The sequence below is a fragment of the Geodermatophilus nigrescens genome (assembly GCF_900129495.1).
Classification (GTDB): Bacteria; Actinomycetota; Actinomycetes; order Mycobacteriales; family Geodermatophilaceae; genus Geodermatophilus; species Geodermatophilus nigrescens.
Genome location: NZ_FQVX01000001.1, coordinates 1,296,011 through 1,411,006, shown reverse-complemented (window position 1 = coordinate 1,411,006; position 114,996 = coordinate 1,296,011). Strand labels below are relative to the sequence as shown.

Genomic DNA, 114,996 nt, shown 5'->3' with positions numbered 1-114,996 from the left:
TGCTCACCGGCGCGTGGCCGCCGGGTGCGGACGCGCGGCCGGGGACCCTGCAGCACCACGTCTCCCGGCTGCGGCGCGGCCTCGGCGGGGGCGTGACCCGCCGGGGCGGCGGCTACGCGCTGGACCTGGACCCCGGTGCCGTCGACGCCGTCCGGTTCGCCCGCCTCGCGGCCGGGGGCGCCGCGGCCCTCGCGACCGGCTCCCCCGCGGTGGCGGCGACCACTCTGGGCGGGGCGCTCGGGCTGTGGCGCGGCGAGGCGCTGGCGGGCCTCGCCGACCTGCCAGGCCTGGCCCCCGCGGCCGCGCGGCTCACCGAGCTGCGGACGGCGGCCGAGGAGGACCTGGCCGAGGCGCTGCTGCGCACCGGCCGGGTGGCGGAGGCGGCCGGGCGGGCCCGGGAGCTGACGGCCCGCTCCCCGTTGCGCGAGCGCGGCTGGGTGCTGCTCGCGCGCGCCCTGGCCGAGGGCGGCCGGCGGGCCGACGCGCTCGCCGCGCTCCGCCGGGTCCGGCGCGTCCTCGCCGCCGAGCTCGGGCTCGACCCCGGCGCGGCCCTGCTCGCGGCCGAGGCAGCCCTGCTCGCCGACCCGCCCCGTCCCGCCGTCCGGCCGGCCCGCGTGCACGCGCGGCACCGCGCACGACGGGTCCCCGCGGGCTCCGGCCCCCGGGGCCGCCGCTGACGGCACGGCCTCAGGCCGAGGCGCCGGTGACCTCCGCGGCGACGGCGACCAGCTCGTCGAGCACCCGCCGCACGACCAGCCGCTCGGCGGTGTCCGGGCGCAGCAGCGCCTCCACCCTCCGCCCGGCGCGCACGCCCGCCAGCGGGAGCAGCCGCACGCCGGGGTGGCCGCCGCCGGTGAAGCGCGGCAGCAGCGAGATGCCGTGCCCGGCGGCGACCATCGCCTCGGCGATGGAGAAGTCGTTGATCCGGTGCGCGATCCGCGGCGCGGCGCCCGACCCCGCGGCGACGGCGGCCAGCACGGTGGCCACCGGGAAGCCCTCGCGGACGGCGATCCACTCCTCGCCGACCAGGTCGCCGGCCCGCACCCGGTCGCGGCCGGCCAGCGGGTGCTCGCGCGGCACGGCCACGTCGAGCGGCTCGCGCAGCAGCGGCACGACCCGCAGCCGGCTGCCGTCACCCGCCCACTCCGCGCCGCCGTCGGGCCGGTGCGCGACCACGACGTCGACCCGGTCGGTGAGCGCGGGGAAGGCGTCCTGCGCGACGTCCTCGTCGGAGCACTCGACCCGCACCCCGCCGAGCGCCCGCACGCGGGTGAGCAGCGGCGGGAGCAGCAGCCGGGCGCCGCTCTGGAACGCCGAGACGCGCACCGTCCCCTCGGCCGCCCCGGTGAACGCCGCGAGCGATGCCCGCGCCCGCTCGACGGCCACCGCGACGTCGACGGCGGCGTCGGCCAGAGCGTCGCCGGCCGCGGTGAGCCGCAGCCCGCGCCCGACGCGCTCGGTGAGCGGGACGCCGGCCTCCCGGGACAGCGCCGCGAGCTGCTGGGAGACCGCCGACGGCGTGAGGTGCAGCACGGCCGCCGCGGCCGCGACGCCGCCCTGCGTGCGCACCGTCCGCAGCGTCTCCAAGGCGCGGACGTCCATGCAGCGACGCTACATCGTCGGTGCAGCACCTTTCGCTGGTGCTGACGCTTCGGCGGGCGCAGGCTCGACCGCGTGCCCGTCCGCGACCGCCTCCTCGCCCTCGTCGTCGCCGTCGTCTGGGGGCTGAACTTCCCGGCGATCCACCTGTCGCTCGAGCAGTTCCCGCCGTTCTTCCTCGTGGCGCTGCGGTTCGCGCTGGTCGCCGTCCCGACACTGCTCTTCGTGCCGCGGCCGGGCGTCCCGTGGCGGTGGGTGGTCGGCTACGGGCTCGGGTTCGGCGTCCTGCAGTTCGTCTTCCTGTACGTCGCGATGGACACCGGGATGCCGACCGGGCTGGCCTCGCTGGTGCTGCAGTCCTCGGCGCCGTTCACCGTCGTGCTCGCCGGGCTGCTGCTGCGCGAGCGGCTGACCGGCCGGCAGGCGGCCGGGGTGGCGCTCGCCGTCGCGGGGCTGGCGGGGATCGCCGTCCACCGGGCCGGGCTCGACGGCGGCGCGACGCTGCTGCCGGTGCTGCTCACCCTCTGCGGCGGGCTGGGCTGGGCGCTGGGCAACCTCTGCAACCGGCAGGCCCGCCCGGCGCGGCCGTTCCGGCTGATGCTCTGGATGACCGTCGTGCCGCCGCTGCCGATGCTCGCGCTGTCGCTGGCGACGGAGGGCCCGGCGCGGATCGGCGCCTCGCTCACCACGCTCGGCACGCAGCGCGGCCTGCTCGCGCTGGCCGGGCTGCTGTTCACCGTCGTCGTCGCGACCCTGCTCGGCTCGGGCATCTGGACGGCGCTGATGAGCCGGCACCCGTCGGGCACGGTGGCGCCGTTCTCCATGCTGGTGCCGGTGGTCGGCACGGCGTCGTCGTGGCTGTTCTTCGGCGAGCGCCTGCCGCTGGTGGAGGTCGCCTGCGGCGCGCTGGTGGTGGCCGGGGTGCTGTACGGCAGCCGGCCGCCGCGGGCCTACCCGGTGGTGGACGGAGCGCCGGCCCAGGTCACCCGCAGCGCGGCGGCGTAGGCGGCCGGGTCGACGTCGCCGAGCAGCAGCCGCTGCAGGACGAACCCGAACACCGACGACATCATCGTGGCCCCGAGGTGCAGCGGGTCGGCGTCGGCCGGGAACCGGCCGGCCGCCTGCCCCCGCCGCGCGATCTCGACGAAGTAGCCGCGCATCGTGCGGTAGGCCGGGTCGACGACGGCGTGCACGCCGGGGTTGCGCAGCGCCTCGCCCCAGGCCTGGACGGCGACGCGGCTGAGGTCGACCGGCCCGCGCGTGGTCAGCTCGGCCACCATCTCGACCGCGGCCGCCACCGCCTCGGCCGGGTCCGGCGCGGCGTCGTCCTCGAGCAGCTGCTCGAAGCGCGCCGCCGCGGCGCCCACGACCCGCTCGACGATCGCGGCGATCAGCTCGTCCTTGCTGCGGAAGTAGCGGTAGACGGCGCCGGCCGACAGCCCAGAGGCGGCGATGACGTCGGCCATGCCGGTGGCCTGGAAGCCGTTGGCGGCGAAGCGGGCGGTGGCCGCGTCGAGGATCTGGTCGCGGCGGGCGGCGAGGTGGGACTCCGGGACGCGGGGCACGCCGTCCACTGTAAAGCGAACGACCGTTCTTGACGGCGGGGAGGGCGGCCGCCACACTCGTCCGGGTAAGCGAACGGTCCTTCGTTTTACTGGAGTGGTCCCCATGCCCGCAGCCCCTCCCGCCCGCGCCGGCCTGGCCGTGCCGGTGGCGGTCGCCGCCCTCCTCGCCGTGGTCCTCACGGCCTTCGCCTGGTTCGCCGTCCGCTCGGCGCCGCACGACCTGCCGCTCGCCGTCGCCGGGCCCGCTCCCGCCGTGACCCAGGTGGAGACCGCCCTCGACACCGCCGCCCCCGGCGCCTTCGCCGTCCGGCCGGTCGACGACGAGACCGCCGCCCGCGCGGCGATCGCCGACCGCGAGGTGTACGGCGCGGTCGTCGTCGGCCCCTCCGGGCCGCGGCTGCTCGTCGCCTCCGCGGCCTCGCCCACCGTGGCGGCCTCCCTGCGCCAGGTGGCCGCCGGCCTCGGCGCGACCACCGGCACGACGGTGCCGGTGGAGGACGTCGTCCCGGCACCCGAGGCGGACCCGCGCGGTGCCGGCCTGGCCGCGGCCGCCCTGCCGCTGGCGATCGGCGGGATCCTCACCGCGGCGCTCACCTCACGGCTGGTCCGCGGCCGCCTGCGGCGGGCAGCGACGGCGCTGGCCGCGGCGCTGGCCGGCGGCATGGTGACCGCGACGGTCCTCGGCAGCTGGCTCGGCTCGGTGGAGGCCGGGTGGTGGACGACGACGGGCGTGGTGGCCCTGGGCATCGCCGCCACGGCGCTCGTGTTGCTCGGCCTGCACGACCTGCTCGGCACGCCGGGGCTGGCGCTCGGGGCGGCGACCACGGTCCTGCTCGGCAACCCACTGTCCGGCCTGGCCGGCGCGCCGGACCTGCTGCCGGGTGCCTGGGGTGCCGTCGGCCAGTGGATGCCGCCGGGCGCCACCGGGACGCTACTGCGCGCCACCTCCTGGTTCGACGGCGCCGGCGCCGGGCCCGCGCTGCTCACCCTCGCCGTCTGGTGCGCCGCGGGGCTGACGCTGCTCGGCCTGGGCGCCGCGCGGGCCCGGCGGGTGCCGCCGGCGCCGGCCGCGCCCGCGCCGCGGGAGCCCGCGCTCGTCTGACCGTGCTCGCCCGACCGTGCTCGCCCGAGCGTGCTGCCGCCGTCCGTCCGGGCGGCCATGCTCGGGACGTGCGCGCCTCCCCGGCAGTGTCCGCCTCCGTGCCCGTCGTGCTCACCGCACTGGTGGGCACGGCGGGCACCGACGTCTCCTCGGACTGGTACCGGCGGCTGGACACGCCGCGCTGGCAGCCGCCCGGTCCGGTCTTCGGGATCGCGTGGACGGCGCTGTACGCGCTGATGGCCGTGGCCGGTGCGCGGGCCGGCCGCTCGGGACGTGGCTTCCGGCGGGCGTACGCCGCCAACCTCGCGCTCAACGCCGCCTGGCCGTGGGTGTTCTTCCGGGCGCACCGGCCGCCGCTGGCCGCGGCGGAGGCGGCGCTGCTCGCCACCTCGACCGCGGACCTCGCGAGGCGGGCCTGGTCGGTCGACCGGACGGCCGGCGCCCTGCTCCTCCCCTACGCCGGCTGGACCGCCTTCGCGACGGCGTTGAGCACGGAGATCGCGCGCCGCAACCGCGCCTGACCGCCCGTCCACAGGCGGCGTCTCCGCTGGTCGGAGCCCTGCCGTGTCGGTATCATCGAACACGTGTTCGATGCGGTGGGTCCGGTGGAGGAGGCGCTGCGCGCCGCCCTCGGTCCCCGGCCCGCCGTCCTCGACCTGGTCCGTCCCGAGGCGCGGAGCGGGAGACGGTGGGAGGTCGCGGGAAGGCAGCACCACCGCAGGACGCCGGGCGCCGACGAGCTCGACCGGCTGCTCGTCCTGGGGTCGGAGGCGCTGTCGCGGGCGACGGCCGCGGCGCGGCGGAGCGCCCGTGAGGCCGCGGTCCTCGCCGTCTCGCTCGCCGACCTCGCCCGCTGCCGCCCGGCGGGGCGGTTCGACCGACAGCCCGGCGAGCGGGGCGCGATGTCGGCGGCGAGCCGCGCCGCCCGCCCGGCGGTCCTCACCGGGGTGAGCGAGTGGGCCGTCGACGAGGTGGCGCTCGCCCTGCGGACCTCCGGCCCGGCCGCCGGCGCGATGCTCGAGGAGGCGGTGACGCTCGTCGAGCGGCTGCCCGCCACCCTGGCGCTGCTCGCCCGCGGGGAGATCAGCCCGGCGCACGCGCGGCAGATGGTCAGCGTCGTCGGGCCAGTGCGCGACGACGCGCTGCGCACCGACATCGAGGCGCACGTGCTGCGCCTCCTCGGCGGCAAGACGCCGCCGCAGCTCGGCGACTGCGCCCGCCGCGTCGTGCTGCGGAAGGACGCCGAGGCGGCCGGGCGGCGGCTGGTCGCCGCGGTGCGCGGCCGTGGGGTGCGCATGCACGACCGGCGCGACGGCTCCGCCACCCTCGTCATCGACCTCCCCCTCCCCACCTGCGCGGCGATCCACCGCGCGCTGGAGGCCTACGCCGAGCAGAACCGGGTCGAGGGCGACGAGCGCACGCGGCAGCAGCGCATGGCCGACGCCCTCGCCGACCTGGTGCTGCGGCCCGGTGAGGACGGCCGCCCGCCGGTCACCGTCGCGCTGACCCTCGTCGTCGCGCTGGAGACGATGCTCGGCGGCAGCGAGCCCGGGCTGGTGGAGGGCGCCGTCGTGCCGGCCGAGATGGTGCGCGAGCTGGCGTACGCGCTCGGCCTGCTCCCCCGCCCGGCCGCCGCGGTGGACGACCTGCCGACGGGGGACGACGGGCCGCAGGACGACGAACCCGAAGCCGACGAACCGGGAGCCGACGAGCCCCAGGACGACGAGCCGGGAGTCGAGGAGCCGGGAGCCGATCAGCCGGGAGCCGACCAGCCGGGAGCGGACGAGCCCCAGGACGACGAGCCGGCAGCCGACGAGCCCGGGGACGACGGCGGGGTGTGCGACCCGGTCGGCGACGAGCCCGCGTCCGGGCCGCCGTCCGATCCCACGCCCCGGACCCCGGCCGACGCGGGACCGATGGCCGAGGCCGCGGCGCGGCACGCGGACGCGGTGCGGCAGGCCACGGCCGGTGCCCGTCGGGCGGTGCTGCGCGGGACGTGGACCGACGGCGAGCTCCGCGGCCTGCTCGACGTCGGCGCGCTGCTCGACGTCCGCGCCCTCGGTGGCACCGCGCTGGCCGAGCGGCCGCGGGTCGCGGTCACCGACATGCTCCGCGGCAGCCTCGTCGCCCTGACCGATGCCACCGGTCTCCGCCGCGGGGCCGCGCTCGGGCCGCCCGCCGGCACCGACGCCCACGACCCGGGTGCCGCCCTCGACCGCTTCGTCCGGCTCCGCGACAGGCGCTGCCGGTTCCCCGGCTGCCGGGCACGGGCGCGCACCTGCGACCTCGACCACTGCCGCCGCTGGCCCGACGGGCCCACCACCGCCCGGAACCTCTGCTGCCTGTGCGAGCACCACCACCGCCTCAAGCACCAGGCGCCGGGCTGGCGCTTCGACGTCGGTGACGACGGCGCGCTGCTGGTCACGTCCCCCGACGGCGGGACCCGGGCGAGTCCACCACCCCGGTTCGGCACCGACCTCGACCTCCCGCCCTTCTGACGCGTGCACGCGCGGTGATGACCCGCGCGTCCGGGTGTCGCCCGCACGCCTGACGGGTGAACCGACGCCGCCGGCGTGCCCGCTCGCGTAGACGTCCGGTACCGGCCGGGTCACGATGGGTGCGGAGAGTCCTACGGCTCAGGGGGAAGAGCAGTGGACAGGTCGAGACGAGGCATCCGGTCCGCCCGGTTCATCCCGGCGGTCGGCGCGAGCGCCTGCGCGCTCGGGATGGCGGCCGCGCTGGCCGCGGTCTCGGGGCCGCCGGTCGCCGACGCCAGCACCACGGGCATCGAACCCGCGGGAGACACCGCCGCGCGGATGAGCGAGGCCGAGCCCGACGGCGGACCGCTCGCGCTGCCGAGCATCGGCGTCGTGGCGCCCGGCTTCGAGGACGGCTGGGCGCCGCCTCCTCCCGCGCCGCCCGCGCCGGTGGCGCCCGTGGCGGCACCGACGCCCGCCGACCCGTTCCCGGACCTGGACGCCGAGTCCGAGGCCTACCTCGACGCGCTGCTGCAGCAGTACCTCGACGACTCCGGTACGGCTCCGCTCGACGTGCCGGCGGAGAGCCCCCCGGCCGACCCACCCGTCGAGGCGCCGCCGGTGGCGCCGCCTGCTGACCCGCCGCCGCTGGAGATCCCGCCGTCCGACGTCCCGCCGACCGAGGCCCCGCCCACGGAGCCCCCGCCCGCCGTCGTGCCGCCCGTGGAGGTCCCGCCTGCCGACGTGCCGCCGGTCGAGGAGCCCGCGGTCGAGACACCGCCGACCCCGGTCGACGTCCCGCCGGCGCCCGTGGAGCCAGCGCCCGTGGACCCAGCGCCCGTGGACCCAGCGCCCGTGGACCCGGCGCCCGTTGAGCCGACTGAGCCCGCGCCCGTCGAGCCGACGCCGACCGAGCCCGCCCCCAGTGAGCCGGCCCCGGTCGAGCCCGAGCCTGTCGAGCCCGAGCCTGTCGAGCCCGCGCCCGTCGAGCCCGCGCCCGTCGAGCCGACCGAGCCCACCCCGGCCGAGCCCACCCCGGCCGAGCCGACGCCCGTCGAGCCGACCGAGCCGACGCCCGCAGAGCCGACGCCCGCAGAGCCGACGCCCGCAGAGCCGACGCCCGCAGAGCCGACGCCGACCGTGCCGGCTCCCGCGGAGCCTGCGCCCGCAGAGCCCGCTCCGGTCGAGCCCGCACCCGTCGAGCCCGCCCCTGCACCCGCCGAGCCGGCCGTCGAGGACGCCGGCTGCGAGGTCTCCGCCGACGCGTCGATGACCGACCCCGCGGAGCCCGTCCCCACGGAGGTCACCCCGGACGCGGCGGCCGCCGACGGCGCGACCGACGACTCCTGCGCCGCCACCGAACCGGCGACCGGGGAGCCCGCACCCGCTCCGGCGCCCTGACCGCTCACCGGCACGACGGAGGCCCGCCACCCGGACCGGGTGACGGGCCTCCGTCGTGCTGCGGAGCGGGTCAGCGCTCGGCGCCCTTGGCGAACGACGCGACGCACTCGCCCTGGTTGCGGAACTCGGGCAGCGTGCTCGTGGCCCACCCGCCGTTCTTGCACTGGTTCTTGGTGCTCAGCCGGACGTGCTCGGCGAACGTGTACCGCGTCCCGGCGAAGTCCATCGACGTGATGGTGTGGTCCCCGTAGACGCCGGAGCCGAGCGAGAAGCCGAACGCCTGGACTACGGCCGCCTTGTCATCGACGCCATCAGCGGTGATGTCATCCTGCGCGTCCACGACGCCGTCGCCGTTGACGTCGGTGTCGCCGTCGAAGACCGCGGTCCACTCGGCGAGGGTGCCGTAGTAGGGGCTGCCGAAGCCACCGCCGGTGTGCGGAGCGAGCCGCTGGAACGGCAGAGTGCTCGAGGCGAGCCACCAGTTGTCCCCGTAACCCGGAGCCGTCGGCTCGCCCACCAGGATGCCGTCCTTCGTGCCGTTGCCATCGAGGTCGACAACGAGCTGGAATCCCGGCGCGATGGTCCCGGCGGTGGTGGTGACGTTGAGCCGCGGCGAACCCACACCGGCCAGCGGCGTGGTCGTGGCGACGTACTCGGCCACCTTGTCCGTCGACTTGTTGCTCTCGGTCCAGACGCGCAGCCCGGTCCCGACCACCTCGTAGTGACCCGTTGCCCGGGTCTGGCTGAGGGAGGTCACGAAGTCCTCGGGCACGTAGACGGTGTCGGTCGCGGCGGCCTGGGCGGCGGGACCGGTGAACAGGATCGTCAGACCGGCGGCGAAGGCCCCGGCGACGGCGGTGCTGCGGCGCACGTGTCGTCTCCTCGAGAGATGCGCCGGTCCCCGGTGTCCGGCGCGCTGCGCGGGACGCTAGGTGCCGCGAGATGGGAGACCGGGGAGGTCCGCATCGCGTCGGGAGCCGGTCGTCCCACCGTCCCCGCCCGCCCCGCCGGCACCCCGTAGCGCGCGGCCCGGCGGCGCAGATGAGGATGGGGCGTGCCCATCGACGCCACCACCACCTACGCCGCCGACCCCGACCGCGTGCTCGCCGTCCTCACCGACGAGACGTTCCTGCGCGAGGTAGCGCAGGCCCTGGAGGCGCAGGTGCAGGAGGTGTCCAGCGCGAGGGACGGCAGCGACACCCGCACGACGACCCGCCTGTCGGCCCCGACCACGGGCATCCCGCCGGTCTTCGCGCGCTTCGTCGGCAAGACGGTCCCGGTCTCCCAGGTGACCACCTGGACCCCCGACGGCGACGGCGGCTGGCGCGGCAGCCTCGACCTGCGCGCCGAGATCATGGGCCGCGAGGCCCGGGTGACGTGCGACCGGCGGCTGGTCCCGGCGCCGGGCGGCGGCACCCACGCCACCGTCACCGGCGACGCGAAGGTCGACGCCCCGTTCATCGGCAAGCAGGCCGAGGCCGCCGTCCGGGACCTGGTCAGCCAGGTGGTGCTGCGCCGCGAGCACGAGGTCCTCGAGCGCCGCCTGGCCTGAGCCGGGTCAGGGCGCCTCGGACCCCCAGCGCGCCACGTCCGAACCGGCGTCGTCGGCGAGCACGTACTCGGCGGCGCCGGGCGGGTCCTCCGCCCGGTGCCGCGCCACGGTCTCCACCGCCTCGGACTCCGCGGTCGCCGCGTCGGCGGCGTCCCACTCCTGCAGCACGGAACCGTCGCCGGTGGTCAGGCGGAATCGGGGCATGCCGGGACCGTAGGACCCTCAGGCCAGCCCGGCGAGCGCGCGCAGCAGCACCTCCCGGGTGTCGGCCGGGTCGACGACGTCGTCCACCTCGAACACCGACGCCACGTTGAGCGCCCTCCCCTGCGCGTAGGACTCCGCCACCAGCTCGGCGAACCGCGCCTCCCGCTCGGGCGGGGCCAGCGCCTCCAGCTCCCGCCGCGCACCCAGCCGCACCGCGCCCTCGAGGCTCATCGGCCCGAACTCGCCGGTGGGCCAGGCCAGCGTGAGCAGCGGGGCCCGCAGGTCGCCGCCGAGCATCGCCATCGCGCCCAGTCCGTACGCCTTGCGCAGCACCACGGCCAGCAGCGGCACGGGCAGCTGCGCCCCGGCGACGTACAGCCCGCCGAAGCGGCGCACCGTGCCGGTCCGCTCCGACTCCGGCCCGACCATGAACCCCGGGGTGTCCACCAGCGACACCACCGGCAGCCCCGCCGACCCGCACAGCCGCAGGAACGCCGCCGCCTTGTCCGCCGACTCGCCGTCGATCGCCCCGCCGAGGTGCCGCGGGTCGTTGGCCAGCAGGCCCACCGGCCGGCCGCCGAGCCGGGCCAGCGCCGTGACCACGCCCCGCCCGAACGCCGGCCGCAGCTCCAGCACGCTGCCGGCGTCGGCCAGCGTGCTCACGACCGGCCGCACGTCGTAGCTGCGCACCCGGTTGGCCGGCAGCGCCGTCCGCAGCGGCCGCTGGTCGGCGGCCTCCCCCGGGCGCCGCCGCCCGGCGAGCAGGCCGAGCGCCTCCCGGGCGGCGGCCACCGCGGCGGCGTCGTCGGGCACCACGACGTCGACGACGCCGGTGGCCGCGTGCACCGCCGTCGGCCCGACGTCCTCCGGCGCGACGACGCCGAGCCCGCCGGCCTCGATCATCGCCGGGCCGCCCATCCCGATGCTGCTGTCCTCGGTCGCGATGACGACGTCGCAGCAGCCCACCAGCGCCGCGTTGCCCGCGAAGCAGAACCCCGAGACGACGGCGACCGTCGGCACCCGCCCGGCGAGCCGCGCCATCGTCGTGAAGGTCGGGACGTCGAGCCACGAGACGCCCGCGCCGTCGGTGTCCCCAGGCCGTCCGCCGCCGCCCTCGGCGACCAGCACCACCGGCAGCCCGCGCTCGGCGGCGAGCTCCAGCAGCCGGTCGGTCTTGCGGTGGTTGACGTGGCCCTGCGTGCCGGCCAGCACCGTGTAGTCGTAGGCGAGCACCGCGCACGCGACGCCGCCGACCTCGCCGAGGCCGGTCACCATCCCGTCCCCCGGTGTGCGGGCGACGAGCTCCTCCAGCGACCGGCGGGCCCGCTGCGCGGCGAGGCCCAGCTGCCCGTACTCGACGAAGGTGCCCTCGTCGACCAGCGCGGCCACCGTCTCCCGCGCGGTCATCCGCCCCGCCCCGTGCCGCCGCGCGACGGCGTCGGGCCGGGCGTCGTCGAGGGTGGCCGCCCGCCGCTCGTGCAGCTCGGCGAGCTCGGGCCGGACGGCGTCGGGGTCGCCGTCGTCCGGGCCGTCGACGGCGTCCACGTCGCCGGGCACGACGCCGGCGAGCACCGTCCCGGCGGTCACGACGTCGCCCACCCGCGCGGCGAGCCCGGTGACCCGGCCGGCGCCCGGCGCGGGCACCACGTGCTCCATCTTCATCGCCTCGAGCACCAGCAGCGGCGCCCCGGCGGCGACGGCGTCCCCGTCCGCGGCGGCCACCTCGACCACGGCCCCCGACAGCGGCGCGGTCACCGGCAGCACGCCGTCGACCGGCCCGGCCGCGACCGCGGGCTCCTCGGCGGGCAGCAGGTCCGCCAGCCGCGCGTCGACCAGGTCGGTGGTCGCCCGTCCGGCCGCCACCTCGGGCAGCCCGAGCAGCGCGGCCAGCAGGTCGCGGCCGGTCGGCACCCCGTCGACGTCGAGCTCGGCCAGCGCGCGGCGGCACCCGGCCAGCGCCCGCGGCAGGTCGCGGTCGTGCACCACCACCTTGGCGAGCAGCGAGTCGTAGCGCGCGGACACCTCGTCGCCGGCGACCACCCCGGTGTCCACCCGCACGCCCCGCCCGCTCGGCGGCACGAACCGCCCGAGCACGCCGGCGCCGGGCAGCACCGTCCCGTCGCGCCGCAGGGCCTCGGCGTTGACCCGCACCTGGACGGCGGCGCCGTGGACCGGGGGCGGCGCGGACAGCCCGAGCGCGGCCAGCGAGTCGCCCGACGCCAGCCGGATGCCCACCTCCACCAGGTCCAGGCCGGTCACCTCCTCGGTGACCGTGTGCTCCACCTGCAGCCGCGGGTTCACCTCGAGGAAGGCGACCTCGTCCCCGCGCACCAGGAACTCGACGGTGGCCAGCCCGCGCAGGCCGGCCGACCCGCACAGCGCCGCCGCCCACCCGGAGAGGCGGTCCCGCGTGGCGTCGTCGAGCCCCGGTGCCGGCGCCACCTCCACCAGCTTCTGGCGGCGCCGCTGCAGCGAGCAGTCGCGGTCGCCGAGGACCACCACCGCCGCGCCGTCACCGGCCACCTGCACCTCCACGTGCCGGGCGCCGGGGAGCAGCCGCTCCAGGTAGACGGCGCCGTCGCCGGACGCCGCCTGCGCCTCCGAACGGCACCGCTCCAGCGCGGCGGGCAGGTCGGCGGGGTCGGTCACCGGCCGCATCCCGCGCCCGCCGCCGCCGGACACCGCCTTGACCATCACGGGCCCGCCGGCGAGGAACGCGGCCGCCTCCTCCGGCGCGGGGTCCGGGCCGGTCGCGGCCGGCACGGGCAGGCCGAGCCCCGCCGCCCGGGCGCGGGCCGCCGTCTTGTCGCCGAACAGCGCCAGCGTCTCCGCGGACGGCCCGACGAACACCACCCCCGCCCCGGCGCAGGCCCGCGCGAGCGCCGGGCTCTCGGAGAGGAAGCCCCAGCCCGGGTGCAGGGCGTCGGCGCCGCTGCGCACGGCCGCGCCGACCACCGCGGCGACGTCGAGGTAGGCGGCCGGCCCGGCACCGGGCAGCCGGACGGCGTCGTCGGCCCGGCGCACGTGCAGGCCGCCGGCGTCGTCCTCCGGCGCGACGGCGACGGTGGACAGGCCGAGGGCCGCGGCGGTCCGCAGCACGCGGACGGCGACCTCCCCGCGGTTGGCGACCAGCAGCCGCGTGACGCTCACGGTCGCGGGAGTCTAGGGAGCGGGCGGCCGCGATCCGGGGCAGGCTGCAGGCATGACGACGCCGCAGCCCGACCCGGAGACCCCGCAGCCGCGCGACATCGCGCTGGAGATGGAGACGCCGGAGGTCGCCGCGGACCTCGAGGCCAAGAGCGACCCGGAAGAGCCCGCGAACCCGGCCTGAGCCGGGACGCGGGCACGACCCCGGGCGTACTGTCCCCCGCATGTCCGCCGAAGCGGGTACCGGACGGCTGGTCGCCGGTCGCTACACCGTCACCGAGGTGATCGGCCGCGGGGGGATGGGCGTCGTCTGGCGCGCCACCGACGAGGTGCTGGGCCGGCCCGTCGCCCTCAAGGAGGTCGTGTTCCCCACGCACCTCAGCGACGACGAGCGCGAGGCGCTGCGCTCGCGCACCCTGCGGGAGGCCCGCACCGCGGCGCGGCTGCTGCACCCGAACGTGACCACGCTCTACGACGTCGTCGAGGAGGACGGCCGGCCCTGGCTGGTCATGGAGCACGTCGACGCCCGCAGCCTGCAGGAGGTCGTGCAGCGCTCGGGCCCGCTGCCCTGGCCCACCGTCGCGCGGATCGGCCTCGACGTGCTCGAGGCGCTGGAGGCCGCGCACGCCGCCGGGATCGTGCACCGCGACGTGAAGCCGGCCAACGTGCTCGTCGGCGCCGACTGCGCCGCCCACCTCACCGACTTCGGCATCGCCACGGCCACCGGCAACCCCTCGATCACCACCTCGGGCGCGATCCTCGGGTCGCCGGCCTACATGTCGCCGGAGCGCGCACGCGGCGAGGAGCCGGGCCCCGCCGTCGACCTGTGGTCGCTGGGCGCCACGCTCTACACCGCCGTCGAGGGGCGGCTGGCCTTCGACCGGCCCGAGCCGATGGCGACGCTGTTCGCCGTCGTCCACGAGGACCCCGAGCCGCCCCGGCTGGCCGGGCCGCTGGGCCCGGTGCTCGAGGGCCTGCTCACCCGCGACGTCGCCGAGCGGTGGGACGTCGCGCGCACCCGGACGGCGCTGCGCCGGGCGGCTGAGGAGGCCGGGCCGCAGCAGGCCTGGTCGCCGCCGGCCGCCGACGGCCCGCCGCGCGGCGACGCGCCCTCGCTCGGCGGGCAGGTGGAGCGCTTCGACGTCGACGACCTGCGGGCGCTCGCCTCGGTCATCGGCACTGTGGCCCGCGACGCCCGCGACCAGGCCCGCCACCTCGCCGACAAGCGCCGCGAGCGCAGGGCGGAGAAACAGGCCCGCGCGGCCGCCCCGCCTCCCTCACGACCGGCTCCCCCGCGACCGGCCCCTCCGCCGCCGCCGGTGGCCGCACCCCCGCGGCCGGCCGCGCGCCGCCGCCGGTTCAAGCGCCGCTGGGTCGTCGTCCCGGTGGTGCTCGCCGTCCTCGCGGTGCTCGCCGCCCTGGGCGGGGCCGTGGCGCTGCTGGCGGCGGCGTTCGGCGTCTGGTGAGTCAGGCGCGCTGCAGCAGCCGCGCGGGGTCCAGGCGGCTGGCCGCCACGTAGTACAGCGTCGCGCCCTCCGGCAGCGGGGTGTCCCAGGCGGGGCTGACCAGCAGGCCCTCGCCCGTGCGGATGGCCAGCACGGTGGCGCCGTGCTCGCGGCCGAAGGCGGTCTGGACGTCGCCGAAGCTGCGGTGCCGGCACCCCGCCGGCACGGGCACCGAGTAGGTGTTGCCGTGCCCGCCGGCGGTCATCAGCTCGTTGTAGACCTGGGTGAGCCCCGGGTCGGCCGCCTCCTCCGACAGCAGGAACGGCATGTGCCACTGCACCACCTGCACGCCGGGGTTGACGTAGCGCAGGGTCTCGCGCCGGCTGAGGTCGCGCACCGCGGCGACCATGTGCACGCCCGGGTTGGCGTGGTCGACGGCGACGGCGATCGCCAGCGTCTCGTTGTCGTCGCGGCCGTCGATGACGGCGGTGCGGGCGCGGGCGACGCAGGCGCGCTCCATCACGTCGGCGCGGGTGAGGTCGCCGCGGACGAAGGAGACGGCCGGCTGCTCGGGCATCGGGTTGCCCGGCACGTCGTCGTGGGCGCAGAGCACGACCTGCGTACCCGGCTCGACGGTCAGCTCGGCGACGATCCGCTCGGTCCGGCCCGCGGTGTAGCCCAGGACGACGACGTGGTCCCGGAGGTCCAGGGCCACCACCCCTCTCAGACGCTTGCCCCGCGCGTTCTGCAGGGCGGTGGCCAGCTCGGTGAACAGCAGCGTCAGCGTGACGATCCCGCCGACGATCACGTACGCCCCGACGGCGTGGCCGGCGAGGGTCTCCGGGAAGAAGTCGCCGTAGCCGACGGTGGCGGCGGTGACGACGAAGTACCACCAGTAGTTGCCCGGGGCGACGAGCTCGCTGCCCGCCGGCTCGGCCAGCGCCATCAGCCCCCAGCTGGTGAGGAAGACGGCGAGCGCCACGGCCAGCGGCAGGCGCCAGCCCGGCAGCCGGATGCGGGCGAAGCGCAGCAGCCGGTGCAGGAAGAACGGCAACGGGGCTCCTCGACGGCGCGGCGGACACCGCAACCTACCGTTCCGCCGCGGCGACAGGCGTCCCCCGCGAGCGGGACGGGTAGCGGGGCGCCATGCGCACCCGCGACCTCCTCACGTACGCCTACTCCCAGATCGGCGAGACGCTGCACGCCGCCGTCGAGGGCCTCACCCCCGAGCAGCTCGCCGCGCGCGTCGCGCCCGACGCCAACCCGATCGGCTGGCTGGCATGGCACCTGCTGCGCGTGCAGGACGACCACGTCGCCGAGGTCGCCGGCAGCGAGCAGGTCTACACCGCGCAGGGGTTCGCCGCCCGCTTCGGCCGCCCCGCCGACGACACCGCCACCGGCTACGGGATGAGCAGCCTGGAGGTCGAGGCGCTGCGGGTGCCGTCCGCGGACCTGCTGCTCGAGTACGCCGACGCCGTCGCCGCCCGCAGCGCCGAGTACCTCGGCGGGCTGACCGACGAGGACCTCGACCGCGTCGTCGACGAGCGCTGGGACCCGCCGGTGACCCTCGGCGTCCGGCTGGTCAGCGTCCTGTCCGACGACCTGCAGCACGTGGGCCAGGCGGCCTACGTGCGCGGCCTCCTGGGAGCCTGACCCGGCACCGTCCGCACGACCGGCGGCGACGCCGGCCCGCGCGTAGCGTCGGTGCGTGGCCGAGACCGAGCGCACCGACTTCTACGCCCTCGACGAGCTGCTGGCGCCCGAGGAGCTCGAGATCCGCGACCGGGTGGCGGACTGGTGCGCCAAGGAGGTCACCCCGCGCATCAACGACTACTGGGAGCGCGCGGAGTTCCCCTTCGAGCTCGTGCCCGGGTTCGCGCAGCTCGGCATCGCCGGCGGCACGGTGCAGGGCTACGGCTCGCCGGGGATGAGCGCGGTCGCCGCCGGGCTGGTCGCCGCCGAGCTCGCCCGCGCCGACGGCAGCATCGGCACCTTCAACGGGGTGCACAGCTTCCTCGCCATGCAGTCGATCGCGCTGCTGGGCTCGGAGGAGCAGCGCGAGCGGTTCCTGCCGGAGATGGCGCGCATGGAGAAGATCGGCGCGTTCGGACTGACCGAGCCGCGGCACGGCAGCGACGCCGTCGCCCTGGAGACCACCGCCCGCCGCGACGGCGACGTCTTCGTCCTCGACGGGCAGAAGAAGTGGATCGGCAACGGGTCGATCGCCGACTACGTGCTCATCTGGGCGCGCGACGAGGACGGTCAGGTCGGCGGCTACGTCGTCGAGAAGGGCACGCCCGGCTTCACCGCGACGGTGATGACCGGCAAGACGGCGCTGCGGGCGGTGTGGCAGGCGGAGATCACCCTCGAGGGCGCCCGCGTGCCGGCGGAGAACAAGCTGGAGAACTGCCGGTCGTTCAAGGACGTCTCCACCATCCTCGACCGCACCCGCTACACCGTCGCCTGGCGGGCGCTGGGCGTGGCGATGGCCGCCTACGAGCTGGCGCTGGCGCACTGCCTGGGCCGCGAGCAGTTCGGGCAGCCGATCGCCGGCTACCAGCTGGTGCAGGAGAAGCTCGCCACGATGCTGGCCGAGATCACGAACATGCAGCTGATGTGCTGGCGGCTGTCCAGCCTGGCCGACGCCGGCCGGATGACGGCGGCCATGGCGTCGCTGGCCAAGCGGCACTGCTGCGCGACGGCGCGGCAGATCGTGGCGGACGCCCGCGACCTCTTCGGCGGCGACGGCATCCTGCTGCAGCACCACATCGCGCGGCACCACGCCGACATCGAGGCGATCTACACCTTCGAGGGCACCGACCACGTGCAGGCGCTCATCGTCGGCCGGGAGATCACCGGCCTGTCGGCGATCAGCGGCCGGCGCCGCTGACCATCACCCGGCCCGTCACCCGGCGCGGCTGAGCTGCGCGACCTCGAAGGCGAGTCCGGACAACCGGCGGCACTCGGCGCAGCCGGTGCGGCCGGCCCCGACGCGGCTCCACTGCTGCCCGCCCCAGATCTGGGTGATCGCGCCGCACAGCGCGAGCTCCACCTCGCCGTCCAGCTCGCGGAGCGGACGGAGCGCGGGTACGGCGTGCCACGGGGTCCGCGCTGACCCCTGGCTATTCTGCGACCACCGGTCCGGGCGCGCGAACCCGACCGCGTAGGACTCCACGTCCCTGCTGTGCCCCGCGCCACAACCGTCCGAAACCCGCCGTCCGGGTGAGCGTGTGCCGCCGTCCCGGCGCGGGAACCGACAGGGGGTGACCGAGACCCAGCGCGACGTGGTGGAACTGCTCAGCGCCGACCACCGCGAGTTCGACCGCATCTTCCGCGAGCTCGAGCAGCTCCTGGGGAGCACCGACCCCGCCGACCTCGAGCGCAAGCGCGCCCTCGTCGACGAGGTGAGCATCGGCCTGGTCAAGCACTCGGTGGCCGAGGAGACGCAGGTCTACCCGCGGGTGGAGGCCGAGGTCGACGCCGAGGAGGCCGAGCGCTCCAAGCACGAGCACGACCAGGCCGAGCACACCATGAAGCAGCTCGAGCGGCTCGACCCCGCCGACCCGCAGTACGACGCCGGCATCCGCTCGCTGATCACCGAGATCCGGGAGCACGTCGAGCACGAGGAGGGCCGCATGTTCACCGAGCTCAAGGCCCGCTTCGACCACGCCGAGCTGGTCCGGATGGCCGAGCAGGTGGAGCGCATCAAGGCCATCTCCCCCACCCGGCCGCACCCGCTGGTGCCCAACGAGGGCGGCATCCGGACGGCGCTGGGCCCGGTGGCGGCGCTCGTCGACCACCTGCGCGACGCGGTGAGCGGGCGGGGCCGGCACGAGGCCTGAGCTCCTCCGGCACCCCGGCCGCGCGCCCGGCGTTACCGTCGGGAGGACGTTCGCGGTGGGAGGAGATCAGCGGTGGAACCAGTCAGCCTGGTGGTCGGTGCGGCGTTGCTGGCCGCCGGGTTCCTGGCGGGCCGGGTCGGGCGGCGCCGGCCGCCGGCTCCCCCGGCCAACCCGCAGCCGGTCTGCGGCTGCGGCCACACGCTGAGCCAGCACGACACCGAGACCAACACCTGCTACGCCGAGCTGCGCCGCGACGCCTACGACAAGCGCGGGCGCTGGGCCGGCCACACGTGGGTGCCCTGCACGTGCCGGCAGTACGTCGGCCCGCGCCCGATCGACGAGGTGTTCGTCCCCCGCGTCCTCCCGCCGGCGGAGTGAGCTCCGCCGGTCCGGATCCCGCGGTCAGGACCCCGCGGGCTCCGGCGGGGTCGCCAGGTCGGTGAGCGCGGCGGTCAGCGCGGCCACCCGCCCGGCGCCGAGCTCGGCGGCCAGCGCCGCCTCGTGCGCGGCCACCAGCGCCTCGAGCCGGTCCAGCCGCGTCCGCCCGCGCGCGGACAGGTGCACGCGCACCCGCCGGCCGTCGTCGGGGTCGGGCAGCCGGTAGGCCAGCGCGGCGTCGGTGAGGCCGTCGACCAGCCGGGTGGCGGTGGCCGCCGGCACGGCCAGCGCGGCGCACAGCTCGGTCATCGTCCGGCCGGGGCCCGCGCCGAGCGCCCGCAGCAGGCGGTAGGTGTCGAGCGTGGCGCCGTCCTCGGCGAGCACCGCCCCCACCCCGCGGGCCACCCTCCGGCTGACGACGGCGAGCAGCTCGACCAGCGACGGCGCGGTCGCCGGCGGCACGGGGGACCCCGGGGCTTGCTGCTCGACCGGCATGGACCGCACCATACTCAGGGAGTGCCCGGACCGACCGTCCCGATCGACGCCTGGGAGGCCGCGGTCACCGGCCGCTCCCCCGGTGTCGTGCGCGTCGGCCTGGCCGTCCCGCTCTCCGGCCCGCTGGCGATGACGGCGCCCTCCGCGCTCGACCTCGCGGGCCTCGCCGCCGACGAGCTCAACGACGCCGGCGGGGTGCGCGGGCGCGCCGTCGAGCTGGTCACCGTCGACGCCGGCCGGCGCCCCGCGGAGGTCGCGGCCGACGTCGCGGCCCTGCACGCGGCCGGCGCCGTCGACGTCTTCGTCGGCTTCTCGACCAGCGACGTCTCCCGGGCCGTCGCCGCGGCGCTGGCCGGCCGGGCCGGGTACGTGTTCACCCCGCCCCACGAGGGCGGCCGGTCGCGGCCCGGCGTGCTGCGCATCGGCTCGTCCCCGCTCGCCCAGCACGCCGCCGCGCTCGCCTGGCTGGTGCGCTCCCGCCGGGCGCGGCGCTGGGTCCTGCTCGGCACCGACTACGTGTGGCCGCAGGCCGTGCACCGCGCCGCCCGCGCCGTGCTCGCCGACCTCGGCGCCGAGGTGGTCGGCGAGCGGCTGGTCCCCTTCGGCCCGACCGACCCGGGCCCGGCACTGGACCTGGTGCGCCGCACCCGGGCCGACGCCGTCCTGCTCAGCCTCGTCGGCCGCGACCTCGTGGCGTTCAACCGCGCCTTCGCACGCGCCGGGCTCGACCGGCGGGTGGTGCGGCTGTCCGGCGCGCTGGAGGAGAACGGCCTCTACGCCGTGGGCGGCGACGGCACCGGCGAGCTCTACGCCTGCATGCCGTCGTTCGCCGCGGCCGACGGCACCGGCGACGAGGGCCAGCTCGACCTGCAGGAGCGGCTCGCCGCGCGCGCCGGCCCGTCGGCGCCGGTGGTCTGCGCCTACGCCCGCGGCGTGCACGACGGCGTCCGCACCGCGGCCGCGCTGCTCGCGGGCGGGGACGCGGCGCCCGCCCGGCCGGCGCCGTCGCGGCTGGCGCGCGCCGACGGGCTGGTCTTCCGCGAGGTCGGCTAGACACCGCCGAGACACCGGTGCTTCCAGTTGGAAACAACTGGGGTCTACCCTCCCCCGCGTCCGGCCCCGAGCCGGCCGAGAGGAGGAGCCGTGAGCGACCCCCGCACCACCCACTCACCCGACCTGTCCGGGACCGGCGCCGGAGCGGTGCCCGCCGCCGGCGCGGCCGGCGTCGAGGAGTTCGGCTACCGCCAGGAGCTCAAGCGCTCCCTGACCTTCACCGACCTGCTGGTCTACGGCCTGGTCTTCATGGTCCCGATCGCGCCGTTCGGCATCTTCGGCGGCGTCTTCCAGGCGTCGGGCGGCATGGTCGCCCTCGCCTACGCGATCGGTGCCCTGGCCATGGCCTTCACCGCGGCGTCGTACTCGCAGATGTCGCGGGCGTTCCCGATGGCCGGGTCGGTGTACACCTACGCCGGCCGCGGCATCGCCCAGCCGGTCGGCTTCATCGCCGGCTGGATGATCCTGCTCGACTACGTGCTCGTCCCGGCGCTGCTCTACCTCATCGCCGCGATCGCGATGAACTCGATCATCACCTCGGTGCCGGTGCTGGTCTGGCTGATCGGCTTCGTCGTGCTCAACACCGTCGTCAACTACTTCGGCATCGAGTTCACGGCGCGTGTCAACAAGATCATGCTGGTCGGCGAGCTCATCGTGCTGGCGATCTTCCTGGTGATCGGCGTCGCCGCGCTGGCCTCCGGTGAGGGCCGCGGCTTCGACCTCTCCCCGATCTACGACGCCGACACGTTCTCCCTCGAGCTGGTCTTCGGCGCCGTGTCGGTCGCGGTGCTGAGCTTCCTCGGCTTCGACGGCATCTCCACCCTCGCCGAGGAGAACCGCGACTCCGCCCGCTCGATCGGCAAGGCGATGATCGCCGCGCTGGCGCTGGCCGGGACGCTGTTCATCGTCCAGACCTGGGTCGCCGCCCTGCTCGTGCCCGACCCGGACACCCTCATCGCCGAGGGCGACGCCGCCGGCACCGCCTTCTACGACGCGGCCGAGGTCGCGGGCGGCGCGTGGCTGGGCACCCTGACGGCGGTGGCGACGGCGGTCGCGTGGGGCTTCGCCAACTCGCTGGTCGCCCAGGCCGCCACCTCGCGGCTGCTGTTCGCCATGGCGCGCGACCGGCAGCTGCCGGCGTTCCTCAAGCAGGTGCACCCGACCCGCCGGGTGCCGGTGAACGCCACGCTGCTCGTCGCGGCCGTCTCGCTCGTCCTCGGCTGGTACATGACGACGCGCGAGGACGGCATCACGCTGCTGTCGACGCTGGTGAACTTCGGCGCGCTGTCGGCGTTCCTGCTGCTGCACGTGTCCGTCGTCGTCCACTACGTGCTGCGGCAGAGGAGCCGGAACTGGTGGCTGCACCTGGTGGTCCCGCTCCTCGGGTTCGCCATCCTGGTGTACGTCGTCGTCAACGCCCAGGTGACGGCGCAGCGGCTGGGCTTCGTCTGGCTGCTCGTCGGCCTGGGGCTCATGGGCTTCCTGCTCCTCACCGGCCGGAAGCCCGAGATCCGTGCGGAGGAGAAGCTGTGACGCAGTCCCTCGAGGTCGTCTCGCTGGAGCCGACCCCCGACCAGTGGCGGTGGTCCTTCGGCGGCGGCGAGCCGCTGCTGACCGTCGCCCCCGGCACGGTGGTCGAGCTGACCACCGAGGACTGCTACGCCGGCAAGGTGCGCGGCGTCGACGACCTGCCGAGCGTGGTCTGCCAGTTCCCCTACCTCAACCCGGTCACCGGCCCGATCGCCGTCGAGGGCGCCGAGCCCGGCGACACCCTCGCGGTGCACCTGGTCGACATCGCGCCGGCCCGCGACTGGGCGGTGTCCAGCACGTTCCCGCACTTCGGCGCGCTGACCACCACCCACTCGACGGCGATGCTGCACGAGCCGCTCGAGGAGCTGGTCTGGCTCTACGAGATCGACCGGGAGCGCGGCACCTGCCTGTTCCGGCCGCGCCGCGGCGGGCCGGAGGTGGAGCTCCCGCTCGACCCGATGCACGGCACGATCGGCGTCGCACCGGCCTCCGGGGAGGTCTTCGCCAGCATCACGCCCGGTGCGCACGGCGGGAACATGGACACCCCCGAGATGCGGGCCGGCACGACCGCCTACTTCGGCGTCAACGTGCCCGGCGGGCAGCTGTCCATCGGCGACGGGCACTGCCGGCAGGGCGAGGGCGAGGTCTGCGGGACGGCGGTCGAGTCGGCCATGCGCACCGTCGTCGTCGTGGACCTGGTCAAGGGCGGCGGGCCCGCCTGGCCGCGGCTGGAGACCGACGAGTTCCTCATGTCCACCGGGTCGGTGCGCCCGCTGGAGGACGCCTACCGGGTGAGCCAGCACGACCTGGTCACCTGGGCCGCCGAGCTCACCGGCTGGGACCGGCTCGACGCCCTCCAGCTGGTCAGCCAGGCGGGGCTCGCGCCGGCGGGCAACGTCGTCGACACCAACTACACGATGGTGGCGAAGCTGGCCAAGCGGTACCTGCCGGGCGCGACGGCGGCCGACGGCGTGCACGAGCGGCTGCGGGCCACCGCCGCGGCCTACCTGGCCCAGCGCTGACCCCGGTCCGGGCGCCCGGGGTGCACCCGGGCGCCCGGCCGGGTAGCGGAGGTCCGTGACCGACCAGGACCGGCGCCGCACGCTGCTCGCCGCCACCGAGCCGGTGCGGGCCGCCGCCAGCGCCGGCGCGCTGGCGCTCGCCTATCCGCTGCTGCGCGGCGCCCCGAGGGGCGAACCGCACGGCGTGCTCGTGCTGCCGGGCCTGCTCGCCTCCGACGTCTCCACCGTCACCCTGCGCCGCTGGCTGGCCGGGCTCGGGTACCCGGTCGTCGGCTGGGAGCTCGGCCGCAACCGCGGCCCGACCAAGGAGATCACCGACGAGCTGCCCCGCCTGGTGGAGCGGCTGGCGGAGCGGCACGCCGGGCCGGTGAGCATCGTCGGGCAGAGCCTCGGCGGCATCTACGCCCGGCGGCTCGCGCTGCGGGTGCCGCGCCTGGTCCGCCAGGTGATCAGCCTGGGCTCCCCCTTCGGGCTGGCCGGCGGGGGCGGCGGGGCGGGTGACGACAGCCCCGGCGCCCGCGCCTACGCCCGCTACCGCCACCTGCACGCCGTCCCCCGCGGGCGCGGCGGGCTCGGCGGCGGGCTGCCGGTGCCGAGCACCGCCGTCTACTCGCGGTGGGACGGCGTCGTCGACTGGCGCGCCTGCCGGCAGCAGGCCGGGCCGCGGGCGGAGAACGTCGGCGTCCACGCCAGCCACCTCGGGATGGGGCACGACCCCGCGGTGCTGTGGCTGGTCGCCGACCGGCTGGCCCAGACCCGGGAGGGCTGGGAGCCGTTCCGCCCGCCGGCCCGGCTGCGCTTCCTCTACCCGCGCGAGGACGGCGACACGGCCGGCTGACGCCGCCGCGCCCGCAGCACGGCGTCGGCCACGTGCGCGTGGCCGCCGTGGCCCTGGCCGCCCTCGCCGTGCGCGTGGCCGCCTCCACCGCGCTCGTGGCTCCGCGCCGCCCGGGGCCGCGTCTCGGCCACCTCGACCTCCCACTCCTCGCCGTCGAGGACCGCCGCGAGCTGCTCGCCGGTGGCGTACCACTCGGGCAGGCCGGGGCGCTGCACGCCGTGCGAGACGTCGCTGCCGTCGTGCATGGTCACCAGCAGCGTGCCGCCGGGCGCCACCGCGGAGGCGAGCCGGCGCAGCACGTCGTCGCGGGTGGCGGGCAGGAAGTGCAGGAACGACGCCGTCACCAGGTCCCACCGCTCCTCGCCCGGCTCCCAGGAGGAGATGTCGGTCTTGCGGGTGTCGAGCGGCACCCCGGCCGCCGCGGCCGCCGCGGCGGCCCGGTCGAGCGCCACGCGGGAGAGGTCGAGCGCGGTGACCGCCCAGCCGCGGCGGGCCAGCCACACGGCGTCGCCGCCCTCGCCGGCCCCGGCGTCGAGCGCGCGGCCCGGCGGCAGGTCGGCGGCCTCGGTGGCCAGCACGTCGTTGACCCGCCCGCTCCACGCGCGGTCGGTGGACCGGTAGCGGTCCTCCCACCACTGCTCGCCGAACTCCGGGTCGGTCTGCGCGCGCAGCACCTCGACGGCGAAGCGGGTGTCCTCGGCGACCAGGTCGGCGTTGATCTGCCCCGCCGCCCAGAGGCCCTGGGCGGCCGAGGAGATGACCTGCGCGCCCAGGTCGGCGACGTTGCCGGCCGCCCAGACGCCGGGCACCGACGTCGCGCCGCGGGCGTCGACGGGCACGTGCGAGCCCATGACCACCTCGCCCATCGCGAAGGGCGCCGCCTCGATGCCGAGCCCGGCCAGCACGGCCGAGCGGGCGGTGAACCGCGGCGCGACGACGACGGCCGCGCGCGGCACGACCTCGCCGGAGGCCAGCCGGACGCCGGTGAGCCGGCCGCCGTCGGACTCCAGGCCCGCGACCTCCCCGGGGACGACCCGCACGCCGCGCGCGGCCAGCGCCTCCGCGGCCTCGGCGGGCAGCTCCCCCACGGTGTGCTGGAAGAGCACGACGTCGGCGCTCCACTGCCGCCACAGCTGCGCCTGGTGCAGCGACAGGGGGCCCGTGGCGACGACGCCGATGGCCTGGTCCCGCACCTCCCAGCCGTGGCAGTAGGGGCAGTGCAGCACGTCGGTGCCCCACAGCTCCCGCACGCCCGGGATGTCCGGGAGCTCGTCGGTCAGGCCGGTGGTGACCAGCAGCCGGCGGGCCTGCAGCGTCCGCCCGCCGGCCGTGCGCACCGTGAACGCGCCGACCTCCCCGCCGGCCTCGGTGACCGTGTCGGACACCAGCACCCCGCCGTAGCCGGCGACCTCCGCGCGCCCCGCGGCGAGCAGGTCGGCGGGCGGCGTGCCGTCGCGGCCCAGGTAGTTGTGCATCGCGTGCGCCGGCGCGTTGCGCGGCGTCCCCTCGTCGACCACCGCCACGGAGCGGCGCGCCCGTCCCAGGGCGAGGGCACCGGACAGGCCGGCCGCTCCCCCGCCGATGACCACCACGTCGTACGTCTCGTCCATGCCCTGAACGGTGCACCCGCCCATGCCACCTCGACAAATCCCGTTGCCATAGTGGCAAACTCGACGGCGTGACCGACCTGGACCCCGGCCTCGACGCCGTCCTCGACGCGGTGGGCCCGCGGCTGCGCGAACTGCGGCGGCGGCGCGGCGCCACGCTGCAGCAGCTCGCCGACGACACCGGCATCTCGGTGTCCACGCTCTCGCGGCTGGAGTCGGGGCAGCGCCGGCCCACCCTCGAGCTGCTGCTGCCCCTGGCCCGCGCCCACCAGGTGCCGCTCGACGAGCTCGTCGACGCCCCCGAGACCGGCGACCCCCGCGTGCGCCTGCGCCCGCTCACCCGGCACGGCGCCACGTTCCTGCCGCTCACCCGGCGCCCCGGCGGGCTGCAGGCCTACAAGATGGTGCTGCCGCCGCGGTGGGGCGGGGAGCCCGGCGAGCTGCGCTCGCACGAGGGCTGGGAGTGGGTCTACGTGCTGTCGGGCCGGCTGCGGCTGCTGCTCGGCGACGCCGACGTCACCCTGACCCCCGGCGAGGTGGCCGAGTTCGACACCCGCACCCCGCACTGGCTGGGCAACCCCGACGACCGGGCCGCCGAGGTGCTCGCCCTGTTCGGCCCGCAGGGCGAGCGCATCCACGTGCGCGCCGCCCCGAAGGGCCACTAGCGCGACACGGGCTCGGGCCGGAGCGAGGCGCCGGTGCCGCGGGCGAGCCCCCAGGCCCAGAGCATCGGCAGCAGCGCCGCCCCCAGGGCGACGACGGCGCTCAGCGCCACCAGGGTGAGGGGCCACGTCGCGAGCAGCCAGCCGGTGGACCGGGGCCGGACCCCACGGCAGAGCAGGGCGACGCCCAGCACGGCCGAGCCCGCCACGCTCGTCAGCATGCCGGGGACCCCGAGGACGACGAACGACTCGTCCCTCCACGGCGTCCAGTAGTCCCCGAGGACGGAGGCCGTCGCCAGCACGTACCCGGCCAGGGCGATCCGCCAGCCCCACCGTTCCGCCCCCGAGGGGACGCGCCCGCGCCGGACGACGAGGGCGTGCACCGTGGCGGCGAGCAGGACCGGCAGCCAGAGGCGGCCGTAGGCCGTGTACACGGTCTCCGGGTCCGACCAGTCCAGCAGGGCGCGCAGCGCACGGGCGGCGGGCTCCGCCCAGGCGCGCACCACCGGGTCCTCCAGGTCCTCCCGGCCGTCCGGTGTGGCGTACCGGCTCAGTGCGTGCACCGGTGCGAGGACGGTGGCGGCGCACGCCGCGGCGAACGCGATGCGCCCCGACAGGGGGACGGCTCCTCCTGGCTGCACCTCGCACCTCCGTCGTCGCGGGGCACGGGCGGCACCGTCGACCGCCCCGACGGTAGGGACGACGGCGGCTGCGGACGTCAGCCCCCGGATCGGTCGGACCTCCACCTCCGGGTGGACGTCCGGGAGGCCGCCGCGGGTCTACCGTCCCGCCATGGAGCACCCGTCGCTCCCCCGGCCTGCCGACGCCGCACTGCCCGGCGCCCTGGCCGTGCTGACCACGGTGGAGACCCTGGCGGTGCGACCCGCCGGCGCGGTGCCGGCGCTCGCCCTCGAGCTCGTCGCCTGCCTGGCACTCTGCTCCCGCCGCAGGTGGACGGTGCCCGCCTGTTCCGTGGCCGGCGGTGTGCTGCTGGTCCCCCTCGCCGGCCCGGAGGTCAGCGACCTCACCGGCCCGCTCCTGGTGCTCTTCCTGGCGGCCTTCAGCCTCGGCCGCCACCTCCGGGACCTCCGCGGCCTGCCGCTCGTGCTCCTGTACCTCGGCGTCCTGCTCGGCATGGTCGTCGGGACCGGCGATCCGGTCTCCGCCGTCGGCGACGTCGTCTGGGTCGGCGTCCTGGTGCTGTCCCCCTACGCGGCCGGCGTCCTGGTCCGGGTCTGGGCCGACCGGATCCGGACGGTCGCGGCAGAGGCCGCCCGCGCCGCCGCGGAGCAGGAGCGCGTCCGGCAGGAGGCCGTGACCACCGAGCGGGCGCGGATCGCCCGTGAGCTGCACGACGTCCTCGCCCACTCTGTGAGCGCCATGGTGCTGCAGGCAGCCGCCGCCGAGGACCTGGTCCGGACCGCCCCCGAGCGGGCCGCCCAGGTGCTCGGGGACGTGGCGGTCACCGGCCGCCGGGCGCTCGCCGAGACGTCCCGGCTGCTGCACCGGGTCAGGGACCCCGGCGACGACGCCCCCCTCGGACCCGACGCCGGCCTCGCGCGGGTCGGCGAGCTCGTCGAACGTGCCGAGCGCACCGGCATGCGGGTGGACCTGTCCCTGCCCGCGTCGGTCGACGGGCTCCCGGCGGCCCTGGACCTGTCGGCCTACCGGGTGGTGCAGGAGGCCCTGACCAACGCTCTCCGGCACGGGTCCGGCGAGGAGGCGTCCGTGGCGGTCACCCTCGGCCCGACCACCCTCGAGATCCACGTCGCGAACCCCCTCGGCCCCGCGGGCACGGCCGGCAGCGGCCTGGGGCTCGTGGGCGTGGGCGAGCGGGTCGCCGTCCTCGGCGGGCGCATGCACCACGGCCCCACGGCGGACGGCCGCTACCTGCTCGACGTGTCCCTGCCGCTCCCGGGCCGCTGCCCGTGACCAGGGTGGTGGTCGCCGACGACCAGGAGCTGGTCCGCTCCGGCCTGCGGCTGGTCCTCGAGGCCCGCGGCGTGGAGGTGGTCGCGGAGGCCCCCGACGGACGGCGTGCCGTGGACGCCGTCCGTCGCACCGGTCCGGACGTCGTCCTCATGGACGTCCGCATGCCGGGCCTCGACGGGATCGCGGCCACGCGGGAGCTCACCCGGCTGGGCAGCCCGGCCCGCGTCCTGGTCCTGACCACCTACGGCCTGGACGAGTACGTGCACGCCGCGCTGCGAGCGGGGGCCGCGGGCTTCCTGCTCAAGACGACGCCGCCCGACCGCCTGGTCGACGGCATCGGGACGGTCGCGGCCGGGGACGCCCTGCTCTCCCCCGAGCTCACCCGGCGCCTCATCGAGGAGCACGTCCGGCGCCCGCCGCCCAGCGCCGGGGCGCCTCCCGCGCTGCGCGGCCTGACCGAGCGCGAGCGGGAGGTCCTCGTGCTCGTCGCGCGCGGACTGGACAACGCCGCGATCGCCGCCCGGCTCGTCGTCGGGGAGGCCACCGTGAAGACGCACGTCAACCACGTCCTCGGAAAACTCGGGCTCCGCGGACGGGTCCAGGCGGTGGTGCTCGCCTACGAGAGCGGCCTCGTGACGCCCGGCGGACAGGAGGACCACCGGCCCGGCCGGGAGGACGGCGCCCCGGGCCGCCGGTCCCGCGGCTAGGGGACGACGACCAGGCGGGTCCCGGCGTCCCCGGCGGCCTGGCGCTCCCACCCCCGGGTCACCTCGACCAGCGGCACCGTCTCGTGCGCGACGGCGACCTGCCCGGCCGCGGCGGCGGCGAGGACGGCGTCGAGCGCGGTGCGGCGCTGCGCCGGGGTGAGCGCGTTGTTCGTGTAGCCGAGCACCTCCGCCGACCGGCCGCGCAGCACCGCGGAGGAGAACACCGCCTCGTCGCCGGACGCCCCGCCGAGGTTGACCAGCCGCCCGCCGGGCGCGAGCACCCGCGCGGCGGCCGTCGCGGCGACGCCGAAGACCGGGTCGACGACGACGTCCGCCCCGCCGCCGAGCGCGTCCCCGAGCGCCGCGGCCAACACGCCGGCGTCGCCGTGGGCGGGCACGACGGCGTCCGCCCCGGCCGCGCGGGCCCGCTCCTGCCCGGCCGCCGACCGCGCCAGCGCCACCACCCGGGACGCGCCGAGCACCCGCGCCGCGCCGACCGCCGCCTGCCCGACCGCGCCGCCCGCGCCGAGGACGAGCACCCGCTCGCCCGCCCGCAGCCGGCCGCGCCAGGTCAGCGCCATCCAGGCGGCCACGCCGGACAGGCCGATCGCGGCGACGGCGGCGTCGGGCAGGTCGGCGGTCAGCGGCACGAGGTCGTCGTCGGCCACCGAGCACCGCTCGGCGAGGCCGCCGTCGCCGGGGGCCATGCCGGCCGACGTCGCGAACCACACCCGGGTGCCGGCCGGCAGCCGGCCACCCTCCTCGACGACCCCCACCCCCTGCACGCCCGGCACGTACGGCACGGCCGGGGCGCCGAGGTAGGAGGTGCCCGACGCGCAGAGCAGGTCCAGCGGCACGATCGGCGCCGCGGTGACCCGGACCAGGCTGCGGCCGGGCGCCGGGGCCGGGTCGGGGTGCTCGGCGTGCCCGGGCGGCGTCCCGGGCGCGCGGACGACGGCGGCGCGCACGTCAGGTCGCCCGCACGTCAGGTGGTGATGTCGGGATAGGGCAGCGTGATGTGCTCCATCGCCTTCCCGTAGGCCTTCTGGTACTCCAGCGGCCCGTGGTCGCGCTCGAACATCGCGATGAAGAGCGTGAGCGTGAGGAACGGGTGGGCGCCCATCTGGAACAGCGTCACGTGGTCGTGCTCGCGCAGCGCCCGCCGCTCGTCCTCGGTGAACTCCAGCCAGGTGGAGCGCTCGTCGGAGGTGCAGTTGAGGATGCGGTTGGCCATCTCGGCCTCCCACCACTCGACCGTGCCGGCCGGGTCCTCGCGGTAGCGCTCGACCAGCTCGGGGTCGCGGTCGACGGTGTAGAGGAACTTGTCCAGCAGGTACCGGCTCATGCCGAGGCCGCCTCTCCGGGGACGCCGTTCGGGTACCAGGTGAAGTACGCCTCCATGGTGTGGAACAGGTCGAGGGTGTCCACGTGGTCGGCCTTCCGGCCCTCCCCGGCCACGCCCATCATCAGCATGAAGTCCATGAAGCCGTGGGTGGCGTTGCCCGGCTGGTGCAGGGAGTCCAGCGACACCTCGGCGAGGCAGCCCTCGATGTCGCCGGAGGCGATCCACTCGACGGCCTTGCGGTCGAACTCCGGGTCGGGCCCGTGCTCGCCGAACTGGCGCGGGCCGCCGAGCTCGAGGCTCAGGTGGCCGGTGCCGATGACCGCGACCCGCTTGTCGGACTCCCAGGACTCGACCATCTCGCGGATCGCCCGGCCCAGCTGCACGAAGCGCCTCGGCTGTGGCAGGGGCGGGGCGAAGATGTTCGTGTACACCGGCACGATCGGCAGGTCGGCCTGCGGGCGCAGCGTGATGATCGGGCACGTGATGCTGTGGTCGATCCGCAGCTCGTTGGAGAACGCGAGGTCGAAGTCGCGGTCGAGGCCGTCGCGCAGCAGGTGCGCGGCCAGGTCCTCCTCGCCGCGCAGCGTCATCCGCGGCAGGCCGAACTCGCGCTCCTCGTTGTAGAAGTTGGCGTCGAAGAACGGCGCCTTGCCCACGAGGAACTGCGGCATGTTGTCCAGCCACAGCTGGTGGAAGTGGTCGCTGCCGACCATCACCAGCACGTCGGGCTCCGCCCGCGTCAGGGTCTCGCGGAACCGCTCGATCTTGGCCACCCACTCGTCGGCGAACGGCGGCCGGTCGGCACCGGTCGAGGTGCTCGCCCGATAGTAGAAGGGGTGGTGGGTCGATGCGATGACCGCGGCCAGCTCAGCCACGACTGCCTCCCAGGGTCTCGGGCTCGTACGGGTCCGGGGCGACGGAGCGGTTGTGCAGGTCGACCGACAGGAAGACCTCGTTGGCGACCGGGTGCCGGATCTCCTCGGCGAGCTGGCCGATGAGCCCGGCGGTGCGGGCGAGCAGCGCGAAGCCGCGCAGCAGCTCCAGCGGCAGGCCGAGGTCGGCCAGCGCCGCCCCGCAGACACCGGCGCCGTTGAGCGGCAGCGTCCGCCCGAGCACCTGCGGGTGCGCCCGGCCGATCGCGGCGAACAGGGACAGGTGCGGGCCGACCAGGCCCTCCTCGGCGGCGATCTCGAACAGCCGCGGGGTGCGCGGGTCGCCGTCCTTGTGCACGTGGTGCCCGAGGCCCGGGACGAACCGGCCGGCGGCCCGCTGCGCGGTGACGGTCTCCAGCGCGAGGGCGTCCCAGCCGGCGTCGTCGGTCGGCAGCTCCCCGGTGGCGGCCAGGACCCCGTGCAGGAAGCGGCCGCAGTCCTCCGTGACGCCGAGGAACCGCGAGCCGCCGCCGAGCAGGCCCGCGGCCAGCGCGCCCTGCACCGAGTCCGGCGCGGACAGCCAGGTCAGCCGGGTGACGATCGCCGTCGGGGTGAAACCGTGGTCGGCGAGCGCGGCGAGCACCGCCTCGAACACCCGCGTCTCCCCCGCGGTGGGCCGGCGCTGGGTGGCCAGCCAGAAGGCGAGCTCGCCGAAGCCGACCGAGCCCATGACGTCGCGGGCGAGGTCGGTGCCGAGCAGGGTGATCGACTCCCGGCTCGAGGCGCCCAGCGCCGTCGGGTAGCCCTCCTCCGCGCTCACGGCGTCTCCTCCCCCTCAGCCAGCCAGCGGCGGATCTCCGCGCCGTGCTCGTCGAGCCCCGGCGGCGGCAGCCGGTACTCGGCGGCGGTGGCGGAGAAGCGGATCGGGTTGCGGATCGACGGCACGGCCGCCGCGCCCTCGCCGGCGACGACGACCGGGTCGAGGCCGACCTCCTCGGCGAAGGCGACGCCCTGGTCGATCGTGTTGATCGGCCCGCACGGCACGCCCGCGGCGATGATGTCGCGGAACCACTCCATCTTGGTGCGGGTGCGCAGCCGCTCGACCAGCAGCGGCCGCAGCTCCTCGCGGTTCGCGGTGCGGTCCTCGTTGTGCAGGAAGCGCGGGTCCTCGGGCAGCTCCGGGAGGCCGAGCACCTCGCACAGCCTGCGGAACTGGCCGTCGTTGCCGGCGGTCACGATGAGGTCGCCGTCGGCGCAGGGCAGCGGCTCGTAGGGGAACAGGCTCGGGTGGCTGTTGCCCATCCGGAACGGGACGACGTCGCCGGCCACGAACGCCGACGACTGGTTGACCAGCCCCGACAGAGCGCTCGCGAGCAGGTTGACCTCGACGTGCTGGCCCCGCCCGGTGGCGTGCCGGGCGTTGAGCGCCGACAGCACGCCGATGGTGGCGTGCAGCCCGGCCATCACGTCGAAGACGGCGACGCCGGCGCGGTACGGGTCGCCGTCCGGGTCGCCGGTGAGGCTCATCAGGCCCGAGATCGCCTGCACGATGAGGTCGTAGCCCGGCAGCGAGCGCCCGCCGGGACCGCTGCCGAAGCCGCTGATCGAGGCGTACACGACGGCGGGGTTGGTCGCGGCGACCGAGTCGTAGTCCAGGCCGAAGCGGGCCAGGCCGCCGGGCTTGAAGTTCTCCACCACGACGTCGGCGCGGCGGGCGAGCTCGCGCGCGGCGGCGAGGTCGGCGTCGTCCTTCAGGTCCAGGGCCACCGACCGCTTGTTGCGGTTGACACCCAGGTAGTAGGTGGACACGCCGTCCCGGACGGGGGGCTGCCAGGTGCGGGTGTCGTCGCCGCCGGGCCCCTCGACCTTGACCACCTCCGCGCCGAGGTCGGCCATCAACATCGTGGCGTAGGGGCCGGCGAGGATGCGGGAGAAGTCGGCCACCAGCAGCCCGGCGAGCGGGCCCGAGGGTGGCGGTGCGCCGGTTCCGGCCGGTCCTGCCGTCATCGTCGCTCCGCGCTCCTCGTGCTCGGGTGCCGCTGGCACGGACGGGCGTCCGCCGGTGGCGCCGATCCTGGGCACCGGTGCTGACCTGTGTCAACCGCACAGCCCTGCGCTTGACATGTGCAGCAGGTCACGCGCAGGGTGACGCCGATCCGAGCTCGCGTCCGCTGGACGGACGCTCGTCCGCTCTCGTCGCCCGACGTCCGAGGAGACCTCCGTGACCCAGCCCGAGACCCCCGCCCCGCAGGCCGGCCGCCCCGTCGTCCTCCGCGGCGGCACGGTGCTCACCATGGACGACGCCGGCACCGTGCTGCGCGACGCCGACGTCCTCGTCGTCGGCGACCGCATCGCCGCCGTCGGGCCGGCGCTGGAGGTCCCCGAGGGCACCGAGGAGGTCGACGCCACCGGGGGCATCGTGATGCCCGGGATGATCGACACCCACCGGCACATGTGGCAGACGGCCATGCGCGGCTACGGCGCCGACTGGTCCCTCACCCAGTACTTCGTCTGGTACTACCTCGAGCACGGCCGCCGCTTCCGCCCCGAGGACGTCGCCGCCGGCAACCGGCTGGCCGCCGTCGAGGCGCTGGACGCCGGCGTCACCACCGTCGTCGACTGGTCGCACGGGCTGCAGACGGTCGACCACGCGGAGGCCGCCGTCGACGCCCTGCAGTCGGTGCCCGGCCGGTACGTGCTCGCCTACGGCAACATCCAGGCCGCGCCGTGGGAGTGGACCGCCGACAAGGCCGTGCAGGCCTTCCTCGAGCGCCGCCGCACCGGCGCCGGCGACCTGTTCGACGTCCAGCTCGCCTTCGACGTCACCGGCGACCCGGCCTTCCCCGAGAAGGCGGCGTTCGAGGTGGCCCGCGACCTCGGCCTGCCGGTGACCACGCACGCCGGCGTCTGGGGCGCCACCAACGACGACGGCATCCGGCTCATGCACGAGCACGGCTTCGCCACCCCGGAGACCGTCTACGTGCACGCCGCGTCGCTGTCCCCCGACAGCTACCACCGCATCGCCGCCACCGGCGGGTCGATCTCGGTGTCCACGGAGTCCGAGCAGAGCGCCGGCCAGGGCTACCCGCCCACCTGGCAGGTGCGCGCCCACGGCATCCCGGTGTCGCTGTCGATGGACACCAGCGTGTGGTGGAGCGGCGACCTGTTCTCCGCGATGCGCACGACGCTCGGCGCCGACCGCTCCCGCGAGCACTTCGAGGCCCACCTCAAGGGCGAGACGGTCACCCACCTGGCGCTGCGCGCGCAGCACGTCGTGCAGTGGGCCACCCGCGGCGGGGCGGCGGCGCTCGGCCGCGACGACCTCGGGCGCCTCGTGCCGGGCGCGAAGGCCGACGTCGTGCTGCTCAAGAACGACGCCTCGCCGGTGTCCTTCCCGCTGCTGCACCCCTACGGCCACGTGGCCTTCCAGGCGCAGCGCGGCGACGTGCACACGGTGCTCGTCGACGGGCGGGTCGTGAAGTCGCAGCACCGGCTGGTCGGCGTCGACCTGGCCGCCGTGCGGCGCGAGGTCGAGGCGACCGTGGAGCACCTGCGCGCCGACATGGGCGCGGACGTCTGGGAGTCCGGCATGGACCCGGAGCTGCCCGAGGGCAAGGTGCTCGACAACCCGTACCAGTACACCGACTACCGCTCGGAGACCACGCACGCCGCCCGCGAGGAGGCCTTCGAGCGGCACCTGGCCGGGGAGCGCTGAGGCACCGCCGTGGCCGGACGCGGTGAGGGACCGGACTTCGTCGAGGCGCTGGCGCGCGGCCTGGACGTGCTCACCTCCTTCGGTGCCGACCGGCCGGCGATGTCCCTGTCGGAGGTCGCCGCGGCCGCCGGGCTCGCCCGCCCGACGGCGCGGCGGCTGCTGCTCACGCTCGAGGAGCTCGGCTACGTCCGGTCGGCCGGGGGGACGTTCTCGCTGACGCCGAAGGTGCTGTCGCTCGGCATGGCCTACGTCGGCGCGCTGGGGCTGTGGGACGTCGCCCGGCCGCACCTGGAGGCGCTGGTCGCGCGCACCGGCGAGTCGTCGTCGATGGCGCAGCTCGACGGGTCCGACATCGTCTACGTGGCCCGGGTGTCGGTGCCCAAGCTGATCACCCTGCGCGTGGAGATCGGCACGCGCTTCCCCGCCGCGCAGACGTCGCAGGGCAAGGTGCTGCTGGCCGCGCTGCCGGCCGGGGAGCTGGACGCCGTCCTCGCCCAGCCGAGCCGCTCGGGCCTGCCGCCCTACATCGGGCGCTCGCCCGAGCAGCTGCGCGAGGAGCTCACGGAGGTGCGCGCCCGCGGCTGGGCGCTGGCCGACGAGGAGCTCGCGCCCGGGGTCCGGTCGGTCGCCGTCCCGGTGCGCGACGGGCACGGCGCGGTGCGGGCGGCGATGAACGTGACCGTGCACGCCGCGGAGACCTCCACCGAGGTCCTGCTCGCCGAGCACCTGCCCGCGCTGCTGCGCACCGCCGGCGAGGTGAGCGCCGACTGGGCGCGGTGGCAGTCCCGGCCGCACGTGGAGGTGGACCGGTCGCGGTCCGCCGGATGAGACGCGGCGGGATCGGGTACCCCCGGCCCATGAGCGGGAAGTCGGCGGAGGACTACGCCAGGGACTACACGGACCCGGAGCTGCGCGAGCGGCTCAAGGAGGAGATCAAGGCCGGCGACAGGGGCGGGCAGCCCGGCCAGTGGAGCGCCCGCAAGAGCCAGCTCCTCGCGCACGAGTACGAGGCCCAGGGCGGCGGCTACGTGCACGAGGGCGAGCGCACCGAGTCCCAGCGGCACCTGCAGGAGTGGACCGGCCAGGACTGGCACACCGCCGACGGCGGCGACCGTGCCCGGGGCGAGGGCGGCACGAAGCGGTACCTGCCGGACGCCGCCTGGGAGCTGCTCTCCGACGAGGAGAAGCGCGCCACGGACTCCCGCAAGCGGCACGGCGAGGAGCAGCACGTCGCCAACACCGACGCCGCCAAGGAGGCGCGGAAGGCCGCCGAGCTGCTCGACGCGAAGGCCGACGAGGCGAGGCGCGCGGTGGGCCGCATGCACGGCGACTCGCAGCTCGACCGCGCGGAGAAGGCCGAGCGCGACCTCGGGAAGGGCCGCAAGACGGTGCTCGAGGCGATCGAGCGGCAGCGCGACCGGGACTGAGCGACACGCAACAGGATCAGGCGGCCTGATCGTGCTGCGTCCTGACTCGCGGTCTGCGGTGAGCCAGGACGCGCGGCGGTGCGCCAGGACGCCGATCGACACGCCGTGCAGTACGCGCAACTTTGCACTGACTGCACCTTTCGGGCGATGATGAGCGGGTGACCTCCGGCCTGCGCGAGCGCAAGAAGCTCGCCACCCGCCTGGCGCTGCACCAGACGGCGCTGCAGCTGGTGGCCGAGCGCGGCCTGGACGGCGTCTCTGTCGACGACATCGCCGGCCGGGCCGGCGTCTCCCCGCGCACCTTCTTCAACTACTTCCCGACCAAGGACGACGCCGTCGTCGGGATCGACGCCTCCGCCGTCGGGCAGGCCGCCGAGCGGTTCGCCGCGCGGCCGGCGCACGAGTCCCCGGTCGAGGCGCTGCGCGCCGTTCACGCCCAGCAGGCCGCCGAGATGGCCGGCGAGCCCGAGACTCTGTGGCCGCTGCGGCTGCGGGTCATCGACGAGCACCCGGTCCTGATCGCCCGGCTGCACGCGGTCTTCGGCTCCGCCGAGCGGGCCCTGGCCGAGGCGATCGCCGTCCGCACCGGCACCACCGTCGGTGCCGACCTCTACCCGACGCTGCTCGCCGCGGTGTCCGGGGTGGCCGTGCGCGCCGCCCTGCACGCCTGGCTCGCCAGCGACTTCACCGAGTCCCTGCCCGCCCTCGTCGACGAGGCCTGGGACGTGCTCGCCGCCGGGCTGCCCGCCCCGCGCCCCTGATCCCCCGAGCGGCCGGCGCCGTCCGCTCGCCCCCCGGTGCCGCGCGCCCGCGGCACCGTCGCACGACCCGTGGAGAACGAGTGAACCCGCCGCCCGACGGCACCGCCCCGCCCATCGTCCTGACCCGGCGCCGCATCAACGTGATCTTCTCGGCGCTGCTCGCCGGGATGCTCGTCGCCGCCCTCGACCAGACGATCGTCTCGACGTCGATGCCGACCATCGTCGGCGAGCTCGGCGGCGTCTCGCACATGGCGTGGGTGACCACCGCCTACCTGCTGGCCACCACGCTGGTCATGCCCGTCTACGGCAAGTTCGGCGACCTGTGGGGTCGCCGCACCCTGTTCCTCGTCGCGATCGGCCTGTTCACCGTGGCCAGCGTCGGGGCCGCGCTGGCGCCCGACTTCGGCTGGTTCGTCTTCTGGCGCGGCGTGCAGGGCCTCGGCGGCGGCGGGCTGATGATCCTGTCGCAGGCGATCATCGCCGACATCGTCCCGGCGCGGGAGCGCGCGCGGTACATGGGCCCGATCGGCGCGCTGTTCGGGCTGTCGGCCGTCGCCGGCCCGCTGGTCGGCGGCTTCTTCACCGACACCGCGGCCCTGGGCTGGGAGTGGTGCTTCTGGATCAACGTGCCGGTCGGCGTGGGCGCGTTCCTCATCGGGTGGATCGCGCTGTCCCTGCCGCGCCGGCGCAGCACCACCCCGCTCGACGTCGCCGGCATCGCCGCGCTGTCGGCCACGACGACGTCGCTGGTGCTGTTCACCGACCTCGGCGGCAGCGACGGCTGGACCGACCCGTGGACGCTGGCGCTCGCCGCGGCGTTCGTCGTCTGCGCGGTCGTGTTCGTGCTCGTCGAGCGGCGCGCGGTCGAGCCGATCGTGCCGCTGACGCTGTTCCGCAACCCGACCTTCGTCGTCGCCACCGCCATGGGCATGGCCGTGGGCCTCGGCATGTTCTCGGCCATCGCGTTCATGCCGACGTTCCTGCAGATGAGCTCCGGCCTCTCGGCGGCGGGCTCCGGCCTGCTCATGTTGCCGATGACCGCCGGGATCATCCTCACGATCCAGTCCTCCGCGGCGGTCATCCTGCGCACGGGCCGGTACAAGCGGTTCACGGTCGCTGGCGTGGCGGTCATCCTCGCGACGATGGTCTGGATGACCACGCTGACCGGCGGGACGTCGCTGTGGGTGATCGGCGCGATGTTCTTCGCCCTCGGCTGCGGGCTCGGGCTGATCATGCAGAACGTCGTGCTGGCCGCGCAGAACGCCGTCCCGGCCACCCAGATCGGCACCGCCACCTCCACGAACAACTACTTCCGCGAGGTGGGCGCCACCCTGGGCGTCGCGGTCTTCGGCACGCTGTTCACCAGCCGGCTGGCGGAGAACCTCACCGGCGCGCTGACCGCGAACGCCCCGCAGGCGGCCGCCGCGGGCATCAGCTCGCCGGACACCCTGGTCCCCTCGGCGGTCGACGCGGCCGGGGAGCCGCTGCGGACGGCGATCGTCGACGCCTACGCGGGCTCCCTCGCCCCGGTGTTCTGGTACCTGGTGCCGGTCCTCGCCGTCGCGCTGCTGCTGTCGTTCCTGCTGCGCGAGATCCCGCTCGCCGAGCACGCCGGCATGGTCGCCCGCGGCGAGGCGGTCGAGTCCGAGGAGGAACTCGCGACGCTGCTGCGGTCGGGCGCGCAGGCCGCCGTCCCGGCGCCCGAGCCGACCCTGCACGGACCCCGCGACGACGACCAGCTGCGCGTCTGAGCGCGTCCTGACCGGAGGGGATGTGCGGCTGGGGTGCGGTGCGGACCCCGGACACGCCCCGGCTGCACATCACCTCACCCCTCGGTTGCATCCACCGCCGCGGTTCGTGCTACCCGGGTAGCATCGCGGTGTGAAGCTGAGCGTGAGCTTGACCGAGGAGGACGTCGCGGTCCTCGACGACTACGCCCGGTCGGCCGGCCTGCGGTCCCGATCGGCGGCCCTGCACCACGCGATCCGGCTGCTCCGCCATCCGGACCTCGAGGACGACTACGCCGCGGCGTGGGAGGAGTGGCAGACCTCGGGCGAGGAGGCCGTGTGGCAGACGACGACGGGCGACGGGCTGGACGATGCTCCGCGGTGAGATCCGGCTCGTCGACCTCGAGCCCGTCCGCGGCAGCGAGGCGGGCAAGCGCCGACCCGCGGTGGTCGTCAGCAACGACCGGGCGAACGCGGTGGCCGACCGGCTCCGGCGGGGTGTGGTGACCGTCGTACCGGTCACCAGCAACACCACCAGGGTCTTCCCCTTCCAGACCCTGCTCTCTGCCGAGGACACCGGCCTCCGGGTCGACAGCAAGGCGCAGGCAGAACAGGTACGCGCGGTCGCGGTCGAGCGCGTGGGCGCCGTGCTGGGCCGCGTCCCCGCGGCGGCGATGGCCGCCCTCGACGACGCGCTCCGGCTCCACCTGCAACTCTGACCGACCGCTGTACCCCGGTGGCCCGGCACCGTGCGGATCCCGCGCCCCCGGGTTCCAGCACTCCCTGGCCCGGGCGCGTCAGCCGGCGCGGGCGGCCCGGGCGACGGCGACCAGGCGGTCGAGCTCCGCGGGCGGGATGGCGGCGCCGAAGTCGGCGGCGAACCGGCGCATCGGCATCGACCCGATCATCTGCAGCATCCCGGCGTGCATCTCCGCGGCGCCGTCCGGCAGGGCGGCGAGGAACCCCTCGAGCAGCTGCGGCCCGACCACCGGGTGCTCGAACCACTCGGCCACCGACGAGCCCAGCGTGAGCTCCGGGACGACGGTGTCGCCGGTCAGCGTCACCCTCTCCTCGGCCAGGACCTCGGCGGCGTTCGCGCAGACCTGCACCGTGTACTGACCCGGCGCGACGACCCAGCCGCTCTCCCGGACGTCCCAGTGGGCGAAGGCCCTCCGGTCGAGCGCCAGCTCCACCGTCCGCGACTCCCCCGGCTCCAGCGGCACCTTCGTGAAGGCGCGCAGCTCCCGGGCGGGGCGGCGGACCGGGCCGGCCGTCGTCGCGACATAGACCTGGACCACGTGCCGGCCGGCCCGCTCGCCGGTGTTGGTCACCGTCACCGACACGCTCGCCGCGTCGTCGCCGGTGACGGCCACCCGCAGGCCGGAGGTCTCCACGGTCGTGTACCCCAGCCCGTGGCCGAACGGGTAGCGCACCGGGCGGCCGACGGTGCAGTGGTGGCGGTAGCCGACCATCACGCCCTCGCCGTAGCGGACGTGCCCCTGCTCGCCGGGGAAGGTCAGGAAGCTGGGGGTGTCCTCCAGGCGCAGCGGGATCGACTCGGCCAGCCGCCCGGAGGGGCTCACCGCTCCCGTGAGCAGGTCGGCCAGCGCGCTGCCGCCCGCCTGGCCGAGCAGGAAGCCGGCCAGGACCGCGTCGACGTCGTCGTGCCAGCCCTCCAGGGACACGACGCCGCCCGAGGACAGCACGACGACGGTGCGCGGGGCGGCTCGGGCCACCGCCCGGATGAGCTCGACCTGCACGGCGGGCAGGTCGAGGGTGGTGCGGTCGAAGCCCTCGGACTCGTCGTCCTCGGCCAGTCCGGCGAAGACGACGGCGACCTCGGCGTCGCCGGCCGCGGCGACGGCCTCCTCGCGGAGCGCGGCGGCGTCGCCGGAGCCGTCGAGGGAGAAGCCGGGCGCGAACGACAGCGCCGGGAGCGCCGCCCGCAGCGCGGTCAGCGCGTCGTCGACCCGGGTGGCGTTGACGTGCGAGCTGCCGCCGCCCTGGTAGCGCGGCGTGCGGGCGAACTCGCCGACGACGGCCACCCTCGTCCCCGGGGCCAGCGGGAGCACGGCGCCGTCGTTCCTGAGCAGCACCGCGCACTGCGCCGCGAGCTCGCGGGCCAGCGTGTGGTGCGCGTCGGCGTCGAAGCCGTCGGTCGGCTCGGCGACGAGGTCCGCGAGCGCGGCCACCCGCCGGGCGCTGCGGTCGACGAGCGCCTCGTCGAGGTCCCCGGCGCGGACGGCCTCGACCACGCGGCGGTTGCCCGCACCGGAGTCGCCGGGCATCTGCAGGTCCAGGCCGGCGGCCAGCGCGGCGACCCGGTCGTCCACGGCGCCCCAGTCGGAGACGACGACGCCCTCGAAGCCCCACTGCTCGCGCAGCACCTCGGTGAGCAGCCAGCGGTCCTGCGACGCGTACACGCCGTTGACCCGGTTGTAGGCGCACATGACCGTGGCCGGCCGCGCCGAGGTCACGATCCGCTCGAAGGCGGGCAGGTAGATCTCGCGCAGGGACCGCTCGTCGACGTCGGCGCTGACCTGCATGCGCTGCGTCTCCTGGTTGTTGGCCGCGAAGTGCTTGACCGAGGCGCCGACACCCTGCGCCTGCTGGCCGGGCACGTGTGCTGCGCCGAGCACGCCCGTGAGCAACGGGTCCTCGGAGTAGTACTCGAAGTTCCGCCCGCACAGCGGGGACCGCTTGATGTTCACCCCCGGGCCGAGGACGACCGGCACGCCGAGGGCGCGCGCCTCCCGGCCGACCGCCGCACCGACCCGCTCGGCGACGTCGGGGTCCCAGCTCGACCCGACGGCGACGGCCGGCGGGAAGCAGGTGGCCGGCAGGCTCTGCAGCAGGCCGATCCGGTCGAAGTCGTCGGCCTGCCGGCGGACGCCGTGCGGTCCGTCGGTGAGGACGACCGACGGCAGCCCGGCCTCCTCCACCGCGGGCGTCGACCAGAAGTCCTGCCCGGACAGCAGCATCGCCTTCCGCTCGAGGGGCAGGTCGGCGGGGTCGGTCACGGGAGCTCCTGCGGGTCGTCGGCGCCGGCGTACGCGAACGAGCGCACCACGAGCGAGCCGCGGGCGCACCAGACGCCGCCGAGCCGGCCGGTCATCCCACCGGCGACCTCGGTGGACACGTAGCGCCCGTCCAGGCGGCCGAGCTCGACGGAGCCGCCCGCGCCGACGAGGCAGGCCACGAGCACGTCGGGCGCCAGCGCCGTCGAGGAGAAGTGGCCCTCGCCGGGGAGCGTCCGGATCTCCAGGGTCACGTCGCCGCCGGTCACCTCCGCCTCCCCCAGGACCTGCCGCAGCGGGCCGACCTGCGCCACCGCGCGCACCCGGGTGCCCTCGACCTCGACGTCGAGGGAGTGGCGGGCGTCGATCCGCAGCGTCAGCCCGCCGACCCCGTCGGAGGCCCGCACGACGGCGCGGAACAGCGCGTGCTCGTGCTCCTGGCGGCGGCCCACGAAGGCCACGTCCTCCGACGCCGGGTCGGGGTCGGCGGCGGTCAGCCGCCAGCCGCCCTCCACCCGGGTGAGCACGTCGCCGGGGAACCGCCGCGGTGCCGCCCACGCCGGGCCCGCGAGGTCCTCGGTGACCGCGACCGCGCCGCCGGGCGGGGTCAGCCACTCCCCGAGCCGGGGCCAGCCGTCGGCCCACTCGACCTCGGCGGCGAAGGTCTCGCGGCCGAGGACGTGGAACTGGGGGCTGGTGCCGCGCGGGCGCACGCCGTGGAAGACGACCGCCCACGAGCCGTCGGCCCGCTGCACCAGGTCGGCGTGCCCGGTGTTCTGCACCGGCGACTCGACGCCCCGGTGGGTGAGCAGTGGGTTGTGCGGACAGGGCTCCCACGGCCCGGCCGGCGACGGGCCGCGGGCCATCGTCACCGCGTGCCCGCGCTCGGTGCCGCCCTCGGCGATCAGCAGGTACCAGTGGCCGCCCACCCGGTACAGGTGCGGCCCCTCGGGGAACCGCCCGCCGGTGCCCTGCCACAGCCGCCGCCGCCCGGTGAGCGGCGTCCCCGTGGCCGGGTCGACCGCCTGCTGCACCAGCCCGGCGGGGCCGCCCGCCCCGAAGCCGGCGTAGCTGACCAGCAACGTGCCGTCGTCGTCCCAGGTGAGGTCGGGGTCGATGCCACGCACGTCCGGCATCCGCACGGGGTCCGACCAGTCCCCCAGCGGGTCCTCCGCGGAGGTGAGCAGCTGCCACCCGCCGTCGGCGAGGTTGGTGGTGACCAGCCAGAACCGGCCGTCGTGGTGGCGGAGGGTGGGCGCGGTGATCCCGCCCGACCCGGGCGCCGCGGAGACGTCGAGCTGCGAGGGCCGGGCCAGCACGTGCCCCACCTGCTCCCAGGACACGAGGTCGGCCGAGCGGTACAGCGGGACGCCCGGGGCGTACTCGAAGGACGAGTGCACCATCCAGTAGGCGTCCCCGACCCGGACGACGCTCGGGTCGGGGTGGAAGCCGGGGACGACGGGGCGCGGCGTCACGCGTGCGCGTCCGGGTCGAAGAACAGTGCCGGCCTCTCCACCGGGCGCGGCTCCTCGATCGTGCAGGTGAACGCGTGCCGGCCCGGGCCGGCCTCCCGCGGCGCGCTGCCGTCGGGCAGCACCACCTCCGCCGTCGTGTTCGGCGGGACGACGACGTCGAGCGCGAACGCCGTCCCCCCGGTCAGCGCCCAGGACACCGACGCCGTCCCGTACGGCGTCTCGTGCGTGGCCGCCGCCGAGGTGAGGCCGGGCCCCGGGCGCGGGGCGAACCGGATCCGCCGGTAGCCCGGCGCGGCCGGCGCCAGCCCGGCCACCGTGCGGTGCAGCCAGTCGGCGACCGCGCCGAAGGCGTAGTGGTTGAACGACGTCATCTCGCCGGGGTTGATCGTCCCGTCGGGGAGCATGGAGTCCCAGCGCTCCCAGATCGTCGTCGCGCCCATCGTCACCGCGTACAGCCACGACGGGTTGCCGCGTTGCAGCAGCAGCTCGTAGGCGGTGGCCAGCTCGCCCGCGTTCGTCAGGGCGTCGGTGACCAGCGGCGTCCCGAGGAAGCCGCTCGCGATGTGGAACCCGTCCGCCAGCACCTGCTGGGCCAGCAGCCGGCCGGCGTGCTCCCGCTGCCCGGGCTCGAGCAGGTCGAACTCCAGCGCCAGGGCGTAGGCCGTCTGCGACGGGAAGGCGACCCGGCCGTTCGGGGAGACGTACTCGGCGCGGAAGCGGGCCGCGGCCCGCTCGCCCAGCTGGGCGAACCGGGCGCCGTCGCGCCCGAGCACCTCCGCCGCCTGCGCCACGGTGCGCGCCGAGCGGGCGAGGTAGGCGGTGGCCACGCACTGCCAGGGGGTGCGGGCGGCGGCCGGGTTGTCCGGCGGGGCGGCGGTGTCGAGCCAGTCGCCGAAGGAGAACCCGCCCCCGGGGAAGTCGAGGTGTTCCCCCGCCCGCGCGGCGAACGCGTCGATCCACGCGGTCATCGAGTCCCACTGGGCGGCGAGCAGCCCGGTGTCGCCGGTGCGCTGGTAGAGCACCCACGGGACGACGACGGCGGCGTCGCCCCACCCGGTCTCCGGCTGCTGCGGGAAGGGCAGCAGCGGCAGGAACGGCACGTACATGGGCACGACGCCGTCGAGCTCCCGCTGCTCGGCGGCGAGGTCGGTCAGCCAGGAGCGGAGCATGCCGGTGGTGTCGTGGAGGAACGACGCGGTGGGCGCGAACACCTGCAGGTCACCGGTCCAGCCGAGCCGCTCGTCGCGCTGGGGGCAGTCGGTCGGGATGTCGAGGAAGTTGCCCCGCATCCCCCAGACGACGTTCTCGTGCAGCCGGCTGACGTCCGGGTCCGAGCACGTGAACGTGCCGGTCCGGCGCATGTCCGTGTGCAGCACCACCGCCTGCAGGTCCTCCGGCCGCAGCTCGCCGGGCCAGCCGGTCACCTCGGCGTACCGGAAGCCGTGGAACGTCGACCGGGGCTCCCAGGTGCGCGGGCCGCGCCCGTCGAGGACGGCGACGTCGGTGGCACGGGCGGCCTTCAGCGGCCGGGTGCCGAGCTCGCCGTGCTCGAGCACCTCCGCGTGCCGGACGGTGATCTCGGTGCCGGCCGGACCGTCGGGCAGGGACAGCCGGAGGCGGCCCACCAGGTTCTGGCCGAGGTCGACGAGCACCCTCCCCGACGGCGAGGTGGTGACCGCCCGCACGGGGAGGACCTGCGTGCGGCGCACCGGCGGTCCGGTGGGGGCCACCAGCGTGGCGGCGTCGAGGTCGGCGACCTCGACCGGCGTCCAGGCGGCGTCGTCGAACCCGGGCGCGGACCACCCGGGCAGGTCGCGGCGGAAGTCGACCGTCTCGCCGGAGTAGAGGCCGGAGCGGACGGTGGGCCCGTCGGTCGTCGAGCGCCAGGCGCCGTCGGTGGTCACCACGGTGCGCGAGCCGTCGGGGTGGTCGACCTCCAGCTGCAGGAGGGCGCCGGTGCGGTCGCCGTACCACCCGCGCTTGCCGGTGAAGCCGAGGTACCCGGCGAACCAGCCCTCGGCCAGGTGCACGCCGATCGCGTTGGGGCCCTCGGTGAGCAGTCCCGTGACGTCGTGGGTCCGGTAGCGGAGCCGGTGCCGGTAGCTGGTCCAGCCGGGTGCCAGCACGACGTCGGAGACGGCGGCGCCGTTGAGCTCGGCCTCGTACACCCCCTGCGCGGTGGCGTACAGCCGGGCGCGGGCCACCGGCCGGTCGAGGACGAACTCGCGCCGCAGCAGGGCCACGGCCTCCTCCCGGGCGGGCAGCACCGGGCGCACCAGCCGCGCGCTCCAGTCGGCGGGCGACAGCAGGCCCGCCTCGACGGCGACCTCCTCGCTCCACGCCGACGGCTCGGCGTCGTCCTCTCCCCACACGCGGACGCGGACGGTGCGCCGCTCCCGGGAGGCGAGCGGCGGTGCGTCCCACGGCACGAGCACCGAGTCGGCGGAGTCGACCCGGCCCGAGGACCAGGTGCCGATCTCCAGCTCGTAGGCCACCTGCCGCCAGCCGGGCAGGTCGGTGGAGGTGACCCACGACAGCCGCGGCGTCGTCTCGCCGATGCCCAGCGGCTCCCGGTGGTGCTCGGCGGTGACGGGGGCGACGGTCACGTCGCTCATCGGACCCGGTCCCCGAGCAGCGCGTCGGCGAGGTACGCGACGGAACGGTCGACGATCCCGTCGACGTGGTCGCACCCGAGCCAGATGTGCCCGGCACCCTCGACCGGCTCCAGCTCCGAGGTGGCGCCGGCCTCCTGCAGCGCGGCGTGCAGCGCCTCGCTCTGCGCGTACGGGACCAGCCAGTCGGCGGTGCCGTGCAGCAGCAGGAACGGGGGCGCGTCCGCGGTCACGTGGGTGACCGGGCTGGCGTCGGCGCGGGTGGCGTCGGTGAGGCCCGCGACCAGGTGCTCCTCCGGCGGTCCCCGCAGCTCCTCGGGGAGCAGGGCCGCGATCTCCGGCGGCGGCTCCTGCCGGGGCATGGTGGCGAGGTCGGAGACGCCGTACCAGTCGACGACGACGTCGACCGCGCTGGACTCCCCGACCACGCCGTGCGTCCCCTCCAGGTCGGGCCGGTGCCCGGTGAGGCCGAGCAGCGCAGCGACGTGCCCGCCGGCCGACTCGCCCCACGCGCCGATCCGGGTGGTGTCGACGCCGAGGTCGCCGGCGAACCGGCGCAGGTAGCGGACGGCGGCCTTCGCGTCGTGGAGCAGCGCGGGGAACGGCGCCTCCAGCGCGTGCCGGTAGTCGATGGTGGCCACCGCGAGCCCGGCGGCGAGCAACGCGTCGAAGACCTGGTCCACCCGCAGCGTCTCGGGCAGGTACCGGCGGTCGCCCATCATGAACGCGCCGCCGTGCACCCAGACGACCAGCGGCGCGGGCGCCGGGGTGTCGGGCACCCACACGTCGAGCTGCAGCGGGCGGTAGCCGAAGGCGACGGCGTAGGTGACGCCGGAGAAGTGGCGGGCGCCGTCCGCGCGCCGGACCGGCGGCGGCGGGGGCAGGAACCGGGCCGGACCGGCCCACTCGGTGGTGGTCATGCGGCGTCCTCCAGGGCGCTCGGGAACGTGTGGGTGCCGGGGCCGGCCGTCGTCGCGGTGCCGTCGGGCAGCACCACCTCGGCCTGCGTGCCGGCGGGGACCTCGACGGTCAGCGCGAAGCGGTCGCCGTCGACTCGCCAGGACGAGGCGATCCGGCCGTACGGGGACTCGTGGGTGGCCACGGCGGAGGTGAGGCCGCCGCCGGGCCGGGGCCGGACGCGGAACCGGCGGTACGCGGGCTCCAGCGGCTCGATGCCCGCGGTGTACCGGTGCAGGAAGGAGACGACCGCGCCCTTCGAGTAGTGGTTGAGCGAGTCGCGCGGCCTGCCCTCGGCGTCCACGCCGTCCCAGTGCTCCCACACCGTCGTCGAGCCGCGGTCGACCATCACCAGCCAGCCGGGCTCGGTGTCCTGCAGCAGCAGCTCGTAGGCGACGTCGAGGTGCCCGGCGTCGGCCAGCACGGGCAGCAGGTACGGCGTCGCCAGGAAGCCGGTGCCCAGGTGGGTGCCCGCCTCGCGCACCAGCTCTACCAGCCGCTCGGCGACGGCGGGCCGCAGCTCCCCGGGCACCAGGCCGAAGGCGAGCGCGCGCACGTGGTCGGCCTGGGTGTCGCTGACCAGCCGCCCGTCGCCGTCGAGGTACTCGGCCTGCCAGGCGGCGCGCACCCGCGCGGCGAGTTCGGCGTAGCGGGCGGCGTCGTCGTCGCGGCCGAGCACGGCGGCGATCTCCGCCAGCAGCCCCGCGCTGTGCGCGAACCAGGCGGTGGCGACGACGCCCTCGTCGGCGGCGACGAACGCGCCGAAGTCACCCACCTCCTCGCCGGGGACGAGCCACTCGCCCCAGTGGAAGCCGGTGTCCCACAGCCACCGCTCGTGCGGCGCGGGCTCCGGCCGCCGGGCCGCGCGGTCGGGGTGCCGCTGCTCGCGCGCCATCCGCTCCGCCCGGTCCAGCCAGCGCACCATCGCCGGCCAGGTCTCCTCGAGCACGCGGGTGTCCCCGTAGGCGCGGTACAGCTGCCACGGCACGACGACGACCGCGTCGCCCCACCCGGCCGAGCCGTTGAGGAACGACACCGGGCTCTCCCGCCCCTCTCCGCGCGGGCAGGGGCTGACGTTGGCGACCGTGCCGTCGGGCCACTGGTCGGCCACCACGTCGCGCAGCCACTTGGTGGAGAACCCGGCGACGTCGTAGAGGAACGCGGCCGTCGGCACGAACAGCTGCCAGTCGCCGGTCCAGCCGTGCCGCTCGCGGTGCGGGCAGTCGGTCGGGATGTCGCAGGCGTTGCCGCGGAAGCTCCACACGGCCGCCTCGTGGAGGGCGTCCACCCGGGCGTCGCTGCAGGCGAACGTGCCGGTGCGGCGCAGGTCGGTGTGCACCACGACGCCGCGCAGGTCGTCGGGCGTGAGGTCGCGCGGATGGCCCTCGATCCGCACGTACCGGAACCCGTGGGTGGTGCGGCGCGGCTCGAACACCTCGCCGGGCGCCCCGGCGGAGACCACGACGTCGACCTGGCCGGCCGGCAGCGGGTGCGGCAGGAACGGCAGGTCGGGCCGCAGGTGCTCGACCGTGACGTCGCCGTCGGGGCCGAGCCACTCGCCGTGGGTGAGCGTGAGCGTGGTGCCGGCGGGGCCGAGGTCGGTCAGCCGCACCCAGCCGTTGACGTTCTGACCGAGGTCGGCGACCTGGACGCCGGACGGCAGCCGGGTCATCGAGACCGGGACGATCTCCTCCACCCGGCGCACCGGCGGGGCCGGGCTGTCGACCAGCCCGCCGGAGCCGTGCTCGGCCACGGTGACCGGCTCCCACGCGGCGTCGTCGAAGCCGGGGGCGTCCCAGCCGCGCGGCAGCCGCGTGAGGTCCCACCGCTCGCCGGCGATGAGGTCGGCGGCGGTGACGTGGCCGGTCGCGCTGCGCCAGCCCGGGCCGGTGCCGAGCACGGTGACGGTGCCGTCGTCGTGGGTGAGGTGCAGCTGCGCGAGGAACGCGACGCGGTCGCCCCACTGGTCGGCCGAGCGCGTGACGCCGGTCTGCCCGCGGAACCAGCCGTCGGCGAGGACGACGGCCAGCGCGTGCCGCCCGGGCGCGACCGGGCCGGGGTCCAGCGTCTGCACCTGCAGCCGCCGGTCGTACTGGGTGTAGCCCGGGGTCAGCTCGGCGTCGCCGATGCGCGCGCCGTCGAGGAACGCCTCGTAGAGCCCCTGCGCGGTGGCGTACAGCCGGGCGGAGGTGACCGGCCGGTCCGCGTCGAACTCCCACCGCAGCAGGGCGGCCGCCCGCTCCCCCGCCGGGCCGGCCGGCATGGTGCCCGGCTCGATCCAGTCGGCCGACCAGTCGGTGGCGTGCAGCAGTCCGGTCTCGAACCACGCCGGGACCGACTCCGGGCTCGCGCCGAGGTCGGTGCGCACCCGCACCCGCCAGGCGACCCGCTGCGCGGAGGACAGCGCCGGGCCGGGCCACGGGACCAGGACGTGCTCCTCGTCCTCCACCCAGCCGGAGTCCCAGCCGTCGTCGGTGGTCAGCCGGTACGCGTGCTGCTCCCGGGCGCCGTCGGGGAGCCGCCAGGACAGGCGCGGCGACGTCGTGCCGAGGCCGAGCGGCTCGTCGAGGTGCTCGACGCGCAGGCCGTGCGGTGCCGCACCCGTCACAGGGCGGGGACCCGGTCGGCGTGGTGGCAGGCCGCCTCGGTGCCCTCGACCAGCCGCAGCGCGGGCCGCTCGGTCCCGCACACGTCGGTGGCCAGCGGGCAGCGCGGCACGAACGGGCAGCCGGTGGCCGACGGCTGGGCGACGCCGGCGGTGCCGAAGCCGGCGGCCTCGCGGGCCGCCCGGCGGGCCGCCTGCTCGGCGGGACGCGGCACCGGCGCGGCGGCGGTCAGCGCCACGGTGTACGGGTGGCGCGGCGCGCTGCTGACCGCCTCCACCGGCCCGGTCTCCATCACCTGCCCGCGGTAGAGCACCACGGTCCGCTGGGAGAGGAACCGGACGACGCCGAGGTCGTGGGCGATGAACAGGAACGCCAGGCCGTGCTGGTCACGCAGGTCGGCGAGCAGGTTGAGCACCTGCGCCTGGGTGGAGAGGTCCAGCGCGCTGACCGGCTCGTCGAGGACGACGACCCTCGGGTCGCACACCAGCGCCCGCGCGATGGCGATGCGCTGCCGCTGGCCGCCGGAGAACTGCGCCGGGTAGCGGTCGACGGCGTCGCCGGGCAGGCCGACGGACTCCAGGCCGCTGCGCGCCCGCGCCGCCGCCTCCGGGCCCCGCACGCCCATGAGCCGGAGCGGCTCGGCGAGCGTCTGGCCGATGGTGCGCGCCGGGTTGAGCGAGGAGTACGGGTCCTGGAAGACGACGCGCAGGTCGGCGACCTGGCGGCTGCGCTGCTTGAGCGACATCGCGGTGACGTCCGTGCCGTTGACCCGGATCGTGCCGCCGGCGGCCGGCTGCAGGCCGAGCACGGCCTTGCCGATCGTCGACTTGCCCGAGCCGGACTCGCCGACCAGGCCGACGGTCTCGCCGGGGGCGATGTCGAAGCTGACCCGGTCGATCGCCGGCGGCGCCTGCCGCGCCCTGCGGCCCGAGCCGTAGCGGACGACGAGGTCGCGGATCTCCAGCGCAGGGGTGGTGGTGGCCGCGGCGGGCGCGGCCGTGGCGGGGGCGGTCATGCGGGGACTCCGGCGGTCGGGGTGGGCTGGACGTGGGTCTCGTCGCCGGCGGACTCCGGCTCCCAGGTGGCGTGCTCGCGGGACAGCTCGTCGACCCGGATGCAGAGCACCGACCCGGTGTCGTGCGCGGGCAGTGCCGGGAACGGGGCGGTGCAGCGCTCCTCCGCGAAGCGGCAGCGGCTGGCGAACCGGCAGCCGGCCGGCCAGGAACCCGGCGGCGGGACCGTGCCCGCGATCGAGGCCAGCCGCTCGGGGACCGGCTCGCCCTCGGGCACGTGCGGGTTCGCCCCCAGCAGGGCCATCGTGTACGGGTGCGCGGGGGCGTCGAGCACGGCGGCGGCGGTCCCGGACTCCACGACCTCGCCGGCGTACATGACGGCGACCGTGTCGCAGATGTCGGCGACGACGCCGAGGTCGTGGCTGACCAGGACCACCGACAGACCGGTGTCGCGCACCAGCGCCCGCAGCAGCGACAGGATCTCCGCCTGCACGGTGACGTCGAGCGCCGTCGTGGGCTCGTCGGCGACCAGCAGCCGCGGCTCGCCGGTGAGCGCCAGCGCGATGCAGACCCGCTGCGCCATGCCGCCCGAGAGCTGGTGCGGGTGGCTCCTCAGGACCCGCTGCGCGTCGACGATGCCGACGTTGCGCAGCAGCTCCGCGGCGATCCGTCTCGCTTGCTTCCGGCCCACCCCGCGGAAGCGGCGGATCGGCCCGACGAGCTGGGTGGCGATCGAGAACATCGGGTCCAGCGCCACCATCGGCTCCTGGGAGATCATCGCGATCTCGCGGCCGCGCACCCGGTCGATCTCCCGCTCGGTCAGCCCGGCCAGCTCCCGGCCCTGCCAGCGGATCGAGCCCCCGGTCACCGCCACGCCGTCGGGCAGCAGGCCCAGGAGCGAGCGCGCGGTCATCGTCTTGCCGCAGCCGGACTCGCCGACCAGGCCGAGCACCTGCCCCTGCCGCAGGGAGAAGGAGACACCGGTGACCAGGTCGGGGCCGTCGTCGACGGAGACGGTGAGGTCGCGGACCTCGAGCACCGCCTCGGGGTCGGCCGGGGTCGCCGGGGTGACCGCCTGCACGGCCCGGCGCAGCGGCCGGCGGCGGCGCCGCACGGTCGGTGCGGCGGCCCGGCCGGCGAGGGCGTCGGCGAGCTCGTTGGCCGCGACGACGGTCAGCGCCAGCACCAGGCCGGTGGGCACCATGAGCCACGGCGCGTTGTAGATGTAGCCCGAGGCGTCCTGGATCATGAAGCCCCAGCTCGGCTCCGGCTCCCCCGGACCGAAGCCGAGGAACGCCAGTCCCGCCACGACCAGCAGGCCGATGCCGAACAGCTGCGCGGCCTGCACGGCGACCACCGTGGCCATCGACGGCAGCACGTGCACGAGGTTGACCCGCAGCGAGCCGAGGCCGTTCACGCGGGCGGCGTCGACGTAGAGGCGCTGGCGCACCGACTGGGCCACGCCGAGCAGCACCCGGTAGACGGCGGCCGAGATGAGCACGCCCATGACCGCCATGACCGGGTAGAGCCGGTTGCCGATCACGCCGATGACGGCGAGCAGCAGGATCGTCGCCGGCAGCGCGAGGAACACCTCGGTGGCCCGGCTGATGACCCGCTCGACGCGGCGGCCGCGCTCGGCGGCCACCAGAGCCAGTGGCAGGCCGATGCCGAAGGCGACGACGAGCATCAGCGCCGACGCCAGCAGCGGCAGCGCGCCGGCGGTGAAGATCCGGCTGAGCAGGTCGCGGCCCAGCGGGTCGGTGCCCAGCCAGTGCTCGGCCGATGGCAGCGCGAGCCGGTTCGCGGTGTCCTGCTGCCCCGGCTCGTAGGGCCGCCACAGCGGCGCGCTGAGCGAGGCGACCACGACGAGGACCAGCCAGCCGGCGCCGAAGACCCCGCCGGGGCGGCGCAGGAAGCCGGGCAGGCCGCGTCGGCGGCGGGCCTGCGGGACGGGCTCGGTGGCGACCTCGTCGGCCGCGGCCTCGGCGCCAGGGAGGGGCAGCACGCTCATGCCGCACGCACCTTCGGGTCCAGCGCCGCGACCAGCAGGTCCAGCAGCAGGTTGATGACGACGACGACAGCGGTGGCGACGACGACCACGCCCACCAGGGCCGGGAAGTCGCTCGCCGTGGCGGCGGCCTGGCTGGCCTGTCCGAGGCCCGGCAGGGCGAAGAGGTTCTCGATGATCACCGAGCCGCCGAACAGCGCGATGAACTGGATGCCGAGCGTGGAGACGACCGGCACGCTGGCGTAGCGGAGCGCGTGCACGTAGCGGATCCGCCACGGCGGCGTCCCCATCGCCCGCAGCGTGCGGACGTGCTCCTGCGCCAGCGCCTCGCGCATGCCGGCGTTGGCGGTCCGGGCGACGATCGCCGCGCCGCCGACGGTGAGGGTGAGCACCGGCAGCAGCAGGCTCTGCAGCCACGCGGCCGGGTCGGCGGAGAAGTCGACGTAGCCGGTCGCCGGGAGCCAGCCCAGCTGCAGGGAGATGAGGTAGACCAGCAGGATCCCGACCCAGAACGCCGGCAGCGACAGGGCGACGCCGCTGCCGGTGGTGATGCCCTTGCCCAGGCGGCCGCCGCGCACCGCGGCGGTCACGCCGAGCAGCACCCCGACGACACCGGACAGCAGGGTGGCGAGGAAGGCGATGGAGGCGGTGACCGGCAGCCGGTCGGCGAGGTCCGCGGCGATGTCGCGGCCGTCGATCAGGGAGGTGCCGAGGTCCCCGCGGAACAGGGCGCCCACGTAGTCGAGGAACTGCGCGTACAGCGGGCGGTTCCAGCCCAGGGCCTCGTTCTCCGCGGCCACCGCCTCCGCGGTGGCGCCGGGGCCCAGCCGGACCGCTCCCGGGGAGCTGTCGCTGGCGTGGACGAGCAGGAAGGTGATCAGGACGGCGGCCAGGAGGGTGCCGACCGCCAGGGCGAGTCGCCGGGCGACGTAGGCGAGCATCTGGGTCCTCGTGTCAGGGGTGTCGAGGAGGGGGCCGGTGGCCGCGGCGGGGACCGCGGCCACCGGCCGGGGACCTCAGCTGGCCGGCTGGACGGCCGACAGCACGAGGTAGTTGTTCGTCCCGGCGAAGGCGGGCTCGCTCACCGAGTCGGCGTTGTAGCCGGCGTAGGTGACGTCCTCGTAGACCGGGATGAACCAGCCGTGCTCGGTGATGGCCCGGTTCAGGTCGGTGAGCGCCTGCTGCTGCGCGTCACCGGTCGCGCCGAGCGCGGCGCCGAGGGCCGACTGGATGTCGGGCTCCTGCGCCTGCTGCATGTTCATGAACCCGCCGTAGAGGACGCCCGCGACGAAGCCGGCCGGGTTGGACCCCACGGAGAAGGGCCCGAAGATCACCGGGTCGGTGCGGACGGCCGCGAAGACCTGGTCGGTCGAGGTCGCGGTGACGAAGTTCAGCCGGATGCCGACCTCGGCCCACTGGCTCTGCACGGCGACGGCGTCCTCGTCCGGCTGGCCGAGCACGGTCAGGTCGACGTCGATGCCGTCCGGGTAGCCGGCCTCGGTCAGCAGCTCGCGGGCGCGGTCGGGGTCGTAGGCGAACTCCTCGTCGAGGGCGGGGTCGAAGCCCGGGGCGTCCTCGGGGAAGAACTGCGACGTCGGTCGGGAGCCGTCGTGCAGGTCGCTGACCAGCGACTCGCGGTCGGTGGCGAACAGCAGGGCCTGGCGCACCTGCTCGCTGCCGAAGGCCGGGTTGCTGCTCCCCAGCTTGTCGATCACCGGGAAGCCGACGATGGTGCCGCCGACGTCCACGGTGCTCTGCCGGGACTGGACCAGGTCGATCGTGGTGGGGTCCAGCTGGGTGGCGATGTCGGCCTGGCCGGAGACGACCGCGTTGGCCAGCGACTGCGGGTCGGTGATGACGTCGTACTCGATGGTGTCCCAGACCCACTCGTCGGCGGCCCAGGCGTCGTCGTTCTTGACCACGGTGTAGGTGCTCGCCCGGGTGGTCGCGTCCTCGTCGAGGACGTAGGCGCCCGAGCCGTCCGGGGTGGTCTCCAGCGAGGAGGGGTCGGCGACGCCGGTGGGCCCGACGATGACGCCGGTCGTGTCGGCCAGGTTCTGCTCGGGCGTCGCCTGCGGCTGCGCCCAGGTGATGACGACCGTGCGGGGGTCCTGGACCGTGACGTCGGTGATCTCCGACGCCTGGCCCGGCGCCAGGGAGCCGTACGCCTCCAGGTCGGGGTCGCTGCGCCGGTCGAGGTTGGCCTTGACCACCTCGGCGTCCAGCGGGGACCCGTCGGTGAAGGTGACGCCCTCGCGCAGGATGAGGGTGGTCTGGGTGTTTTCGGGGTTGTTGGAGAACTCCGTCACCAGGCTCGGCTCCACCGACCCGTCGGGCTGGGTGACGAACAGCGAGTCGTAGAGCGACGCGAAGAACTCGAACTGGCGCTGGGAGTACAGCAGCGGGTCGTACCCGGTCGGGGCGGCGTCGGCGTCGAAGGCGATGGTGAGCGTGCCGTCGGCGCTCTGACTGCCGCCACCCCCGCCGCCGCCGTTGCCGCCGCAGGCCGCGAGCGTGGCCGCGGTCGCCGTCGCGAGCACCGCGGCGCCGATCCGCACGGTCGCCGGCCGGGTCTGCCGGGAGGTCCGCGTGGTGAATCGATTCATCGTGTCCTGGCTCCTCATCCTCGACGGACGCGAGGGGTCTGGACGGCCGACCGGCGGCCGTGCGGGCTGCTCCGCCCGACTGCTCCAAGACGATGCGGACGTCTCCCCTGTGGCGTCAGGCACAATTCCGGCCAATGGCACGCGAGTGTGGTGCGCGCCTCAGCTGACGGGGAGGTGGCCGACAGGTGTCGGAGACGTCGCCCGGGGACGTGCCCCGGGTGCGGGGCAAGCGCCCGCCGCAGGGCGATCCGGTGGTCGACCGGGCGCTGGCGCTGCTGTCCGCGTTCGACGCAGCCCACCCGTCGCTGACCCTCGGCGAGCTGGCCCGGCGCAGCGGCATCCCGACCAGCTCGGCGCTGCGGCTGGCCGGCCGGCTCGTCGCGTGGGGCGCCTTGGAGCGCGACGCCGAGGGCCGGTTCACGGTGGGCCTGCGGCTGTGGGAGGTCGCCTCGCTGGCCCCGCGGGCCCGCGGGCTGCGCCAGGTGGCGATGCCGTTCCTCGGTGACCTGGAGGAGGTCACCCGCCAGCACGTGCTGCTCGCCGTCCGGGAGGGCGGGGACGCCGTGCTGCTCGAGCGGCTGTCGGCGCACGCGGCGATCCCGGTGCTCTACAGCGTGGGCGGCCGGCTGCCGCTGCACTCCACGGGCGTGGGCCTGGTGCTGCTCGCCTACGCCGAGGCCGACGTGCAGGAGGAGTACCTGTCCCGGCCGCTGCTGCACGAGCCGGAGCGCACGCCGGTGTCGGAGGCGGCGCTGCGGCGGACGCTGGCCGACGTCCGCCGCGAGGGCATGGCGCACTTCCGCCGGAAGGTGCCGCGGCCGATCGTGTCGGTGGCCGCGCCGGTGTTCGACGCCGCCGACCGGCTCGCCGCCGCCGTCTCGGTGGTCGTGCCACAGGAGGGCGCCGATGCGCGGGTGCTCGGGCCCGCGGTGCGCACCGCCGCCCGCGCGATCTCCCGCGGCCTGGGCGCACGCCGCCCCCTCGGTCCCGGCCGCTGAGCGAGCACCTCAGGCTGCGACCCCTCCCCGCCGCGCCGTCCCGCCGCGCGGGCCGTACCTCCGCGATCATGGAGCTGCGGTGGCGACACCCCGGCGGGCGCCGGCGCGTCCTCACGCCGGCTCCATGATCGCGGGAGCCACAGCGACGTGTGCCGCTCAATGGCACGGCCGTTGGTCGGGTGACCGGGGTCACGGATGCTCGACCGGTCAGCGTCGACCCGACCCGGGAGTGCAGATGAGCTTCGAGTACCTGATCGACCCGGAGAAGGGGCCGCAGTGGCAGGGGGTCCTGCCCGGCAAGCCCGTCCCCTACGTGCTCCGGCGCGGCGAGGGCGAGCACGCGAAGCTCTTCGGCGACCTGTTCACCGTGCTGCTCTCCGGTGAGGAGACGGAGAACCAGTTCGGGATCGTCGTCAGCGACTCCCCCGCCGGCGACGTCATCCCCACGCACTCGCACGACGCGACGCACGAGACGTTCTTCGTCCTCGACGGGAAGGTGCGGCTGTTCTTCGAGGACGCCGAGGGCGGCAAGCAGTCCCAGCTGCTCACCCCCGGCGACTTCGGCTACGTCCCCGCCGGCTTCGCCCACGCGTACCAGATCGTCGAGGACGCCCGGATGATGGGCACGCTGTCGGGCGGCTTCGAGCGGTTCTTCCAGCACATGGGCACCCCGACCGACTCCACGGCGACGGACCAGCCGCCGTTCGTCCCGGACTTCCCGCGCATGCAGGCGGCGGCGCAGCAGCACCGGATGCGGTTCCTGCGCGACTACACCTGGCCCGAGCAGGGCTGAGTCCCGCATCCCCTCACCGGGCGCGGCTCCTGCGTGGAGCCGCGCCCGTCGCGCGTCCCGAGGAGGCCCCGTGCCCACGCCCGCCCTGCCGCTGCCCCCGCCGGCACACGCCGCCCCGCTGCCGCCGGCCCTGCCCGGCCCGGACGGCACCCGCCTCCTCCCCGGGGTCCCCTACGCGGCGCTCCCCGGCGCCCGCCCGCTCGAGCTCGACCTGTACCTGCCGGCCGGCGACGGCCCGCACCCGGTCGTGCTCTTCCTGCACGGCGGCGGCTGGCGGCTGGGCAGCCGGCGCTCCGGCGGGCCGGCCTTCCCCGGCCGCACGCTGTTCGGGCGCGTGGCGGCCGCCGGGATCGCCGTCGCCAGCGCCGACTACCGGCTCTCCGGCGAGGCGGTGTGGCCCGCGCAACTGTCCGACGCGAAGGCCGCCGTCCGCTGGCTGCGGTCCCGGGCGCACGAGCTCGGGATCGACGGCGACCGGCCGGCCGCGTGGGGCGAGTCGGCCGGCGGGCACCTGGCCGCGCTGCTCGGCCTGGTCACCGACCCGGAGCTGGAGGGCGACGTCGGCGTGACGGGCCCGTCCAGCGCCGTCGTCGGGGTGGCCGCCTGGTACCCGCCGACCGACCTCGTGGGCTTCGCCGGGGACGCCGGCGCGGACCCCGCCGACGCCGGCACCCGCGAGGCGCAGCTGCTCGGCGCTGCGCCCGCGGACGCCCCCGACGCCGCGGCGGAGGCGAGCCCGCTCGCCCACGTGTCGGCCGGGGCGCCGCCGTTCCTGCTGCTGCACGGCCGCGCCGACCGGTTCGTCCCGTGCGTGCAGTCCGAGCGACTCGCCGACGCCCTCCGCGCGGCAGGCGCGGACGTCGCGCTGCACACCTACCCCGGCGCCGACCACATGTGGCTCGACGCCCCCGAGGCGGCGGCCGACGCCCTCGACCGGACCGTCGCCTTCCTCCGCGCGCGGCTGCTCGGCGGCTGATCCGGAACGGCCGGGGTCCGCTTGCCGGTCAATGGAATCGGCACTCGGCAGGGTGACCCGCGCCACGGATGCTCGTCCCCGTCCGGACGCGGCCCCCCGAGCCCGCCGGCCCCCCTCCTCGGCCTCCATCGCGCCAGAGACTGCTCCCGCACCGCTGTTCGACAGGAGTCCCCCGTGACCGAAGCGCACGTCCCCCCGCGGGTCCCGGTCCTCGTGGCCGGCGGCGGTCCCAGCGGCCTGGCCGCGGCGATCGAGCTGGGCCGGCGCGGGATCGAGGTCCTCGTCGTCGAGCCGCGCACGGCGCTGGACCCGCTGCGCCCCCGCGCCAAGACCACCAGCGTCCGGACCATGGAGCACCTGCGCCGCTGGGGCCTGGCCGACCGGCTGCGCGCCGCCGCGCCGCTGCCGGTCTCGTACGCGCAGGACGTCGTCTTCTGCACCGGGCTGTTCGGCCACGAGATCACCCGCTTCCCGGAGGCGTTCGGGCTGTGGACCCGGCCGCGGCAGATCGCCGCCGAGGCCGGCCAGCAGGCGCCGCAGTCGGAGGTCGAGCGGCTGCTGCGCGAGGCCGCCGCGGAACTGCCCGCCGTCACGCTGCTCCTCGGCTCCCGGGTCACCGCCGTCACCGACGGCCCCGACGAGGTGCGCGCCGTCGTCGAGGGACGCGACGGCGGGACCGCCGAGGTGACCGCCGAGTACGTGCTCGGCTGCGACGGCAGCGCCGGCGTCTCCCGCCGCGCGATCGGCGCGCGCTACGAGGGCTCATCCGGCGCGCTGCCCAACCTCAGCGTCACCTTCCGCTCGCGCGCGCTGGAGGAGCGGCCGCTGTGCGCGCACGGCGTGCACCACTGGGTGATCGGCACCGAGCGCGGCGGGCTCATGGGCCGCCTCGACCTCGACGGCACCTGGTGGGCGATCGTCCAGGGCGTCGACACGGTGGCCGGCGACGCCGACGCCGCCGCGCTGGTGCGCGCGATGGTCGGGGACGACATCGACGTCGAGGTGCTGGCCACCGACCCGTGGCAGGCGCGGATGCTGCTCGCCGACCGCTACCGCGGCGAGCGGGTGTTCCTCGTCGGCGACGCCGCGCACCTCAACCCGCCGTGGGGTGGCCACGGCTTCAACACCTGCGTCGGCGACGCGGTCAACGTCGGCTGGAAGCTCGCCGCCGTGCTGCAGGGCTGGGCGCCCGCCGCACTGCTCGACAGCTACGAGCCCGAGCGCCGGCCGGTCGCACGGCGCACCATCGACGCCGCCGGCAGCCAGGAGGCGTTCCTCGCCCCCGCCTTCACCGGCCGCGACCTGGACGACGACGGCCCGACCGGCGTGGAGCTGCGCGCCGCGCTGGCGGAGGCGCTGCAGGTCAAGGACCCCGAGTTCCACAGCCTCGGCCTGGTCCTCGGCTACGACTACCCCGACTCCCCCGTCGTCGTCCCCGACGGCCGGCCGGTGCCCGGGCCCGCGCTCGCGACCTTCACCCCGTCGGCGCACCCCGGCGCGCGGCTGCCACACGCCTGGCTGGCCGGCGGCGACTCGCTGTTCGACCGGCTCGGCGACGGGTTCACGCTCCTGCGGCTCGACCCCGCAGCGGACCCCGGCGCCCTCGCGGCCGCCGCGGCCGCCCGCGGCGTGCCGCTCGCCGTCGTGGACCTGGCCGGCGAGCCGGGCCTGCGCGACCTGGTGGACGCCGACCTGGTGCTCGTGCGGCCCGACCAGCACGTCGCCTGGCGCGGCGCGTCCGTCCCCGACCCGGACGCGCTGCTGGCCCGCGTGCTCGGCGCCGCCGTCCCCGCCCTCCGCTGACCCTCCCCGAAGGAGATCCGCCCATGACCGCCGCACAGTTCCCGGAGGGCTTCCTCTGGGGTGCCGCCACCGCCGCCCACCAGGTCGAGGGCGGCAACGTCAACAACGACCACTGGGAGGCCGAGCACTCGCCGCACTCGCCGTTCGCCGAGCCCAGCGGCGACGCCTGCGACTCCTGGCACCGCTGGCCCGAGGACCTCGACCTGGTCGCCGGCGCGGGACTCACCGCCTACCGGTTCAGCCTCGAGTGGAGCCGCATCGAGCCGGAGGAGGGCGAGTTCTCCCGCGCGGCCCTCGACCACTACCGCCGGGTCCTCGACGGCTGCCGCGACCGCGGCCTGGCGCCGGTCGTGACGCTCGTGCACTTCACCCAGCCGCGCTGGCTGCTGCGCGACGGCGGCTGGACCGGGCAGAAGACCCTTGACCGGCTCGCCCGCTTCGCCGAGTACGCGCTGCCGGTGCTCGCCGACGCCGAGTACGTCTGCACGCTCAACGAGCCCAACCTCATGGCGGCCCAGCCGGTGATGGGCGCGATGGCGATGCGGGGCGAGGAGATCCGCGGCCTCCCCCGGCCCGACCAGGGCGTCGCCGAGGCCCTGCTCGGCCTGCACGGCCGGGCGATGGACGTGCTCCGCGGGAACGTGCGCGCCGCCGGCATGACGCTCGTCGGCCGCGAGCACCTCGCGGAGCCCGGCGGGGAGGAGCGGATGCGCGAGGAGCGCGCCGCGTTCGAGGACCAGTTCCTCGAGGTGGCCCGCGACGACGACTTCCTGGGCCTGCAGGTCTACACCGCCGCCCGCTTCGACGGCGGCGGCCTGGTCGCGCCCGCCCCGGAGCTGCAGACGCTGGCCCACGGGATGGAGCGCCGGCCGCAGGCGCTCGGCGCCGCCGTCGCCCGCGCCGCCGAGGTGCTGCCCGGCCTGCCGCTGCTGGTCACCGAAAACGGCATCGCCACCGCCGACGACGACGACCGCATCGCCTTCACCCGCGACGCGCTGACCTCCCTGGCCGGCGCGGTCGAGGGCGGTGCCGACGTCCGCGGCTACCTGCACTGGTCGCTGCTGGACAACTTCGAGTGGATGCTCGGCTACCGGCCCACCTTCGGCCTGGTCGCCGTCGACCGGCGGACCTTCGCCCGCACGCCCAAGCCGAGCCTCATCTGGCTCGGCGAGGTCGCCCGCCGTAACGGGCTCGCCTGATGCGGGTCGTGGGCATCCGCCGCGACGGCGGGCCGGTGGAGGTGGCGGCGCTCTCGGAGGACGGCGCGACGGTGACGGTGCTCGCCGGGCTGGAGGACTTCTGGGCCGACGCCGCCGGGCACCTCGCGCGCCAGGTGGACGGGGAGCCGGTCCCGGTCGGCGACGTGGAGTTCGTGCCGCCCGTGCTGCCCGGCGCCCGGGTGGTCTGCATCGGGCTGAACTACCTGAAGCACGTCGCGGAAGGCTCCTTCGCCGGCGACGGCGTGCCGCCGTACCCGACGCTGTTCGCCCGCTGGACGCAGTCGCTCACCGTCGACGGGGCGGAGATCCCGGTGCCCGCCGATGAGGACGGCCTCGACTGGGAGGGCGAGGTGGTGGCCTACGTCGGCTCGACGCTGACCGACGCGACGCCGGAGGAGGCGCTGGCCGCCGTCGTCGGCTACTCCACCTTCAACGACGTCACCTCGCGGCGGGCGCAGAAGCTGACCAGCCAGTGGATCCTCGGCAAGAACGGCGACGAGTCGGGCCCGCTCGGGCCGCTGGTCCCCGCCGCCGAGGTGGGCGACCTGCGCGAGGGCCTGCGGGTCCGGACCCGGGTCAATGGGGAGACCGTCCAGGACGGGCGCACCGACGAGATGGTCTACACGGTCGGCGACACCCTCGCCCTCGTCTCGCGCACATTCACGCTGCGCCCGGGCGACCTGCTGGCCACCGGCACGCCGTCCGGCGTCGGCTACGCCCGCACGCCCCCGTGGCTCATGCAGCCCGGCGACGTCGTCGAGGTCGAGGTCGAGCGGCTCGGCGTGCTCACCAACCGCATCGTGGGGAGCGGGGCGCGCCGTGCCCGGTGAGTTCCGGCGGTACCTGTTCCCGCACGACCACCCGCGGCTGGCGGAGGTCCGCGGGATGGACCCGTACGCCTACCGCGAGCACGCCCGCACGCCCGGGACGTTCACCGGCGGCCTGGTCGAGGGCTGGACGCCGCTGTACCTGGCGCCGTTCCGCGGGGTGACCGAGGACGGCACGCTGCGCCCGGAGGTGCACCGTTTAGAGCCCGCGCGCCCCGGCGAGGAGGCGCCGGTGGCCGCGATGGTGGCCGCCGCGGGGTCCCTGCTCTCCCTCCTGTCGGCCGAGGACCGCGCGCGCGTGTGCTTCCCCGTCGACGCGCCCGAGTGGCAGACCTGGGCCAACCCGGAGTTCATGCAGTTCGACACCGGCCTGCGCCTGGAGTCCCAGCCCGAGGAGGTGCGCGAGGCGGCGCTGGGCCTCGTGCGCGCGTCGCTGTCGCCCGAGGGCGCGGGCCTCGTGCACGCCGCGATGCTGGTCAACGGCTTCCTCGGCGACGTCGTCGACCTGCCCACCGTGCTCGGCGAGTGGAGCTACAACCTCGCGCTCTACGGCGCCCCCGACCTCCGCGCGCCGTGGGGCTGGCAGCTCTACGGCCACCACTGCGCGGTCAACGTGCTGGTCGTCGAGGGCCGGATGGTGGTCTCGCCGGTGTTCGTCGGCGCCGAACCCGACGAGATCGACGAGGGCCCGCACGCCGGGATCGCCGGCCTGTTCGCCGACCGCATCGAGGCCGGCCTGTCGGTCATGGCCGCGCTGACGCCGGAGCAGCGGGCGGCCGCCACCGTCTACGAGCGGATGGTCGACCCGGCGATGCCGCCCGGCCGCGTGCACCCCGGCGACGAGCGGCACCTGGCCGGCGCGTTCCAGGACAACCGGGTGATCCCGGCCGAGGGCGTGCGCGGCGCGGACCTCTCGGCGGACGCCCGCGCCCGGGTGCTGCACCTGGTGTCGACGTTCGTGCGGCTGCTCCCCGAGGGCCCGCGGGCGGCGCGGCTGCGCGAGGTCGGGGTGCACCTCGACGACACGTGGTTCTCCTGGATCGGCGGGCACGCGCCCGGCGACGTCTTCTACTACCGGGTGCAGTCGCCGGTGGTGATCGCCGAGCTCGACCACCACTGCGGCGTCTTCCTCGACCACGCCACTCCGCAGCCGTTCCACGTCCACACGGTGCTGCGGACCCCGCACGGCAACGACTACGGCCGCGCCTGGGTGCGGCAGTGGCAGGCCGGGCACGATCAGGCCGGCTGATCGTGCTGCGTCCGGGCTCACGATGGGCGGCGAGCCAGGACGCGTCACGGTGAGCCAGGACGGGTGATCAGGCCTGCGGCTGCGCGTCCCGGGTCTGCGGCGCGTCGTCGGGCGGGCGGGGGTCCTCGACCTGCGGGTGCGGGTCGTCGCCGCGGTCGCGGGCGCGGCCGGCGCCGGGCAGGCCCGACACCACCTGGTGGACGTCGTCGACGAGCTCGAGCAGGGCGTGCAGGTCGGTCGGCACCCGCCCGAGGTCGGCGGTGGTCGGCAGGGTGCCGGCCTCCAGGCCGCGCAGCAGCCGCGGCGCCTGGTCGGCGAGCGCCGCGAGGACGGCGACCCGCTCCTCGGTGAGCAGGCCGGGCAGGCGGCCGAGGAGGGTGCCGAGCGCGCGGGCCGCGTCGTCGGTGAGCTCGCGGTCCAGCCGGGTCACGAGGTCGAGGACGGCGTCCGCGGTCCCCCCGTCGAGCACCTCCTCGACGCGGTCGAGGCGCTCGTCGGTCAGCAGCGCGTCCGCCCGGGCGCCCAGCCGCGCGAGGCGCTCGTCCTCCAGCAGCGCGCCGGCGCGGTCCACCAGGCGCGGGACGCGCTCCTCGGCGAGCAGGTCGTCGAGCCGGCCCAGCAGGCGCAGCACCCGCTCGTCGGCCGCGAGGTCCAGCAGCGTGCGCACGCGCTGGTCGGCGGCGAGGTCGAGGGCCTGCTGCACCCGGTCGCCGGTCAGCAGGTCCAGGGTGCGGTCCACCCGGGGGTCGGTGAGGACGTCGAGGCTCCGGTCGACCCGCGGGTCGGTGAGCACGTCCAGGGTCCGCTCGACCCGGTCACCGGTGACGAGCTCGAGGGCCCGCACGACGCGGTCGTCGCCCGCGAGGTCCAGCGCGCGCTCCACCCGCTCGTCGGCGAGGTGGTCGAGCAGGCGGTCGACGCGGGGCAGCAGGTCGGCGTCCAGCAGCCGGTCGAGCCCGTCGGCGAGCCGGTCCAGCCGGCCGGAGGACAGCAGGCCGTCGGCGGCGTCGAGGAGCCGGGGCACGACGTCGGCGCGCGAGCGCAGCGTGTCCACGGTCCGGGTGACCGCCTCGACCCGCTCCGGGGCGAGCGCGGCGCCGAGCCGGTCGACCAGCGCGCCCACGGTCGCGACCCGCTCGGGCGTGGCGACCGCGGCGAACCGCCGCACGAGGTCGGCCGCCACCTCCACCGCCTCCGGGCCGACCGCCGCCGCGCGGGACACCGCCGGCGCGGCGCCCTCGAGCAGGGCGCGGGTGCGGCGCAGGACGTCGTCGGCCAGCGGCAGCAGCGTCTCCGCGCGCGGCAGGGCCGCGCTCAGCGAGCGGACCGAGTCGGCGAGCGTCCAGGGCAGGTCGAGGAGGTCCGAGGGACCGGGCAGGCGCACGGGCGTCGTCTACCCGCGCCGGTGCCCCTGACGCCCCGACCGCCGAGCCCCTGCGTCAGCCGCGTGCGCGCAGCACCTGCTCCAGCGTGCGCGCCGGCCGGCCGAGCAGGTCGGGCACGGCGGGGCTGACGACGTCCAGCTCGCCCGCCGCGACGGCGGTGTAGGTGGACACCCAGGCCTCCACCTGCCAGTCCGGCGCGCCGTAGGAGGCCCGCGAGGCGTACGCCTCCTCGAGCGTCTCGGGCACGTAGCGCACGTCCCGCCCGGTCGCGGCCGACAGAGTCGCGGCCAGCCCGGCGAAGGTCAGCGCCTCCGGGCCGGTGAGGTCGTACGTGCGGCCGGCGTGCGCGGCGGGGTCGCGCAGCACCGCGACGGCGACGTCGGCGATGTCGTCCTGGGCGACCGGCGCCACCCGCCCGTCGCCGGCCGGGCCGCGGATGGCGCCGTCCTCGCCCACGAGCACCGGCGCGAAGTCGGCGTAGAGGGAGTCGCGGAGGAACGTCGCCGGGAGCCCGCGGGCGCGCACGTGCTCCTCGGTGGCCCAGTGGTCGCGGGCGAGGGTGAACGTGGCGTCCGGGGCGGCGCCGAGGAACGACACGTAGACCAGGTGCGCCACCCCGGCGTCGGCCGCGGCGTCGACGAAGGTGCGGTGCTGCTCCACGCGGTCGAGCGTCTCCGACGCCGAGACCATGAGCACCGTGCCGACGCCGTCCAGCGCGGCCCGGACCGCGTCCCCGTCGGCGTAGGGCGCGGCGACGGCGGTGGCGCCGGGCAGCCGGGGCGCGCGCGAGGGATCGCGGACGAGCAGCCGCTGCTCCACCCCGGCGTCGGCGAGCCGGCGCGCGACCCGCCCGCCCAGCTGCCCGGTCGATCCGGTCACGGCGAGGGTCACGGGCGTCTCCTGACGGTCGGGGCCGGACGCCGCGTGCAACCGCCCGGCCCCGCCCCTCGTTCCCGCTCAGGACAGGCGCGCCTCCGCGGCGGCCCACCCGGCGTCGGTGCCCGACGGCCGGTACTCGACCAGGGACTGGGTGGCGCGCAGCAGCTCGCGCATCTCCCCCAGCCCGCCCTCGAGCCCGCCGAGCGCCCGCGCCTGCACCAGCGCGTTCCCCAGCGCCGCGGCCTCCACCGGCCCGGCGAGCACCGGCCGCCCGCAGGCGTCGGCGGTGAGCTGGCACAGCAGCGCGTTGCGCGCTCCCCCGCCGACCAGGTGGACGACGTCGACGTCGCGGCCCGACAGCTCGACGGCCCTCCGGACGGTGCGCCGGTAGGCCAGCGCGAGGCTGTCGACGATGCAGCGGACGGTCTCCGCCTGGCTCTGCGGCGGCGTCTGCCCGGTGTCGGCGCAGGCCTGCGCGATGCGGGCCGGCATGTCGCCGGGCGGGAGGAAGCGCGGGTCGTCGGCGTCGACCACCGCGGTGAACGCGGGCACCCGCGCCGCGGCGGCGAGCAGCTCGGGCAGGTCGGCCGGGAGCCCGGCGGCGGCCCAGGTGCGCAGCGACTCCTGCAGCAGCCACAGCCCCATGACGTTGTGCAGGTACCGGACGGTGCCGTCGACGCCGATCTCGTTGGTGAAACCGGCCGTCCGGCCGGCCTCGGTGAGCACCGGTCCGTCCAGCTCCACGCCGACCAGCGACCAGGTGCCGCAGGAGACGTAGGCGAACCGGTCCCCGCGCGCCGGGACGCCGACCACCGCCGAAGCGGTGTCGTGCGAGCCGACGGCGAGCACCGGCACCGCGCCCAACCCGGTCTCGGCGCGCACCTCGGCGGTGAGCCGGCCGATCTCCTCCCCGGGCTGGACGAGCGCCGGGAACAGGTCGCGCGGCAGGTCCAACCGGTCGAGCAGGCCGGTCGCCCACTGCCGGGTGGTGGCGTCGAGCAGCCCGGTGGTGGACGCGTTGGTGACCTCCGCGACCCGCGCCCCGGTGAGCCAGTGGGCCAGCAGGTCGGGGACCAGCAGCGCCTGCCGGGCGGCGGCGAACCGCGCCGTGCCGCGCATCGCGGCGAGCTGGAACACCGTGTTGAACGGCAGGTGCTGCAGCCCGTTGACCCGGTACAGCTCGCCGGGCGGGACGAGCGCGTGCACGGCCGGCACCGCCGTCTCGTGCCGGGCGTCGCGGTAGTGCACGGGGTTGCCGAGCAGCGCGCCGTCGGCGTCGAGCAGCCCGACGTCGACCGCCCAGCTGTCGATGCCGATCCCGTCCAGTCCCCGCCCGTCCGCCTCGTGCCCGGCCGCGCGCAGGCCGTCGAGCACGCCGGCGTACAGGCCGAGCACGTCCCACTGCAGCGTCCCCGCGGTGCGCACCGGCCGGTTGGGGAACCGGTGCACCTCGGTGAGGTCGAGCCGGCCGGGGCCGACCCGCGCGGCCATGACCCGGCCGCTGGAGGCGCCCAGGTCGACGGCCGCGAGGGTCAGCTCCCGCGGGCTCACCGGAGGAACGCGGCGGCGACGCCGGAGTCGACCGGGACGTGCAGGCCGGTGGTCCGGCTGAGCTCCCCGCCGGTGAGGGCGAACACGGCGTCGGCGACGTGCTCGGGCAGCACCTCGCGCTTGAGCAGCGTGCGCTGGGCGTAGAACTGCCCGAGCTCCTCCTCCGGCACCCCGTAGACGGCGGCGCGCTGGGCGCCCCAGCCGCCGGCGAAGATGCCCGACCCGCGGACGACGCCGTCGGGGTTGATGCCGTTGACCCGGATCTGGTGCTCGCCGAGCTCGGCGGCCAGCAGCCGGACCTGGTGGGCCTGGTCGGCCTTGGTCGAGGAGTAGGCGATGTTGCTCGGGCCGGCGAACACGGCGTTCTTCGAGGAGATGTAGACGACGTCGCCGCCCATCCCCTGCTCGATCATGATCCGGGCCGCCTCGCGGGAGACGAGGAAGCTGCCCTTGGCCATGACGTCGTGCTGCAGGTCCCAGTCGCGCTCGGTGGTCTCCAGCAGCGGCTTGGAGATCGACAGGCCGGCGTTGTTGACCACCAGGTCGACGCCGCCGAAGGCGAGCACCGCCTCGCGGAACGCGGCGGCCACGGCCTCGGCGTCGGACACGTCGGCGGCCACGCCGATCGCGACGTCGGGACCGCCGATCCCGGCCGCGGCGTCGGTGGCCTTCTGCAGGTCGAGGTCGGCGACGACGACGCACGCGCCCTCGGCGGCCAGCCGCTCGGCGATGGCCTTGCCGATGCCGCTCGCCGCGCCGGTGACGAGCGCGACCCGGGTGGCCAGCGGCTTCGGCTTGGGCATCCGCTGCAGCTTGGCCTCCTCCAGCGCCCAGTACTCGATGCGGAACTTCTCGCTCTCGTCGATGGGCGCGTAGGTGGAGACGGCCTCGGCGCCGCGCATGACGTTGATGGCGTTGACGTAGAACTCGCCGGCCACCCGCGCGGTCTGCTTGTTGGCGCCGAAGCTGAACATGCCGACGCCGGGCACCAGCACGATCGCCGGGTCGGCGCCGCGCATGGCCGGCGAGTCCGGCGTCGCGTGCCGCTGGTAGTAGGCGGCGTACTCGGCGCGGTACTCCTCGTGCAGCTCCTTCAGCCGCGCGACGACGTCCTCCACCGGCGCGGTCGCCGGCAGGTCGACGACCAGCGGCCGCACCTTGGTGCGCAGGAAGTGGTCGGGGCACGAGGTGCCGAGCGCCGCGAGCGGGGCGAGCTTCTCGCGGGACAGGAACTCCAGGACGACGTCCGAGTCGGTGAAGGAACCGACCTGCGGCCGGTCGGTGGAGGCCAGCCCGCGGATCACCGGCGCGAGCGCGGCCGCCTTCGCCCGGCGCTCGTCCTCGGGCAGCGCCTCGAAGCCGGGGACGACGGCGCCGAACGGCTCCGCCTTCCCCTTCTCGGCCAGAAAACGCTCCGCGGTGCGGATGATGTCGAGGGAGTTGGCCTCGGCCTCCTCGCTGGTCGCGCCCCACGCGGTGATGCCGTGGCCGCCCAGGACGCAGCCGATGGCCTGCGGGTTCTTCTCCTTGATGGCGGCGATGTCGAGGCCGAGCTGGAAGCCCGGACGGCGCCACGGCACCCAGACGACGCGGTCGCCGAAGCACTCGCGGGTCAGCGCCTCGCCGTCGGCCGCCGTCGCCAGGGCGATGCCCGAGTCGGGGTGCAGGTGGTCGACGTGCGCGGCGTCGACCAGGCCGTGCATCGCGGTGTCGATGGAGGGGGCGGCGCCGCCGCGGCCGTGCAGGCAGAAGTCGAACGCGGCGACCATCTCGTCCTCGCGCCCGACGCCCGGGTAGACGTCGGCCAGCGAGCGCAACCGGTCCAGCCGGAGGACGGCGAGGCCGCTCTCCTTCAGGGTGCCGAGGTCGCCGCCGGAGCCCTTGACCCACAGCAGCTCGACCGGCTGCCCGGTGACCGGGTCGGTCTCGGTGCCCTTGGCGGAGGTGTTGCCGCCGGCGTAGTTGGTGTTGCGCGGGTCGGCGCCCAGCCGGTTGCTGCGCTCGAGCAGCTTCCGGACGACGGGGTTGGTCACGGGGGTGGTTCCTTCCGGGAGGTGGGGGGCCATGGCGCTACGAGTCCTCTCGTCACGCGCCCCAGGAGGCCTGGGTGCCGCCGACGCGCTCGCGGGCGATGCGCTCGGCGTGGCCGGAGCGGGCGTAGGCGGCGTACGGGTCGGCGTCGAGCCCCTTGCTCTCGCGGAGCTCGGCGAGCAGCGGGCGGACGTCGGTGGAGAAGGCGTCGGTCAGCGCGCCGTGCGCGCCGAGCACGTCACCGGACTGCTGCGCGGCGGCCAGCGCCTCGCGGTCGACCAGCAGCGCCTTGGCGGTGGCCTCCTGCACGTTGGTCACCGAGCGGATCTGGCCGGGGATCTTCGGCTCGATGTTGTGGCACTGGTCGAGCATGAAGTTGACGCCGGAGTCGGGGCGCAGCGCGTCGGCGGCCACGATCTCGTTCATGATCCGGAACAGCTGGAACGGGTCGGCCGAGCCGACGATGAGGTCGTCGTCGCCGTAGTAGCGGGAGTTGAAGTCGAACGCTCCGAGGCGGCCGGCCCGCAGCAGCTGCATGACGATGAACTCGATGTTGGTGCCCGGCGCGTGGTGGCCGGTGTCGAGGACGACGGTCGCCTGCTCGCCGAGGGCCAGGCAGTGCAGCAGCGAGGTGCCCCAGTCGGGGATGTCCATCGCGTAGAAGTAGGGCTCGTAGAACTTGTACTCCAGCAGCAGGCGCATGCCCGGGTCGAGCTGGGCGTAGATCTGCTGCAGGGAGTCGGCGAGCCGGTCCTGGCGGCCGCGCAGGTCGTCCTGGCCGGCGTAGTTGGTGCCGTCGGGAAGCCACAGCTTCAGGTCCGTGGAGCCGGTGGCCCGCATGACGTCGATGCACTGGGTGTGGTGCGCGATCGCCTTGTCGCGCACCCGCTTCTCCGGGTGGGTCAGCGACCCGAGGCGGTAGTCGTCGTCCTGGAACAGGTTGGAGTTGATCGCGCCGATCGAGACGCCGAGGTCGGCGGCGTGGGCGGCGAGCTTGCCGAAGTCGTCGACGAGGTCCCACGGGACGTGCAGCGACACCCGCGGCGCGGCGCCGGTGTAGCGGTGCACCTGCGCGGCGTCCTCGATCTTCTCGAACGGGTCGCGGGCCACCCCGGGCTGGCCGAAGACCTTGAACCGGGTGCCGGAGTTGCCGAACGCCCACGAGGGCAGCTCGATGGTCTGCTCGGCCAGCGCGGCGAGGGCGGCGGCCCTGCGGTCGGGGGTGCCGGGGTCGGTCACGAGGGGTCTCCTGGAGCGGCGGTGGTGGGTTCGCCGAGCGCGGTCAGCTGGGCGTCGAGGTCGAAGACGAGGGACAGCTCGGCCTTGCCGGAGCCGTCGCCGGTGACGAAGAAGGGCGCCATGGAGGCCTCCCAGCGGGCGCTCACCTCGGTGGCGTCCACGGCGGTCTGGGCGGCGGCGAGGTCGTCGGTCTCCACGACGCCGACGAGCAGGCCGTCGTCGCGGAGGTAGAGCCGGTAGTCGTGCCAGCCGGCGTCGCGCAGCGCGCACAGCATGTCCGGCCAGACGGCCGCGTGCCGCTCGCGGTACTCGGCCAGCCGGTCGGGGCGGACCTGGAGGGTGAACACGGCGCGGGGCACGCTGGGTCCTCTCGGGAGGGGGTCCCCGCCGCCGCCCGCCCGGGACCGGCGGCGGCGGGGAGACGACTCAGAAGTCGAAGTCGTCGATGTTGTCGGCGCTGAACACGGTGGGCTCGCCGAGGACGACGACGCCGTCGGCGCCGATCTCGTACTCGCCGAGGTCACCGGCGGTGAAGGTCTCGCCCTCCTCGCCGGTGATCTGGCCGGCGGCCAGCGCGGCGCCGGCGTACGCGGCCAGGTAGCCCAGGTCCTCGGGGTTCCACAGCGCGAAGGCGGTGACGGTCCCGTCCTGGACGAACTCGCGCATCTGGTTCGGGGTGCCGAGGCCGGTCAGCGCGACCCGGCCCTTGTACTCGGAGCCGGACAGGTAGCGCGCCGCGGCGGAGATGCCGACCGTGGTGGGCGAGATGATGCCCTTGAGGTCGGGGTAGGTCTGCAGCAGGCCCTGGGTCTCCTGGAAGGACTTCTCGTCCTCGTCGTCGCCGTAGACCGTCGTGACGATCTCCATGTCCGGGTACTCCTGGGCGGCGTACTCGGTCATGAGCTCGATCCAGGTGTTCTGGTTCGTGGCGTTGGCGGTGGCCGACAGGATCGCCACCTGGCCCGTGCCGCCGATCTGCTCGGCCATCGTGTCGATCTGCGTCTGCGCGATGCCCTCGGCGGTGGCCTGGTTGATGAACAGGTCGCGGCACTCGGGGTCGGTGTCGGAGTCGAAGGTGACGACGCTGGCGCCACCGCTGCGGGCCTGGTCGAGCGCGCTGCAGATGGCGTTCGGGTCGTTGGCCGAGGTCAGGATGACGTCGGCGCCCTGCTGGGTCAGCGTGTTGATGTAGCTGACCTGCGAGGAGGCGCTGGCCTCGGACGGGCCCACCTGGCTGAACTCGCCCTCGATCTCGCCGACGGCCCGCTCGGAGCCGGTGGCGGCGACGTCGAAGTACGGGTTGTTCAGCTGCTTGGGCAGGAAGGCGATCGCGAGGTCCGCGGGGATCTCGGCGTCGGGGTCGGCCGAGGCGCCGGCGGCGTCGCCGCCGCCGGAGCTGCCCTCGTCCTCGCCGCGGGTGGTGCCGCCGCAGGCGGCCGTGGTGAGCACCATGGCGGCCACCGCCAGGCCGGTCAGGCCACCGCGCACGCGGCGGCTGGTCAGGAACAGCGACATCGGGGTCCCTCTCTTCGGGTGGATGGGGGTGGTGCGGTGGTGCGGATCGGGGGGGTCAGGCGGGGGCCCGGCGTCGCCGGCCCTTGACCCGGGCGGCGACCTGCGGCGCGACGACCGCGGTGATCAGCAGGACGCCGGTGACGATGTTGAGGACGTCGGAGGGCACGTTGACCAGCTGGAGCGCGTTGCGGACCGAGGCCAGCAGGAGCGCGCCGGCGATGACACCGAGCAGGCCGCCGCTGCCGCCGAAGATGGACACGCCGCCGAGCAGGATCGCCGCGATGACCTGCAGCTCGAGGCCCGTGGCGTTGTCGGCGCGGGCGCTGCCGTAGCGCAGCGTCCAGTAGACGCCGCCCAGGGCGCTGACGACGCCGGTGACGACGAACAGCCAGAGCTTGGTGCGGGCGACGTCGATGCCGCTGAACCGGGCGGCGTCCTCGCTGTTGCCCATGGCGTAGAGCGAGCGGCCGATCGGGGTGGCGTGCAGGACGACGGCCGTGACCGCGACGAGCACCAGCAGCGGGACGACGACGGTCGGGATGCCGGTGGAGCCGATCGAGCTGATCGCCCAGGTGGTCCAGGCCCGCGGGAAGTCGGCCACCGCCTGGTCGCCGAGGACGACGAACGCCAGGCCGCGGTAGAGCGCCAGGGTGCCGATGGTGACCGCCAGCGAGGGCAGGCCGAGCCGCGTGACGAGGAAGCCGTTGACCGCGCCGAGCACGCCGCCGAGCACGAGGACCAGCGGGACGATCGCCTCGAGCGGCAGGCCGGCCACCCACAGCTGGCCCATGACCGCGCTGCACAGGCCGACGGTGCTGGCCACCGACAGGTCGATCTCGCCGGTGACCACGACGAGCGTCAGCGGCAGCGCGATGAGCGCGATGACGACGACGTCGAGCAGCAGGAAGCCGGCGTTGCGGGTGCTGGCGAAGCCCTCGACGGAGAAGGCGGCGACCACCAGGAACAGCACGAGGAACGTGGTGATGACGCTGCCGCTGGGCAGGGTCGGCCCGCGGCGGGCGGGCGCCGCGGCGGCCGGGGCCGGCGCGGGCGGGGTCTCAACGGTCACGGCGGGCGTTCCTCCCCCGGAGACGGGCGGCCAGGCGCAGCTGCAGCGCCCGGTCGAGGGCGATGGCGGCGAGGATCAGCCCGCCGACGGCGGCGTCGCGCCAGAACGGGTCGAGGCCCAGCTGCGGGAGCGCGGTGCCGATCGTGGTGAGCAGCAGCGCGCCGAGCGCGGCGCCGTAGACCGAGCCGCTGCCGCCGAAGATGGCCACGCCACCGACGACGGCGGCGGCCACGACGAACAGCTCCTGGCCGGTGCCGGCGGTGGTGTCCAGCGTCTGGAACCGGGCGGCGTAGAGCACGCCGGCCAGGCCCGCGAGGGCGCCGTTGACGACGAAGGCGGTGAGCACGCGGCGGCCGACCGGGATGCCCGACAGCCGCGCCGCCTCCGGGGCGGAGCCGATGCCGTAGAGCTCGCGGCCGCTGCGGAAGGTGCGCAGGTAGTAGCCGACGACCAGCACCACGACGACGGCGACGAGGAAGAGCACCGGGACCCCGAGCAGGCGGGCGGTGCCGAGCGCCTTGAACCCGCCGGGCAGGTCGGCGGCGTTGATCTGCAGCCGGTCGGCGCTCGACGCCCACAGCGAGTCCAGGCCGCGGAAGGCGTAGAGCGTGCCCAGGGTGACCACCAGCGAGGGCACCCCGGCGACGGCGACGATCGCGCCGTTGAGCAGGCCGCACACCGCGCCGACGGCCATGCCGGCGAGCACCACGACGACGACCGGCGTGCCCGGCGTGACCACCATCAGCGTGCCCGAGGCGTAGGCCGACAGGCCGAGCACCGAGCCGACCGACAGGTCGACGTTGCGGGTGATGATCACCATCGTCTGGCCGGCGGCGAGCACCGTGAGGATCGCCGCGGACAGCAGCAGGTCCCGGACGTTCTGCCCCGACAGGAACCGCGGGTTGGCGACGACCGTGGCCACGACCAGCAGGACCAGCGCGGCGACGATGCCGAGCTCGCGGACGACGACGAGGCGCTGGACGAGCGCCGAGCCGCGGCGGCCGGTGCGCTCGGGGGCGGCGAGCTCCTCGGGCAGCGGCGCGGGCTTCGTGAGGGGCGCGCTCACCGGGCACCTCCCGCGAGGGAGCTGCCCTGGCCGGTCGCGGCCAGCATCACGCTGTCCTCGTCGGCGCGGGCGCGGGGGATGTCGTCGACGAGGCGGCCCTCGGAGACGACGAGGACGCGGTCGGCCATGCCGAGCACCTCCGGGAGCTCGCTGGACACCATGACGACGGCCAGTCCCTCGGCGGCCAGCTGCGACAGCAGCCGGTGCACCTCGGACTTGGTGCCGACGTCGATGCCGCGGGTGGGCTCGTCGACGATCAGCACGCGCGGCTCGGTCGACAGCCACTTGGCCAGGACGACCTTCTGCTGGTTGCCGCCGGACAGCGTGGACACCGGGTCGGAGAGCTTCCCGGCCTTGACCTGCAGCCGCTTGGACCACTCGGCGGCCTGCGCGCGCTCGGTGCGCGAGCTGAGCAACCCGCCCCGGGCCAGCTTCCAGCGCCGGGTGAGGGTCGCGTTCCTCTCCACCGAGAGCTCCATGACCAGGCCCTGCTGGCGGCGGTCCTCGGGGACCAGCGCGAGGCCGGCGGCCATGGCGACGGCGGGGCTGCCGCCCCTGAGCTCCTTGCCGGCGACCCGGACGGTGCCGGCGTCGTAGGGGTCGACGCCGAAGACGGCGCGCACGATCTCGCTGCGTCCGGCGCCGACGAGGCCGGCCAGGGCGACGATCTCGCCGGCCCGCACGTCGAAGGAGACGTCGGAGAACACACCGCGGCGGGTCAGGCCGCGGACCTCGAGCACGACCTCGCCCGGGGTGACGTCGGTCTTCGGGAACAGCGAGGAGACCTCGCGGCCGACCATCCGGCGCACGACGGCGTCGACGGTGAGGTCGCGGGCGAGGTCGGTGGAGACCCACTGGCCGTCGCGCATGACGGTGATCCGGTCGCAGAGGTCGAAGACCTCGTCGAACCGGTGGGAGATGAACAGCACCGCGGCACCCGACTCGCGCAGCGACCGGGCGACGGCGAACAGCCGCTCCACCTCGACGCCGGACAGGGCCGCGGTGGGCTCGTCCATGACCAGCACCCGTGCGTCGAACGACAGCGCCTTGGCGATCTCGACCATCTGCTGGTCGGCGATCGACAGGCCGCGCGCCGGCCGGTCGGGGTCGAGGGCGACGCCGAGGCGGTCGAACAGCGCCCGGCACCGCTGGGCGAGGCCGCGGCGGTCGATCCGGCGGCCGGACAGCAGCGGCTGGCGGCCCATGAAGATGTTCTCCGCGACCGACAGGTCGGGGAACAGCGTCGGCTCCTGGTAGATGACCGCGATGCCGGCGGCACGCGCGGCGGCGGGGTCGGCGAGGGTGACCGGCTGCCCGTCCAGCAGCACGCGGCCGGTGTCGGGACCGTGCACGCCGGCGAGGATCTTGACGAGGGTCGACTTGCCGGCGCCGTTCTCGCCGACGAGCGCGTGGGCCTCCCCCGCGCGCAGCTCGAGCTGCGCGCCGCGCAGCGCGGCGACCGCGCCGAAGCTCTTGCCGACGTCCTCCAGGGCCAGGACGACCCGGCCCTCCGCCGGCGGCGCCGCTGGCGCCGAGGCGTGGTCCACGACGACCACCTCCGTTGTGAAACGATTCAGACGACCTGTGGCGCAGACCATAGGGGCCGGTTCGAGAACGTGTCAACGCCCACCCTGTGGCCGTTGCGGGACCGCGATCCGGCACGGCACCGCGCCATTTGACACGTTTCAGCGCAGCAGCGACCATCTCTGCCGACGGGTGTCCCCCGTCACCCCGTCCGACCAGCGCGAGGAGGCGCCGTGGCCGCGAGCATCCGCGACGTCGCCGAGCACGCCGGGGTGTCGGTGGGCACCGTGAGCAACGTCCTCAACCGGCCCGACGTCGTCAGCGCCGCCACCCGCGAGCGGGTGCTCGACGCGATCGCCGCCCTCGGGTTCGTGCGCAACGAGTCGGCCCGCCAGCTGCGCGCCGGGCACAGCCGGACCATCGGCCTGGTGGTGCTCGACATCGCCAACCCGTTCTTCACCGACGTCGCCCGCGGCGTCGAGGACGTCGCCAACTCCGCCGGCCTCGCGGTCATCCTGTGCAACTCCGACGACCGGCCGGAGAAGGAGAGCGCCTACCTCGACGTGCTCGCCGAGCAGCGGGTGCAGGGCGTGCTCATCACCCCGACGGCGGAGCTCTCGCCCCACCTGCAGACGCTGCGCCGGCGCGGCGTCCCGGTGGTGCTGGTCGACCGGCGGGCGCCCGGGCCCGACCAGTGCGCCGTCGCCGTCGACGACGTCCTCGGCGGCCGTCTGGCCGCCGAGCACCTGCTCGAGCGCGGACACCGGCGGATCGCCTTCATCGGCGGCGCCTCGGGCCTGCCGCAGGTGCAGGAGCGCCACGCGGGCATCGAGACCGCCGTCCGGGACGCCACCGGGGGCGACGACGCGCTCGTCGTCTTCTCCCCCGAGCAGCTCACCGTCGACGCCGGCCGCGAGGCCGCGGCGCGCATCGTCGGCATGCCCGCCGCGCGCCGGCCCACGGCGGCGATCTGCGCCAACGACCTCATGGCGCTCGGGGTGCTGCAGGAGATGGTGCGCCAGGGCGTGCGGGTGCCCGACGACTTCGCGATCGTCGGCTACGACGACATCGACTTCGCCGCCTCGGCCGCCGTGCCGCTGACCAGCGTGCGCAAGCCACGCCAGGCGCTGGGCTCCCGGGCCGCCGAGCTGCTACTCGACGAGGCCCGCGGCGGGGAGCACGCGCACGTGCAGGAGGTCGTCGAGCCCACGCTGGTGGTGCGCGAGTCGAGCATGGTCTTCCGCGATCGAGAGGGGACCCCGTGAGGGTCGCGCTGTTCGCCACCTGCCTGGTGGACACGATGGTGCCGCAGGTCGCGCGGGCCACCGCGACGCTGCTGCAGCGGCTGGGCCACGAGGTGGTCGTGCCGCCGTCGCAGGCCTGCTGCGGGCAGATGCACGTCAACACCGGCTACCGGCGCGAGGCGGTGCCGATCGTGGCCAACCACGTGCGGGCGTTCGCGGGCGCCGAGGCCGTCGTCGCCCCCTCCGGGTCCTGCGTGGCCTCGATCCACCACCAGCAGGCGATGGTCGCCCGGCGCGCCGGGGAGCACGCCCTGGCCGACGACGCGGAGGCGCTCGCGGCCCGCACGTACGAGCTGAGCCAGTTCCTCGTCGACGTCCTCGGCGTCACCGACGTCGGCGCCTACTACCCGCACCGGGTCACCTACCACCCGACCTGCCACTCGCTGCGGATGCTGAAGGTGGGCGACCGGCCGCTGCAGCTGCTGCGGGCGGTGCGCGGCCTCGACCTCGTCGAGCTGCCCGGCGCGGAGTCCTGCTGCGGGTTCGGCGGCACCTTCGCGGTGAAGAACGCCGACACCTCGACGGCGATGCTCACCGACAAGATGGCCGCCGTGCTGTCCACGCACGCCGAGGTCTGCACCGCCGGCGACGCGTCCTGCCTGATGCACATCGGCGGCGGGCTGTCGCGGCTGCGCTCGGGCACCCGCACGGTGCACCTGGCCGAGATCCTCGCCTCGACGGAGGAGAACGTGTCCCCCACCCAGACCACCGCCCCCGCGGTGCCCGCGTGAGCGCCTCCCCGCTGGCCCCCGGCGCCCCGCGGTCGGGCACCACGTTCCTCGGCCTGCCCACCGCGCCCCCCGGCGTCGGCCACCTGCGCGGTGACCGGCCCTTCCCCGACGCCGCCCGCACCGCCCTGCGCGACGGGCAGCTGCGCGCCAACCTCGGCCGCGCCACGACGACGATCCGCGGCAAGCGCGCCGCCGTCGTGTCGGAGGTGCCGCACTGGGAGCAGCTGCGCCAGGCCGGCAAGGCGCTCAAGGCCGCCACCATGGCCCGGCTCGACGAGCACCTCGAGGAGCTCGAGCGGCAGGTGACCGCGCGCGGCGGCACGGTGCACTGGGCGCGCGACGCCGCCGAGGCCAACCGCATCGTCACCGAGCTCGTGCGGGCCACCGGCAGCTCCGAGGTGGTCAAGGTCAAGTCGATGGCCACCCAGGAGATCGGCCTCAACGAGGCGCTGGAGGCCGCGGGCATCGAGGCGGTCGAGACCGACCTGGCCGAGCTGATCGTGCAGCTCGGCCAGGACTCCCCCAGCCACATCCTGGTGCCGGCGATCCACAAGAACCGCTCGGAGATCCGCGAGATCTTCAGCCGCACCCTGCCGCACCTCCAGGGTCCCGGCGCCTCTCCCGGGCTGACCGACGACCCCCGGCAGCTGGCGATGGCCGCCCGCGCCCACCTGCGCGAGCGGTTCCTGCGCGCGCGGGTCGCCGTCAGCGGGGCGAACTTCGCCGTCGCCGAGACCGGCACGCTGTCGGTGGTCGAGAGCGAGGGCAACGGGCGGATGTGCCTGACGCTGCCGCAGACGCTCATCACCGTCATGGGCATCGAGAAGGTCGTGCCGCGCTGGGCGGACCTCGGCGTCTTCCTGCAGCTGCTCCCCCGCTCCTCCACCGGCGAGCGGATGAACCCCTACACCTCGACCTGGGCCGGCGTGACGCCCGGCGACGGGCCGCAGGAGTTCCACCTCGTGCTGCTCGACAACGGCCGCACCGCGGTGCTCGCCGACGAGGTGGGCCGCGAGGCGCTGCACTGCATCCGCTGCTCGGCCTGCCTGAACGTGTGCCCGGTGTACGAGCGCACCGGCGGGCACGCGTACGGCTCGGTCTACCCGGGCCCGATCGGGGCGGTGCTGTCCCCGCAGCTGACCGGCGTCGAGGACAACGCCTCGCTGCCGTACGCCTCGTCCCTGTGCGGCGCCTGCTACGACGTCTGCCCGGTGGCGATCGACATCCCCTCGATCCTCGTGCACCTGCGCGCGGAGCACGTCGAGGCGCAGGAGAAGCCCACGGCGGAGGCCGTCGCCTTCCGAGGACTGGCGAGGGTGATGAGCAGCCCGCGGCTGTGGCACCTCGCCCAGCGCGCCGCCGGGCTCGGCCGGCTGCTCGCCCGCGGGAGGCCGACGCTGCCGGCCGCGCTGCCGCCCCCGGCGAGCGCCTGGACCCGCACCCGCGACCTGCCCACCCCGCCGGGGAGGACGTTCGTGCAGCAGTGGAACGAGGAGCACCGGTCGTGAGGGCGCGCGAGGAGGTGCTCGGGCGGATCCGGACGGCGCTGGGCGAGCAGCGCCCGCCCGTCGCCGTCCCGACGGTGCCGGCGCCGCGCGAGCTGCCGCCCGGCGAGCTGCTCGACCTGCTCGCGGAGCGGGTGGAGGACTACCGCGCCACGGTGCTGCGCTGCGCGCCCGGCCAGATCGGCCCGACCGTCGCCCGCGGCCTGCACGCGGCGCTGGGCGGGGGCTGGGACCCGGCGGGCGTCGTCGTCGCCCCCGGGGTGCCGGCCGCCTGGCGGCCCGACGGCGCGACGGAGGACGACGGCCGGCCGCCGGTCGAGCTGGCCGCCTTCGCCGCGACCCTCACCGGCGTGGCGACGGCGGTCGCCGAGACCGGCACCCTGGTGCTCGACGGCGCGCCGCTGTCGGGGCGGCGGGCGCTGTCGCTGCTGCCCGACGTCCTGGTGTGCGTGGTCGAGGCCGCGCAGGTGGTGCCCGACGTGCCCGACGCGCTGGGCCGGCTCGACCCGGTCGCGCCGCTCACGATGGTCAGCGGCCCGTCGGCGACCAGCGACATCGAGCTGCAGCGCGTCGAGGGCGTGCACGGCCCGCGGACGCTGGTGGTCGTGCTCGCCGGCTAGTGCTCCTGGCGCAGCGGCTCGGGGTAGACCGCGCGGACGGCCGGCATGTCGAGCGCGCGGATGGTGTCCACCAGCAGGTCCAGGGAGTCGGCCGGGAGCCAGCCGGGCTCGGCGAACACCAGCACGCCGTCGCGGTAGGCCATGAGCGTCGGCGCCGACCGCACGCCGAGCTCCGCCGTCAGCGCCTCCTCGGCGCCGGTGTCGACGGCGGCCAGGCGCAGGTCCGGGTGGCGCGCGGCGGCCGCGTCGAACACCGCGCTGAACGCCCGGCTGCTGCCCGAGCGGTCCGTGCGGAAGTCGACCAGCACGATCCCGGGCCCGGCCACCGCGTCCGCGTAGCCGCCCGCGTCGAGCACCTCGGTGGTCATGGCGCACCTCCCGTCCGCGTCCAGTGTGGCCCGGGGGACGGCGCCGGGCACGATCTCGTTCCGGCCGGTGCGGGCTGCCGTACCCTCCGTACCCGGCACGTGCGGGGACCGCGGGCCGGGACGGAGCCTGGGTGAGGACACCGACCGACGACGGCGGAGCCGGCGTCGAGCGCGACCGGTTCCGCTACCTGGCCGAGGTCACCGAGTCCCTCACGCAGAGCCTCGACACCGGCACGGCCGCCGACCAGCTGGCCCGCCTGGTGGTGCCGCGGCTGGCCGACTGGGCCACCGTCACGCTGCTCGCCGGCGACGGCGCCCCCGGCAGCTCGGCCCGCGCGCACCGCGACCCCGGCCTGCTCGACGCCGTCGACACCTACCTCGCCGGGCGGGTCACCGCCCCGCGCGACCAGTCCGCGCTGGCCTCGGCGCTGCTGTCCGGCGAGCCGGTGCACCTCACCGCGCTCGAGCCCGACCTCGGCCCCGAGTCGCTGCCGGAGGGCCCGGTGCGCGCCGCCTGGGACCGGCTGGACCCGCGCTCGAGCCTGTTCGTCCCGCTGCAGGCGCGCGGCTCCGGCTTCGGCGTCCTCTCCCTCGTGCGCTGCGGGGACCGTCCGCCGGCGGGGCCGGACGACGTCGCGCTCGCCGTCGAGGTGGCCCGCCGCGGCGGGCTGGCGCTGGACAACGCCCGGCTGTTCGGCCGGCAGCTGCGGGTGGCCGAGACGCTGCAGCACAGCCTGCTCACCCCGCCGCCGCAGCCCGCCGGCCTGGAGCTCGCCGTCCGCTACCGGGCCGCGGTGTCCCAGGACCTGGTCGGCGGGGACTGGTACGACGCGTTCGGCCGCCCCGACGGCGCCACGGTGCTCGTCATCGGCGACGTCGTCGGCCACGGGGTGGAGGCGGCCGCGGCGATGGCGCAGCTGCGCAGCGCCGTGCGGACGCTGGCCTACGACTCCCCCGACGGCCCCGCCGGCACCCTCGACCGGGTCGACCGGGTGCTCGCCGGCCTGCACGTGGGCACGCTGGCCACCGCGCTGGTCGCCCACGTGCTGCCGCCCGACGGGACCGGCCCGCGCCGGGTGCTGCGCTGGTCGTCGGCCGGCCACCTGCCCCCGCTGGTGCTCGACGCCGGCGGCGGGGTGCGGACGCTGGCCACCCCGCCCGAGCGGCTGCTCGGCGTCGACGAGCCCGGCACCCGCCGGGACCACGAGGTGGCGCTGGAGCCCGGCGAGACGCTGGTGCTGGTCACCGACGGGCTGGTGGAGGTCGGCCGGCGGGACATCGACGAGGGCATGGCCGCGGTCGCCGGGGCGCTGGCGGGGCTCTCCCGGCTGCCGGCGGACGCGCTGTGCGACCGGCTGCTCACGCGGGTCCTGCCCGACCGCACGGACGACGACGTCGCCGTGCTCGCCGTCCGCGTGCTCTGACCGCGGGCGCCGACGGCGGGCCCGACCGGGCGGCTCAGCCCAGCAGGGCCAGCCGCAGCTCCTCGGCCTCGGCGCGCACCCGGTCCACGACCAGGTCCAGCGCGTCCTCCTGCAGCAGGCCGCCGCACAGGCGCCCGACGGGCACCGGCCGGTGCGGCCGGCCCGAGAGCCGGGCGGCGACCTCGGTGGCCACGCGCAGCAGGGCCCCCTCGGGAGCGGTCAGGTCGTCGGCGAGCTCCAGCGCGGTCACCATCCGCTGCGGGAAGCCCCAGTGCCGCAGGGCCAGGGCGCTCAGCCGCAGCGCGTGCACGCCGTAGCGCCGGGTCTCGGCCAGCCGGCGGGCGGGCGCGTCCTCCGCCCCGGCCACGAGCGCGGGACGGCCCTCCGGGTCCTCGTGGTGCAGCAGCGCCGCCCCGATCTGGGACAGCATGCCCAGGCACAGGGCGTCGGGCGGGCGCTCGCCGAAGCGCGGCGCGAGCGCGGCCGCCGCCTGGGCGACGTGGGTGCTGGTCAGCCAGAAGTCCTCCGGCAGCGCGGACTCGTCGCCGAGGTCGGTGAGGGCGACGGTCGCCATCGTCCGCACGGTCATGAGGCCGACGACGGTGACGGCGAACTGCAGCGAGGTCACCCGGCCGCACATGCCGAAGTAGGCGGAGTTGGCCAGCTTCATCACCCGGCCGGCCAGCGCCACGTCACCGGCGAGCACGCGGGCGAGGTCGCGGGCCCCGGCGTCCTCGGCGCTGGTCATGGCGACCAGCTGGGCTGCCACGGGCCGGCTGGCGGCGAGCGTGTCGATGCGGGCCAGGAGCCGGTCGACGTCGAGCGGGACCGGGGTGTCGAGGACGGTCACGGGGTCTCCCGTCGGGCGGCGAACCAGGCGGCGCAGTCGGCGCCGGCCATCGGGCGGGCGTGCAGGAAGCCCTGCAGGTGGGTGACGCCCAGCCGGGCGAGCTCCCCCGCCTGGGCGTGCGTCTCGACCCCCTCGGCGACCGTGCTCAGCCCCAGCGTCCGGGCGAGGCCGATGACCGCCGCGGCGATCGCGTCGCCGCCGGTGGTGAGCTCGGCGACGAAGGAGCGGTCGACCTTCAGGCAGTCGACCGGCAGGTGCCGCAGGTAGGCCAGCGACGAGTAGCCGGTGCCGAAGTCGTCGATCGCGAGGTGGACGCCGAGGTCGCGCAGCCGCTGCAGGACCTCCCGGGCCGCGGCCGGGTCGGTCATGAGCGCCGACTCGGTGAGCTCGATCGACAGCCGCTCGGGGTTGAGCCCGTGCCGGGTCAGGGCCGCGGCGACGCGGCCGGGCAGCGAGGCGTCGAGCTGCAGCGCGGACACGTTGACGTTGGCGCGCCGCGGGGCGGCGTCGCCCAGCTCGGCGTCCCACGCGGCCAGCTGCCGGCAGGTCTCGTCGAGCACGTGCAGGCCGAGCGGCCCGATGAGCCCGCTGGTCTCCGCCAGCGGGACGAACTCCTCGGGGCTGACGGCGCCGCGCTCCGGGTGCATCCACCGCGCCAGCGACTCGACGCCGCTGGGGCGCCCGTCCGCGGCGGAGAGGATGGGCTGGAACCACACCGCGATGCCGCCGCCGGAGATGGCGTCGCGCAGGTCGGCGACCAGGGCCAGCCGCTCGCGGGCGGCCACCCGGGCGCGCTCGTCGAGCACGGCCACCCGGCCCTTGCCGCCGGCCTTGGCCTGGTACATGGCGATGTCGCAGTCGCGGACGAGGTCGTCGGCGGTGACGTGCGCGCCGGTCTGCACGGTGACCCCGACGCTGGTGGTGGGCCGCACCTCCACACCGCTGAGCCGCACCGGCAGCGCCACGGCCGCGACCAGCCGCTCGGCGAGGAGCACCGCCTCGGCCTCGTCCACCGACGTCGCGACGACGACGAACTCGTCGCCGCCGAAGCGGGCGACCAGGTCGCCGGGCCGGACGGCGGCGCGCAGCCGGTCGGCGACCTCGACCAGCAGCACGTCGCCGGCCGCGTGGCCGAGGGAGTCGTTGACCACCTTGAAGTCGTCGAGGTCGAGGAAGAGGCACGCCAGGCCTCCGGCGCCCGGGGTGAAGTGCTCGGCGATCCAGCCGGACAGCAGGGTGCGGTTGGGCAGGCCGGTCAGCGGGTCGTGGTTGGCCTGGTGGGCCAGGCGCGCCTCGAAGGCCATCCGCTCGGTGACGTCCTCGAGCGTGGCCACGAAGCCGGCGCCCACGCCCGGGGTGGTCACGTGCGACAGGCGCAGCACCGCCGTCCGCACGTCCCCGTCGGCGCGCACCACGCGCACCGAGGTGACGCCGTCGGCGCCCTCGAGGACGCCGGCGACCTGGTCGACGACGTCGTCGATGTCGTCGGGGTGCAGGAAGTCCAGCCAGCCGACGCCGAGCAGCTGCTCGGCGCGGGCGCCGACGAGGGCGCACATGGCCTCGTTGACGTGGGTGAGCCGCATGCCCTGCTCGCTGAGCAGCAGCGGCACCGGCGAGCGCTCGGTGACCGCGGCGAAGCGCCGCTCGTGGGCGTCGGCGGTGGCGCGCAGCGCCCGCTCGAGCTCGTCGGCGGTGGAGATGACGCGGAGGGTCCAGCGGGTGCCGGAGGGCTCGGGCATGGCGACGACGACGGCCTCGACCTGCTCCCCGGTCGCCCGCCGCACCGGGGCGGTGAGCTGCGCGGTGCGCCCGGAGTGCAGCAGCGCGTGCAGCACGTCGGGCGCCACGCCGGGGAGGAAGGAGCGCAGGTCGTGACCGCGGAGGTCGGCGGCGCGCGCACCGAGCAGGCGGGCGGCGCCCTCGTTGGCCCAGCTGATGGGCAGCGCCCCGCTGCCGACGGCGTCGACGACGAGGAGGGCCGTCGCGTCGACGGCGGTGGCGCTGTAGGTGGGGGTGCCGGGTGCCGCCGTCGCTGCCGTCACGCCGCCACCTCCTCTCCTCCGGGGACGGCATCCGCCGTCCGGGACCAGGTCGCCCAGAGCCGGCCGGGCATCCTGGTCATCGGCGGGACGGGCGTGTGCTGGAGTCGGTCCGGCGACGCCCCTCCCCGGAGGGGTGAGGCCTCAGCCCCAGACGGCGGCGACCTCCGCGGCGACGCGCTCGGCCTGGGCCCGGCCGGCCCGGGCGGCGGGCTCGCGGGTGGCCGGGTCCAGCGGGTTGGACCCGAACGCCGCCAGGGCCGCCTCGTCCGCGAGCACCAGGTGCGCCTGCCCGTCGCGGCGCAGCGTGGCCATCTCCTCGTCGAGGGAGGGCCCGAGCGGGCTGCCCGGGAAGCCGCCCATCGGCGCGACGACGAGCACCCGGTCGTGCCCGGCCGCGAGGTCGGCGTTCGTCGGCGAGCGCAGGCCGCCGTCCATGAACCGCCGGTCGCCGATGGTGATCGGCGGGTACACCCCGGGCACCGCGCAGGACGCGGCGACGGCCTGCAGCAGGTCGAACCCGGAGCCGCTGTCGACGGCGAGGAACTCCCCGTCGGCGGTGTCGATCGCGGTGACCACCAGGCGCGCGGCCGGCCACCCCGGCGTCCCGATCCGCCCGCCGATGACCGCGAGCCGCTCGGACTCGGGCATGGTCCGCGCCCGCAGCGCCAGCGCGCCGATCCGGGCCCGCGCCTCCTGCGGGGAGGAGACGCCGGCCAGCGCCTCGGCCATCGCGGCGAAGAACCCGGCGCCGTCGAAGTCGACGGCCCGCTCGGTGGGCGGCACCGGGCCGAGCTGGGCGGCGTAGGCCTCCTCCAGGTCGGCGCCGGTGCGCACCAGCGTGCCCACGATCGAGCCGGCCGAGGTGCCCACCACGGTGTCGGCGTCGCGGACGTCGACGCCGGCCGCGGCCAGCCCGGACAGCAGCCCGAGCTCCCACGCGATGCCCGCGATCCCGCCGCCGCCGAGGACCAGCGCCCGGCTGCCCGGGGAGCCGCCCACCTCAGAACTCCGAGACGCCGGCGTCGACGGCCATTTCGTGCGCCGTCACGTACCGGGACTCGTCGGAGGCGAGGAACAGGACGACGTCGGCGACGTCCTCGGGCTGCGTGATCTGCACCGGCAGCAGGTTGCTGAACATGGGCGCCAGTCTGGGGTCGCCGGCCATCGCGGCGCCCAGCGTCGCCTGCATGTCGCCCTCGCCCATCGGCGTCGCGACGCCGGTCGGGTGCAGGCTGTTGACCCGGATCGCGTGCTGCGCGAGTTCGGTGGCGAAGGCCTTGGCCATCCCGCGGACGGCCCACTTGCTGGTCGTGTAGTGGACCATGAACGGCTGCACCTTGAGGCCCGCCGCGGAGCTGACCAGCACGATCGAGCCGCCGCCGGCCGCGACCAGGTGCGGCGCGGTGGCCATCACGGTGTTCCAGACGCCGGTCACGTTGACGTCCAGGGTGTTGGCGAAGACCTCCGCGCCCACCTGGTCCCACGCGCGCGGGCTGCAGATGCCGGCGTTGGCGACGACGACGTCGAGCCGGCCGAGCTCGGCCACGCCCCGGTCGGCGGCCGCGCGCAGCCCGTCGAGGTCGCGGACGTCGACGACCGCCGACACCGCCCGCCGGTCGTGGGCCTCCACCTGGCGCACCGTCTCGGCCAGGTCCTCCTCGGTGGCCGAGGGGTAGCTGACGTCGGGCAGCGGCCCGCAGACGTCGACCACCACGACGTCGGCGCCCTCGGCGGCGAGCCGGACGGCGTGCGCCCGCCCCTGCCCGCGCGCCGCGCCGGTCACCAGCGCCACCTTGCCCTCGACCCGTCCCGCCATGTCGTCTCCTCCGCTCGGCCGTGTGCCGCGCGTCACGCTAGGGATCGCTTGCACTGAGTGCAAGGCCCTAGGGTCGGGGCCGTGACGCAGGCCCGGCACCCCACCCGGCTGGAGACGTGGCGGGCGCTGCGCGAGGCCACGCTGCGGCTGGTGGCCGAGCACGGCTTCGCGGCGGTGAGCGTCGACGACGTCGCGGCGGCGGCCGGCACGTCGCGGCGGACCTTCTTCAACTACTTCCCCACCAAGGCCGCCGCGCTGTTCGACCCCGACCCGGAGCTCGCCCAGCGGTTGGAGCGGCTGACCGCCGAGGCGCCGGACACCGGCGACGTGTGGGCCGATCTGCGCGGCATCTGCGCGGTGTTCGTCCGCTGGGGCCCGCACGACGCGCTGCGCGTCTACCGCCGGGTGGCCGGCTCGGGCGAGCTCGGCGACTACCCGGTCGAGGTGCACCGGCACGTGCAGGCGGCGCTGGAGGCGTGGGCCACCCGGCGGCTGCCCGGCGACGAGCTCGGCCCGCGGCTGCTGGCCGCCGCGGCCGGCGCGGCGCTCGGGGCGGCGTTCCGCACCTGGGACCCGGCGTCGCCCGCGGAGGAGTTCGCCCGGCTCGCCGACGAGGCGCTCGCCCGGGTGCGGGTGGGCCCGGGACGCGCTACGGAGGACACGTGAGCGGGGGCGCGGAGGACAGCAGGCTGCCGGTGGGGTTCTCCGGGGAGGTGGCCACCGCGCTCGGCGCGGACGAGGCCGACGCCTTCCTCACCCGGGTCGGGCTCGCCCTGCCCGACCTCACCGCCGCGCTGACCGGGCTGTACGGCGACCGCGCCGGCGACTTCCTCGCCCGCGGGCTGCGGACCGCCCTGGCCGCCGCCGCCGAGCGGCCCGCGCCGCTGCGGCGGATCGACCGGCGCCGCGAGATCGACCCGGGATGGTTCCAGTCCCCCGGCGTGCAGGGCTACGTCTGCTACGTCGACCGGTTCTGCGGCACGCTGCGCGACCTGCCCGCCCGGCTGGACCACCTGCAGGACCTCGGCACCACCTACCTGCACCTCATGCCGCTGCTGCGCCCGCGGGAGGGCGAGAACGACGGCGGCTACGCGGTGGCCGACTACCGCGCGGTCGACCCGCGGCTGGGCACGATGGCCGACCTCGAGGCGGTCGCCGCCGCGCTGCACGGGCGCGGGATGAGCCTGTGCATCGACCTGGTGCTCAACCACACCGCCCGCGAGCACCCGTGGGCGCGCGGCTGGCTGGCCGGCGACCCCGCGTACGCCGGCTTCTACACCGCCTACCCCGACCGGGCGGAGCCCGACGCCTGGGACGCGACGATCCCGGAGGTCTTCCCCGACCGGGCGCCGGGCTCGTTCTCCTGGGTGCCGGAGGCGCTCGGCGGCGCCGGCGGCTGGGTGTGGACGACGTTCTGGCCCTACCAGTGGGACCTCGACTACACGAACCCCGAGGTCGCGCTCGCGGTGCTCGGCGAGATCACCTGGCTGGCCAACCGCGGCGTCGACGTCTTCCGGATGGACGCCGTCCCGTTCATGTGGAAGCGGCGGGGCACCGACTGCCAGAACCAGCCCGAGGCGCACCTGCTGCTGCAGGTGCTGCACGCGCTCACCCGGCTGGCCGCGCCGGGCGTGGTGTTCAAGGCCGAGGCGATCGTCGCGCCCGACGACCTGGTGCGGTACCTCGGCGCCCACGAGCGCGAGCGGCCCGAGTGCGAGCTGGCGTACCACAACCAGCTCATGGTGCTGCTGTGGAGCAGCCTGGCCACCGGCGACGTGCGGCTGGCGCGGCAGTCGCTGGGCCGGATGCGGCCGATCCCCCGCACGACCACCTGGTGCACCTACGTGCGCGGGCACGACGACATCGGCTGGGCGGTCACCGACACCGACGCCGCGGCGGTCGGCCTGGACGGCTTCGCGCACCGCCGGTTCCTCAACGACTTCTACGCCGGCCGCTTCCCCGGCTCGTTCGCCCGCGGCGCGCTGTTCCAGGAGAACGAGGCCACCGGCGACGCGCGGATCTCCGGCACCACCGCCTCGCTGTGCGGCGTCGAGGCCGCCCTCGAGGCCGGCGACGACGCTGCACTGGACGCCGCCGTCCGCCGGTTCGTGCTCCTCCACGCGGTCGCCTACGGCTTCGGCGGCATCCCGCTGCTGTTCTCCGGCGACGAGCTCGCCCAGCGCAACGACGCCGGCTACCTCGCCGACCCGGAGCTCGCCCCGGACAACCGCTGGATGCACCGGCCGCCGCTGGACTGGGCCGCCGCCGGGCGCGCCGCCGACCCCGCCACCGTGGAGGGGCGGGTCTGCGCCGCGCTGCGGGAACTCGGTGCGGCCCGCCGGTCGCTGCCGTCCCTGACCGGCGACGTCGGCGCCGAGCCCCTGGACGCCGGCAGCGACGCCGTCCTGGTGTGGCGCCGCCGGCACCCGCGGCACGGCACGTTCGTCGGGGTGGCCAACGTGGCCGCGGACCCCGCGTCCGTCGACGCCGACACGGTCACCGGGCTGGGGACGTTCGCCCAGGTGCACGGCAGCGACGGGGTGCTGCCGGTGGCCGACGGCCGGGTCGTGGTGCCCGGCCACGGGTTCGCCTGGTACGCCGAGACCGTCGTCGACCAGATCTGAGGAGGAGCGCGTGGCAGGGATGGACCTGCGGGTGCGGGTGCTGGGCCGGCTGCTGGGCCGGATGTCGGTCTCGTCGATGGACGAGGAGCGGATCCGCCGGGCGCAGGCGCAGCGCATCCCGCACAACCCGCTCACCGACGCGCTGCTCGGCGGGGTGGCCCGCGGCGTGCGGCTCACCGACGGCACGGCGCGCGGCGCGGCCGGGGACGTGCCGGTGCGCACCTACCGGCCGCAGGACGGCGACGGCGCGCTGCCGCTGGTCGTCAACTTCCACGGCGGCGGCTGGACGCTCGGCAACCTGGACTCCGCCGACTGGCTGTGCAGCAACGTGACCGCCGCGGTCGGCGCCGTCGTCGTGTCGGTCGACTACCGGCTCGCGCCCGGGCACCGCTGGCCCGCCGCGGCGGAGGACTGCTACGCCGCGCTGGTCGACGTCGTCGCCCGGGCGGCCGACCTCGGCGCCGACCCGGAGCGGGTGGCGGTGATGGGCGACAGCGCGGGCGGCAACCTGGCCGCCGTCGTGTGCCTCATGGCGCGGGACCGCTCGGGCCCGCGGATCGCCCACCAGGGACTGGTCTACCCCTCGGTGGACCTGACGATGAGCAGCCCCTCGATCGACGAGAACGCCTCCGCGCCGGTGCTGACGAAGGCCGACTGCCTCGCGTTCCGCGACCACTACCTGGGCGGCCAGGACCCCACCGACCCCTACGCCTCCCCGCTGTTCGCCCCGGACCACACGGGCCTGCCCCCGGCACTGGTGCAGGTGGCCGAGCACGACCCGATCCGCGACGACGGAGCCCGCTACACCGCGGTGCTGCGCGCGGCCGGGGTGCCGGTGCGGCACACCGAGTACGTGGGCATGCCGCACGGCTTCCTCGCCTTCCCGCGGCTGTGCCGGTCGGCGCCCCAGGCGCTGGCCGAGCTGTGCGCGGAGCAGACGGCGGCGCTCGCCGCACGCTGAGCCGCGCGCTCCCTCACCCCGACGGGTCATCTCCCCGGCGCCGCCGCGCGCCGATGACAGGAGGAGACCGCCGTCGACGAGAGGAGCACGAGGTGGCCCGCACCGGCCCGGCCCCCCGGCACCTGGGGGCGCTGCTCGTCGCCGTCTGCGCGGCGGGCGTGCTCGCGACCGCCGTGCTGCCCTCCTCCGCCGCGACGCTGGTCTCCGACGTCGTCCAGGCACTGGCCGCGGCCGCCGCCGCGGCGGCCACCGCCCGGCACGCCGTCGCGTCGGCCGGGCTGCGGATGCGCACGGCGTGGTGGCTGCTGGCCGCGGCCTGCGGGTCGTGGTCGGCGGGGCAGGCGTACTGGACGGTGCTCGCCGCCCGCGGGGAGTCGCCGTTCCCGTCGCTGGCCGACGTCGGTTTCCTCGGCTTCTCCGCGTGCGCGGTGCTGGCGCTGGCGGTCCACCCGGCCGGCGGGGGGCGCACCGGGCGGTGGCAGCGCTGCCTCGACGCGGTGATGACCACCGGCGCCGTGGGCCTGGTCAGCTGGCAGACCGCGCTCGGCGCGGTGCTGCGCGAGGACACCGGCCACGACGTCGCCGCCCGCCTGCTGCTGGCCGCCTACCCGGTCGCCGACGTCGCCCTCGTGGTGCTGGCGGTCCTGCTCGTCACCCGCACCGCCGGCGACCGCCGCCCGCTCAACCTGGTCGCCGCCGGCGTCACCGCGATGGCGGTCGCCGACAGCGCCTTCACCTACCTCGCCGCGACCAGCGCCTACGACGGCGGCACCGCGGACGCCGGCTGGACGCTGGCCTTCGTGCTGCTCGCGGTGGCGGGCCTGTGCCGGCCGGCGACCGCCGCGGGCGCCGCGCCCGCCGGCCACGCCGCCCGCCGGACCAGCGCCGCGGCGTCGCTGCTCCCCTACGCCCCGGTCACCCTGGCCCTCGGCACCGCCCTCGTCCGGACCCTCTCCGGCGCCGCCCTGACGCAGGGCGAGGAGCTCGTGGCCGCCCTGGTCGTCGCCGCCCTGCTCGCCCGCCAGTACGGCACCGTGCGCGAGAACGTGCGGCTCGCCGACGACCTGGCCGCCCGCGAGGCGCAGCTGCGCCGGCTGGCCTTCTCCGACCCGCTCACCGGCCTGGCCAACCGCGCGCTGTTCCTCGACCGGCTCGAGCACGCCCTCGCGCTGCACGCCCGCGACATGCGGCCGGTCGCCGTCGTCTTCCTCGACCTCGACGACTTCAAGGCGGTCAACGACACCCTCGGGCACGCGGCCGGCGACGAGCTGCTGCGGGGGGTGGCCGGCCGGCTGACGGGATCGCTGCGCGCCGGCGACACCGTGGCCCGCCTGGGCGGCGACGAGTTCGCCGTGGTGCTCGAGGACGGCGGCGACGCCGGCGAGGCCGCCACCCGGGTGGCGGCCGCGATGGCCCTGCCGTTCACCGTCGCGGGCACGCTGCGCCCGGTGGGCGCCAGCACCGGCGTGGTCGCGCTCGGGCCGGGTGACGCCGCCGTCGGCGCCGACGAGCTCATGGCCCGCGCCGACGCCGCGATGTACGCCGCCAAGCGCGCCGGCAAGGGCCGCGTCGTCCACCACGGCGCGCCCGCCTGACCTCCCCGACCTCCCCGCCCAGCCGGGCGGTCTCAGTGGTCGGCGCAGCACTCCCGCTGCACCGGCGGCTCGAACGGGCAGACCTCGCGGTCGTCCCAGGCGTTGACCACCAGCACGAGCACGCCGTCGCGGAACTCCGGGCGGACGTGGCCGCGGGTCCGCAGCACCAGCGCGGGGTCGTCGGCGACGCCGAGCAGGTGCACCGCCTCGACGGCGCACCGGGTGGTCAGCTCGGCCAGCGGGAACCGGTCGGGCAGGCCGTCCTGGCCGGGGAAGCGGACGAGCCGCCCCGACGTCCGGGCGCGGTGCGCCCGGGCCACGTCCGCCGCGTGCCCGGCGTGGGCCGGGTCGCCGAGCGCGACGTCGCCCCCGCCGTCGTCAGGGCCGTCGTCCCCGGACAGCACCACCGACTCGCCGGGACGGGCCCACCCGGCCAGCGCCCCGGCCAGGCCGTCCGGTGCCGGGACGCGCAGCGACCCGGCGTGGTGGCCGGTGCCGTCCGCGCGGACGACGTGGGTCGCCACCTCGGTGGCGCCGACCCGCCGGCCGAGGTCGAGCAGGCGGTGCTCGACCTCGGCCAGCGCGGCCGGTGACGCGCCGGTGTCGCCGCAGACGGCGACCCAGCGGTCCCCGGAGGGGGTGTCAGCCAACGGAGACGAACACCGGGTTCGAGTAGAACCAGAGGTCGGTCCACGGGTCGCTGTTGCCCACCGGGTCCTGCCGCGGCTCGATGCTGCCGGGCGCGGAGAAGTTGCCGTCGGTCCCGCGCAGCCGCAGGAAGAACGGCCGGTCGACCCGCCGGAACACGTGGTTGAGCACGACCTGGCCGTTGCCGCGCACCTCGAAGGACTGCGCGACGCGGGTCTCCGGCGCGGTCTGCGTGTCCCGGTCGGCCACCGGGCCCGTGACGGGCCCGGTGATCAGGTCGACCCGGCGCAGCCGCGGCACGTCGCCGTGGGCGTTGGGCTGCCGGCGCTGGGTGATCCGGATCTGCATGTGCACGTTCTCGCCGCGGCCGATCCGCACCTGCTCGCCCAGGGTGGCCGGCGCGTTCCCGCCGCCGTCGCCCCGGACGCTGACCTCGAGACCGTCGATCAGGTCGCCGTGGACGACGAAGGCGCGCCCGGCCCGCAGGCCGTCCATGACGGCGCCGTAGTCGCGGCTGCCCGCCCCGACCCAGGTGCGCGAGTAGTAGCCGGGGAAGAAGTCGCCGCGGTCGATCTGCGGCACGCCGCTGTCCACCGGGTCCCCGTAGCGGCCGTTGGCGGTGAAGTACGCCGTGCTGTCCTGCCCGGTGGGGCGCACGAGCTGGTCGCGGTACACCGAGTGCGAGTCGGAGTTGGCGGTGATCCACCACGGCCTGCCCTCGGCGAGCAGCGAGTCCCAGACGCCGCCGAGCTTCGCCGTCATCCAGTCGAAGCCGCCGAAGGTCCGGTAGGACTCGTCGGGGTAGCCGGGGAAGCTGTCGGCGCGGCGGCTGTTGCCGTAGTAGCCGCGCGCCTCCCCCGGGCCCTCCGGTGCCGGGATGCCGGCGGCCTGGTGGCCGGGCGCGCCCTCCATGCCGATCGCGACCCGCGGGTCGGCGTCGCGCCAGGCGCGGATCTCGTGCGGCGAGTCGATGCCGTTGCGCGCCGGGTGGTTGGCGAGGAACAGCGCGTTGGAGGTGCGGCGGTCGGTCATCTGCCGGCCGAGCCACTGGATGCCGGCCACCGCGCGGTCCTCGGTCACGTTGCCCAGCGAGCCGTCGAACTGCTGCTCGAACTCCCGCAGGACGGCGACCTCGTCGGCGTTCGGCACGACGAAGACGGTGCCGTGCTCGGCGGCCGGGATGTTCCACTCCAGGCCCTGGAAGACCAGCATGTCCCGGTGGGCCCGGCGGGCGGCGACGACGTCGGGGTTGACCAGGTCGACGCCGAGGCGCGCGTGCGTGGCCGAGCCGTGGTCGGTGATGACCAGCCAGTTCACGCCGTTGCGCCGGGCCTGCTCCACCTGCTGGCGCACGGTGTAGAGGCCGTCGGAGCTGTACTGCGTGTAGATGTGGTGGTCGCCGTTGAGCCACGTGTAGGAGCCGCCGCCCCCGCCGCCCGGGCGGGGCGCGGCCTGCGCGACGCGCGGCGTGCCGGCCACCGTGGCACCGACGGCGAGGCCCAGGACGCCGGCCGCCTGGAGGAACCGGCGCCGGGAGAGGTCGACCGGCGAGAGGTCCGTGTCGGGGACCGAGGTGTCGCCGTAGGGGGTCCAGGCGGGGGCGCCGGGCTGGTGCGCGTGACCGTGACCGTGCTCGGGACCGTGGTGGTGGTCGTGGTGGTGGTCGTGGTGGTGGTGCGGACCGGACACGTCTCTCCTCGTGGGCGGAGCGGGCCGGCCGCCGATCGCGGTCCGGCGTCCCCCAATCGTCGGCAGCGAGGTGACTCGCTGATGACGCCCCGGTGACGCTCCGCGGTGCGCAGGGTGAGGTCTGCGGGTCACCCGGGAGGCTGACAGGCTGTTCCGGTGACCGACCTCCAGCACCGCGACGGCCGGCGGACCGAAGCGGTCCGCACCTACCGCGGGCACGGCATCCACGCCGCGCCCGGGGTGCACGAGTACGCCGCCGCGCAGGTGCGCGCCGCGCTGCCCGACGGCGGCCGGGTGCTCGAGGTCGGCTCGGGGTGCGGTGCGCTGGCGCTGCGGCTGCGCGACGCCGGCATCGACGTCGTCCCCACCGACCTCGACCCGCCGCACGACTGGATCGCCCGGCTCGACCTCGACGACCCCGAGTGGACCGACGACACCCGCGGCCCGTTCGACCTCGTCGTCTGCGTGGAGACCCTGGAGCACGTGGAGAACCCGCGGCAGGTGCTGCGCTCGATCCGCGCGCTGCTGCGGCCCGGCGGGCGGCTGCTGGTGAGCACGCCGAACGTCACGCACCCGCACTCGCGGCTGCTGACCCTCCTGCGCGGCGCCCCCTACATCTTCGGGCCGCGGCACTACGACTCCCCCGGCCACATCACGCTGCTGCCGGACTGGATGCTCACCCGGCACGTGCAGCGGGCGGGCTTCGGCTCGGTGGAGGTCACCACCGCCGGCGACACCCTCTACACGGGGCCGATGCGGATCGCCTACCGCGTGGAGATGGCGGTGCTGTGGCTGCTGGGCGTCCGCCAGCGCGCCACCTCCGGCGACGGCGTCTGCACCTTCGTCACCGCGACGGCGGTCTAGCGGTCACTCCCCCACGGTGACGTGCACCCGTGGCGCATCCCGGGCCGGGAACGCGCCGCGACCGCACACCACCGGGGACGGCGGCCTGCGGTCCTCCCGGCCGCGTCGTCCGGGAGGACCGCAGGGGCGGGGTCAGCTGGGCTGCACCCCGAAGGTGGCGGCCAGCCGCTCGATCTTGCGGGCGCGGCCGAGGCGGGGCAGGTCGCTGCCGTCGCGGATGACCTGGCCGCGCGCCTCGAAGTCGGCGAGGAAGTCCAGGGCCCAGGCGACGTCGGACGGCGCGGGGCTGATGACCTCGTTGATCACCGGCGCCTGGTCGGGGTCGAGGCACAGCTTGCCGGTGAGGCCGAGGGACACGGTGACGGCGGACTGCTCGCGCAGCACCGGGTGGCTGGTGCTCACCGTCGGGCCGTCGATCGGCCCGGGCAGCCCGCCGATCCGGCTGGCCACGACCAGGCGGGAGCGCGGGTAGGCCATCGCCAGGTCGTCGGCGCTGGTGCCGGTGTCGCGGCGGTAGTCGCCGCTGCCGAAGGCGAGCCGGAAGGCGCCGCGGGCGCGGGCGATGCCCACCGCCTCCTCGATGCCCAGCGCCGACTCCACGAGCGCGAGCACGGGGGTCGCGCCGCCGAGCCGGTCGAAGGTCTCGGTGACGTGCTCGCCGGCCTCGGTCTTGGCCAGCATCACGCCGGCGAGGCCGGGGAGGCCGGCCAGCGCGGCGACGTCGTGCTCCCACCAGGGCGTCGAGTGGTCGTTGATGCGCACCCACGCCGAGCGGCCGGCGTCCCCGAGCCACTCGACGACGCCGGCGCGCGCCTCGTCCTTGTGGGCCGGGTCCACGGCGTCCTCGATGTCGAGGACCACCTGGTCGGCGCGCGAGGCGTACCGCTCGTCGAACAGCTCGGGGCGCGCCCCGTTGACCAGCAGCCACGAACGCGCGTCCGCGGGGCCGACCCTCCTGCGTGTCGTCATGACGTCATCCTCCCGTCCGCGGCCGCGAGGACCGAGCCGACTCCCGGCCAGCGGGACGTGACACACCCCACCCGACCGGATCGGACGGCGGACCGACCGATTCGGTCGGTCGCGCGTACCGTCTGGGGACGTGGCACGACCGTTCCGGCAGCAGATCGACGAGGGCATCCTCGACCGCGCCGCCGGCCTGTTCGCCCGCCGCGGCTACGCCAAGACCTCGCTGCAGGACGTGGCGGATGCCGTCGGGCTGTCGAAGGCCGGCCTGCTGCACCACTTCCCCAGCAAGGACGCCTTGCACGAGGCGGTGCTCGCGCACGCCGACGCGCTCGGCCGGCGGGTGCTCGAGGCCGTCCGGCCCCTGCCCGCGGGCCCCGCCCGCGACCGACGGGCGATCGAGGTCCTCGTCGACGTCGCCCTCGGCCACCCCGGCTTCGTGGCCATGCTGCTCGCCCCGGTGACCGAGCTCCCCGACGGCGGCGCGCACGAGCCCGGCGGACCCGAGACCGCGGTCTTCGAGTGCTTCGGCGTCGACCCCCACGCCGAGGACGCCGACCCCGAACGGCTCGTGCGCGTGCTCGGCGCCGTCGCCGCCCTCGCCGTCCTCACCCTCGCCGCCCACGAGGCGGACCAGACCAGCGCGTGGCGGCCCCTCGTGGTCGCCACGTGCCTCGACGCGCTCGGACACCGCCGTCCCCGCGCGGTCCCTTCCCACCCCCACCAGGCGGAGGCCTGATCCATGGCTGTCCTGTTGTCCCGACTCGGGACCTTCTCCGCGCGGCACCGGTTCGCCGTCCTGGCCGTGTGGCTGCTCGTCCTCGTGGCGGGCGGCGTCGGCGCGGCCACGCTCTCCGGGCCGACGTCGACGAACTTCTCCATCCCGGGCCAGGAGTCGACGACCGCGCTCGACCGGATCCAGTCGCAGTTCGGCGCCGGTGCCGGCGGGGCGACCGCGCGGGTCGTCGTCGTCGCCCCCGAGGGGCAGACGCTGACGACGCCGGAGAACGCCGCGGCGGTGACCGAGCTGGTCACCACGCTCGGCGAGCTGCCCGGCGTCACCTCCGCCACCAACCCGCTGGACCCGGCCGCGCCCGCGGTCAACCAGCAGCAGACCACCGCCTACAGCACGGTCAGCTACGACGCCGCGCCCGGCGGGGTCACGCCCGAGGAGCAGGAGGCGCTGCAGGACGCCGTCGCCGACGCCGGCGAGGGCGGCCTGACCGTCGAGGTCACCGGCGAGGCGGTGCAGGAGGTGCCCGCGGTCGGCGGCCCGTCGGAGGTCATCGGCGTCGTCGTCGCCCTCGTCGTCCTCGCCGTCACCTACGGCGCGCTGGCGATCGCCGGGATGAACCTGCTGACCGCGCTCGTCGGCGTGGGCGTCGGCGTCCTCGGCATCACGATCGCCACCGGCTTCGTCGACCTGTCCTCCACGACGCCGATCCTCGCCGCGATGCTCGGCCTCGCCGTCGGCATCGACTACACGCTGTTCATCGTCACGCGGCACCGCCAGGAGCTGCTGCGCGGCACCGACGTGCGCCGCTCGATCGGCCTGGCCGTCGGCACCGCGGGCTCCGCGGTCGTCACCGCCGGCCTCACCGTGGTCATCGCGCTGGCCGGCCTGTTCGTCGCCGGCATCCCCTTCCTCACGCAGATGGGTCTGGCCGCGGCCGGCACGATCGTCGTCGCGGTGCTCGTCGCGCTGACCCTGGTGCCCGCGGTGCTCGCTCTGCTGGGCACCCGGGTGCTGCCGAAGCGGATGCGCGCGGCGGCCGCAGAGGGCACGCCCGTCGCCGCCCGCGGCCGCGGCATCCTCGCCCGCTGGGCCGACGGCGTCACCTCCCGCCGGGTCGCCTCGCTGCTGCTGGCGATCGTCGCGCTCGGCGTCGTCGCGATCCCGGTCGCCTCGATGCGCACGACGCTCATCCAGCAGCCGGCGGAGGACACGTCGGCCGCTCGCGCCGACGCGCTGCTCGCCGAGGGCTTCGGCGAGGGCTTCAACGGTCCGATCACCGTGCTGTTCGAGGGCGACGGCGCCGTCGAGGCCGCAGCACGGCAGGCGCAGGAGATCCCCGCCCTCGACGACGTCGCCGTCGTCGCCCCGCCGATCCCGAACGCCGACGGGACCGCTGCCCTGCTGACGGTGGTCCCGCAGTCGAGCCCGAGCAGCGCGGCCACCGAGCAGCTGGTCGCCGACCTGCGCGACCAGTTCCGCTCGCTCGACGGCGTCGAGGCCTCGGTCACCGGGCAGACGGCGGTCAGCGTCGACGTCGCGCAGAGCCTGGACGAGGCGCTGCCGAAGTACCTGGCGCTCGTCGTCGGGCTGGCGCTCGTGCTGCTGGTCCTGGTCTTCCGGTCGCTGCTGGTGCCGCTGGTCGGCGTCCTGGGCTTCCTGCTCACGATCGGCGCCTCGCTCGGCGCGACCGTGGCGGTGTTCCAGTGGGGCTGGCTGGCCGACGTGGTCAACCTCGACACCACCGGGCCGCTGCTGAGCCTCACCCCGATCCTCGTGATCGGGATCCTGTTCGGCCTGGCGATGGACTACCAGGTGTTCCTGGTGTCGCGGATGCACGAGGCGCACAGCCACGGCACCCCGCCGCTGCAGGCGATCCGCACCGGGTTCCGCCAGGCCGCGCCGGTGGTCGTGGCCGCCGCGCTGATCATGTTCAGCGTGTTCGCCGGGTTCGTGCCGGCGGGCGAGGCGACGATCAAGTCGATCGCGTTCGCGCTGGCGGTCGGCATCCTGGTCGACGCGTTCGTCGTCCGGATGGTGCTCGTGCCCGCGGCGCTGGCACTGCTCGGCGAGCGCGCGTGGTGGCTGCCGCGCTGGCTGCGCTGGCTGCCGGTGCTCGACGTCGAGGGTGCGGCGCTGGAGCGCGACCCGGCCACGTCCCGCGAGCGGGAGCTGGTCGGCGACCCGCGCTGACCCACCCCGTGTCCCGGTCCGGCCCGTCCCCCCTCCCGGGGAGGCGGGCCGGACCGCGTCACCAGAGGCGGCCGGTCGGCAGGTCGGCCAGGTGCGGGGTGCTCGCGTGCAGCACGTCGAAGGGCGTCGACCCGGCGGGCACCGTGTCGGGCACCGCGCTCCACAGCACGAACCGGACCAGCTCCCAGCGGGAGGGGTCGACGGCGACGGCCTGGCTGTGCCACCGGTCGTCCGCCGGCCCGGCCTGGGCGGCCTCCCGCTCCACCGCCTCCCCCGGTGCGACGTCGGCCGGCAGCGACCGCACCGCACGGGTGGCGAACACCGGCGCCCCCGCGAATGCCGGGCCGCGGTCGAACGAGACGCCGATCCAGGAGCGCACCGGCGGCCGCCCGAAGTCGGCGACGATGTTCCGGAACGGGCCGTAGAGGAACGCGTCGAGGCCCGCGGGGTCGCGCCACAGGTAGAACGGCGCGTAGGCGTTGACCGCCGACCCGTGCCGGCCGACCCGGCGGACGGCGTAGGCCTTGACGCCCAGGTGCGGGAAGTCGTCGGTGGCCGTGCCCCGGGTGGCCACCCGGCGCTCGATCACCGCCATGTCCTGATCGGCGGGCAGGCCGATCTCGTACTGCATGACGTGCACGTCGTCCCCTCCTCCGGGTCTCAGCGGGCCAGGGCGCCGAGCAGCGCGACGGCGCCCTCGACGGCCTCGTCGAACGGCTCCGGCCGCCCGGCGGCGCGGGCCAGGACGTAGCCGCCCTGGACGGTGGCGACGACGGCCGCCGCCACCGCCGCGGGGTCGGCGTCGGCCCGCAGCTCCCCCGCCGCCTGCCCCTCGGCCACGACCTCCGCGAGGCGGGCGCGCAGCCAGGCGAACGTCGTCTCCACCGGTGCGCGCAGCGCGGCGTCGGCGACGAGGTCGGGGTCCTGGGCGTGCCGGCCGACCGGGCAGCCGCGCATCACCTGGCGCTCGCGCTGCAGGTAGGCGGTCAGCCGCTCGAGCGCCGTGCCGGTCCCGCCGAGCAGGGCCTCCGCGCCGGCGCGCTCGCGGTCAGCGGTGCGCTGCAGGGCGGTGCGCGCGAGGTCGGCCTTGCCGGTGAAGTGGTGGTACATGCTGCCCTGGCCCGCACCGGCGCGGTCCTGGATCGCCTTGGGGCTGGTACCGACGTACCCGCGCTCCCACAGCAGGTCCTGCGCGGCCTCGACCAGTCGCTCGCGGGCGTTCACACGGCGACCGTACACACCAGTAGGTACAGCCGTCGAGACGTCCCACCCCGGCCGTTCGGGGGTGCCGCCGGCCGCCCGGAGGGTGCAGCCTCTACCCACCCATGCCCGGACGGAGAGGACCAGCAGTGACCCAGCACGGCACGCCCCCGGCCCTGCCCTCCTACGCGAGCGGCACCTCGACGGTCCCGCTGCTCGGCGACACGATCGGGGACAACCTGGACCGGACGGCGGCGCGGGTCGGCGACCACGAGGCGCTCGTCGAGTGCGCCACCGGCCGCCGGTGGACCTATCCGCAGCTGGTCGCCGACGTCGACGCCTGCGCGCTGGGCCTGGACGCGCTGGGCGTGGCGAAGGGCGACCGGGTCGGCATCTGGTCGCCCAACTGCGCCGAGTGGGTGTTCGTGCAGTACGGGACGGCGAAGCTCGGCGCCGTCATGGTCAACATCAACCCGGCCTACCGCACCCACGAGCTGGCGTTCGTGCTGCGCCAGGCCGGCATCTCGGTGCTCGTCGCGGCGCCGGAGTTCAAGACCAGCGACTACCGCGCGATGGTGGCCGAGGTGCGCGGCGACTGTCCCGACCTGCGCGAGGTCGTGTTCCTCGGCGACCCCGAGTGGGAGCGGCTGCTGGAGACCGGCCGCGCCGCCGACCGCTCGCTGCTCGCCGCCCGCGCCGCGGAGCTCTCCCCCGACGACCCGATCAACATCCAGTACACGTCGGGCACCACGGGCTTCCCGAAGGGCGCCACGCTCACCCACCACAACCTGCTCAACAACGGGTTCTTCGTGGGCGAGGGCTGCGGCTACACCGAGGCCGACCGGATCTGCATCCCGGTGCCCTTCTACCACTGCTTCGGCATGGGGATGGGCAACCTCGGGGCCACCAGCCACGGCGCCACGATGGTGATCCCGGCGCCCGCCTTCGACCCGGTGGCCACCCTGCGCGCGGTGCAGGAGGAGCGCTGCACCTCCCTGTACGGCGTCCCGACGATGTTCATCGCCGAGCTCGCCCTGCCCGACTTCGGCACCTACGACCTGTCCAGCCTGCGCACCGGGATCATGGCCGGCTCGCCGTGCCCGGTGGAGGTGATGAAGCGGGTGGTCGCCGAGATGGGCATGACCGAGGTGACCATCTGCTACGGCATGACCGAGACCTCGCCGGTGTCCACCCAGACCGGCGCCGACGACGACCTCGACCGCCGCACCTCCACCGTCGGCCGCGTGCACCCGCACCTGGAGGTCAAGGTGGTCGACCCGGCCACCGGCATCACCGTGCCGCGCGGGACGCCCGGGGAGTTCTGCACCCGCGGCTACTCGGTGATGCTCGGCTACTGGGACGAGCCGGAGAAGACCGCCGAGGTGATCGACGCCGCCCGCTGGATGCACACCGGGGACCTCGCCGTCATGGACGAGGCCGGTTACCTCAACATCGTCGGCCGGATCAAGGACATGGTGATCCGCGGCGGGGAGAACGTGTACCCGCGGGAGGTGGAGGAGTTCCTCTACACCCACCCCGACGTCGTCGACGCGCAGGTGATCGGCGTCCCCGACGAGCGCTACGGCGAGGAGCTGATGGCGTGGGTGCGGCTGCGCGAGGGCGCCGCGCCGCTGACCTCGGAGGCGCTGCGCGAGTTCTGCGCGGGCAAGCTCGCCCACTACAAGGTCCCCCGCTACGTGAAGGTCGTCGACGCCTTCCCGATGACCGTCACCGGCAAGGTGCGCAAGGTCGAGATGCGCGAGGTGTCGGTCGAGGAGCTGGGCCTGCAGTCGGCCGCCGCGGTCAGGAACGCCTGAGCCCGGCTGGCGGCGAAGGGCGGCCGGCGGCGGGCTGACGGTGTGCGCGGAGGTGCAGTTCCGAGCCGCGGAGCTGCACGTCCGCACGCGCTGTCACGTCGAGGCCCGCCGTCCGCGCGCGGGAGGCGAGGCCCAGGCGGTGGCCGCCGGGCGAGGGTCCGGTCGAGGTGATGTGCATCTGCGGCGCATCCCGGGGCGGAAACGCGCGACAGGCGCACATCGCCGGCCGCCTGCGGGCTCGGGTCGGCCCCCGGACCCGCCGTCCGCGCGCGGATGGCGGGGTCAGGCGGTGGCGGCGGCCTCGGCCATCGCGGCGAGCAGGGCGGCGGTCCGCTCCCGGGACAGCCGGCCGGCGCTGTGCGGGGTGGAGTTGACCAACCCGAAGACGGCGTGCGCGCGGGCGCGGCTGGCCGCCGTCCCCTCCTCCGGCAGCAGGCGGGCCAGCACGTCCACCCACACCTCGACGTAGCGGCGCTGCAGCCGGCGCACCCGCGCGGCGTGCTCGGGCGCCAGCGAGCCGAGATCGCGGTCGTGCACGGTGATCAGCGCCGGGTTGTCGAGCGCGAAGTCGACCTGGAAGGCGACCAGCGCGCGCAACTGCGCGGCCGGGTCGTCGCCGGCCGCGGCCACCCGCTCCCGCCCGCCGGCGAGCAGCCGCTCGCTGATGCCCTCGAGCATCTCGGCGAGCATCGCGTCCTTGCTGGCGAAGTGCCGGTAGATCGCCGGCCCCGTCACCCCGATCGCCGCGCCGACGTCGTCGACGCCGACCGACCGGGCGCCGCGCTCGGCGAACAGCTGCGCCGCCGCCCGCAGGATCTGCTCGCGCCGGGACGGCCGGGCCGCGTCGGCGGCCAGCGCGCTGTCGACGTCGCCCCCGGCCGCTGCCACGCCGGGATGGTAGCGCCGGGTGTGAACGTGCGTTAACGTGACGCCCGTGACGTTAACTGCGGTTAACACGTCGGGGACGCCGCTCGCCTCCAAGGCGGACGTCCGCGGCGAGACCTTCGCCCGCAACGCCGCCGCCCAGGACCAGCTGCGCGCCGAGCTGCACGACCGGCTCGCCGCCGCGGCCCTCGGCGGCCCCGCCCGCACCCGGGAGCGGCACGTCGCCCGGGGCAAGCTGCTCCCCCGCGAGCGCGTCGACGCCCTGCTCGACCCGGGCAGCCCGTTCCTCGAGCTCTCCCCGCTCGCGGCCGACGGCATGTACGACGGCGACGCCCCGGGCGCCGGGATCATCACCGGCGTCGGGCGGGTCAGCGGCCGCGAGGTCGTCGTCGTGGCCAACGACGCCACCGTCAAGGGCGGCACCTACTACCCGATGACGGTGAAGAAGCACCTGCGCGCGCAGGAGGTGGCGCTGCACAACCGGCTGCCCTGCGTCTACCTCGTCGACTCCGGCGGGGCCTTCCTGCCGATGCAGGACGAGGTCTTCCCCGACCGGGAGCACTTCGGCCGGATCTTCTTCAACCAGGCCACCATGAGCGCCCAGGGCATCCCGCAGATCGCGGCGGTGCTCGGCTCGTGCACCGCCGGCGGCGCCTACGTGCCGGCGATGGCCGACGAGGCGGTCATCGTCCGCGACCAGGGCACGATCTTCCTGGGCGGCCCGCCGCTGGTGAAGGCCGCGACCGGGGAGGTCGTCAGCGCCGAGGACCTCGGCGGCGGGCTGCTGCACAGCCGCACCTCCGGCGTCACCGACCACCTCGCCGACGACGACGCGCACGCCCTGCGGATCGTCCGCGACATCGTGGCGAACCTGGGCCCGCGCGCCCCGCGCCCGTGGGAGGTGCGCCCGGCCGAGCCGCCCGCCGTCGACCCCGCGGAGCTGCCCGGCGTCGTCCCCGCCGACCCGCGCACGCCCTACGACGTCCGCGAGGTCATCGCGCGGCTGGTCGACGGCAGCCGGTTCTCGGAGTTCAAGGCGCTGTACGGCACCACGCTGGTCTGCGGGTTCGCGCACGTCGAGGGCCACCCGGTGGGCATCGTCGCCAACAACGGCGTGCTCTTCGGGGAGTCGGCGCTCAAGGGGGCGCACTTCATCGAGCTGTGCGACCAGCGGTCGATCCCGCTGCTGTTCCTGCAGAACATCACCGGGTTCATGGTCGGCCGCGACTACGAGGCCGGCGGCATCGCCAAGCACGGCGCGAAGATGGTCACCGCCGTCGCCTGCGCCCGGGTGCCCAAGCTGACCGTCGTCATCGGCGGTTCGTTCGGCGCCGGCAACTACTCGATGTGCGGCCGGGCCTACTCCCCCCGCTTCCTGTTCACCTGGCCCGGCGCCCGCATCTCCGTGATGGGCGGCGAGCAGGCGGCCAGCGTGCTGGCCACCGTCCGCCGCGACCAGCTCGGCGACTCGTGGAGCGCCGAGGACGAGGAGGCGTTCAAGGAGCCGATCCGCGCGCAGTACGAGTCCCAGGGCAACGCCTGGTACGCGACCGCGCGCCTCTGGGACGACGGGGTCGTCGACCCCCTCGACACCCGCACCGTCCTCGGCCTGGCGCTGTCGGCGTGCGCGAACGCGCCGCTCGCGCCGGTCTCCTACGGCGTCTTCCGGATGTGAGCGTGTTCGACACCGTCCTCGTCGCCAACCGGGGCGAGATCGCCGTCCGGGTCATCCGCACCCTGCGCCGCCTCGGCGTCCGCGGCGTCGCCGTCTTCTCCGACGCCGACGCCGGCGCCCGGCACGTCCGTGAGGCCGACGTCGCCGTGCGGCTCGGCCCCGCCCCCGCGGCGCAGTCCTACCTCGCCGTCGAGCGCCTGCTCGAGGCGGCGGCGGCCACCGGCGCCCAGGCGGTGCACCCCGGCTACGGCTTCCTCTCGGAGAACACCGCCTTCGCCCAGGCCTGCGCCGACGCCGGGCTCGTCTTCGTCGGCCCGCCGGCCAAGGCGGTGGAGATCATGGGCGACAAGATCCGCGCCAAGCAGACCGTGAGCGCGGCCGGCGTCCCCGTCGTCCCCGGCCGCACCGACCCGGGCATGACCGACGACGACCTGGTCGAGGCGGCCGCCGAGGTCGGCTACCCGGTGCTGGTCAAGCCCTCGGCCGGCGGCGGCGGCAAGGGCATGCGGCTGGTGCACCGCGACGCCGACCTGCGCGCCGCGCTGGTCTCCGCCCGCCGCGAGGCCGCCACCAGTTTCGGCGACGACACCCTCTTCCTCGAGCGGTTCGTGCCCGACCCGCGGCACGTCGAGGTGCAGGTGCTCGCCGACACCCACGGCACCGTGGTGCACCTCGGCGAGCGCGAGTGCAGCCTCCAGCGGCGGCACCAGAAGATCGTCGAGGAGGCGCCCTCGCCGCTGCTCACCCCGGCGCAGCGCGCCCGCTACGGCGCGCTGGCCTGCGAGGTCGCCCGCTCCGTCGGCTACACCGGCGCCGGCACCGTGGAGTTCATCGTCGCCGGCGACGCCCCCGACGAGCCGTTCTTCATGGAGATGAACACCCGGCTGCAGGTGGAGCACCCGGTCACCGAGCTGGTCACCGGCACCGACCTGGTCGAGCAGCAGCTGCGGGTGGCGGCCGGCGAGCCGCTGGCGTTCGGCCAGGACGACGTCGTCCTCACCGGGCACGCGGTCGAGGCGCGGCTGTACGCCGAGGACCCGGCGCGCGGCTTCCTGCCCACCGGCGGCACCGCGCTCGTCCTCGCCGAGCCCGCGGGCGCGGGCGTGCGGGTCGACAGCGGCCTGCTCGAGGGCTCGGTCGTGGGCACCACCTACGACCCGATGCTCGCCAAGGTGATCGCGCACGGGCCCGACCGGGAGACCGCGCTCACCCGCCTCGACCGCGCGCTGGCCGGCACCGTCGTCCTCGGCGTCGGCACCAACACCGCGTTCCTCCGGGCGCTGCTCGCCTCCCCCGACGTCCGCGCCGGCCGGCTCGACACCGGGCTCGTCGAGCGCGACCTCGACGCGCTGACGAGCAGCGCCGTCCCGGTGGAGGCGTACGCCGCGTTCGCGCTCACCCGCCTGGCCGCGCTGTCCCCCGCCGGCCCCGTCGTCGACCCGTGGGACGTGCCCAGCGGCTGGCGCACCGGCGGCCGGCGCGCGCCCCTGCGGTGGGACGTCGCCGGCCCCGACGGCGAGCGGCTGACCGTCGCCCTCACCGGCGGCACCCGGCTGCGGGTGGGCGACGGCGACGAGCACGCGGTCGCAGCCGTACCCGCGGACGGCGGGCTGCTGCTCACCGTCGACGGCCGCACCACGTCCGCCCGCACCGCCGTCGACGGCGCCACCACGTGGGTGCACGTCGACGGCGTCACCGCGGCGCTGACCGAGCTGCCGCCCGCCCGGCTGCACGCCGACGCCGGCACCGCCGACCGCACGGTGCGCAGCCCGCTGCCGGGCACCGTCGTGGCGGTGCACGTGGCCGCGGGCGCCGAGGTGGCCGCGGACGCCCCGCTCGTCGTCGTCGAGGCGATGAAGATGGAGCACACGCTCACCGCTCCCGCCGACGGCACCGTCGACGTCTCCGTCCGCGTCGGCGACCAGGTCGCCCTGGGCCAGGAACTGGCCGTCGTCCACCCCGCGGCAACTCCCGCGGCACCCCCCGCAGCACCGACACAGGAGTCGTGACGTGCTCGACACCCGCCTCACCGACGAGCAGCAGCAGCTGCGCAAGACCGTGGAGGAGTTCGCGCGCGAGGTCGTCGCGCCGGTCTCCTACCAGCACGACCGCGACAGGACGTTCCCCTACGAGGTCGTGCGCGGCATGGCCGAGATGGGCCTGTTCGGCCTGCCCTTCCCCGAGGAGTACGGCGGCATGGGCGGCGACTACTTCGCCCTGTGCCTGGCCATCGAGGAGCTCGCGCGGGTCGACCAGAGCGTCGCCATCACCCTGGAGGCCGGCTGCTCGCTCGGCGCCATGCCGGTCTACCGGTTCGGCAGCGAGGAGCAGCGGCAGCAGTGGCTGCCGCTGCTCACCAGCGGGGAGGCGCTGGGCGCCTTCGGCCTGACCGAGGCCGGCGCCGGTAGCGACGCCGGGGGCACCCGGACGACGGCGGTGCTCGCCGACGGGCAGTGGACGATCAACGGCAGCAAGGCGTTCATCACCAACTCCGGCACCGACATCACCCGGCTGGTCACGGTCACCGCCGTCACCGGCGAGCTCGCCGACGGCCGCAAGGAGATCAGCTCGATCCTCGTGCCGGTGCCCACGGCCGGGTTCACCGCCGAGCCCGCCTACGACAAGGTCGGCTGGCACGCCAGCGACACCCACCCGCTGTCGTTCGACGACGTGCGGGTGCCCGAGGAGAACCTGCTCGGGCAGCGCGGCCGCGGCTACGCCAACTTCCTGTCGATCCTCGACGAGGGCCGCATCGCGATCGCGGCCCTCTCGGTCGGGGCCGCCCAGGGCTGCGTGGACGAGAGCGTGAGGTACGCGCGGGAGCGGTCGGCGTTCGGCCGCCCGATCGCGCAGAACCAGGCGATCGCGTTCAAGATCGCCCGGATGGAGGCGCGGGTGGTGGCCGCGCGCGCCGCCTACTACGACGCCGCGGCGAAGATGCTCGCCGGCCTGCCGTTCAAGAAGGAGGCGGCGATCGCCAAGCTCGTCGCCGGCGAGGCCGCCATGGACAACGCCCGCGACGCCACCCAGGTGCACGGCGGCTACGGCTTCATGAACGAGTACCCGGTCTCCCGGCACTACCGGGACTCGAAGATCCTCGAGGTCGGCGAGGGCACCACCGAGGTGCAGCTCATGCTCGTCGCCCGCACGCTCGGGCTGTGAGCCGGGGCCGGGCCCGCGAGGGCCCGGCCCCTCCCCTCAGATGGGGAACTCGACGCCCTGCGCCAGCGGCAGCTCGCCGGAGAAGTTGATCGTGTTGGTGGCCCGGCGCATGTAGCCCTTCCAGGCGTCCGACCCGGACTCGCGGCCGCCGCCGGTGGCCTTCTCGCCGCCGAACGCGCCGCCGATCTCCGCGCCCGACGTGCCGATGTTGACGTTGGCGATGCCGCAGTCGGAGCCGTCGGCGGCGAGGAACCGCTCGGCCTCGGCCTGGTCGGAGGTGAAGATGGTCGACGACAGCCCCTGCGGGACGTCGTTGTTGAGCGCCACCGCCTCCTCCAGCGTGCGGTAGGTCAGCACGTAGAGCACCGGCGCGAACGTCTCCTGCCGGACGATGTCGGTCTGCCCCGGCATCCGCACCAGCGCGGGCTCTGCGTACCAGGCGTCGGGGGCCTCCTCGGCCAGCCGCCGCCCGCCGCCGACGACGACCTCGCCGCCCTGCTGCCGCGCCGCCTGCAGCGCGTCCTGCATGCCCTTGTAGGCGGCGTCGTGGATGAGCGGGCCCACGAGCGTGCCGCCCTCCAGCGGCGAACCGATCGGCAGGTTGCGGTAGGCCGCGGCGACCCGCTCGACGAGGGCGTCGGCGACGTCCTCGTGCACGATCACCCGCCGCATGGTGGTGCAGCGCTGCCCGGCGGTGCCGGCGGCGGAGAACACGACGCCGCGGGTGGTGAGGTCGAGGTCGGCCGACGGCGTGACGATCGCCGCGTTGTTGCCTCCGAGCTCCAGCAGCGAGCGGCCGAACCGGTCGGCCACCCGCGGGCCCACCGCGCGGCCCATGCGGGTGGACCCGGTGGCCGACAGCAGCGCGATGCCGGGCGAGTCCACGAGCGCCTCGCCGACGTCGGCGCCGCCGATCAGCACCTGGCTGAGCCCCTCGGGCGCGCCGGTCTCGGCGATGGCCCGGTCGAGCAGCGCGGCCGACGCCAGCGCCGACAGCGGGGCGAGCTCCGAGGGCTTCCACACCACCGGGTCGCCGCAGACCAGCGCGAGCGCGGTGTTCCACGACCAGACGGCGACCGGGAAGTTGAAGGCGCTGATGACGCCGACCACGCCGAGCGGGTGCCAGTTCTCGGTGAGCCGGTGGCCGGGCCGCTCGGAGGCGATGGTGCGGCCGTAGAGCTGCCGCGAGAGGCCGACGGCGAACTCGCAGATGTCGATCATCTCCTGGACCTCGCCGGCCGCCTCGGAGGTGATCTTCCCGACCTCGATGCTCACCAGGGTGGCCAGGTCGGCCTTGTGCTCGCGCAGCAGCTCGCCGAGCCGGCGCACCAGCCCGCCGCGCACCGGCGCCGGCACGGTCCGCCACTGCCGGAACGCCGCGCCCGCGCGCTCGACGGCGGCCGCGACGTCGGCCGCGGTCTGCCGGCGCACCGACAGCAGGTGCTGCCCGTTGACCGGGGAGGTCACCGGGTGGTCGCCGGCGACGGCGTCGAGGTCGACCCCGCAGCGGCGGGCGGCCTCCTCGGCGAGTCGGCGGAGCTCCTCGGCGGTGGGCAGGCTGGTCACAGGGATGTCCTTCTTCCTCTATGCATCTCGGCCGCCCTGCAGGGTCCCGCCGCGAGCGTGCGAGCGGCGGGGGGCAGGGTGGTCCTTCGTCTAGACGACGTTCAGTTCGGGCCGGACGGCCGCGCCCTCGAAGCGTCCCGCATCGAAGACCGACACGTCGACGAGGGGTTCACGGCCCAGGTACAGGTCGCGCACGACCTCCCCGACGGCCGGGCCCATGAGGAACCCGTGCCCGGAGAAGCCGGTCGCGTAGAGGAACCCCTCGACGTCGCGGGCCCGGCCGATGAGCGCGTTGTGGTCCGGCGTCATCTCGTACAGCCCGGCCCAGCCACCGGTGACGCCGACGCCGGCCAGCGCGGGCGCGCGCCGCTCGATCGCCTCGCCGAGGCGCGGCAGCCACGCGTCGGAGCGGGTGAGCCGGAAGCCCGGCGTCTCCTCGGGGTCAGACATGCCCATGAGCAGCCCCCGGCCCTCGCGGTGGAAGTAGAAGGAGGTGGCGAAGTCGATGGTGAACGGGGTGTGCGGGTCGAGGCCCGGCACCGGCTCGGTCACCAGGATCTGCCGCCGCAGCGGGGTCACCGGCAGGTCGACGCCGGCCCAGGCGCCCACCTCCGCCGACCACGGGCCCGCGGCGCACACGACCGCGCCGGTGCGGATGCTGCCGTCCGCGGTGTGCACCGCGGTGACCCGCCCGCCGGTGACGTCGATGCCGGTGGCCGCGCGGCCCGGCAGCAGCGTGGCGCCGGCCCGGCGGGCGGCCGAGGCGTACCCGAGCACCACCGACTCCGGGGTGCAGTGCCCGTCGGTGGGCGAGAACGCGGCGGCGAGCAGCCCGTCGGTCTCGATCAGCGGGGACAGCCGCCGCGCCTCGGCGACGTCGACCATCCGGCTGGGCACGCCGAGGGAGTTCTGCAGCGCGACGGCGTCCTCGAAGGCGGTCACCGCCTCGGGCGTGGACAGCAGGAACAGGTAGCCGACCTCGGCGTAGTCGATCTCCTGGCCGAAGCGGGCCGGGAAGTCGCGGAAGGTCTCCAGGCTGCGGGCGCCGAGGGTGACGTTGACCGGGTCGGAGAACATCGCCCGCACTCCCCCGGCCGCCCGGCTGGTGGAGCCGGAGCCGAACGAGTCCCGGTCGAGCAGGACGACGTCGGGCACCCCGGCGCGGGCGAGCTCGTAGGCGCTGGCCAGGCCGGTGAGCCCCCCGCCGACGACGACGACCGACGCCTCCTCCGGCAGCGCCGCGCTCACGCCGCACCCCCGAACGCCGCGACGACCTCGGCGGTGGAGCAGCGGTGGCTGAGCAGGCTGTAGTCCAGGCTCGCCAGCGAGCGCTGCGCGGCCTCGTCGTCGACCACCCCGCAGGCGTCGTCGACCACCACCGGCAGCAGCCCGAGGTCGGCGGCGTGGCGGGCGGTCGGCTCGATGCCGATCTCGAGCACCGCGCCGACGACGACCAGCGTGGTGACGCCGCGGTCGCGCAGCGCCGCCTCCAGCGGGGTGCCGACCAGCGCCGACATCCCGAGCTTGTCGAACACCGGCTCGCCGTCGGCCGGCGCGAGCTCGGGGTCGAGCTGGGTGTGCGCGGCGTCGGGCGGGAAGGAGGAGGTGACGGCGTCGGCCCGGTCCCTGCGCTGCCAGGCCATCGCGGTGCGCAGCGCGGCCACGCCCAGGTGCGACGGGGGCAGCGACACGTGCCGCACGTAGAAGACGGGGACGCCGGCCGCGCGGGCCGCGGCCAGCACGGCGGCGATCCGGGCGGTGAGCCCGTCCCGGTCGCGGACGGCGGCGAGGATGCCCACCTGGGCGTCGTAGACCAGGACCGCGGCCGCGCCCGGGCGGCACATCTCCGCCACGGACTCGGGCACGTCCAGGCCGAAGGCACGCTGCATGGCGGGCAGCCTCTCAGCCGCGACGCGGTGCCACCAGGCCCGCCACGCCCTAGCGTGGGGCCGCAGGCGACAGCCAGGGAGGCGACGTGCAGGCGGTCCTCGTCGAGTCCACCGGCGGGCCCGAGGTGCTCTCGGTGCGCGACGTGCCCGACCCCTCGCCCGGCGAGGGGCAGGTGCTGGTCGACGTCGAGGCGGTCGGCGTCAACTTCCGCGACGTGTACGAGCGCGAGGGCCGCCCGCCCTACGGCCATGACCTGCCCGCCGTGGTGGGCAGCGAGGGCGCCGGCCGGGTGGCCGGCACCGGGGAGCGGGTCGCCTGGCTGGACGTGCCCGGCAGCTACGCGGGCCGGGTCGCCGCACCCCGGGAGGAGCTGGTGCCGGTCCCCGACGGCGTCTCCGCCGAGACCGCGGCCGCGGTGATGCTGCAGGGCTGCACGGCGCACTACCTCGCCGCCGACTCCCACCCGGTGGCCGAGGGCGAGTGGGTGGTGGTGCACAGCGCCGCCGGCGGCGTCGGACTGCTGCTCACCCAGCTGGTGCGGCTGCGCGGCGGGCACGTGCTCGCGACGACGTCGACCGGCGAGAAGGCGGAGCTCGCCCGCGCGGCCGGCGCCGACGAGGTCGTCGTCGGCTACGACGGGTTCGCCGAGCGGGCGCGGGAGCTCACCGACGGCGAGGGCGTGGCCGCGGTCTACGACGGGGTCGGCCGGACGACGTTCGCCGACGGGCTGCGCGCGCTGCGCCCGACGGGGCGGATGGTCGTCTACGGCGCCTCCAGCGGGCAGCCCGAGCCGCTGGAGGTGCAGTCGCTCGCCTCGCACGGCTCGCTGTACGTGCAGCGCCCGACGCTCGGCACCTACACCCGCACGCCGCAGCTGCTGCGGGAGCTCGCCGGGCGGGTGCTCGGCCTGGTCGCCGACGGCCGGCTCGACGTGCGCGTCGGCGGCCGGTACCCGCTGGCACAGGCGCGGCGGGCGCACGAGGACCTCGAGGGCCGGCGCACCACGGGCAAGCTGCTGCTGCTCCCCTGAGCCGGCGCTCCCAGCATCCCCACAGCCCGCGTCCAGCGGGCGCGGCGGACCGGCGACGACGGTGGTCGGTGACCGAGCACCACCGTCCGCCAGGAGAGCCCGTGCCCCCGCACCCCCCGACCGTCCCCGCCTACGAGGGCCGCCCGCTGCCCCGCCCCGACGAGGAGGTGGTCGACCAGGGGCTGGCCTTCGACATCGGCACCCTCATGAGCCGCCGCCGGCTGCTCGGGCTGTTCGGGATCGGCGCGGCGACCGTCGGCCTCGCCGCGTGCGGCTCCGGCTCCTCGTCGGCCGCCGGCTCGTCGTCGTCCCCGTCGTCCTCCGCGGCCGCCGCGGCCGGGGAGATCCCCGACGAGACCGCCGGCCCCTACCCCGGCGACGGGTCGAACGGGCCCGACGTGCTCGAGCAGTCCGGCGTCGTGCGCAGCGACATCCGCTCCAGCTTCGGCGAGTACAGCGGCACCGCCGAGGGCGTGCCGATGACCCTGCGCCTGACGGTCACCGACCTCGCGAACGGCGGCGTCCCGTTCGCGGGGGCCGCCGTCTACGTCTGGCACTGCACCCGCGAGGGCGGCTACTCGCTCTACTCCGAGGGGATCACCGACCAGAACTACCTGCGCGGCGTGCAGGTCGCCGGGTCCGACGGGACCGTGACGTTCACCAGCGTCTTCCCCGCCTGCTACGACGGGCGCTGGCCGCACGTGCACGTCGAGGTCTACCCCGACCAGGCCTCCATCACCGACTCGACGAACGCCGTCGCCACCTCCCAGGTGGCCCTGCCGCACGACGTCTGCGAGGCCGTCTACGCCACCGCGGGCTACGAGGCCTCCGTCGCCAACCTGGCCCGGGTGTCGCTCGACGGCGACAACGTCTTCGGCGACGACGGCGGCGCGAGCCAGCTCGCCACGGTCACCGGCGACGTCAGCGGCGGCTACACCGTCGCGCTCACCGCCGGCGTGGACACCACGACGACACCCAGCGGCGGCGGCGCGGCCCCCGGCGGTGACGGCGCCCCCTCCGGCGCGCCTCCGGGCGGTCCCGGGGGCACCCGGCCGAGCCCGCCGGCCTGACGCGGCAGGGGGACCCGTGAACCTCGGACCGGCCGAGATCGGCCTCGTCGTCCTCGCCGTCATGCTGCTGTTCGGCTACCGGAAGCTGCCCGACGCCGCGCGCTCGCTGGGCCGCTCGATGCGCATCCTCAGGAACGAGGTGCACGCCGACCCGGAGCCGCCCCTCCCGTCCGAGGAGCCGCGGCCTCAGGCGTCGACCGGCGCGTAGAGCCCGGCGTCGGCGCTCGTCCCGGTGGTGACCAGGTCGGCCACCACGCGGGAGGCCACCCACGCCTGCACGTGGCCCGTGCCGTTGTAGCCGCCGAGCGCGAGCACCCGCCCGTCGCTGCCGGGCACCGGGCCGCACCGGGGCAGGGGGTCGTCGGCGAAGCCCACGACCCCCGCCCACCGGTGCGTCACCGGGGCGGTCACGCCGAGCTCCTCGGCCAGCCACCGGTCCAGCCGTGCCTGCACCGGCGCGGACACCTCGGCGCGGTCGGTCCAGCTCGCCGGCCCGTCGAGGTCGGAGAAGCCGCCGAGCGCGATCCGGCCGTCGGCGGTCTGGTGGGCGTACTCGTAGCCGTGACGGACGTAGACGGGGAACGGCAGGACCGTCTCCCCGAGCGGCGCGGTCGCCAGCATGTTGAGCCGCCGCGGGCGCACCGCCGCCGCCGAGGGGACCAGCGCCGCGAGGTCGCCGTCGGCGGCCACGACCGCCCGGTCGCAGCGCACCTCCCCCGCGATCGTCGACACCCGGACGCCGTCGCCGTCCACCGACGGCGGCGCGACGACCGCGGTGCGCTCGTGGAAGCGCACCCCGTCCCGCTCCAGGGCGGCGGCGAGCGCCCGCAGCCAGCGGACCGGGTGCACCGACCCGTCGTGCGGGAAGAACAGCCCCGCCCGGTCCGGCCGGGCCAGCCGGCCGGGGAGGTCCTCGCCGGCGACCGGGTCGCCCGGGAAGCCGTCCTGGGCCAGCGCGGCGGCGTCCGCGCGCACCTCGGCGGCCTCCGCCGCGTCGGCGGCGACCCGCATCAGCCCGTCCACCCGGAACGCCCCGCGCGCGCCCACGGCCTCGGCGACCGCGAGCATCTCCCGCTGCGCGGCCAGGGTCGCCGCGTGCACGGCCGCGGCCCGCTCGCGGCCCCACAGGGCGCGGGTCTCGCCGTAGGCGGGGGCGGCGCCGGCGAGGAAGAAGCCGCCGTTGCGCCCGCTGGCGCCGGAGGCCACCTCCGCGCGGTCGACGACGACGACCGACAGCCCGGCGGCGGACAGCCGGTGTGCGGTGGCCAGGCCGCCGGCGCCCGCTCCGACCACGCAGACGTCGGCGGTCACCGCGCCCTCGAGCGGCGGGCGCGGGGCGTACGGCTCGTCCTGCCAGAGCGGGACGGTGCTCACGCGTCGCTCCACGGTCAGGCCGCCGCCGGCTGCGGGAACAGCCGGCGGAGCACGTCGGCGAGGGTGACGACGCCGGCCACCGCACCGCCGTCGATCACGAGTGCGAGGTGGTTGCGGGTCTCGCGCATCGCCTTGAGGGCCGCGTGCACGGTGGTGTCGGCCTCCAGGGTGAACACCGGTCGGGCGAACGGGGCGGCCGGCGCGTCGTCGGGGGCGGTGAGGGTGTCGCGGACGTGCACCACCCCGGTGACCTGCTCACCGTCGACCGCGCCGAGCAGGATCCGCAGGTGCCCGGAGGCCCGGGTGGCGGCGCGGACCTCGCCGGCGGTGGCGGTCGTCCGCACGCCGGTCGGGCGCGAGCCGGTGCCGAGCAGCTCGCGGACCGTCAGCCGCTCCAGCTCCAGGGCGCCGGAGATCTGCGCGGAGAAGCTCGCGTCGAGCGCGCCCACGTTGGCCGAGTGCTCCACCAGGTGCCGCAGCGCGTCGGGGCTGTGGCCGACGGCGACCTCGTCGACCGGCTCGACGCCGACCCGGCGCAGCAGCGCGTTGGCCGCGGAGTTGAGCAGCCGCAGCAGCGGCCGGAACACCGCCATGAACGCCCGCATGGGCCCGGCGAGCAGGGTGGCCGAGCGCTCCGGGTGGGCGATCGCCCACGACTTGGGCGCCATCTCGCCCACCACGAGGTGGAGGAAGGTGACGACCAGCAGTGCCAGCACGAAGCCGGTGACGTCGGCGGCGACCAGCGGCAGGCCCCAGTCCTCGAAGAGCGGCGTCAGCCAGTGGTGCACCGCCGGCTTGCTGACGGCACCGAGGGCGAGGGTGGCCGCGGTGATGCCCAGCTGCGAGCCGGCCAGCAGCAGGGTCAGCTCCGAGGAGTTGCGCAGTGCGGCGCGCGCCGAGCGGCTGGTGGGCGCGGCCTCCTCCAGCCGGTGCCGCTTGGCGGCCAGCGCGGCGAACTCGACGGCGACGAAGAACGCCGACAGCGCCACGATCAGGACGGTGACCGGGACGATCACCCACGGGTCGCCGGTCATCGGGAGGTCTCCTCGGCGGCGGTCCGGTCGGTGGTGTGGCTCGCGGGGTCGTCGGGCAGCTCCAGGCGCACCCGGGACGGCACGTGCCGCTCGACGGCGAGCACCTCGACGGCGAGGGCCCGGCCGACGGGGACGTCCTCGTGGACCAGGTCACCGGGGTCGGGCGGCAGCTCGACCGTCAGCGTCGTGCCCGGCTCGGGCAGGTCGCCGTGGGCGGCGATCACCAGCCCGGCGATCGTCTCGTAGTCGCCGCGCGGCAGGTCGACGCCGAGAGCGCGCTCCACCTCGTCGACGTGCACGTCGCCGGCCATCTCCCACACGCCGTCGCCCTCGACCGGCACGTACTCCGGGTCGACGTCGGCGTCGTGCTCGTCGGTGATCTCGCCGACCAGCTCCTCGGCGAGGTCCTCCAGCGTGACGACGCCGGCGAACCCGCCGTACTCGTCGACGGCGCAGGCCAGCTGGTTGCGCGACTCGGTCAGCTGGCGCAGCACGTCGGGCAGCGAGGCGAGCGTGGAGACCACCAGGGGCGGGCGGGC

Annotated in this window: 104 protein-coding genes (2 of these 104 only partly in view); 53 read left to right on the top strand and 51 right to left on the bottom strand. The window is 76.0% G+C overall.

Going from position 1 to position 114,996, the window contains the following annotated elements:
* On the top strand, window positions 1–677 hold the 3' portion of the coding sequence (locus tag BUE37_RS06990) for an AfsR/SARP family transcriptional regulator (RefSeq protein ID WP_073419302.1). It extends 142 nt beyond the left edge of the window; only the last 677 of its 819 coding nucleotides appear in the window; the start codon falls outside the window, past its left edge; its stop codon occupies window positions 675–677.
* Between the two features lie 10 nt (window positions 678–687).
* On the opposite strand, the gene BUE37_RS06985 is transcribed toward BUE37_RS06990, so the two are convergent.
* Complete coding sequence (locus tag BUE37_RS06985; RefSeq protein WP_073419301.1) at window positions 688–1,602, bottom strand: LysR family transcriptional regulator; 915 nt, start codon at window positions 1,600–1,602, stop codon at window positions 688–690.
* A 72-nt stretch (window positions 1,603–1,674) separates the two neighbouring features.
* Here BUE37_RS06985 and BUE37_RS06980 point away from each other — a divergent pair, with 72 nt between their 5' ends.
* Window positions 1,675–2,604, top strand: coding sequence for an EamA family transporter (locus tag BUE37_RS06980; protein ID WP_083628383.1), 930 nt, complete (start codon window positions 1,675–1,677; stop codon window positions 2,602–2,604).
* Here BUE37_RS06980 and BUE37_RS06975 read toward each other — a convergent pair.
* Window positions 2,550–3,164, bottom strand: a complete 615-nt coding sequence (locus tag BUE37_RS06975) for a TetR/AcrR family transcriptional regulator (RefSeq protein WP_073419300.1) — start codon at window positions 3,162–3,164, stop codon at window positions 2,550–2,552. The two genes, BUE37_RS06980 and BUE37_RS06975, sit on opposite strands and share 55 nt — an antisense overlap.
* Window positions 3,165–3,267: 103 nt before the next feature.
* Between BUE37_RS06975 and BUE37_RS06970 the strand changes: the two genes are divergently transcribed.
* From BUE37_RS06970 to BUE37_RS23725, 4 genes are all read left to right on the top strand, one after another.
* Entirely contained in the window at window positions 3,268–4,266 is a 999-nt protein-coding gene (locus BUE37_RS06970) for a hypothetical protein (RefSeq protein ID WP_073419299.1), read from the top strand.
* 98 nt (window positions 4,267–4,364) lie between these two features.
* Window positions 4,365–4,787 (top strand): TspO/MBR family protein, encoded by a 423-nt coding sequence (locus tag BUE37_RS06965; RefSeq protein ID WP_217651141.1) that lies wholly within the window; start codon window positions 4,365–4,367, stop codon window positions 4,785–4,787.
* Between the two features lie 63 nt (window positions 4,788–4,850).
* Window positions 4,851–6,764: an HNH endonuclease signature motif containing protein gene (locus tag BUE37_RS06960; RefSeq protein WP_139252838.1), complete on the top strand. Its 1,914-nt coding sequence runs from the start codon at window positions 4,851–4,853 to the stop codon at window positions 6,762–6,764.
* Window positions 6,765–6,917: 153 nt separating this feature from the next.
* Entirely contained in the window at window positions 6,918–8,144 is a 1,227-nt protein-coding gene (locus BUE37_RS23725) for a hypothetical protein (RefSeq protein ID WP_175562797.1), read from the top strand.
* Between the two features lie 70 nt (window positions 8,145–8,214).
* Here the strand turns inward: BUE37_RS23725 and BUE37_RS23720 are convergent, their stop codons facing one another.
* On the bottom strand, window positions 8,215–9,015 hold the full coding sequence (locus BUE37_RS23720) for a hypothetical protein (protein ID WP_073419295.1): 801 nt from the start codon (window positions 9,013–9,015) through the stop codon (window positions 8,215–8,217).
* Window positions 9,016–9,198: 183 nt separating this feature from the next.
* Here BUE37_RS23720 and BUE37_RS06945 point away from each other — a divergent pair, with 183 nt between their 5' ends.
* Window positions 9,199–9,696, top strand: coding sequence for a DUF2505 domain-containing protein (locus BUE37_RS06945; RefSeq protein WP_073419294.1), 498 nt, complete (start codon window positions 9,199–9,201; stop codon window positions 9,694–9,696).
* A 6-nt stretch (window positions 9,697–9,702) separates the two neighbouring features.
* Here the strand turns inward: BUE37_RS06945 and BUE37_RS06940 are convergent, their stop codons facing one another.
* Together BUE37_RS06940 and BUE37_RS06935 are read right to left on the bottom strand one after the other, a co-directional pair.
* Window positions 9,703–9,900, bottom strand: a complete 198-nt coding sequence (locus BUE37_RS06940) for a hypothetical protein (protein ID WP_073419293.1) — start codon at window positions 9,898–9,900, stop codon at window positions 9,703–9,705.
* An 18-nt stretch (window positions 9,901–9,918) separates the two neighbouring features.
* Complete coding sequence (locus BUE37_RS06935; protein ID WP_073419292.1) at window positions 9,919–13,050, bottom strand: acetyl-CoA carboxylase family protein; 3,132 nt, start codon at window positions 13,048–13,050, stop codon at window positions 9,919–9,921.
* A 52-nt stretch (window positions 13,051–13,102) separates the two neighbouring features.
* On the opposite strand from BUE37_RS06935, the gene BUE37_RS24790 reads away from it, so the two are divergent.
* Both BUE37_RS24790 and BUE37_RS06930 read left to right on the top strand, forming a co-directional pair.
* Window positions 13,103–13,231 (top strand): hypothetical protein, encoded by a 129-nt coding sequence (locus tag BUE37_RS24790; protein ID WP_281248055.1) that lies wholly within the window; start codon window positions 13,103–13,105, stop codon window positions 13,229–13,231.
* Window positions 13,232–13,271: 40 nt separating this feature from the next.
* Window positions 13,272–14,513, top strand: coding sequence for a serine/threonine-protein kinase (locus BUE37_RS06930; protein WP_073419291.1), 1,242 nt, complete (start codon window positions 13,272–13,274; stop codon window positions 14,511–14,513).
* Window position 14,514: 1 nt separating this feature from the next.
* Here the strand turns inward: BUE37_RS06930 and BUE37_RS06925 are convergent, their stop codons facing one another.
* Window positions 14,515–15,546 carry an ion channel gene (locus BUE37_RS06925; protein ID WP_073419290.1) on the bottom strand — a complete coding sequence of 344 codons (1,032 nt, stop codon included), beginning with the start codon at window positions 15,544–15,546 and terminating at the stop codon, window positions 14,515–14,517.
* A 92-nt stretch (window positions 15,547–15,638) separates the two neighbouring features.
* Here BUE37_RS06925 and BUE37_RS06920 point away from each other — a divergent pair, with 92 nt between their 5' ends.
* A complete protein-coding gene (locus tag BUE37_RS06920) occupies window positions 15,639–16,145 on the top strand; it encodes a mycothiol transferase (RefSeq protein WP_073419289.1) in 507 nt (168 codons plus the stop codon).
* Window positions 16,146–16,200: 55 nt separating this feature from the next.
* Complete coding sequence (locus tag BUE37_RS06915; protein WP_073419288.1) at window positions 16,201–17,382, top strand: acyl-CoA dehydrogenase family protein; 1,182 nt, start codon at window positions 16,201–16,203, stop codon at window positions 17,380–17,382.
* A gap of 15 nt (window positions 17,383–17,397) precedes the next feature.
* On the opposite strand, the gene BUE37_RS24395 is transcribed toward BUE37_RS06915, so the two are convergent.
* Window positions 17,398–17,544: a hypothetical protein gene (locus BUE37_RS24395; RefSeq protein ID WP_245794348.1), complete on the bottom strand. Its 147-nt coding sequence runs from the start codon at window positions 17,542–17,544 to the stop codon at window positions 17,398–17,400.
* 211 nt (window positions 17,545–17,755) lie between these two features.
* On the opposite strand from BUE37_RS24395, the gene BUE37_RS06905 reads away from it, so the two are divergent.
* Together BUE37_RS06905 and BUE37_RS06900 are read left to right on the top strand one after the other, a co-directional pair.
* The gene (locus BUE37_RS06905) at window positions 17,756–18,334 is read left to right on the top strand and encodes a hemerythrin domain-containing protein (RefSeq protein WP_073419286.1); all 579 of its coding nucleotides are present in this window, start codon (window positions 17,756–17,758) and stop codon (window positions 18,332–18,334) included.
* 72 nt (window positions 18,335–18,406) lie between these two features.
* A complete protein-coding gene (locus BUE37_RS06900; protein ID WP_073419285.1) occupies window positions 18,407–18,712 on the top strand; it encodes a hypothetical protein in 306 nt (101 codons plus the stop codon).
* 24 nt (window positions 18,713–18,736) lie between these two features.
* Here the strand turns inward: BUE37_RS06900 and BUE37_RS06895 are convergent, their stop codons facing one another.
* A complete protein-coding gene (locus BUE37_RS06895; RefSeq protein ID WP_073419635.1) occupies window positions 18,737–19,207 on the bottom strand; it encodes a MarR family winged helix-turn-helix transcriptional regulator in 471 nt (156 codons plus the stop codon).
* A 21-nt stretch (window positions 19,208–19,228) separates the two neighbouring features.
* Between BUE37_RS06895 and BUE37_RS06890 the strand changes: the two genes are divergently transcribed.
* The 4 genes from BUE37_RS06890 to BUE37_RS06875 all read left to right on the top strand — a co-directional run bounded on the left by BUE37_RS06890 (window position 19,229) and on the right by BUE37_RS06875 (window position 23,650).
* Complete coding sequence (locus tag BUE37_RS06890) at window positions 19,229–20,260, top strand: ABC transporter substrate-binding protein (protein ID WP_073419284.1); 1,032 nt, start codon at window positions 19,229–19,231, stop codon at window positions 20,258–20,260.
* Window positions 20,261–20,350: 90 nt separating this feature from the next.
* Entirely contained in the window at window positions 20,351–21,793 is a 1,443-nt protein-coding gene (locus BUE37_RS06885; protein WP_245794346.1) for an APC family permease, read from the top strand.
* On the top strand, window positions 21,790–22,812 hold the full coding sequence (locus BUE37_RS06880; protein ID WP_073419283.1) for an acetamidase/formamidase family protein: 1,023 nt from the start codon (window positions 21,790–21,792) through the stop codon (window positions 22,810–22,812). The genes BUE37_RS06885 and BUE37_RS06880 overlap by 4 nt, the downstream gene beginning before the upstream one ends.
* Before the next feature lie 55 nt (window positions 22,813–22,867).
* A complete protein-coding gene (locus BUE37_RS06875; RefSeq protein ID WP_139252836.1) occupies window positions 22,868–23,650 on the top strand; it encodes an esterase/lipase family protein in 783 nt (260 codons plus the stop codon).
* Here BUE37_RS06875 and BUE37_RS06870 read toward each other — a convergent pair.
* Entirely contained in the window at window positions 23,617–25,260 is a 1,644-nt protein-coding gene (locus BUE37_RS06870; RefSeq protein WP_073419282.1) for an FAD-dependent oxidoreductase, read from the bottom strand. The genes BUE37_RS06875 and BUE37_RS06870 overlap by 34 nt on opposite strands.
* A gap of 68 nt (window positions 25,261–25,328) precedes the next feature.
* On the opposite strand from BUE37_RS06870, the gene BUE37_RS06865 reads away from it, so the two are divergent.
* Window positions 25,329–25,922, top strand: coding sequence for a helix-turn-helix domain-containing protein (locus BUE37_RS06865; protein WP_073419281.1), 594 nt, complete (start codon window positions 25,329–25,331; stop codon window positions 25,920–25,922).
* On the opposite strand, the gene BUE37_RS06860 is transcribed toward BUE37_RS06865, so the two are convergent.
* Window positions 25,919–26,560, bottom strand: coding sequence for a hypothetical protein (locus BUE37_RS06860; protein WP_073419280.1), 642 nt, complete (start codon window positions 26,558–26,560; stop codon window positions 25,919–25,921). The genes BUE37_RS06865 and BUE37_RS06860 overlap by 4 nt on opposite strands.
* 151 nt (window positions 26,561–26,711) lie before the next feature.
* Here BUE37_RS06860 and BUE37_RS06855 point away from each other — a divergent pair, with 151 nt between their 5' ends.
* Entirely contained in the window at window positions 26,712–27,851 is a 1,140-nt protein-coding gene (locus BUE37_RS06855; RefSeq protein ID WP_073419279.1) for a sensor histidine kinase, read from the top strand.
* A complete protein-coding gene (locus BUE37_RS06850; RefSeq protein WP_083628375.1) occupies window positions 27,848–28,558 on the top strand; it encodes a response regulator transcription factor in 711 nt (236 codons plus the stop codon). The genes BUE37_RS06855 and BUE37_RS06850 overlap by 4 nt, the downstream gene beginning before the upstream one ends.
* Here BUE37_RS06850 and BUE37_RS06845 read toward each other — a convergent pair.
* Genes BUE37_RS06845 through BUE37_RS06825 form a run of 5 tightly spaced genes read right to left on the bottom strand, consistent with a single transcriptional unit; the run spans window position 28,555 to window position 32,782 of the window.
* Window positions 28,555–29,526, bottom strand: a complete 972-nt coding sequence (locus tag BUE37_RS06845) for a zinc-binding dehydrogenase (protein WP_073419277.1) — start codon at window positions 29,524–29,526, stop codon at window positions 28,555–28,557. The genes BUE37_RS06850 and BUE37_RS06845 overlap by 4 nt on opposite strands.
* A 17-nt stretch (window positions 29,527–29,543) precedes the next feature.
* The gene (locus tag BUE37_RS06840) at window positions 29,544–29,903 is read right to left on the bottom strand and encodes a hypothetical protein (protein WP_073419276.1); all 360 of its coding nucleotides are present in this window, start codon (window positions 29,901–29,903) and stop codon (window positions 29,544–29,546) included.
* On the bottom strand, window positions 29,900–30,778 hold the full coding sequence (locus BUE37_RS06835; RefSeq protein WP_073419275.1) for a DODA-type extradiol aromatic ring-opening family dioxygenase: 879 nt from the start codon (window positions 30,776–30,778) through the stop codon (window positions 29,900–29,902). The genes BUE37_RS06840 and BUE37_RS06835 overlap by 4 nt, the downstream gene beginning before the upstream one ends.
* On the bottom strand, window positions 30,771–31,595 hold the full coding sequence (locus BUE37_RS06830) for a citryl-CoA lyase (protein WP_073419274.1): 825 nt from the start codon (window positions 31,593–31,595) through the stop codon (window positions 30,771–30,773). Before BUE37_RS06830 ends, BUE37_RS06835 begins: the two co-directional genes overlap by 8 nt.
* On the bottom strand, window positions 31,592–32,782 hold the full coding sequence (locus BUE37_RS06825) for a CaiB/BaiF CoA transferase family protein (protein WP_073419273.1): 1,191 nt from the start codon (window positions 32,780–32,782) through the stop codon (window positions 31,592–31,594). The genes BUE37_RS06830 and BUE37_RS06825 overlap by 4 nt, the downstream gene beginning before the upstream one ends.
* 214 nt (window positions 32,783–32,996) lie before the next feature.
* On the opposite strand from BUE37_RS06825, the gene BUE37_RS06820 reads away from it, so the two are divergent.
* From BUE37_RS06820 to BUE37_RS06790, 7 genes are all read left to right on the top strand, one after another.
* Window positions 32,997–34,490 (top strand): amidohydrolase family protein, encoded by a 1,494-nt coding sequence (locus BUE37_RS06820; RefSeq protein ID WP_073419272.1) that lies wholly within the window; start codon window positions 32,997–32,999, stop codon window positions 34,488–34,490.
* A gap of 9 nt (window positions 34,491–34,499) precedes the next feature.
* Window positions 34,500–35,318 (top strand): IclR family transcriptional regulator domain-containing protein, encoded by an 819-nt coding sequence (locus BUE37_RS06815; RefSeq protein ID WP_073419271.1) that lies wholly within the window; start codon window positions 34,500–34,502, stop codon window positions 35,316–35,318.
* A 29-nt stretch (window positions 35,319–35,347) separates the two neighbouring features.
* Entirely contained in the window at window positions 35,348–35,917 is a 570-nt protein-coding gene (locus BUE37_RS06810) for a hypothetical protein (protein ID WP_073419270.1), read from the top strand.
* Window positions 35,918–36,075: 158 nt separating this feature from the next.
* A complete protein-coding gene (locus BUE37_RS06805; RefSeq protein ID WP_073419269.1) occupies window positions 36,076–36,678 on the top strand; it encodes an acyl-CoA-like ligand-binding transcription factor in 603 nt (200 codons plus the stop codon).
* Between the two features lie 80 nt (window positions 36,679–36,758).
* A complete protein-coding gene (locus BUE37_RS06800; RefSeq protein WP_083628371.1) occupies window positions 36,759–38,429 on the top strand; it encodes an MDR family MFS transporter in 1,671 nt (556 codons plus the stop codon).
* Between the two features lie 142 nt (window positions 38,430–38,571).
* Window positions 38,572–38,790: a ribbon-helix-helix domain-containing protein gene (locus BUE37_RS06795; protein ID WP_245794344.1), complete on the top strand. Its 219-nt coding sequence runs from the start codon at window positions 38,572–38,574 to the stop codon at window positions 38,788–38,790.
* Window positions 38,777–39,124 (top strand): type II toxin-antitoxin system PemK/MazF family toxin, encoded by a 348-nt coding sequence (locus BUE37_RS06790; protein WP_073419267.1) that lies wholly within the window; start codon window positions 38,777–38,779, stop codon window positions 39,122–39,124. The genes BUE37_RS06795 and BUE37_RS06790 overlap by 14 nt, the downstream gene beginning before the upstream one ends.
* A gap of 78 nt (window positions 39,125–39,202) precedes the next feature.
* Here BUE37_RS06790 and BUE37_RS06785 read toward each other — a convergent pair whose 3' ends face one another.
* The 9 genes from BUE37_RS06785 to BUE37_RS06745 are packed head-to-tail and all read right to left on the bottom strand — an operon-like array spanning window position 39,203 to window position 54,717.
* Window positions 39,203–41,425, bottom strand: coding sequence for a glycoside hydrolase family 3 C-terminal domain-containing protein (locus BUE37_RS06785; RefSeq protein ID WP_245794342.1), 2,223 nt, complete (start codon window positions 41,423–41,425; stop codon window positions 39,203–39,205).
* Complete coding sequence (locus BUE37_RS06780; RefSeq protein WP_073419266.1) at window positions 41,422–42,897, bottom strand: glycoside hydrolase family 43 protein; 1,476 nt, start codon at window positions 42,895–42,897, stop codon at window positions 41,422–41,424. Before BUE37_RS06780 ends, BUE37_RS06785 begins: the two co-directional genes overlap by 4 nt.
* A complete protein-coding gene (locus BUE37_RS06775; protein ID WP_073419265.1) occupies window positions 42,894–45,512 on the bottom strand; it encodes a glycoside hydrolase family 78 protein in 2,619 nt (872 codons plus the stop codon). Before BUE37_RS06775 ends, BUE37_RS06780 begins: the two co-directional genes overlap by 4 nt.
* Entirely contained in the window at window positions 45,509–46,429 is a 921-nt protein-coding gene (locus BUE37_RS06770) for an alpha/beta hydrolase (RefSeq protein WP_073419264.1), read from the bottom strand. Before BUE37_RS06770 ends, BUE37_RS06775 begins: the two co-directional genes overlap by 4 nt.
* On the bottom strand, window positions 46,426–49,074 hold the full coding sequence (locus BUE37_RS06765; RefSeq protein WP_073419263.1) for a family 78 glycoside hydrolase catalytic domain: 2,649 nt from the start codon (window positions 49,072–49,074) through the stop codon (window positions 46,426–46,428). The genes BUE37_RS06770 and BUE37_RS06765 overlap by 4 nt, the downstream gene beginning before the upstream one ends.
* Window positions 49,071–50,087 carry an ABC transporter ATP-binding protein gene (locus tag BUE37_RS06760; RefSeq protein ID WP_073419262.1) on the bottom strand — a complete coding sequence of 339 codons (1,017 nt, stop codon included), beginning with the start codon at window positions 50,085–50,087 and terminating at the stop codon, window positions 49,071–49,073. The genes BUE37_RS06765 and BUE37_RS06760 overlap by 4 nt, the downstream gene beginning before the upstream one ends.
* Window positions 50,084–52,096: a dipeptide/oligopeptide/nickel ABC transporter permease/ATP-binding protein gene (locus BUE37_RS06755; protein ID WP_073419261.1), complete on the bottom strand. Its 2,013-nt coding sequence runs from the start codon at window positions 52,094–52,096 to the stop codon at window positions 50,084–50,086. Before BUE37_RS06755 ends, BUE37_RS06760 begins: the two co-directional genes overlap by 4 nt.
* Window positions 52,093–53,097 (bottom strand): ABC transporter permease, encoded by a 1,005-nt coding sequence (locus BUE37_RS06750; RefSeq protein ID WP_245794340.1) that lies wholly within the window; start codon window positions 53,095–53,097, stop codon window positions 52,093–52,095. Before BUE37_RS06750 ends, BUE37_RS06755 begins: the two co-directional genes overlap by 4 nt.
* 12 nt (window positions 53,098–53,109) lie before the next feature.
* On the bottom strand, window positions 53,110–54,717 hold the full coding sequence (locus tag BUE37_RS06745) for an ABC transporter substrate-binding protein (RefSeq protein ID WP_083628369.1): 1,608 nt from the start codon (window positions 54,715–54,717) through the stop codon (window positions 53,110–53,112).
* A 167-nt stretch (window positions 54,718–54,884) separates the two neighbouring features.
* Between BUE37_RS06745 and BUE37_RS06740 the strand changes: the two genes are divergently transcribed.
* The 7 genes from BUE37_RS06740 (at window position 54,885) to BUE37_RS06710 (ending at window position 62,565) form a co-directional block, all read left to right on the top strand.
* Window positions 54,885–55,697: an IclR family transcriptional regulator gene (locus tag BUE37_RS06740; protein ID WP_245794338.1), complete on the top strand. Its 813-nt coding sequence runs from the start codon at window positions 54,885–54,887 to the stop codon at window positions 55,695–55,697.
* A 235-nt stretch (window positions 55,698–55,932) separates the two neighbouring features.
* Window positions 55,933–56,490: a quercetin 2,3-dioxygenase gene (locus BUE37_RS06735; protein ID WP_073419259.1), complete on the top strand. Its 558-nt coding sequence runs from the start codon at window positions 55,933–55,935 to the stop codon at window positions 56,488–56,490.
* A 70-nt stretch (window positions 56,491–56,560) separates the two neighbouring features.
* Window positions 56,561–57,466 (top strand): alpha/beta hydrolase, encoded by a 906-nt coding sequence (locus BUE37_RS06730; RefSeq protein ID WP_073419258.1) that lies wholly within the window; start codon window positions 56,561–56,563, stop codon window positions 57,464–57,466.
* 174 nt (window positions 57,467–57,640) lie between these two features.
* Entirely contained in the window at window positions 57,641–59,269 is a 1,629-nt protein-coding gene (locus tag BUE37_RS06725; protein WP_073419257.1) for an FAD-dependent monooxygenase, read from the top strand.
* A gap of 23 nt (window positions 59,270–59,292) precedes the next feature.
* Entirely contained in the window at window positions 59,293–60,468 is a 1,176-nt protein-coding gene (locus BUE37_RS06720; RefSeq protein ID WP_073419256.1) for a glycoside hydrolase family 1 protein, read from the top strand.
* Window positions 60,468–61,319, top strand: coding sequence for a fumarylacetoacetate hydrolase family protein (locus tag BUE37_RS06715; RefSeq protein WP_073419255.1), 852 nt, complete (start codon window positions 60,468–60,470; stop codon window positions 61,317–61,319). Before BUE37_RS06720 ends, BUE37_RS06715 begins: the two co-directional genes overlap by 1 nt.
* Window positions 61,309–62,565 (top strand): DUF3500 domain-containing protein, encoded by a 1,257-nt coding sequence (locus BUE37_RS06710; protein WP_073419254.1) that lies wholly within the window; start codon window positions 61,309–61,311, stop codon window positions 62,563–62,565. Before BUE37_RS06715 ends, BUE37_RS06710 begins: the two co-directional genes overlap by 11 nt.
* Before the next feature lie 67 nt (window positions 62,566–62,632).
* Here BUE37_RS06710 and BUE37_RS06705 read toward each other — a convergent pair whose 3' ends face one another.
* The 10 genes from BUE37_RS06705 to BUE37_RS06660 form a co-directional block, all read right to left on the bottom strand.
* On the bottom strand, window positions 62,633–63,949 hold the full coding sequence (locus tag BUE37_RS06705) for a hypothetical protein (RefSeq protein WP_073419253.1): 1,317 nt from the start codon (window positions 63,947–63,949) through the stop codon (window positions 62,633–62,635).
* Window positions 63,950–64,004: 55 nt separating this feature from the next.
* A complete protein-coding gene (locus tag BUE37_RS06700; protein WP_217651140.1) occupies window positions 64,005–64,841 on the bottom strand; it encodes an SDR family oxidoreductase in 837 nt (278 codons plus the stop codon).
* Window positions 64,842–64,907: 66 nt separating this feature from the next.
* Window positions 64,908–66,380: a rhamnulokinase gene (locus tag BUE37_RS06695; protein WP_073419252.1), complete on the bottom strand. Its 1,473-nt coding sequence runs from the start codon at window positions 66,378–66,380 to the stop codon at window positions 64,908–64,910.
* A complete protein-coding gene (locus tag BUE37_RS06690) occupies window positions 66,377–68,413 on the bottom strand; it encodes a bifunctional aldolase/short-chain dehydrogenase (RefSeq protein WP_245794336.1) in 2,037 nt (678 codons plus the stop codon). The genes BUE37_RS06695 and BUE37_RS06690 overlap by 4 nt, the downstream gene beginning before the upstream one ends.
* A gap of 52 nt (window positions 68,414–68,465) precedes the next feature.
* Window positions 68,466–69,650: an L-rhamnose isomerase gene (gene rhaI, locus BUE37_RS06685; protein ID WP_073419250.1), complete on the bottom strand. Its 1,185-nt coding sequence runs from the start codon at window positions 69,648–69,650 to the stop codon at window positions 68,466–68,468.
* Window positions 69,647–70,009, bottom strand: a complete 363-nt coding sequence (locus tag BUE37_RS06680; RefSeq protein ID WP_073419249.1) for an L-rhamnose mutarotase — start codon at window positions 70,007–70,009, stop codon at window positions 69,647–69,649. Before BUE37_RS06680 ends, rhaI begins: the two co-directional genes overlap by 4 nt.
* Before the next feature lie 67 nt (window positions 70,010–70,076).
* On the bottom strand, window positions 70,077–71,165 hold the full coding sequence (rhaS, locus tag BUE37_RS06675; RefSeq protein ID WP_073419248.1) for a rhamnose ABC transporter substrate-binding protein: 1,089 nt from the start codon (window positions 71,163–71,165) through the stop codon (window positions 70,077–70,079).
* A 55-nt stretch (window positions 71,166–71,220) separates the two neighbouring features.
* Window positions 71,221–72,234 carry an ABC transporter permease gene (locus BUE37_RS06670; protein WP_217651139.1) on the bottom strand — a complete coding sequence of 338 codons (1,014 nt, stop codon included), beginning with the start codon at window positions 72,232–72,234 and terminating at the stop codon, window positions 71,221–71,223.
* Window positions 72,224–73,300, bottom strand: a complete 1,077-nt coding sequence (locus BUE37_RS06665; RefSeq protein WP_073419247.1) for an ABC transporter permease — start codon at window positions 73,298–73,300, stop codon at window positions 72,224–72,226. The genes BUE37_RS06670 and BUE37_RS06665 overlap by 11 nt, the downstream gene beginning before the upstream one ends.
* Entirely contained in the window at window positions 73,297–74,847 is a 1,551-nt protein-coding gene (locus tag BUE37_RS06660) for a sugar ABC transporter ATP-binding protein (RefSeq protein WP_073419627.1), read from the bottom strand. Before BUE37_RS06660 ends, BUE37_RS06665 begins: the two co-directional genes overlap by 4 nt.
* 210 nt (window positions 74,848–75,057) lie before the next feature.
* Here BUE37_RS06660 and BUE37_RS06655 point away from each other — a divergent pair, with 210 nt between their 5' ends.
* The 4 genes from BUE37_RS06655 to BUE37_RS06640 are packed head-to-tail and all read left to right on the top strand — an operon-like array spanning window position 75,058 to window position 78,984.
* Entirely contained in the window at window positions 75,058–76,089 is a 1,032-nt protein-coding gene (locus BUE37_RS06655) for a LacI family DNA-binding transcriptional regulator (RefSeq protein WP_073419246.1), read from the top strand.
* The gene (locus BUE37_RS06650; RefSeq protein ID WP_073419245.1) at window positions 76,086–76,859 is read left to right on the top strand and encodes a (Fe-S)-binding protein; all 774 of its coding nucleotides are present in this window, start codon (window positions 76,086–76,088) and stop codon (window positions 76,857–76,859) included. The genes BUE37_RS06655 and BUE37_RS06650 overlap by 4 nt, the downstream gene beginning before the upstream one ends.
* Window positions 76,856–78,367: a LutB/LldF family L-lactate oxidation iron-sulfur protein gene (locus BUE37_RS06645; RefSeq protein ID WP_245794335.1), complete on the top strand. Its 1,512-nt coding sequence runs from the start codon at window positions 76,856–76,858 to the stop codon at window positions 78,365–78,367. Before BUE37_RS06650 ends, BUE37_RS06645 begins: the two co-directional genes overlap by 4 nt.
* Window positions 78,364–78,984: a LutC/YkgG family protein gene (locus BUE37_RS06640; RefSeq protein ID WP_073419244.1), complete on the top strand. Its 621-nt coding sequence runs from the start codon at window positions 78,364–78,366 to the stop codon at window positions 78,982–78,984. The genes BUE37_RS06645 and BUE37_RS06640 overlap by 4 nt, the downstream gene beginning before the upstream one ends.
* Here BUE37_RS06640 and BUE37_RS06635 read toward each other — a convergent pair.
* Complete coding sequence (locus BUE37_RS06635; protein WP_073419243.1) at window positions 78,981–79,352, bottom strand: thioredoxin family protein; 372 nt, start codon at window positions 79,350–79,352, stop codon at window positions 78,981–78,983. The genes BUE37_RS06640 and BUE37_RS06635 overlap by 4 nt on opposite strands.
* A 131-nt stretch (window positions 79,353–79,483) precedes the next feature.
* On the opposite strand from BUE37_RS06635, the gene BUE37_RS06630 reads away from it, so the two are divergent.
* Window positions 79,484–80,776 (top strand): PP2C family protein-serine/threonine phosphatase, encoded by a 1,293-nt coding sequence (locus BUE37_RS06630; protein ID WP_073419242.1) that lies wholly within the window; start codon window positions 79,484–79,486, stop codon window positions 80,774–80,776.
* Between the two features lie 34 nt (window positions 80,777–80,810).
* On the opposite strand, the gene BUE37_RS06625 is transcribed toward BUE37_RS06630, so the two are convergent.
* From BUE37_RS06625 to BUE37_RS06610, 4 genes are all read right to left on the bottom strand, one after another.
* A complete protein-coding gene (locus BUE37_RS06625) occupies window positions 80,811–81,626 on the bottom strand; it encodes an HDOD domain-containing protein (protein ID WP_073419241.1) in 816 nt (271 codons plus the stop codon).
* Complete coding sequence (locus BUE37_RS06620) at window positions 81,623–83,668, bottom strand: putative bifunctional diguanylate cyclase/phosphodiesterase (protein WP_073419240.1); 2,046 nt, start codon at window positions 83,666–83,668, stop codon at window positions 81,623–81,625. The genes BUE37_RS06625 and BUE37_RS06620 overlap by 4 nt, the downstream gene beginning before the upstream one ends.
* 141 nt (window positions 83,669–83,809) lie before the next feature.
* Window positions 83,810–84,667: a patatin-like phospholipase family protein gene (locus BUE37_RS06615; RefSeq protein ID WP_073419239.1), complete on the bottom strand. Its 858-nt coding sequence runs from the start codon at window positions 84,665–84,667 to the stop codon at window positions 83,810–83,812.
* A gap of 1 nt (window position 84,668) precedes the next feature.
* The gene (locus BUE37_RS06610; RefSeq protein WP_073419238.1) at window positions 84,669–85,484 is read right to left on the bottom strand and encodes a mycofactocin-coupled SDR family oxidoreductase; all 816 of its coding nucleotides are present in this window, start codon (window positions 85,482–85,484) and stop codon (window positions 84,669–84,671) included.
* 81 nt (window positions 85,485–85,565) lie between these two features.
* Between BUE37_RS06610 and BUE37_RS06605 the strand changes: the two genes are divergently transcribed.
* The 4 genes from BUE37_RS06605 to BUE37_RS06590 all read left to right on the top strand — a co-directional run bounded on the left by BUE37_RS06605 (window position 85,566) and on the right by BUE37_RS06590 (window position 90,664).
* Window positions 85,566–86,150 carry a TetR family transcriptional regulator gene (locus BUE37_RS06605; protein ID WP_073419237.1) on the top strand — a complete coding sequence of 195 codons (585 nt, stop codon included), beginning with the start codon at window positions 85,566–85,568 and terminating at the stop codon, window positions 86,148–86,150.
* Window positions 86,147–88,108 (top strand): alpha-amylase family protein, encoded by a 1,962-nt coding sequence (locus tag BUE37_RS06600; protein ID WP_073419236.1) that lies wholly within the window; start codon window positions 86,147–86,149, stop codon window positions 88,106–88,108. Before BUE37_RS06605 ends, BUE37_RS06600 begins: the two co-directional genes overlap by 4 nt.
* 19 nt (window positions 88,109–88,127) lie before the next feature.
* A complete protein-coding gene (locus tag BUE37_RS06595) occupies window positions 88,128–89,069 on the top strand; it encodes an alpha/beta hydrolase (protein ID WP_073419235.1) in 942 nt (313 codons plus the stop codon).
* 92 nt (window positions 89,070–89,161) lie between these two features.
* Window positions 89,162–90,664, top strand: coding sequence for a GGDEF domain-containing protein (locus BUE37_RS06590; RefSeq protein ID WP_083628361.1), 1,503 nt, complete (start codon window positions 89,162–89,164; stop codon window positions 90,662–90,664).
* Between the two features lie 32 nt (window positions 90,665–90,696).
* Here the strand turns inward: BUE37_RS06590 and BUE37_RS06585 are convergent, their stop codons facing one another.
* Window positions 90,697–91,314, bottom strand: a complete 618-nt coding sequence (locus tag BUE37_RS06585) for a hypothetical protein (RefSeq protein ID WP_073419234.1) — start codon at window positions 91,312–91,314, stop codon at window positions 90,697–90,699.
* Complete coding sequence (locus BUE37_RS06580; RefSeq protein WP_073419233.1) at window positions 91,307–93,001, bottom strand: twin-arginine translocation signal domain-containing protein; 1,695 nt, start codon at window positions 92,999–93,001, stop codon at window positions 91,307–91,309. Before BUE37_RS06580 ends, BUE37_RS06585 begins: the two co-directional genes overlap by 8 nt.
* 156 nt (window positions 93,002–93,157) lie before the next feature.
* On the opposite strand from BUE37_RS06580, the gene BUE37_RS06575 reads away from it, so the two are divergent.
* On the top strand, window positions 93,158–93,865 hold the full coding sequence (locus tag BUE37_RS06575; protein ID WP_073419232.1) for a class I SAM-dependent methyltransferase: 708 nt from the start codon (window positions 93,158–93,160) through the stop codon (window positions 93,863–93,865).
* A 132-nt stretch (window positions 93,866–93,997) separates the two neighbouring features.
* Here the strand turns inward: BUE37_RS06575 and BUE37_RS06570 are convergent, their stop codons facing one another.
* Window positions 93,998–94,834 (bottom strand): HpcH/HpaI aldolase/citrate lyase family protein, encoded by an 837-nt coding sequence (locus tag BUE37_RS06570; protein ID WP_073419231.1) that lies wholly within the window; start codon window positions 94,832–94,834, stop codon window positions 93,998–94,000.
* A gap of 130 nt (window positions 94,835–94,964) precedes the next feature.
* Here BUE37_RS06570 and BUE37_RS06565 point away from each other — a divergent pair, with 130 nt between their 5' ends.
* Together BUE37_RS06565 and BUE37_RS06560 are read left to right on the top strand one after the other, a co-directional pair.
* Window positions 94,965–95,567, top strand: a complete 603-nt coding sequence (locus tag BUE37_RS06565) for a TetR/AcrR family transcriptional regulator (RefSeq protein ID WP_073419230.1) — start codon at window positions 94,965–94,967, stop codon at window positions 95,565–95,567.
* A gap of 3 nt (window positions 95,568–95,570) precedes the next feature.
* Window positions 95,571–97,754 carry an MMPL family transporter gene (locus BUE37_RS06560; protein WP_073419229.1) on the top strand — a complete coding sequence of 728 codons (2,184 nt, stop codon included), beginning with the start codon at window positions 95,571–95,573 and terminating at the stop codon, window positions 97,752–97,754.
* A 58-nt stretch (window positions 97,755–97,812) separates the two neighbouring features.
* On the opposite strand, the gene BUE37_RS06555 is transcribed toward BUE37_RS06560, so the two are convergent.
* Window positions 97,813–98,385: a DUF4865 family protein gene (locus BUE37_RS06555; RefSeq protein ID WP_245794391.1), complete on the bottom strand. Its 573-nt coding sequence runs from the start codon at window positions 98,383–98,385 to the stop codon at window positions 97,813–97,815.
* A 29-nt stretch (window positions 98,386–98,414) separates the two neighbouring features.
* On the bottom strand, window positions 98,415–98,978 hold the full coding sequence (locus BUE37_RS06550) for a TetR/AcrR family transcriptional regulator (protein ID WP_073419227.1): 564 nt from the start codon (window positions 98,976–98,978) through the stop codon (window positions 98,415–98,417).
* Window positions 98,979–99,103: 125 nt separating this feature from the next.
* Between BUE37_RS06550 and BUE37_RS06545 the strand changes: the two genes are divergently transcribed.
* Window positions 99,104–100,771: an AMP-binding protein gene (locus BUE37_RS06545; protein ID WP_245794333.1), complete on the top strand. Its 1,668-nt coding sequence runs from the start codon at window positions 99,104–99,106 to the stop codon at window positions 100,769–100,771.
* A gap of 282 nt (window positions 100,772–101,053) precedes the next feature.
* On the opposite strand, the gene BUE37_RS06540 is transcribed toward BUE37_RS06545, so the two are convergent.
* The gene (locus BUE37_RS06540) at window positions 101,054–101,659 is read right to left on the bottom strand and encodes an SACE_7040 family transcriptional regulator (protein WP_217651138.1); all 606 of its coding nucleotides are present in this window, start codon (window positions 101,657–101,659) and stop codon (window positions 101,054–101,056) included.
* Between the two features lie 46 nt (window positions 101,660–101,705).
* Between BUE37_RS06540 and BUE37_RS06535 the strand changes: the two genes are divergently transcribed.
* From BUE37_RS06535 to BUE37_RS06525, 3 genes are read left to right on the top strand one after another with little or no spacing between them, the layout of a single operon-like run.
* Complete coding sequence (locus tag BUE37_RS06535) at window positions 101,706–103,331, top strand: carboxyl transferase domain-containing protein (RefSeq protein WP_073419225.1); 1,626 nt, start codon at window positions 101,706–101,708, stop codon at window positions 103,329–103,331.
* Between the two features lie 2 nt (window positions 103,332–103,333).
* Window positions 103,334–105,340: an ATP-binding protein gene (locus BUE37_RS06530; protein ID WP_073419224.1), complete on the top strand. Its 2,007-nt coding sequence runs from the start codon at window positions 103,334–103,336 to the stop codon at window positions 105,338–105,340.
* A 1-nt stretch (window position 105,341) separates the two neighbouring features.
* Entirely contained in the window at window positions 105,342–106,493 is a 1,152-nt protein-coding gene (locus BUE37_RS06525) for an acyl-CoA dehydrogenase family protein (RefSeq protein WP_073419223.1), read from the top strand.
* A 36-nt stretch (window positions 106,494–106,529) separates the two neighbouring features.
* On the opposite strand, the gene amaB is transcribed toward BUE37_RS06525, so the two are convergent.
* From amaB to BUE37_RS06510, 3 genes are all read right to left on the bottom strand, one after another.
* Entirely contained in the window at window positions 106,530–108,059 is a 1,530-nt protein-coding gene (amaB, locus tag BUE37_RS06520) for an L-piperidine-6-carboxylate dehydrogenase (protein WP_073419222.1), read from the bottom strand.
* A gap of 90 nt (window positions 108,060–108,149) precedes the next feature.
* Window positions 108,150–109,307, bottom strand: coding sequence for an NAD(P)/FAD-dependent oxidoreductase (locus BUE37_RS06515; RefSeq protein WP_083628359.1), 1,158 nt, complete (start codon window positions 109,305–109,307; stop codon window positions 108,150–108,152).
* Complete coding sequence (locus tag BUE37_RS06510) at window positions 109,304–109,948, bottom strand: cysteine hydrolase family protein (RefSeq protein ID WP_073419221.1); 645 nt, start codon at window positions 109,946–109,948, stop codon at window positions 109,304–109,306. Before BUE37_RS06510 ends, BUE37_RS06515 begins: the two co-directional genes overlap by 4 nt.
* 86 nt (window positions 109,949–110,034) lie before the next feature.
* Here BUE37_RS06510 and BUE37_RS06505 point away from each other — a divergent pair, with 86 nt between their 5' ends.
* The 3 genes from BUE37_RS06505 to BUE37_RS06495 all read left to right on the top strand — a co-directional run bounded on the left by BUE37_RS06505 (window position 110,035) and on the right by BUE37_RS06495 (window position 112,257).
* The gene (locus tag BUE37_RS06505) at window positions 110,035–110,979 is read left to right on the top strand and encodes a quinone oxidoreductase family protein (protein ID WP_073419220.1); all 945 of its coding nucleotides are present in this window, start codon (window positions 110,035–110,037) and stop codon (window positions 110,977–110,979) included.
* Between the two features lie 101 nt (window positions 110,980–111,080).
* Window positions 111,081–112,049 (top strand): intradiol ring-cleavage dioxygenase, encoded by a 969-nt coding sequence (locus tag BUE37_RS06500; protein ID WP_073419219.1) that lies wholly within the window; start codon window positions 111,081–111,083, stop codon window positions 112,047–112,049.
* Window positions 112,050–112,065: 16 nt separating this feature from the next.
* Window positions 112,066–112,257 carry a twin-arginine translocase TatA/TatE family subunit gene (locus BUE37_RS06495; RefSeq protein ID WP_073419218.1) on the top strand — a complete coding sequence of 64 codons (192 nt, stop codon included), beginning with the start codon at window positions 112,066–112,068 and terminating at the stop codon, window positions 112,255–112,257.
* Here BUE37_RS06495 and BUE37_RS06490 read toward each other — a convergent pair.
* The 3 genes in view from BUE37_RS06490 to BUE37_RS06480 are tightly spaced (at most 14 nt apart) and all read right to left on the bottom strand, a layout consistent with a single transcriptional unit that may run on beyond the window.
* Window positions 112,236–113,423 carry an NAD(P)/FAD-dependent oxidoreductase gene (locus BUE37_RS06490; RefSeq protein WP_175562796.1) on the bottom strand — a complete coding sequence of 396 codons (1,188 nt, stop codon included), beginning with the start codon at window positions 113,421–113,423 and terminating at the stop codon, window positions 112,236–112,238. The two genes, BUE37_RS06495 and BUE37_RS06490, sit on opposite strands and share 22 nt — an antisense overlap.
* Window positions 113,424–113,437: 14 nt before the next feature.
* Window positions 113,438–114,457 carry a hemolysin family protein gene (locus tag BUE37_RS06485; protein WP_073419216.1) on the bottom strand — a complete coding sequence of 340 codons (1,020 nt, stop codon included), beginning with the start codon at window positions 114,455–114,457 and terminating at the stop codon, window positions 113,438–113,440.
* Window positions 114,454–114,996, bottom strand: the 3' end of a protein-coding gene (locus tag BUE37_RS06480) for a hemolysin family protein (RefSeq protein ID WP_073419215.1). 861 nt of this gene lie beyond the right edge of the window; only the last 543 of its 1,404 coding nucleotides appear in the window; its start codon lies beyond the right edge, outside the window; the stop codon is at window positions 114,454–114,456. The genes BUE37_RS06485 and BUE37_RS06480 overlap by 4 nt, the downstream gene beginning before the upstream one ends.

Excerpts from the sequence above, each read along its gene's own strand:
- BUE37_RS06985 (WP_073419301.1), bottom strand. The coding sequence starts at position 1,602 with ATGGACGTCCGCGCCTTGGAGACGCTGCGGACGGTGCGCACGCAGGGC.
- BUE37_RS06970 (WP_073419299.1), top strand. The coding sequence starts at position 3,268 with ATGCCCGCAGCCCCTCCCGCCCGCGCCGGCCTGGCCGTGCCGGTGGCG.
- BUE37_RS06940 (WP_073419293.1), bottom strand. The coding sequence starts at position 9,900 with ATGCCCCGATTCCGCCTGACCACCGGCGACGGTTCCGTGCTGCAGGAG.
- BUE37_RS24790 (WP_281248055.1), top strand. The coding sequence starts at position 13,103 with ATGACGACGCCGCAGCCCGACCCGGAGACCCCGCAGCCGCGCGACATC.
- BUE37_RS06930 (WP_073419291.1), top strand. The coding sequence starts at position 13,272 with ATGTCCGCCGAAGCGGGTACCGGACGGCTGGTCGCCGGTCGCTACACC.
- BUE37_RS06920 (WP_073419289.1), top strand. The coding sequence starts at position 15,639 with ATGCGCACCCGCGACCTCCTCACGTACGCCTACTCCCAGATCGGCGAG.
- BUE37_RS06895 (WP_073419635.1), bottom strand. The coding sequence starts at position 19,207 with ATGCCGGTCGAGCAGCAAGCCCCGGGGTCCCCCGTGCCGCCGGCGACC.
- BUE37_RS06870 (WP_073419282.1), bottom strand. The coding sequence starts at position 25,260 with ATGGACGAGACGTACGACGTGGTGGTCATCGGCGGGGGAGCGGCCGGC.
- BUE37_RS06855 (WP_073419279.1), top strand. The coding sequence starts at position 26,712 with ATGGAGCACCCGTCGCTCCCCCGGCCTGCCGACGCCGCACTGCCCGGC.
- BUE37_RS06840 (WP_073419276.1), bottom strand. The coding sequence starts at position 29,903 with ATGAGCCGGTACCTGCTGGACAAGTTCCTCTACACCGTCGACCGCGAC.
- BUE37_RS06825 (WP_073419273.1), bottom strand. The coding sequence starts at position 32,782 with ATGACGGCAGGACCGGCCGGAACCGGCGCACCGCCACCCTCGGGCCCG.
- BUE37_RS06810 (WP_073419270.1), top strand. The coding sequence starts at position 35,348 with ATGAGCGGGAAGTCGGCGGAGGACTACGCCAGGGACTACACGGACCCG.
- BUE37_RS06790 (WP_073419267.1), top strand. The coding sequence starts at position 38,777 with ATGCTCCGCGGTGAGATCCGGCTCGTCGACCTCGAGCCCGTCCGCGGC.
- BUE37_RS06775 (WP_073419265.1), bottom strand. The coding sequence starts at position 45,512 with ATGAGCGACGTGACCGTCGCCCCCGTCACCGCCGAGCACCACCGGGAG.
- BUE37_RS06770 (WP_073419264.1), bottom strand. The coding sequence starts at position 46,429 with ATGACCACCACCGAGTGGGCCGGTCCGGCCCGGTTCCTGCCCCCGCCG.
- BUE37_RS06760 (WP_073419262.1), bottom strand. The coding sequence starts at position 50,087 with ATGACCGCCCCCGCCACGGCCGCGCCCGCCGCGGCCACCACCACCCCT.
- BUE37_RS06755 (WP_073419261.1), bottom strand. The coding sequence starts at position 52,096 with ATGAGCGTGCTGCCCCTCCCTGGCGCCGAGGCCGCGGCCGACGAGGTC.
- BUE37_RS06745 (WP_083628369.1), bottom strand. The coding sequence starts at position 54,717 with ATGAGGAGCCAGGACACGATGAATCGATTCACCACGCGGACCTCCCGG.
- BUE37_RS06735 (WP_073419259.1), top strand. The coding sequence starts at position 55,933 with ATGAGCTTCGAGTACCTGATCGACCCGGAGAAGGGGCCGCAGTGGCAG.
- BUE37_RS06720 (WP_073419256.1), top strand. The coding sequence starts at position 59,293 with ATGACCGCCGCACAGTTCCCGGAGGGCTTCCTCTGGGGTGCCGCCACC.
- BUE37_RS06715 (WP_073419255.1), top strand. The coding sequence starts at position 60,468 with ATGCGGGTCGTGGGCATCCGCCGCGACGGCGGGCCGGTGGAGGTGGCG.
- rhaS (WP_073419248.1), bottom strand. The coding sequence starts at position 71,165 with ATGTCGCTGTTCCTGACCAGCCGCCGCGTGCGCGGTGGCCTGACCGGC.
- BUE37_RS06635 (WP_073419243.1), bottom strand. The coding sequence starts at position 79,352 with ATGACCACCGAGGTGCTCGACGCGGGCGGCTACGCGGACGCGGTGGCC.
- BUE37_RS06610 (WP_073419238.1), bottom strand. The coding sequence starts at position 85,484 with ATGGCGGGACGGGTCGAGGGCAAGGTGGCGCTGGTGACCGGCGCGGCG.
- BUE37_RS06595 (WP_073419235.1), top strand. The coding sequence starts at position 88,128 with ATGGACCTGCGGGTGCGGGTGCTGGGCCGGCTGCTGGGCCGGATGTCG.
- BUE37_RS06570 (WP_073419231.1), bottom strand. The coding sequence starts at position 94,834 with ATGACGACACGCAGGAGGGTCGGCCCCGCGGACGCGCGTTCGTGGCTG.
- BUE37_RS06560 (WP_073419229.1), top strand. The coding sequence starts at position 95,571 with ATGGCTGTCCTGTTGTCCCGACTCGGGACCTTCTCCGCGCGGCACCGG.
- BUE37_RS06555 (WP_245794391.1), bottom strand. The coding sequence starts at position 98,385 with ATGCAGTACGAGATCGGCCTGCCCGCCGATCAGGACATGGCGGTGATC.
- BUE37_RS06510 (WP_073419221.1), bottom strand. The coding sequence starts at position 109,948 with ATGCAGCGTGCCTTCGGCCTGGACGTGCCCGAGTCCGTGGCGGAGATG.
- BUE37_RS06485 (WP_073419216.1), bottom strand. The coding sequence starts at position 114,457 with ATGACCGGCGACCCGTGGGTGATCGTCCCGGTCACCGTCCTGATCGTG.